This window comes from Actinoalloteichus hoggarensis (assembly GCF_002234535.1).
Classification (GTDB): Bacteria; Actinomycetota; Actinomycetes; order Mycobacteriales; family Pseudonocardiaceae; genus Actinoalloteichus_A; species Actinoalloteichus_A hoggarensis.
The window spans coordinates 2302524-2417866 of the sequence record NZ_CP022521.1 but is presented as its reverse complement, the minus strand read 5'-3'; the positions used below and the strand labels follow the sequence as shown (position 1 = coordinate 2417866).

Annotated in this window: 84 protein-coding genes, 1 pseudogene and 2 riboswitches (2 of these 87 cut by a window edge); of the genes and pseudogenes, 29 read left to right on the top strand and 56 right to left on the bottom strand. The window is 71.0% G+C overall.

Features of this window, described 5'->3' with window-relative positions; all coding sequences use genetic code 11:
* Positions 1 to 1030, bottom strand: partial view of a 5-methyltetrahydropteroyltriglutamate--homocysteine S-methyltransferase gene (gene metE / locus AHOG_RS10660; protein ID WP_093941226.1) — the beginning only. The gene continues 1271 nt to the left of window position 1, outside the view; the window shows 1030 of its 2301 coding nt (coding positions 1–1030); it begins with the start codon at positions 1028 to 1030; the stop codon falls past the left edge of the window.
* Between the two features lie 165 nt (positions 1031 to 1195).
* Positions 1196 to 1366, bottom strand: a riboswitch (cobalamin riboswitch).
* Between the two features lie 141 nt (positions 1367 to 1507).
* On the opposite strand from metE, the gene AHOG_RS10655 reads away from it, so the two are divergent.
* Positions 1508 to 2056 carry an acyl-CoA thioesterase gene (locus AHOG_RS10655; protein ID WP_093941225.1) on the top strand — a complete coding sequence of 183 codons (549 nt, stop codon included), beginning with the start codon at positions 1508 to 1510 and terminating at the stop codon, positions 2054 to 2056.
* 398 nt (positions 2057 to 2454) lie between these two features.
* On the opposite strand, the gene AHOG_RS10650 is transcribed toward AHOG_RS10655, so the two are convergent.
* The gene (locus tag AHOG_RS10650; RefSeq protein ID WP_211290571.1) at positions 2455 to 3249 is read right to left on the bottom strand and encodes an ABC transporter permease; all 795 of its coding nucleotides are present in this window, start codon (positions 3247 to 3249) and stop codon (positions 2455 to 2457) included.
* Positions 3246 to 4205, bottom strand: coding sequence for an ATP-binding cassette domain-containing protein (locus AHOG_RS10645; protein WP_093941224.1), 960 nt, complete (start codon positions 4203 to 4205; stop codon positions 3246 to 3248). Before AHOG_RS10645 ends, AHOG_RS10650 begins: the two co-directional genes overlap by 4 nt.
* Positions 4206 to 4385: 180 nt before the next feature.
* On the opposite strand from AHOG_RS10645, the gene AHOG_RS10640 reads away from it, so the two are divergent.
* Entirely contained in the window at positions 4386 to 5165 is a 780-nt protein-coding gene (locus AHOG_RS10640; RefSeq protein WP_093941223.1) for a TetR/AcrR family transcriptional regulator, read from the top strand.
* Between the two features lie 28 nt (positions 5166 to 5193).
* Here AHOG_RS10640 and AHOG_RS10635 read toward each other — a convergent pair whose 3' ends face one another.
* The 5 genes from AHOG_RS10635 to AHOG_RS10610 form a co-directional block, all read right to left on the bottom strand.
* Complete coding sequence (locus AHOG_RS10635; protein ID WP_184450854.1) at positions 5194 to 6741, bottom strand: multicopper oxidase family protein; 1548 nt, start codon at positions 6739 to 6741, stop codon at positions 5194 to 5196.
* A gap of 560 nt (positions 6742 to 7301) precedes the next feature.
* Positions 7302 to 8219, bottom strand: a complete 918-nt coding sequence (locus tag AHOG_RS10625; RefSeq protein WP_093941221.1) for a metal ABC transporter permease — start codon at positions 8217 to 8219, stop codon at positions 7302 to 7304.
* Positions 8216 to 9217, bottom strand: a complete 1002-nt coding sequence (locus tag AHOG_RS10620) for a metal ABC transporter permease (protein WP_093941220.1) — start codon at positions 9215 to 9217, stop codon at positions 8216 to 8218. Before AHOG_RS10620 ends, AHOG_RS10625 begins: the two co-directional genes overlap by 4 nt.
* The gene (locus AHOG_RS10615) at positions 9214 to 10116 is read right to left on the bottom strand and encodes a metal ABC transporter ATP-binding protein (protein WP_245856685.1); all 903 of its coding nucleotides are present in this window, start codon (positions 10114 to 10116) and stop codon (positions 9214 to 9216) included. The genes AHOG_RS10620 and AHOG_RS10615 overlap by 4 nt, the downstream gene beginning before the upstream one ends.
* 113 nt (positions 10117 to 10229) lie before the next feature.
* Positions 10230 to 11216: a metal ABC transporter solute-binding protein, Zn/Mn family gene (locus tag AHOG_RS10610; protein ID WP_245856684.1), complete on the bottom strand. Its 987-nt coding sequence runs from the start codon at positions 11214 to 11216 to the stop codon at positions 10230 to 10232.
* A 208-nt stretch (positions 11217 to 11424) separates the two neighbouring features.
* Positions 11425 to 11670: riboswitch (cobalamin riboswitch) on the top strand.
* Positions 11671 to 11802: 132 nt separating this feature from the next.
* On the opposite strand from AHOG_RS10610, the gene AHOG_RS10605 reads away from it, so the two are divergent.
* From AHOG_RS10605 to AHOG_RS10590, 4 genes are all read left to right on the top strand, one after another.
* Entirely contained in the window at positions 11803 to 14391 is a 2589-nt protein-coding gene (locus tag AHOG_RS10605) for a ribonucleoside-diphosphate reductase subunit alpha (RefSeq protein WP_093941218.1), read from the top strand.
* 64 nt (positions 14392 to 14455) lie between these two features.
* Complete coding sequence (locus tag AHOG_RS10600; RefSeq protein WP_093941217.1) at positions 14456 to 15544, top strand: ribonucleotide-diphosphate reductase subunit beta; 1089 nt, start codon at positions 14456 to 14458, stop codon at positions 15542 to 15544.
* A 379-nt stretch (positions 15545 to 15923) separates the two neighbouring features.
* Positions 15924 to 16334, top strand: coding sequence for an NUDIX domain-containing protein (locus AHOG_RS10595; RefSeq protein ID WP_245856683.1), 411 nt, complete (start codon positions 15924 to 15926; stop codon positions 16332 to 16334).
* A 90-nt stretch (positions 16335 to 16424) separates the two neighbouring features.
* Positions 16425 to 16796: an inorganic diphosphatase gene (locus AHOG_RS10590; protein ID WP_093941215.1), complete on the top strand. Its 372-nt coding sequence runs from the start codon at positions 16425 to 16427 to the stop codon at positions 16794 to 16796.
* 2290 nt (positions 16797 to 19086) lie between these two features.
* On the opposite strand, the gene AHOG_RS10580 is transcribed toward AHOG_RS10590, so the two are convergent.
* Entirely contained in the window at positions 19087 to 20280 is a 1194-nt protein-coding gene (locus AHOG_RS10580) for an aminotransferase class V-fold PLP-dependent enzyme (protein ID WP_093944339.1), read from the bottom strand.
* Between the two features lie 453 nt (positions 20281 to 20733).
* Between AHOG_RS10580 and AHOG_RS10570 the strand changes: the two genes are divergently transcribed.
* Positions 20734 to 21528: a S1 family peptidase gene (locus AHOG_RS10570; protein WP_093941212.1), complete on the top strand. Its 795-nt coding sequence runs from the start codon at positions 20734 to 20736 to the stop codon at positions 21526 to 21528.
* Positions 21529 to 21890: 362 nt separating this feature from the next.
* Here AHOG_RS10570 and AHOG_RS10565 read toward each other — a convergent pair whose 3' ends face one another.
* The 8 genes from AHOG_RS10565 to lat all read right to left on the bottom strand — a co-directional run bounded on the left by AHOG_RS10565 (position 21891) and on the right by lat (position 37632).
* Positions 21891 to 22778 (bottom strand): LLM class F420-dependent oxidoreductase, encoded by an 888-nt coding sequence (locus tag AHOG_RS10565; RefSeq protein ID WP_093941211.1) that lies wholly within the window; start codon positions 22776 to 22778, stop codon positions 21891 to 21893.
* 801 nt (positions 22779 to 23579) lie between these two features.
* On the bottom strand, positions 23580 to 26174 hold the full coding sequence (locus AHOG_RS10560; RefSeq protein WP_157736758.1) for a S8 family serine peptidase: 2595 nt from the start codon (positions 26172 to 26174) through the stop codon (positions 23580 to 23582).
* A 339-nt stretch (positions 26175 to 26513) separates the two neighbouring features.
* Positions 26514 to 26804, bottom strand: coding sequence for a hypothetical protein (locus AHOG_RS10555; protein WP_157736757.1), 291 nt, complete (start codon positions 26802 to 26804; stop codon positions 26514 to 26516).
* Positions 26805 to 27173: 369 nt separating this feature from the next.
* Positions 27174 to 27488 (bottom strand): hypothetical protein, encoded by a 315-nt coding sequence (locus AHOG_RS10545; RefSeq protein ID WP_093941207.1) that lies wholly within the window; start codon positions 27486 to 27488, stop codon positions 27174 to 27176.
* A gap of 50 nt (positions 27489 to 27538) precedes the next feature.
* Positions 27539 to 27718, bottom strand: coding sequence for a hypothetical protein (locus AHOG_RS10540; RefSeq protein ID WP_093941206.1), 180 nt, complete (start codon positions 27716 to 27718; stop codon positions 27539 to 27541).
* A 137-nt stretch (positions 27719 to 27855) separates the two neighbouring features.
* Positions 27856 to 30465 (bottom strand): S8 family serine peptidase, encoded by a 2610-nt coding sequence (locus AHOG_RS10535; RefSeq protein WP_157736756.1) that lies wholly within the window; start codon positions 30463 to 30465, stop codon positions 27856 to 27858.
* A gap of 494 nt (positions 30466 to 30959) precedes the next feature.
* Positions 30960 to 35246: a S8 family serine peptidase gene (locus AHOG_RS10530; protein ID WP_157736755.1), complete on the bottom strand. Its 4287-nt coding sequence runs from the start codon at positions 35244 to 35246 to the stop codon at positions 30960 to 30962.
* 1033 nt (positions 35247 to 36279) lie between these two features.
* Positions 36280 to 37632 carry an L-lysine 6-transaminase gene (lat, locus tag AHOG_RS10525; protein WP_093941203.1) on the bottom strand — a complete coding sequence of 451 codons (1353 nt, stop codon included), beginning with the start codon at positions 37630 to 37632 and terminating at the stop codon, positions 36280 to 36282.
* Between the two features lie 297 nt (positions 37633 to 37929).
* On the opposite strand from lat, the gene AHOG_RS10520 reads away from it, so the two are divergent.
* A complete protein-coding gene (locus AHOG_RS10520) occupies positions 37930 to 39597 on the top strand; it encodes a peptide chain release factor 3 (RefSeq protein WP_093944338.1) in 1668 nt (555 codons plus the stop codon).
* A gap of 390 nt (positions 39598 to 39987) precedes the next feature.
* On the opposite strand, the gene AHOG_RS10515 is transcribed toward AHOG_RS10520, so the two are convergent.
* Positions 39988 to 40419, bottom strand: coding sequence for an uL11 family ribosomal protein (locus AHOG_RS10515; protein ID WP_093941202.1), 432 nt, complete (start codon positions 40417 to 40419; stop codon positions 39988 to 39990).
* 580 nt (positions 40420 to 40999) lie between these two features.
* Between AHOG_RS10515 and AHOG_RS10510 the strand changes: the two genes are divergently transcribed.
* On the top strand, positions 41000 to 41644 hold the full coding sequence (locus AHOG_RS10510; RefSeq protein ID WP_157736754.1) for a hypothetical protein: 645 nt from the start codon (positions 41000 to 41002) through the stop codon (positions 41642 to 41644).
* A 426-nt stretch (positions 41645 to 42070) separates the two neighbouring features.
* Positions 42071 to 42514, top strand: a complete 444-nt coding sequence (locus AHOG_RS10505; RefSeq protein WP_093941200.1) for a PepSY domain-containing protein — start codon at positions 42071 to 42073, stop codon at positions 42512 to 42514.
* 241 nt (positions 42515 to 42755) lie between these two features.
* On the opposite strand, the gene AHOG_RS10500 is transcribed toward AHOG_RS10505, so the two are convergent.
* On the bottom strand, positions 42756 to 44078 hold the full coding sequence (locus tag AHOG_RS10500) for an FAD-dependent oxidoreductase (RefSeq protein WP_157736753.1): 1323 nt from the start codon (positions 44076 to 44078) through the stop codon (positions 42756 to 42758).
* A 1568-nt stretch (positions 44079 to 45646) separates the two neighbouring features.
* Here AHOG_RS10500 and AHOG_RS10485 point away from each other — a divergent pair.
* Entirely contained in the window at positions 45647 to 49948 is a 4302-nt protein-coding gene (locus tag AHOG_RS10485) for a tetratricopeptide repeat protein (protein ID WP_169725840.1), read from the top strand.
* 515 nt (positions 49949 to 50463) lie between these two features.
* Here AHOG_RS10485 and AHOG_RS10480 read toward each other — a convergent pair.
* Together AHOG_RS10480 and AHOG_RS10475 are read right to left on the bottom strand one after the other, a co-directional pair.
* Positions 50464 to 51669: an acyltransferase family protein gene (locus tag AHOG_RS10480; protein ID WP_211290570.1), complete on the bottom strand. Its 1206-nt coding sequence runs from the start codon at positions 51667 to 51669 to the stop codon at positions 50464 to 50466.
* A 1130-nt stretch (positions 51670 to 52799) separates the two neighbouring features.
* Positions 52800 to 53096 (bottom strand): hypothetical protein, encoded by a 297-nt coding sequence (locus AHOG_RS10475; protein WP_157736752.1) that lies wholly within the window; start codon positions 53094 to 53096, stop codon positions 52800 to 52802.
* Positions 53097 to 54360: 1264 nt separating this feature from the next.
* Here AHOG_RS10475 and AHOG_RS10470 point away from each other — a divergent pair.
* Positions 54361 to 55950 carry a YibE/F family protein gene (locus AHOG_RS10470; protein ID WP_245856682.1) on the top strand — a complete coding sequence of 530 codons (1590 nt, stop codon included), beginning with the start codon at positions 54361 to 54363 and terminating at the stop codon, positions 55948 to 55950.
* 733 nt (positions 55951 to 56683) lie between these two features.
* Here AHOG_RS10470 and AHOG_RS10465 read toward each other — a convergent pair.
* Both AHOG_RS10465 and AHOG_RS10460 read right to left on the bottom strand, forming a co-directional pair.
* Positions 56684 to 57376, bottom strand: coding sequence for a hypothetical protein (locus tag AHOG_RS10465; protein ID WP_245856681.1), 693 nt, complete (start codon positions 57374 to 57376; stop codon positions 56684 to 56686).
* A 189-nt stretch (positions 57377 to 57565) separates the two neighbouring features.
* Positions 57566 to 58285 carry an MBL fold metallo-hydrolase gene (locus AHOG_RS10460; protein WP_093941194.1) on the bottom strand — a complete coding sequence of 240 codons (720 nt, stop codon included), beginning with the start codon at positions 58283 to 58285 and terminating at the stop codon, positions 57566 to 57568.
* A 159-nt stretch (positions 58286 to 58444) separates the two neighbouring features.
* On the opposite strand from AHOG_RS10460, the gene AHOG_RS10455 reads away from it, so the two are divergent.
* Positions 58445 to 59254: a peptidylprolyl isomerase gene (locus tag AHOG_RS10455; RefSeq protein ID WP_093941193.1), complete on the top strand. Its 810-nt coding sequence runs from the start codon at positions 58445 to 58447 to the stop codon at positions 59252 to 59254.
* A gap of 758 nt (positions 59255 to 60012) precedes the next feature.
* Here the strand turns inward: AHOG_RS10455 and AHOG_RS10450 are convergent.
* The 5 genes and pseudogenes from AHOG_RS10450 to ruvC form a co-directional block, all read right to left on the bottom strand.
* Entirely contained in the window at positions 60013 to 62322 is a 2310-nt protein-coding gene (locus AHOG_RS10450; protein ID WP_093941192.1) for a RelA/SpoT family protein, read from the bottom strand.
* 243 nt (positions 62323 to 62565) lie between these two features.
* Positions 62566 to 63003 carry a preprotein translocase subunit YajC gene (gene yajC / locus AHOG_RS10445; RefSeq protein ID WP_093941191.1) on the bottom strand — a complete coding sequence of 146 codons (438 nt, stop codon included), beginning with the start codon at positions 63001 to 63003 and terminating at the stop codon, positions 62566 to 62568.
* Between the two features lie 165 nt (positions 63004 to 63168).
* The gene (ruvB, locus tag AHOG_RS10440; protein ID WP_093944334.1) at positions 63169 to 64197 is read right to left on the bottom strand and encodes a Holliday junction branch migration DNA helicase RuvB; all 1029 of its coding nucleotides are present in this window, start codon (positions 64195 to 64197) and stop codon (positions 63169 to 63171) included.
* 208 nt (positions 64198 to 64405) lie between these two features.
* Positions 64406 to 65005, bottom strand: coding sequence for a Holliday junction branch migration protein RuvA (gene ruvA / locus AHOG_RS10435; RefSeq protein WP_093941190.1), 600 nt, complete (start codon positions 65003 to 65005; stop codon positions 64406 to 64408).
* 407 nt (positions 65006 to 65412) lie between these two features.
* Positions 65413 to 65997 (bottom strand): annotated as a pseudogene (gene ruvC / locus AHOG_RS29860) (crossover junction endodeoxyribonuclease RuvC); the annotation flags it as partial.
* A 302-nt stretch (positions 65998 to 66299) separates the two neighbouring features.
* On the opposite strand from ruvC, the gene AHOG_RS10425 reads away from it, so the two are divergent.
* Together AHOG_RS10425 and AHOG_RS10420 are read left to right on the top strand one after the other, a co-directional pair.
* Complete coding sequence (locus AHOG_RS10425) at positions 66300 to 66674, top strand: VOC family protein (protein WP_093941188.1); 375 nt, start codon at positions 66300 to 66302, stop codon at positions 66672 to 66674.
* Between the two features lie 234 nt (positions 66675 to 66908).
* Positions 66909 to 67454, top strand: coding sequence for a VOC family protein (locus tag AHOG_RS10420; protein WP_157736751.1), 546 nt, complete (start codon positions 66909 to 66911; stop codon positions 67452 to 67454).
* Between the two features lie 829 nt (positions 67455 to 68283).
* Here the strand turns inward: AHOG_RS10420 and AHOG_RS10415 are convergent.
* The gene (locus tag AHOG_RS10415) at positions 68284 to 69447 is read right to left on the bottom strand and encodes an FAD-dependent oxidoreductase (protein WP_211290568.1); all 1164 of its coding nucleotides are present in this window, start codon (positions 69445 to 69447) and stop codon (positions 68284 to 68286) included.
* A gap of 229 nt (positions 69448 to 69676) precedes the next feature.
* Between AHOG_RS10415 and AHOG_RS10410 the strand changes: the two genes are divergently transcribed.
* The gene (locus AHOG_RS10410) at positions 69677 to 70297 is read left to right on the top strand and encodes a PadR family transcriptional regulator (RefSeq protein WP_093941185.1); all 621 of its coding nucleotides are present in this window, start codon (positions 69677 to 69679) and stop codon (positions 70295 to 70297) included.
* A gap of 67 nt (positions 70298 to 70364) precedes the next feature.
* Here AHOG_RS10410 and AHOG_RS10405 read toward each other — a convergent pair whose 3' ends face one another.
* The 15 genes from AHOG_RS10405 to AHOG_RS10335 all read right to left on the bottom strand — a co-directional run bounded on the left by AHOG_RS10405 (position 70365) and on the right by AHOG_RS10335 (position 82121).
* Entirely contained in the window at positions 70365 to 71783 is a 1419-nt protein-coding gene (locus tag AHOG_RS10405; protein WP_093944333.1) for an acetyl-CoA carboxylase biotin carboxylase subunit, read from the bottom strand.
* A 5-nt stretch (positions 71784 to 71788) separates the two neighbouring features.
* On the bottom strand, positions 71789 to 72337 hold the full coding sequence (locus AHOG_RS10400; RefSeq protein WP_093941184.1) for an acetyl-CoA carboxylase biotin carboxyl carrier protein: 549 nt from the start codon (positions 72335 to 72337) through the stop codon (positions 71789 to 71791).
* Positions 72334 to 74049 carry an acetyl-CoA carboxylase, carboxyltransferase subunit beta gene (gene accD / locus AHOG_RS10395; protein WP_093941183.1) on the bottom strand — a complete coding sequence of 572 codons (1716 nt, stop codon included), beginning with the start codon at positions 74047 to 74049 and terminating at the stop codon, positions 72334 to 72336. Before accD ends, AHOG_RS10400 begins: the two co-directional genes overlap by 4 nt.
* A gap of 43 nt (positions 74050 to 74092) precedes the next feature.
* The gene (locus AHOG_RS10390; RefSeq protein ID WP_093941182.1) at positions 74093 to 74395 is read right to left on the bottom strand and encodes an antibiotic biosynthesis monooxygenase family protein; all 303 of its coding nucleotides are present in this window, start codon (positions 74393 to 74395) and stop codon (positions 74093 to 74095) included.
* Positions 74392 to 74739 carry an antibiotic biosynthesis monooxygenase family protein gene (locus AHOG_RS10385; protein WP_093941181.1) on the bottom strand — a complete coding sequence of 116 codons (348 nt, stop codon included), beginning with the start codon at positions 74737 to 74739 and terminating at the stop codon, positions 74392 to 74394. The genes AHOG_RS10390 and AHOG_RS10385 overlap by 4 nt, the downstream gene beginning before the upstream one ends.
* On the bottom strand, positions 74739 to 75491 hold the full coding sequence (locus tag AHOG_RS10380) for an SDR family NAD(P)-dependent oxidoreductase (protein WP_093944332.1): 753 nt from the start codon (positions 75489 to 75491) through the stop codon (positions 74739 to 74741). Before AHOG_RS10380 ends, AHOG_RS10385 begins: the two co-directional genes overlap by 1 nt.
* A gap of 37 nt (positions 75492 to 75528) precedes the next feature.
* The gene (locus AHOG_RS10375) at positions 75529 to 75990 is read right to left on the bottom strand and encodes an anthrone oxygenase family protein (protein ID WP_093941180.1); all 462 of its coding nucleotides are present in this window, start codon (positions 75988 to 75990) and stop codon (positions 75529 to 75531) included.
* A gap of 28 nt (positions 75991 to 76018) precedes the next feature.
* Positions 76019 to 76486: an SRPBCC family protein gene (locus tag AHOG_RS10370; RefSeq protein WP_093941179.1), complete on the bottom strand. Its 468-nt coding sequence runs from the start codon at positions 76484 to 76486 to the stop codon at positions 76019 to 76021.
* A 4-nt stretch (positions 76487 to 76490) separates the two neighbouring features.
* Positions 76491 to 76751 (bottom strand): acyl carrier protein, encoded by a 261-nt coding sequence (locus AHOG_RS10365; RefSeq protein WP_093941178.1) that lies wholly within the window; start codon positions 76749 to 76751, stop codon positions 76491 to 76493.
* A 57-nt stretch (positions 76752 to 76808) separates the two neighbouring features.
* Entirely contained in the window at positions 76809 to 78050 is a 1242-nt protein-coding gene (locus AHOG_RS10360; protein ID WP_093941177.1) for a ketosynthase chain-length factor, read from the bottom strand.
* Between the two features lie 49 nt (positions 78051 to 78099).
* Positions 78100 to 79368, bottom strand: coding sequence for a beta-ketoacyl-[acyl-carrier-protein] synthase family protein (locus AHOG_RS10355; protein ID WP_093941176.1), 1269 nt, complete (start codon positions 79366 to 79368; stop codon positions 78100 to 78102).
* Entirely contained in the window at positions 79365 to 79793 is a 429-nt protein-coding gene (locus tag AHOG_RS10350) for a cupin domain-containing protein (protein ID WP_093941175.1), read from the bottom strand. The genes AHOG_RS10355 and AHOG_RS10350 overlap by 4 nt, the downstream gene beginning before the upstream one ends.
* Positions 79790 to 80125, bottom strand: coding sequence for a TcmI family type II polyketide cyclase (locus AHOG_RS10345; protein ID WP_093941174.1), 336 nt, complete (start codon positions 80123 to 80125; stop codon positions 79790 to 79792). Before AHOG_RS10345 ends, AHOG_RS10350 begins: the two co-directional genes overlap by 4 nt.
* A gap of 307 nt (positions 80126 to 80432) precedes the next feature.
* Positions 80433 to 81224: a PEP/pyruvate-binding domain-containing protein gene (locus AHOG_RS10340; protein ID WP_093941173.1), complete on the bottom strand. Its 792-nt coding sequence runs from the start codon at positions 81222 to 81224 to the stop codon at positions 80433 to 80435.
* A 213-nt stretch (positions 81225 to 81437) separates the two neighbouring features.
* Positions 81438 to 82121, bottom strand: coding sequence for an SDR family NAD(P)-dependent oxidoreductase (locus AHOG_RS10335; protein ID WP_245856679.1), 684 nt, complete (start codon positions 82119 to 82121; stop codon positions 81438 to 81440).
* 306 nt (positions 82122 to 82427) lie between these two features.
* Between AHOG_RS10335 and AHOG_RS10330 the strand changes: the two genes are divergently transcribed.
* The 9 genes from AHOG_RS10330 to AHOG_RS10290 all read left to right on the top strand — a co-directional run bounded on the left by AHOG_RS10330 (position 82428) and on the right by AHOG_RS10290 (position 94441).
* A complete protein-coding gene (locus AHOG_RS10330; RefSeq protein WP_093941171.1) occupies positions 82428 to 83597 on the top strand; it encodes a nucleotide disphospho-sugar-binding domain-containing protein in 1170 nt (389 codons plus the stop codon).
* A 48-nt stretch (positions 83598 to 83645) separates the two neighbouring features.
* On the top strand, positions 83646 to 85490 hold the full coding sequence (gene asnB, locus AHOG_RS10325) for an asparagine synthase (glutamine-hydrolyzing) (protein WP_093941170.1): 1845 nt from the start codon (positions 83646 to 83648) through the stop codon (positions 85488 to 85490).
* 168 nt (positions 85491 to 85658) lie between these two features.
* Positions 85659 to 86324, top strand: coding sequence for a TenA family protein (locus tag AHOG_RS10320; protein WP_093941169.1), 666 nt, complete (start codon positions 85659 to 85661; stop codon positions 86322 to 86324).
* A gap of 189 nt (positions 86325 to 86513) precedes the next feature.
* The gene (locus tag AHOG_RS10315) at positions 86514 to 86906 is read left to right on the top strand and encodes a SchA/CurD-like domain-containing protein (RefSeq protein WP_093941168.1); all 393 of its coding nucleotides are present in this window, start codon (positions 86514 to 86516) and stop codon (positions 86904 to 86906) included.
* 1390 nt (positions 86907 to 88296) lie between these two features.
* Complete coding sequence (locus tag AHOG_RS10310) at positions 88297 to 89730, top strand: MFS transporter (RefSeq protein WP_093941167.1); 1434 nt, start codon at positions 88297 to 88299, stop codon at positions 89728 to 89730.
* A 112-nt stretch (positions 89731 to 89842) separates the two neighbouring features.
* Positions 89843 to 90697 carry an SDR family oxidoreductase gene (locus AHOG_RS10305; RefSeq protein WP_093941166.1) on the top strand — a complete coding sequence of 285 codons (855 nt, stop codon included), beginning with the start codon at positions 89843 to 89845 and terminating at the stop codon, positions 90695 to 90697.
* Between the two features lie 74 nt (positions 90698 to 90771).
* Complete coding sequence (locus AHOG_RS10300; protein ID WP_093941165.1) at positions 90772 to 91182, top strand: Dabb family protein; 411 nt, start codon at positions 90772 to 90774, stop codon at positions 91180 to 91182.
* A gap of 327 nt (positions 91183 to 91509) precedes the next feature.
* Positions 91510 to 93660 carry a GMC oxidoreductase gene (locus AHOG_RS10295; protein ID WP_169725838.1) on the top strand — a complete coding sequence of 717 codons (2151 nt, stop codon included), beginning with the start codon at positions 91510 to 91512 and terminating at the stop codon, positions 93658 to 93660.
* 145 nt (positions 93661 to 93805) lie between these two features.
* Positions 93806 to 94441 (top strand): ABC transporter permease, encoded by a 636-nt coding sequence (locus AHOG_RS10290; protein ID WP_221438371.1) that lies wholly within the window; start codon positions 93806 to 93808, stop codon positions 94439 to 94441.
* Between the two features lie 343 nt (positions 94442 to 94784).
* Here AHOG_RS10290 and AHOG_RS10285 read toward each other — a convergent pair whose 3' ends face one another.
* Together AHOG_RS10285 and AHOG_RS10280 are read right to left on the bottom strand one after the other, a co-directional pair.
* A complete protein-coding gene (locus tag AHOG_RS10285; RefSeq protein WP_093941163.1) occupies positions 94785 to 96383 on the bottom strand; it encodes an FAD-dependent monooxygenase in 1599 nt (532 codons plus the stop codon).
* Positions 96384 to 96690: 307 nt separating this feature from the next.
* Positions 96691 to 97698, bottom strand: coding sequence for a methyltransferase (locus tag AHOG_RS10280; RefSeq protein WP_093941162.1), 1008 nt, complete (start codon positions 97696 to 97698; stop codon positions 96691 to 96693).
* Positions 97699 to 97958: 260 nt separating this feature from the next.
* Here AHOG_RS10280 and AHOG_RS10275 point away from each other — a divergent pair, with 260 nt between their 5' ends.
* From AHOG_RS10275 to AHOG_RS10265, 3 genes are all read left to right on the top strand, one after another.
* Positions 97959 to 99584, top strand: coding sequence for an FAD-dependent monooxygenase (locus AHOG_RS10275; protein ID WP_093941161.1), 1626 nt, complete (start codon positions 97959 to 97961; stop codon positions 99582 to 99584).
* A gap of 186 nt (positions 99585 to 99770) precedes the next feature.
* A complete protein-coding gene (locus AHOG_RS10270) occupies positions 99771 to 100802 on the top strand; it encodes a methyltransferase (protein ID WP_093941160.1) in 1032 nt (343 codons plus the stop codon).
* Positions 100803 to 100972: 170 nt separating this feature from the next.
* Positions 100973 to 102388 (top strand): cation:proton antiporter, encoded by a 1416-nt coding sequence (locus AHOG_RS10265; protein WP_157736749.1) that lies wholly within the window; start codon positions 100973 to 100975, stop codon positions 102386 to 102388.
* 976 nt (positions 102389 to 103364) lie between these two features.
* Here the strand turns inward: AHOG_RS10265 and AHOG_RS10260 are convergent.
* From AHOG_RS10260 to AHOG_RS10215, 10 genes are all read right to left on the bottom strand, one after another.
* Positions 103365 to 103820, bottom strand: a complete 456-nt coding sequence (locus tag AHOG_RS10260) for an anthrone oxygenase family protein (protein WP_093941158.1) — start codon at positions 103818 to 103820, stop codon at positions 103365 to 103367.
* Positions 103817 to 104674: an LLM class flavin-dependent oxidoreductase gene (locus AHOG_RS10255; protein WP_093941157.1), complete on the bottom strand. Its 858-nt coding sequence runs from the start codon at positions 104672 to 104674 to the stop codon at positions 103817 to 103819. Before AHOG_RS10255 ends, AHOG_RS10260 begins: the two co-directional genes overlap by 4 nt.
* Positions 104675 to 104733: 59 nt before the next feature.
* Positions 104734 to 105696, bottom strand: a complete 963-nt coding sequence (locus tag AHOG_RS10250; RefSeq protein WP_093941156.1) for an NAD(P)-dependent oxidoreductase — start codon at positions 105694 to 105696, stop codon at positions 104734 to 104736.
* A 5-nt stretch (positions 105697 to 105701) separates the two neighbouring features.
* The gene (locus AHOG_RS10245; protein ID WP_093941155.1) at positions 105702 to 106082 is read right to left on the bottom strand and encodes a SchA/CurD-like domain-containing protein; all 381 of its coding nucleotides are present in this window, start codon (positions 106080 to 106082) and stop codon (positions 105702 to 105704) included.
* Positions 106082 to 106819 (bottom strand): SDR family NAD(P)-dependent oxidoreductase, encoded by a 738-nt coding sequence (locus tag AHOG_RS10240; RefSeq protein WP_211290567.1) that lies wholly within the window; start codon positions 106817 to 106819, stop codon positions 106082 to 106084. Before AHOG_RS10240 ends, AHOG_RS10245 begins: the two co-directional genes overlap by 1 nt.
* Positions 106820 to 106940: 121 nt before the next feature.
* The gene (locus AHOG_RS10235) at positions 106941 to 108473 is read right to left on the bottom strand and encodes a peptide MFS transporter (RefSeq protein ID WP_093941153.1); all 1533 of its coding nucleotides are present in this window, start codon (positions 108471 to 108473) and stop codon (positions 106941 to 106943) included.
* A 36-nt stretch (positions 108474 to 108509) separates the two neighbouring features.
* A complete protein-coding gene (locus AHOG_RS10230) occupies positions 108510 to 109925 on the bottom strand; it encodes an NAD(P)/FAD-dependent oxidoreductase (RefSeq protein WP_093941152.1) in 1416 nt (471 codons plus the stop codon).
* A gap of 420 nt (positions 109926 to 110345) precedes the next feature.
* On the bottom strand, positions 110346 to 111932 hold the full coding sequence (locus AHOG_RS10225; protein ID WP_093941151.1) for a multicopper oxidase family protein: 1587 nt from the start codon (positions 111930 to 111932) through the stop codon (positions 110346 to 110348).
* Entirely contained in the window at positions 111929 to 112393 is a 465-nt protein-coding gene (locus AHOG_RS10220) for a hypothetical protein (RefSeq protein WP_093941150.1), read from the bottom strand. Before AHOG_RS10220 ends, AHOG_RS10225 begins: the two co-directional genes overlap by 4 nt.
* Positions 112394 to 112783: 390 nt before the next feature.
* Positions 112784 to 113947, bottom strand: coding sequence for an FAD-dependent oxidoreductase (locus AHOG_RS10215; protein WP_093941149.1), 1164 nt, complete (start codon positions 113945 to 113947; stop codon positions 112784 to 112786).
* 914 nt (positions 113948 to 114861) lie between these two features.
* Here AHOG_RS10215 and AHOG_RS10210 point away from each other — a divergent pair.
* A protein-coding gene (locus AHOG_RS10210; RefSeq protein ID WP_093941148.1) for an oxidoreductase crosses the window boundary here: on the top strand, positions 114862 to 115343 show its 5' portion. 454 nt of this gene lie beyond the right edge of the window; only the first 482 of its 936 coding nucleotides appear in the window; it begins with the start codon at positions 114862 to 114864; the stop codon falls past the right edge of the window.

The window sequence follows — 115343 nt, the reverse complement described above, 5'->3', positions numbered from 1 at the left end:
CGTCCAGGTCGTAGGGCACGTGCAGCAACGGCGCGGAGGTGCCGACCGTGACGTGGTCGGCGATGCCGAGCAGCATCGCGCAGTAGGCGAGCGCCTCGTCGAGGTCGGTGCGCCAGACGTTGCGTCCGTCGACGACCCCGGCGAGAAGGGTCTTCTGTCGGAGCCCGGCGACGCTCGCGATGCCCGTGAGATCGGCGCGGCCCGCCACCAGGTCGAGTCCGACGGCCTCGATCGGCGCGGCCGCGAGCACGCCCAAGGCGTCGCCGAGGGCGCCGTGGTATCCGGCGACCAGGATGCTCGGTCGCCGTTCCGCCTCGCCCAGCCTGCGGTAGGCATGGGCGAGCGCGTCGAGTTCGGCCGGGGTGCGATCGGCGGCGAAGGCCGGCTCGTCGAACTGGACCCATTCGGCGCCCGCCGCGGCGAGTTCGGCGAGCAGCTCCACCTGCGTGTCGATCATGGCGTCCAACAGGTCCAGCCGGTCGAAGCCCGCCGGGGCGTCGGGGGCCGCCTTGGACAACAGCAGGAACGTGACCGGCCCGAGCAGCACCGGCCGGGTGGTGATGCCGAGGGCGGCGGCCTCGCGGAACTCCTCCACCGGTTTGCGACCCGCCAGCCGCGGCACGGTGTCGGGGCCCAGTTCGGGGACGAGGTAGTGGTAGTTGGTGTCGAACCACTTGGTCAGTTCGAGGGGTGCGAGGGAGTCGGCTCCTCTGGCCGCGGCGAAGTAGGCGTCCAGCGACGGGCGGCCGCCCTCGGTGTAGCGGGCGGGCAGCGCGTCGACCAGGACCGCCGTGTCGAGGACCTGGTCGTAGTAGGAGAATGTGTTGGAGGGCACCGAGCCGAGGCCCGCGTCCCTCAGGGCCGTCCAGGTGGCGGCGCGCAACGTGGCCGCGACCTCGTGCAGGGCCGCCGCGTCGATGCGGCCTGCCCAGTACGCCTCCAGGGCACGCTTGAGTTCTCGATCGGGTCCGATCCGGGGGTAGCCCAGGACCGTGGCGCCGAGCGCCGGGGCATGCGTGCGATGGGTCACTGCTCTCTCCTCGCGAGGCGGCAACGGACCCCGAGGCGGGCACGCGGCGGCCGGAACGCGAGCCGAGCAGGACACGGCCGAGGCCGATCCGCCAGGCACTCGCCCCGGTCCTCCCGCGAAGACCTCGGAGCGGCACGGACCCGTCAGGTCCGTGCCGCCGACGGCAGGTCTTCGGACTCACGGGCGTCTCCGACCGGGGTCGGCTGGCCTACTGTCCGTCGCTTCCCGGCGGTGTCGACCACCAGTGCTGTGACCGTCCTCGCTTCTCGAGGACGGTGACGGAGTTCGTTCCCGTTCACCGCTGCGGGGCAGTCCCGGACTCGCACCGGGTTCCCTCTTGCCTCGTCAGCGCCGCGATCCCACCCGCTGGGCATGGGCTCGACAGTGCCGACGAACCATCGGCGAAACCGATCTTAGCCGGCCGAACTCGACGTGGGCTCGACGTCCCGCTCGCCGGGATCGCCTACCCTCGGCTCCATGCAGACCGCCTCCGAGCTCCCCGGCAAGCCGACCTCGGCAGCGGCCACCACACTCAGTCAGATCATGACCGCGACCGAGACGAACCTCTACGGCACCGTCCACGGCGGCGTGATCATGAAATTCGTCGACGACGTCGCGGCGGCCTGCGCGGGGCGACACTCGGGCGGGACGGCACTGACGGTGTTCATGGACGAGATGCTCTTCCTCGTGCCGGTCCGAGTCGGTGACCTCGTCCACGCCAGCGCCCAGGTCAACTGGACGGGCCGGACCTCGATGGAGGTCGGGGTGCGGGTCGTCGCGGAGCGATGGAACGAGTCGGTGCCGCCCACGCACGTCGCCAGCGCCTATCTGGTCTTCGTGGCGGTAGACGCCGAGGGACGGCCGAGGCCGGTTCCCGAGGTGCTGCCGGAGTCGCCCGCCGAGCGCCGCAGACATGCCGAGGCGGGCATCCGCCGGGAGCACCGGCTGGCCCGCCGCGAGGCCATCAAGCGCAGCCGGGAGACGGAGGGCGAGTCCGCGGCCGCCGACTCCGCGCCGCGTTCCTGAGTCTCGTCCGGGCCGGTCCCGCGCCCGGGTCGCTATCGGGGTCGGGGTACGGGACGACGTCGCCGCGGCACCCGCGGCCGAAGTCCGAGTCGTCGAGCGCGGGCGGTTCGTCGTCACCCCTCATGGACGACGAACCGCCCGCACGTGCGGCGGCGGGCCGGGACGGAGATCGCCGGACCCGGCAGACGGGCCTCCCCCACACCCGTCTGCCGGGCCGTCCTCGGGGCCGCCACCCACACCGCGACGACTTCCCCCGGATTCGGCGAGCACACCCCCGGTACTCGGCGACCGCCCGATCGGGGGAGTCCGCTCCCCGTCTCGGGTGATCGCCGGACCGTCCGATGTCGACGGTGGCCGTCCGGTGTGCTCCCGCAGGGCGCGGTCCTCGAGGCGTCGCCTCAACGGGCGGTGCGCCGGACGAACAGCACGCTGGAGATCACGAACGCCAGCGTGCCCAGCGTGACGCACCAGCCGACCGCCCACGCGGCGCTGCTCCCGACGGGCGTTCCGGACAGCAGCGCGCGGACCGTCTCGATGACCGGCGTGGCGGGCTGGTGGTCCGCGATGACACGCAGGGCGGCGGGCATCGTCTCCGTCGGGACGAACGCACTGCTCAGGTAGGGCAGGAAGAGGATGACGAAGGAGAACTGCCCCGCGCCCTCGACCGTCTTGGACACGACGCCGAAGATCATCGACAGCCAGCTGATCATCAGCACGTACAGCGCCACCACGCCGAAGACCCCCACCCAGGCGAGCAGGTCGGCCTGGGGCCGAAAGCCGATCAGCAACGCCACGAGGATCACCAGCGTGGTGGAGACGATGTTCCGCAGCAGGCTCGTGATCACATGGCCGGTGAGCACCGCGCTGCCGACGATCGGCAGCGATCGGAACCGATCGATGACGCCGGTGACGAGGTCGGCGGTCAGTCCCGTTCCCGTCTGGGCCGCGCTGAAGCCCGCCGACAGGATCAGCACGCCCGGAACGGCGTAGTCGACGTAGCCGCCGCTGCGGTCGATCGCCCCGCCCAAGACGAACACGAAGAGCAGCATCATCGTGATCGGCAGGATCAACGACACGATCAGGTCGTCGGGAGTGCGCAGGACGTGCCGAATCCGCCTGCCGATCATGGTCATGACGTCCGAGACGGCCCAGCGCAGGCTCGAACGGCTCGTCGGAGTGGTCGCGGTGTTCATCGGGCTGCCGTCTCCTGAGGTACGCGGGGGGTGTCGGTGAGGGATAGGAACACGTCGTCGAGGGTCGGGGTGCGCAGTTCGAGGCCGGCCGCGGGCGCCTCCGCCCGGCGCAGCCGATCGAGCAGGACGCGGACCTGCTCGGCGCTGCCGTCGAAGGCGACGCGCAGGCACAGGTTCGTCTCGTCGCGGTGCAGCGTCTCGGCGCCGAGGTGCCAGGCGGCTCGTTCGAGCGTGGGGACGTCGGCGAAGGTCAGCTCGACGGCGCCCGCCGACAGACCGCGCTTGAGTTCCGCGGCGGTGCCCTCGGCGACGATCCGTCCGCCGTTCAGGACGGCGATCCGATCGGCGAGCTGGTCGGCCTCCTCCAGATACTGTGTCGTGAGCAGGATGGTGACGCCGTCGGCGACCAGTTCCCGGATGACCGACCACATCGTCTGTCGACTGCGGGGGTCCAGGCCGGTCGTCGGCTCGTCGAGGAAGATCACCGGCGGCGCGGTTATGAGACTGATCGCGAGATCGAGCCTGCGGCGCATTCCGCCGGAATACCGGCCCACCAGGCGGTCCTGGGCGTGTTCGAGGTCGAATCGGCGCAGCAGCTCCGCCGATCGCCTGCGGGCCGCCAACCTGCCGAGGTGATTCAGCCGCGCCATCATCACCATGTTCTCGCGGCCGGTCAGCACCTCGTCCACGGCCGCGTACTGCCCGGTCAGACTGATCACGCCCCGCACCGCCTTGGGCGTGCGCACCACGTCGTGGCCTGCGATGACGGCCCGTCCGCCGTCCGGCGGGATCAGCGTCGACAGAATGCGCACCATCGTCGTCTTGCCCGCGCCGTTGGGGCCGAGCAACGCGAAGATCGTGCCAGGCGCCACCCGGAGGTCCACTCCGCGTAACACCTTGTTCTCGCCATAGGACTTGGTGAGTCCGACAGCCCGAATGATCGGGTCCACTGTCATCCCCTCTTCCCCCTCATCTGTTCCGAGTTCCGGACGTCGTCGTACCGCCGAGGCCGGAGAACGACACCGGATCGGAAGACTCATATATGCGATAAACGGACGTGTTTATGCCGTACGTTCCGGTGTATCTTATACACAGACCTAGGATGCCGGTCAACCGACGACGGGACGTGGGAGACGATGGACACCGACGCGACAGCAGGGCTGTCCCAGGCCCTGACGATGCTGTGGAAGGACGCGGCAGCGGACGAGGCGCCCCGACGACACACCCGGCCGGGACTGAGCCTGGCGGCCATCGTCTCGGCGGCCATCGAGGTCGCCGACGCGGACGGACTGGCCGGGCTCTCCATGGCGGCGGTCGCCCACCGCCTCGGCTTCACGACGATGTCGCTGTACCGCTATGTGAGCAGCAAGGACGTCCTGCTGGTCCTCATGCACAACGAGGCGACGGCGGTGCCCGACACCGCACCGGAGTCGCCGCCGCAGGGCTGGCGCGCCGGTCTGGAGGCCTGGACCCGCGACCAGCTCGCGATGTACCTCCGCCATCCGTGGCTGGCCGACATGAAGATCACCGGACCGCCGTTGACTCCGACCTCCCTGGCCTGGATGGAGCGTGGGCTCGCCACCATGCGGGAGACGGGGCTGAGCGAGATCGAGAAGCTCAGCGTCATCGCGACGCTCACCGGCTACGTCCGCCACGAGGCCGCCTTCGCCCGGGATCTGTCTCGTCCGGACCCGCAGCAGGGCAGCAGCGGCCCCTACGCGCAGACCGTGGCCCGGCTCGTCGACCCGGCGACCCATCCCGCGCTGTCCGCCGCGCTCGCCGCGGGCGTGTTCGAGGACGAACCCACCGGGCCGCTCCAGCCCGACGACTACCTGGCGGAGGCCTTCACGTTCGGCTTCGAGCTCATCCTGAACGGCGTCGCCGCGCTCGTCGAGAAGCGCACCCCACCCGGCTGAGCCGACGGCGCGTCCCGCCGCGGGGCGGTCAGTGGACCTGGAAGTTCGCCATCATCATCATGTCCTCGTGCTCCAGGTTGTGGCAGTGGAACACGTATCGGCCGGTATGTCCGGAGAACCGGATGATGATCTCCGCCTCCTCCCCGCCCGCCAGGTCGATGGTGTCCTTCCAGCCCGCGTCGTAGGGCCCCGGCGTCCGGTCGTTGCGGGTCAGCACCTGGAAGTGGGCCATGTGCAGGTGCACCGGATGGTGGACGTTCGTCCGCAGTCGCCAGATCTCGACCGAGCCGAGCACCGGATCGGCGTCGATGCGCTCGGGGTCGAAGGGGCGGCCGTTGATCGTCCACATCCGCGCGCCGTCGATCCGGTCTCTGGCGAAGCGGAAGTCGCGTTCGACGACGGCCGTGGCGGGGTCGAGGGTCTCGAACTCGACGAGTCGATCCGGGATGACGGAGTCGTCGGTCTCCTCCCGAACGACGTGGAACCGCATCACCGGGCGGGTCGTCTCGGTGCCGTAGGCGTTGACCAGCGTCACCTCGGTGCCGACCGGGTACGCGGAGAAGTCGATCACCACGTCGAAACGCTCCGCCGAGGCGATCTCGATCTGGTCGTGTTCGATCGGCGCGCCCAGGAGCCCGACGTCGCTGCCGATCTGCACGAAGGACGGCCCGGACGCTGGCGGCGGATCCAGGAGCAACTGGTAGCGCCGTGCGTTGGAGGCGTTCAGGACGCGGAAGCGGTACCTCGTGTCGGAGACCTCCAGATACGGCCACGGCGCCCCGTTGACCAGGATGACGTCGCCGAGCACGCCCTCCATCATCTCCTCGCCCACCCCGGGGACGCCCCCGAGCGAAGGGTCGAGGGAGGGATAGTCGAACGAGCCGTCCTCGGCGAAGCTGCGATCGCAGATCATCAACGGGATGTCCCGTTCGCCGCCGGGCAGCCCCAGGGCGTCCTCGGCGCCGTCGCGGAGGATGTGGAAGCCCGCGAGTCCTCGGTAGACCTGCGGGCCGGTGAAGTCCATCCGGTGGTCGTGGTACCAGAGCGTGCACGCGCGCTGCTCCAGCGGATAGACGTACTCCCGCTCGTCCTGGCTGGTGTCGCCTGCCGGATAGTGCGCGACGTGCTCGGGATCGGGCTCCCAGCCGCCGACCGGCAGGATCAGATCCGTCGGATATCCGTCGTGCTCGGCCGGGTTGACCCCGCCGTGCAGGTGCACCGCGACCGGCACCGGCAGCTCGTTGCGCTGTCGCACGACCACTCGTCTGCCCAGGCGCGTCTCGAGGGTCGGACCGGGGAAGACGCCGTTGTAGCCCCAGACCTCCGTGGTCAGCCCCGGCAGGATCTCGACGTCCGCCGCGCGCTGGGTGATCTCGTAGTAGTCGGTGGTGTCGTCCGTCCTGGTGGGCGTCAGCACCGGCGGGACGGGCAGCGGCACACCGAAGGGATCCGGGAGCGGGGCACCGCTGGGCACCAGTATCCCGGTGCTGCCCTCGGCCGCGCAGGCCGACAGCAACGGCGCCGCCACGACCGCGCCGCCGAGGAGTCGCAGCATGGTCCTACGAGTGAGCGTCATGCCCAGGTCCTCCAGAGTTCCGATCAGGCTGAGCGGCGACGCCTGCTCGCCACCGGAGCGATCCGACGCACAGCGTGATCGTTCTACCACGTTCCGAAGTCGACCCGGGTGCGTCGCGCGGTGTCGGTCGGCGTCGCGTCCACCACACCCGATCGGCCGGTACCCGCGGTCGCCGTTCGGGCCGGTCCACCGCCGCGGCCTGTCTCGGGACGGACCTGCCTCGCGCCCGGCGCGGTGCGGCCGTCGTGCCCGGCCCGCGCCCGCACCTCCCCACGACGCCGGACGCGTCGGATCTCGCCCCGACTCGCCGTCGTCCGGGCACCCCTCGGACCGTCTGTGCGGATGCGGGCCAGGCCTCTCGTCTGCCGTGAGAACAGTCGGCCGCCTCGCTGAGACCGGCGAGGAGGGCGCTGTCCACGGAGGCGGGTGTGGTCATGACGGACGCGGCCCCTTCTCGGGGCCGGTCCCGTGCTCTCCACGCAGCGGAGTGCCCAGGTCGGCGCGGCGATTCGTGGTCGTTCGCCACGTAGGTGGACGACGGCCGGCGCTGCGACGTCCTGTCAACCGCGGTCCACGGGCCCAAGGGGGCGGCCGGGTCGGCTCCGCGCCGCGCCCGCGGCTCGTCGGGAGACGCGCAGCAGCCCGCGCCGTCCGCCGAAGAGCAGGGCCAGGACGAAGAGCCCGACGGCGCTGAGTCCGACGGTGCCCGCGATCGAGGCGTTCAGACTCACGGCCAGCCGTTGTCCGACGACGGCCGCGATCCAGGCCGAGGCCACCGCGATGGCCAGCATCCCGTCGAGCCGCACCGCGAGCAGTCCGCCCGTCGCCGCGGGGACGATGAAGAAGGTGACCACCAGGATCGCGCCGACGCTCTCGAAGGCCGTCACCGCCACGAGCGCCGTCGCCACCAGCACCGTGCGATCGACGATCCGAGGGCCGAGTCCGGCGACGCGGGCGAAGTCCGGGTCGAACGTGGCCGTCTGGAGGGGTCGCCAGAGCAGCAGGATCACCACCAGCACCGACACCGCCGCCAGGCCGGTGATCAGCAGCGATCGAGGCACGTCGACGCCCAGGACCGCCACGGTGCGCAGCGGCGCGAAGGTGATCTCCCCGTAGACGGCGGCGTCGAGGTCGAGGTGTGCGCCGGAGGCGTATCCGCTCACCCCGACGACTCCGAGGGAGAACAACGCGGGGAACACCAGGGCGATCGCGGCGTCCGATCCCAGCAGGCCGCTGCGACGCAGTGCCGTGTAGCCGAGCACGCACACCACGCCGAACGCGGCGGCGCCCAGGATCATCGTCAACGGGGCCCGCCCGCCGGTGACGAGATACACCAGGACGATCCCCGGCAACGCGGCGTGGCTCATCGCATCGGACAGCAGAGCCTGTCCGCGCAGCACGAGGAAGCAGCCGAGCAGGGCGCAGGCGGTGCCGAGCAGACCGGCGGTGAGGACGATCACGACGTCGTCGGCGCTCATCGTCCGTCTTCCCCGGACCGGGGCACGGCCCCACTCGACGGAACCTCGTCCGACGGCGGTCCGGCGGCGCGAGGGGCGGCCGGACGTGCGGCTGCCGCGTAGAGCGGGTCCGGACCCGAATTCGTCGGACGTCGCCGTCGCGAGGAGAGGGCCCGCGGCAGCACCCCGCGACGCGGCGCGAACAGCACCGAGGCGAGCGCGGCGGCGGTCGCCAACAGCACGATGACCGGCCCGGTCGGCAGGTCGGCGGTGCCGGAGACGAAGGCGCCGAGCCCGCCCGCCGCCGCACCGATCAGGCCGGCCGCGGGCACCAGCGTGGACAGCCTGGTCGTGAGCTGGCGCGCGGCCACGGTGGGCGCGACGAGCAGGGCGACCATCAGGATCGCCCCCACGGTGCGCACGCCCAAGACGATCCCGACGACCAGCAGCGTGGTCGTCAGGACGTCCACCGCCCAGCTAGGCGCCCCCGCCACGGCGGCGAAGCCGGGATCGAAGATCGCCGTCCGCAGCAGCCGGAACCAGACCAGCACCGCGCCGAACGCGAGGGCCCCGACGATCGCGGCGACGACCAGATCGCCGACCACGAGGCCCGCGGCCTGTCCGAAGAGGTACTCCTCCATTCCGCTCCGCCCGCCCGCGCCTTCGGCGGAGAGCCTGGTGAGCAGGACGATGCCGAGGGCGAAGGCGGCGGAGAGCACCACGCCGATCGCGACGTCCGGGCCGACCCGGCCCGCCCGTTCCAGGCCGATCATGGCCAGCGCGGCGAGGATCGCCGAGAGGGCGGCTCCGATCAACAGGATCGGGGCGTCCTTGACTCCGGCGACCATGAAGGCGAGCACGACGCCGGGCAGGGTTCCGTGGCTCATCGCGTCGCCGAACATGCTCCGCCCCCGGAGCACGGCGAAGGGCCCGAGGAACCCGGCCACCGCGCCCAGCAGCGCGGAACCGCCGATCACGACGGAGGCGGCATAGGACAGGCCGAGGACGCCGCCGGTCATGCCCGCCGCTCCGGCCCCGCCGGACCCGGGTCCGGCGCGGGCGGGTTCGTCGTCGCCGGGCGCCGGTCGGCGGTCTCGGAGTCCGCCCGATCCGTCCCGGCCGGACGCGGTGCTCCCCCGGCGAGACGTGCCGTGTCCCGGTCTCCACCAGGCGCGGCGTCGGCGGCATGGCCGGCCGCCGAGCCGTCGGCGGCTCGCGCGGCGCGGTCCACAGCGGGGTCCGAGTCCGACGCCGGGGCACGGCCCGGCATCGGGATGCCGTAGGCCGTCTCCAGGTGCTCGGGCCGCAGCACGCGGCTCACCGGCCCGTCGGCGATCACCCGGCCCGCCAGCAGCACGGCGTGATCGAAGTGGTCCCGCACCGTGCGCAGGTCGTGGTGCACCAGCAGCACCGAACGGCCCTCCCGCTCGCACAGTTCGGCGAGCAGCGCCAGCAGCCGTGCCTCGGTGCTCGTGTCGACGGCGGCGAAGGGCTCGTCGAGCACCAGCAGGTCGGCCTGCTGGGCCAGCGCTCTGGCGAGGAACACCCGCTGCCGCTGGCCGCCGGACAGCTCGTCCAACGGCGTGTCGGCGAAGTCGGCGGCGCCCGTGCGGTGCAGCGCCTCGCTGACGGCGAGATCATCCTGTCGGGTGAGTCGACGGAACCAGCCGCGATGCGGGTAGCGGCCCATCTCCACGACCTGCACGGCCGTGATCGGGAAGTCCTGGGCGACGGCGTCGCGCTGCGGGACGTAGGCCACCCGGCGCCGCACGTCGGCCAGCGGCCCGCCGAGCAGCCGGACGACGCCCCCGCCGGACGGGAGCAGGCCGAGCGCGGCCTTGACCAGGGTGGACTTCCCCGCGCCGTTGGGCCCGACCACGGCGGTGAGTCGACCGGCGGGCACGGTCAGCTCCGGCACCGTCAGGACGGTGCGCCCGCGATAGCCGACCGCGAGTCCGGTGACGGCGAGGGCAGGGCGCGGGCCGGACCTCTCGGGGGACGTCGGAGGCTCCGGCGCGGCGGCACGGCCGATCACCGCAGGCCCGCCACGAGCAGCTCGACGTCCGCGCGGACCATGCCGAGATAGGTGCCCTCCGGCGTGCCCGCCGGGCCCGCGGCGTCGGAGTACAGGCTGCCTCCGAGCGTCGCCGTGGCCCCGAGGGCGGCCGCGGCGTCGAGGACGGCGGCGGCGGTCTGACCGGACACGCTGGACTCGACGAACACCGCCCGGACGCCGTGCTCGGCGATGATCCCGGCCACCCGATCGATGTCGCCGATGGTGGCCTCGTCGACGGTGGACACGCCCTGCACCGCCTCGACGCGGATGTCATAGGCGCGACCGAGGTATCGGAAGGCGTCGTGCGAGGTGATCAGGATGCGACGGGGCTCGGGGATCTCGGCGAGCCGTGCGCCTACCTCGTCATGGAGTTCGTCCAGCTCGGCGCGATGGCGTTCCCACCGGGCGTCGAAGCCGTCGGCCCGGTCGGGGTCGAGTGCGGCGAGCGTGCTGCCGACCGAGGCCAGCGCGTCGCTCCACAGTGCCACGTCGAACCAGATGTGCGGGTCGTACTCGGTCGCCGTGCCCGCCTCCTCGGCGAGCAGGAGGGCGTCGGTCGGCACGGTCTCGCCCACGAACAGGACCGCGGTGTGGCGTGCCAGGTCGTCGAGCACCGGACGGAGGCCCGCCTCCAGGTGCAGGCCGACGGCGACGATCAGGTCGGCCTCCCGCAGAAGTCGCAGATCACCGGCCTGAGCCTGGTAGAGGTGTGGGTCGACGCCGTTGCCCATCAGCCCGGTGAGCTCGATGTCGTCGCCGCCGATCTCGCCGACGGCGTCGGTGAGGAAGTTGGTGGTGGTCACGACGCGAAGCCTGCTCCCGGCCTCGACGGAGCCCTCGCCGTCCTGACGCACCGCCCAGGCCGAGGCGGCGAGGACGACCACCAGCGCAGCGCTGATCCCCAGCACGACACGTCGTCTGCGGCGCGCCCTGGCACGGTGTCTGCCCGACTCTGCCTGCACTATCCCGTCCACGGCTGCCTCTCGGCCGGATGGCCCGAACTGATGAGACCAGTTTTCACTAAGGACGAGCTTTCGTCACCTTTCCGATCGGCGTGGTCACCCTGTGGTCATCCGCCGCTCGCCCGGTTCTCGGCGAGCCACCCTAACCGACCGCAACCGGGAACACGCCAGGATATTGGGGTGAGACAAAGCAGCGACCCCAACATGTAGTCTCTCCCCCGCTGATGGTTCGTCAGGGCGCCAGGCGGCGTCCCGACGAGGAGACAGGGAACCCGGTGTGATTCCGGGACTGCCCCGCAGCGGTGAACGGGAACGAAGGCCGTCGCCGTCCACACCGGACGGTGCACACACTAGGAGACCTCGGTCTCTCGGGAAGTGACGGCCGTAGGACCGGCGAGCACCACCTCGCCGGACGCCCGTAAGTCCGAAGACCTGCCATCGGCGCGTGCCACCGAGCACGTCGTCCGAAGGCCTCGAGGGTGGGCCGTGCGGACAGCGCCGGACCCTGCCGTGTCGCGGGTCCGCATGCTGCCGCGCGCTCCTCCTCGGGTGAACCGAATGCCGCCCCGGCTACGAGGAGACCACCGTGACCGTCGAGTCACTCCGACCAGCACGCCCCGTCCCGGCCGATCGCCGCGCGATCGCCGAGGGGACTCCCGCCCCCGTCGCTCCCGCCCCGCTCGATCTTCCCGAGCGGGTGGTCCGGGTCAAGGACGCGCAGGGCGATCTCGCTCCACTCGACGTCGAACGGCTCGCCACGACCGTGCACGAGGCCTGTGCCGGATTGTCCGGGGTCACCGCGCAGACCGTCCTCGACGAGACGCTGCGCAACCTCTACGACGGCATCGGCGCCGAGGAGCTGGCGCTGGCCCAGATCATGGCCGCACGCAGCATGGTCGAGATCGAGCCGCACTACTCGCAGGTGGCCGCCCGGCTGCTGCTGGAGAAGCTGCGTGCCGAGGCGTTGACCTTCCTGGGTCGTCCCGTGCCCGACGCGAGCCCCGAGGCCGTCGCGGCGAGCTACCCGGCCGCCTTCGAGGCCTTCGTGCGGCGCGGCATCGCCCTGGATCTGCTCGATCCGACCCTCGCCGACTTCGACCTCGACCGGATCGCCGCCGCCCTGCGTCCGGAGCGCGACCGGGACTTCCAGTTCCTCGGCCTCCAGACCCTCTATGACCGCTACCTCCAGCACAGCGACGGCGTGCGCTTCGAGCTGCCGCAGATGTTCTTCATGCGCGTCGCGATGGGCCTGGCCCTGCGCGAGGAGGAGCGCGAGGCGCGGGCGATCGAGTTCTACGAGCTGCTGTCCACCTTCGCCTTCATGTGCTCCACCCCGACGCTGTTCAACTCGGGCACCACCCGGCCGCAGCTGTCGTCCTGCTTCCTCACCACCGTCGAGGACGACCTGAGCGGGATCTTCCACGGCATCCGCAACAACGCGATGCTGTCGAAGTACGCGGGGGGCCTCGGCAACGACTGGACCCCGGTCCGCGGTCTCGGCGCGCACATCAAGGGCACCAACGGCAGCTCCCAGGGCGTCGTGCCGTTCCTGAAGATCGCCAACGACACGGCGGTGGCCGTGAACCAGGGCGGCAAGCGCCTCGGGGCGGTCTGCGCCTACCTGGAGACCTGGCACGTCGACGTCGAGGAGTTCCTCGATCTGCGCAAGAACACCGGCGACGACCGACGCCGCACGCACGACATGAACACGGCCAACTGGGTTCCCGACGAGTTCCTCCGCCGCGTCGAGGCCGACGACCAGTGGACGCTGTTCTCGCCGGACGAGGTTCCCGACCTGCATGACCTCTACGGCACCGCGTTCGCCGAGCGCTACCGGGAGTACGAGCGGGCCGCCGACCGGGGCGAGATCCGGGTCTTCCGCCGGGTACGCGCCGTCGAGCTGTGGCGGCGGATGCTGACCATGCTGTTCGAGACGGGTCACCCGTGGATCACCTTCAAGGACCCGTGCAACCTGCGCTCGCCGCAGCAGCACGTCGGCGTGGTGCACTCCTCCAACCTGTGCACCGAGATCACGCTGAACACCTCCGCCGACGAGGTCGCCGTCTGCAACCTCGGCTCGGTCAACCTGGCCGAGCACCTGCGCCCCGGACCGGACGGACGGCTGGAGCTGGACCGGGAGCGGCTGGCCGCCACCGTCACCACCGCCGTGCGGATGCTGGACAACGTCGTGGACGTGAACTTCTACACGATCCCCGAGGCCCGGCGTTCGAATCTGCGGCACCGTCCGGTGGGCCTGGGCATGATGGGCTACCAGGACGCCCTGTTCCGGCTCGGCCTGCCGATCGCCTCCGACGAGGCGGTCGCCTTCGCCGACCGCAGCATGGAGGAGATCAGCTACCACGCCATCGCGGCGTCCAGCGACCTGGCGGCGCAGCGCGGCAGCTACGAGTCCTACGCGGGCTCGCTGTGGAGCCGAGGCGTGCTGCCGATCGACTCCATCGCCCTGCTGGCCGAGCAGCGGCAGAGCGGCGACCTGGCGATGGACACGACGTCCACGATGGACTGGGACGCCCTGCGGGAGCGCGTGCGCACCGTCGGGATGCGCAACTCGAACGTGATGGCCATCGCGCCGACCGCCACCATCGCCAACATCTCCGGCGTGAGCCAGTCCATCGAGCCGCAGTATCAGAACCTGTTCGTCAAGTCGAACATGTCCGGCGACTTCACCGTGGTCAACCCGCATCTGGTGGCCGCGCTGAAGGAGCGCGGCCTGTGGGACGAGCGGATGATCGCCGACCTGAAGCGGCACGACGGCAGGCTGGGCTCGATCGACCGGGTGCCCGCCGAGCTGCGGTCGCTCTACGCCACGGCCTTCGAGATCGACCCGAAGTGGCTGGTGCTGGCCGCCTCCCGCAGGCAGAAGTGGATCGACCAGGCCCAGTCGCTGAACCTCTATCTCGCCGAGCCCAGCGGCCGCAAGCTCGACACCCTCTACCGGCTGGCCTGGCGTTCCGGGCTCAAGACCACGTACTACCTGCGGGCTCAGAGCGCCACCCACGTGGAGAAGAGCACGTTGCAGGGCACCGACGGCAGGCTCAACGCCGTCCAGGCGGGCGGCCCCACGCCGACGCCCGCCCCGGCACCCGAGATCCCGGTCGCGGTCTCGGCGGCGGCCTGCGCGATCGACGACCCGGAGTGCGAGGCCTGCCAGTGAGCGCGCCGAGCACCGAGACGAGCCATCCGACCACCGCCGAACACCAGAGCAACGGAGCAGACCGATGACCGGAGTCGAGACGCAGCACAGCGCCCCCGTCGAGGGCAGCGGCCTCGGCGAGATCGACCGGCAGGGCGGCCGGGTCGACGTCGACGACAAGGCGATGATCAACGCCAGGGCGGACGTCAATCAGCTGCTGCCGCTGAAGTACCACTGGGCGTGGGAGAAGTACCTCGCGGGCTGCAACAACCACTGGATGCCCACCGAGGTCTCCATGCAGGCCGACATCGCGCTGTGGAAGTCCGTCGACGGCCTCACCGACGACGAACGGCGGATGATCAAGCGCAATCTGGGCTTCTTCGCCACCTCGGAGTCGCTGGTCGCCAACAACATCGTGCTGGCGGTCTATCGGCAGCTCACCAACCCGGAGTGCAGGCAGTACCTGCTCCGTCAGGCGTTCGAGGAGGCCGTGCACACGCACACCTTCCAGTACATCTGCGAGAGCCTGGGTCTGGACGAGGGCGAGCTGTTCAACATGTACCGGGAGGTGCCCTCGATCACCGCGAAGGCGGCGTGGGCGCTGGAGTACACCCGCAACCTGGAGAACCCGGAGTTCCGCACCGGGACGTTCGAGGCCGACCAGGCCTTCCTGCGTGATCTGGTCGCCTTCTACGTGATCTTCGAGGGCATGTGGTTCTACACCGGCTTCGCCCAGATCCTCTCGCTGGGCAGGCGCCACAAGATGGTCGGCATCGCCGAGCAGTACCAGTACATCCTGCGTGACGAGTCGATCCATCTGAACTTCGGCATCGACGCCATCAACCAGATCAAGATCGAGAATCCGAGGCTCTGGACCGAGGAGTTCCAGGAGGAGGTCCGGCGGATGCTCGTCGAGGCCTGCGAGCTGGAGGTCGCCTACGGGCACGACACGATGCCCAGGGGCGTGCTCGGCATCAACGCCGACGCCTGCGAGCAGTACATGCACTTCATCACCAACCGGCGCTGTGGGCAGCTCGGGCTGGAGCCGGTGTTCCCCGCGACGGAGAACCCCTTCCCGTGGATGTCGGAGATGATCGACCTGAAGAAGGAGAAGAACTTCTTCGAGACGCGGGTGAACGAGTACCAGACCGGCGGGGCGCTGGACTGGGACTGATCACGTAGGCATCAGGGGGAGGTGTTCGAGAGCAGGCCGGCGCTTCACTCGCTGTCTTCTTCCGGACTCTCGTTCGACAAGACGATCTTCGGCGAGCACCTCCCCCGTCCCTCTCGCTCGGCGGCGACCGAAGCACGATTCACGCAGACCGCTGCATGAGGAAGCCGCAGCACCGCTCTCCCGGCGCGGGCACCGCGTGCTCGGCTCAGACACCTCAGGTTCGTCGCCGGTCGAGGTCGGGGACCACCTCAAGATCCGGATCATCGAGCTGGTAGAGGGCACGTAGCCTTCCGGCATGGTGCTGCAACCCGCCGGTGACGTGACGAGTCCTGCGGAAAACCAGTCGTCGCCCGCCCGACCGACCGTCATCGACGTTCACGTGTTGCTTGTGCGTGACGACACCGTGCTGCTCACCCGCCGGCGACGCGGAGACTGGGACGGCATGTGGCACCTGCCGTCAGGCAAGCTCGATCCAGGCGAGTCCGTACTCGACGCTGCGGCTCGGGAGGCGGCGGAAGAGGTCGGCGTGCTGATCGAGCCGGCGAATCTGCGCCACGCGCACACTGTGCACGTGGCTGGTTCCGGGCCCGCACCCCGACTAGGCATGTTCTTCGAGACGCGGCGGTGGATCGGCGAACCGGTCAACGGCGAACCAGACAAGTGCTCCGGCGTCGCGTGGTTCCCACTCGACTTCCTGCCTGACGATGTCATCCCGTACCCGCTCGCAGGCATCCGGGCCTACCGTGACGGCGTCGGATTCGGCCTGCTCGGGTGGGACCGGATCAGCTGAACGACAAAGTGCCCCCCGGAGGTCGGGTGTCGCGATGACCGTTAGAACTCAAGCACGGCCAGCAGGCGGCACCGGTGCAACGATGGCAGGGTGATCGTGCCTTCGGCGTCGCTGCGCTTGGCCACGGCCTACCTGCACCAGCGGGTCAGTGTGCGCATCGACCGTCCCGCAGGAAGCCTCCACCCGCGGCACGGCTACCGCTACCCGGTGAACTACGGCTACCTGCCCGGTGTCCCGGCCCCTGACGGCGACGACCTAGACGCCTACTACCTCACCACGACCCCGGCCGACCACGCCGACGGCATCGTGGTGGCCGTCATCCACCGCCACCACGACGACGATGACAAGCTCGTCGTCATCGACGACCACGACGCCGGCATCGACGACGCCACCATCCACCGTCTGGTCGCCTTTCAGGAGATCCCTGGTCGGTACGACATCGCCCGTCACTCCATAGGCTGAACCACGGTGGAACGCTTGTCCTACCACGCTGACGAGGGCAAGCATGGTCGCATCGCGACATACTCACTCTGACGAGCCGCTCTGCGGGTTCACGCCGTATGCCGGGGTGGACAGCAGCCCCTCGCAGAGTCGAGGTCGCCCGATCCACACAGACGACCACGAGCCTGAGGAGTCGCGTGTCTGTCACCGAGATGGTGGCACGACTTCGTCGGGCTCACGCCCTCCTGGCCGACGCACGAAGGGCAGCAACCGAAGCCGATACCGCGATCACGGACGGCGCCACCATCTTCGCCGATGCCACCGCAGGCTCTACACAACCAGAGGTCGAACGAACCAACCGTCTGGCACGTGCCTCGGGCGAGGAGGTCCGTGCTGCCCGCGATCGGTTCATCGAAGCGCAGGGTGTCATCGACGGCTACTGCCACGACATCGCGGGACACGGCATCGGCGACGACGCCCACGTCACGCCGCCGACCCGAATCGACGATGACGATCGCCAAGCTGCACCGCCCGAAGATTCGGCGCCGACCGGGGGGAATGCTGATCCAGCGGCGCGATACGCGGGTTGGATCGCGGAACTCCGCCGAGGCGGGACGAAGATCAGCCCGAAGAAGATCGTCCGCATGACCCGACTACGTGGCGGTCGCATCGTCTGGATGGAACGCGGCAACGGCGGCTCCGGGCTCGACCACATCCAGAGCGAAGGAAGGCCCGACGAGTTCGAAGCCTTGGGCACCCGACGCGATCAGATTCCGGAGCTGATCTTCGCAGCGTTGGAGCGCGGCCGGGGTGGTCGGATACAGCGGGAAGGACCGAACGGTGTACGAGGCGGACATCGGCGACGGCCCACGCCGGGTCGCGATCACCGTCGGCGACAACGGCTACATCGTCGGTGCGAACCCGATCCCGTTTCACCGTATCCTCCGACCTCACAAGGAACGGGGCAGAAATGTATGACGTCACGCTCTACGCCGGCTGGGACGAGGAATGCATCTGGTTCAGCGTCCCAGACGACCCACTGCTGCAGCGACCGATCGAGGAGGCCGCCCAGCGGCTCTCCCTCAGTGACGAGCTCGCACGCGACCTCGCTGCCTGGGACGAGGAGTACCAGGCCATCTACGACTCACGCGATCCAAGGGACTCCAGGTTCCCGAGCCCGGAGGAGGAACGGGCCTGGGCGGGGCCTCGCCGCCCGTATCAAGCAGGAATCCCCAGTCGTGTCCAGCGTGAACTACCGTGCCAACGGCAGTGTGCCGCGCGGCGCCTGCATCTTCTGACACCCGCACCCACGAAGCGCCTCGGCCGACATCCGGTCGAGGCCCTCGTTTCGGCTTCACGACTACCTACCCGTCGCCGTAGATCGGCGGCCGGGACGAGCCGAGGACGATCCGTGCGAGCCATGGAAGACGGGGACGACACCTGAGTATGGGGGCTCAGCAACGTCACCCCGGCGGCTGCGGAGGCTGCGAGTGCAGAGCACCACTACCTATGACCCGTGGAGACACGCCGAGGTTCTCGGCATCACCGTCGACGACGGCGGCCACATCGAAACCTGGGGGATCACGCTCTTGCGAGCGGCCTCATTCGGCTGATTCGGCGGCTCAGCGCGGTCGGGGCGTGCGACTCCGGCACACGAACTCGTCCACCACGAGCGCGGCGACGGAACGATCGCCCCGGCCTCGCTCATCCACGTCGAGCGGACAGTGCACCAGGTCGCCGCTGGTCGACTCATCACCTTGCCCGACCTGCGGAACGCGATGGAGTGGAGCGGTGCGGCGGCTGAGGTCGCCGAGGAGCTGCGCGTCGACGAATACACCCTGTGGCGCCGTGTTCGATCTCTCGACAAGGCCGGGGCTGCCTCGGCACGCCGCGCCTGGATTGGTCGACGTCCGCGCTCGACCGGAGTCGGCCGCCCTGCTGATCTACCGTGGACGAAGCCTTGATCATGTCTGCACTCTCCTCGGGCTATCTGTGCGAGATCCTGCGAACGAGAGTGGACAGGAGGAGACAGGTCATGCGGAGTCTTCGCAGTTCCGCGCACGTGTACGACGATGTACGTACGGATACTCCGGGTGTCCGCGAGAAGAGAAGAACTTCTCCCAGACGCGGGGTGAACCGGTACCAGACCAGCGGGGCGCAGGACTGGGACTGAGGCGCTGATGGCAGCCGGCCGGCGGCCTGTTCGGCCGGGACGTCCGTCTCACAGGCGGCCCACCGCCCCGCCTGTTCGCTCCGTCCGCACGAACCGATGCCGGACGCCGGAGGGACGTCCGGCATCGGGACGTCGGCCTCAGCCCGCCCGGCGCCTCGACGACCGCGCCACCGCGTCGACGAGCCTGCCCAGTTCGTCCTCGGTGTTGTAGTAGTGCACGGAGGCCCGCACCATCTCCGGCAGGTCGCGCGCGGTGAAGTCGTGTTGCGCGGACTCGCGCCGCGACAGACTCGTGTTGATGTTCTCCGAGCCGAGCAGCCTGCGCAGTCGAGCCGAGGGTGTTCCCGCGAGGCTGAAGGTGACGATCCCGCAGCGACGCACCCCCTGATCGTGGACGGTGACGCCGGGAATCGCCGCCAGCTCGGTGCGCAGGCCCGCGGCGAGCCCGCTCACCCGTTCCTCGATGGCGGGCAGGCCCCAGGACAGTGCGTGATCCACCGCCGCCCCGAGGCCGAGCACGGCGGCGAGGTTCCGCTCCCAGTTCTCGAACCGCCTGCCGTCCTCGTGCACCTGGTAGCTGTCGGGCGCGGTCCAGGTCGCGGACCGCAGGTCGAGCATCGTCGGTTCGAGTTTCGCCCGCAGGCGAGGGTGGGTGTAGAGGAAGCCGGTCCCGCGCGGACCCCGCAGGTACTTGCGTCCGGTGGCGCTGAGCGCGTCGCAGCGCAGCCGGGTGACGTCGAGGTCGAGCTGGCCCGCGGACTGACAGGCGTCGAGCAGGAAGGGGATGCCCGCCTCCTCGGCGATCGCGCCGACCTCCTCGGCCGGGTTGACCAGGCCGCCCTGGGTCGGGACGTGGGTCAGCGAGATCAGCCGGACCCGACCGTCGATCCGGCGGCGGAGGTCGGCGACGTCGAGCTGGCCGCTCGCGTCGTCGCCGACGACCTCGATCTCGGCGCCCGTGCGTCGCGCCGTCTGCAACAGCGCGACGGCGTTGCTGGCGTAGTCGGCCTTGCAGGTCAGAATGCGATCGCCGGGTGCGAAGGGGATCGAGTAGAACACCGACTGCCAGGCGCGGGTCGCACTGTCGGTGATCGAGATGTCCTCGGGTTCGGCGCCGATCAGGGCGGCGATCGACCGGTACACGGCCTCGGCGCGGGGCGCGGCCTCGTCGGCCGCCTCGTAGCCGCCGCGCATCGCCTCGGCCCGCAGGTGCGCCACGACGGTGTCGGTGACGGGGGCGGGCGGCAGCGCGGCGCCCGCGTTGTTGAGGTGGACGACCTCGCCACAGCCGAGGGTGAGCGCGCGTGCTCTGGCGACATCGGTGTCCGTCATCGAGACCATCGTCACTGAATACCGGCCGCGTCGGCGTCGGGCAAGCACGGCTGATCTTCGTGACCGATCTCGCACGGTGCCACGTCCGCCCGCCTGGCTCGCGTCGAACGCGGGCCGGGCCGCGGCGAGCCCCCCTCGGTCGCGTCGGTGTCGCGCGGAGACGTCGGCCGAATGATCGCGCCGCGTGACGGTCGGGCGCCGACGAGAACGCTCCGGTCCGTCTGGACGGGCCCGCCCGGCACACCTCCCTCGGAGATCACGCTCCGCGTCGAGATCGTCACCGGCCACAGATCGGTGATCAACGCGGTCACTTCCGGTGAAATGTTCGTCACTGGTTCCACCTCCGAGACCCCCGATCGGTGACAGCTAACCCGAACGGACGCTTGTCAGTGATTCACTGCCTCTGTTGATGTGAGAGCGCTCGACCGAGAACCTGAGACGAAGGAGAACCCCATGGCGATTCCCCTGCCTCGCCTGCGGACGCTGCTCGGAGCATCACTGGCGGCGGTGTCACTCAGCGTCACCGGCTTCGGCGTCGCGACGGCGGCCGACGATCCCGTGGAGACGCGGGTGATCGGCGGCGAGCGGGCGTCGATCGAGGATCACCCGTACACCGTCTACCTCACGACGCCGAGTGGGATCCAGTTCTGCGGTGGCGCGCTCGTCGCCCCGGACAAGGTCGCCACCGCCGCGCACTGCGTCGAGGACGACAGCCCGTCCTCGGTGGCCGTGGTCGCGGGCCGCGAGGACAAGCAGGGCACGGCGGGCGAGGTCGTCGGCGTCACCGACATCTGGGTCCACCCGGACTACGTCACGGTGACCTCGGGCGACGACATCGCCGTGCTGACGCTGGAGACGGATCTGTCCTACGCGACCGTCGAATTCGCGGCGGCGGCCGACGACGCCGTCTACGCCGAGGGAAACCCGGCGACGATCCTGGGCTGGGGTGTCACCGAGACCGGATCGTCGTCGCGGTATCTGCTCCAGGCCGAGGCCCCGCTGACCAGCGACGCCACCTGCGCCGCGGGCTACGGCATCTCCTACGACAGCGCCTCGATGATCTGTGCGGGCTACCCGGAGGGCGGCATCGACGCCTGTCAGGGCGACTCCGGCGGGCCGCTGGTGGTGGACGGGGTGCTGGTCGGGCTGACGTCCTTCGGCCGAGGCTGCGCCGAGGCGGGCTATCCCGGCGTCTACACCAGAGTCGGCGCCTACGCGGCCGACCTCGAGGCTCGGATCGCCTCCTGATCAACCCGCATGCTTCGGCGGCGGGCAGGCCCCTCCTCCTGCCCGCCGCCGTCGTCTCCCCGGTGGCGGGGATCGGCACGCCCGCCGCGCCGGTTGCTCGGCGCGGCCGACCACGATCCCTCGCGGACCACGATCAGGCCCCGCCGCACCCCGTCACCCGGTGACGCAGGCCGCGCCGAGGGCGGTGTGCAGCGTGCCGATCGGCCCCGGAGGATGCCGCTGTCCGGGGTGGGCGGATCGGACGCGCGACGGCGGAGCGACGCCGGATCGGGCACGCGTCGACGCCGGGAGCCGACGGCCGGGGCGCCCGAACACACCGGGCGGCCCGTGACCCACGCCCACCGCCGCGTGCCCGCCGCGCGTCAGGAGGCGCGCTCGCCCAGTTCGGCGAGCCTCGGCACCACGGGGGCGACGCCGTCGATCCAGGAGGCGGGCGATCCGGTCGTCGGCATCACCATGACGGTGTGCACGCCGAGGTCGGCGTAGGCCGCCATCTGACGAAGGAAGTCGTCGTGGGTGGCCGGGTCCGGCTCCAGGCCCGAGGCCAGGATCGTCTTGCGGATCTCGTCGTAGTCCCGTCCCACGTCGTCGCAGTGCCGTCGCAGCACGTCGAGCTTGTGGCGAACCTCGTCGGTCGAGGAGGAGAACAGGTTGCAGGCATCGCCGTACTGGGCGACGAGCCGCAGCGTCTTGCGCTCGCCGCCACCGCCGATGAGCACCTTCGGCCGCGCGATCGGCTGCGGTGAGCAGAGCGTCTCCGCCAGCTGATAATGCCTGCCCTCGAACGGGCCGTCGTTCTCCGCGTCCCACATCTGGCCGCAGATGCGCAGCGTCTCCTCCAGCCGCTCGAACCGTTCGGCGACCGGCGGATACGGCACGCCGAGCGCGTGATGCTCGCGCTCGAACCACGCGGCGCCGATCCCCAGCGCGGCCCGACCGCCGGAGAGGACGTCGAGGGTGGTGACGATCTTGGCGAGCACGCCGGGATGCCGATAGGTCACCCCGGTGACCAGCAGGCCGAGTTCGATCGTCGAGGTGTGCGCGGCCAGGAAGCCCAGCGCGGTGTAGCCCTCCAGCATGGGCGAGGACGCCGGAAGCCCGGTGGCCTCGATCTGGAAGAAGTGGTCCATGAAGGACAGCCAGGTGGCGCCGGAGGCCTCCGCCGCCGTACCCACCCTGGCCAGTTCGCCCGCGATGGCGGTGGTGCCGCCGTCGATGTCGAAGATCGGGAGATGAAAGCCGAGCTCCATGAAAACGGTGCCTTCCTCACGAAGGAGAACAGTTCGGTACGAGGCGGCCGACACCCGCGCGAGAGCACCAGGCATCGGCGAGACAGGTGGAATGGCGACGAATCGATCGACGATCGTCGCCGGAGGCGCGCGCCTTATTCGGCGTCGCTCCCCAGGGGACCACGCCGGATACGAATACCGTCGAGGTGTATGTCCGTCGACAACCCTAGCCCTCGATCGCCGCGGCCGCTCGCGCCGCGGGCCGCCGAATACGCACCACCGGCATGATCTTCGTCAACTCGCCGGGGAGATCATCTCCCGGTATAATGGGCTCGGCGCCGCAGCGCCGTCTTCCGCACCCTGCCACCAGCGCCGATCGCGATATCCGCGCTCCCCCGCCCGGCCCGGCGAGCAGCCCAGCACCTGTGACGACAGCGGTGCACGTCGATTGTCGAGAAGGGCGCGGAGGCGATCCGCTCATTCGATCGAACACCGTGAACACCATCGGATCGGCGCGCGAGACGATGTCGCCGAACAGGAGGCGAGGCGGCATTCCCCGCCGTGGTCCGCGTTATCCGACTCGCGTGCCACCGTCACCGAATCCGGTCCCGAGCGGGCGGGATCGACGTCGAGCGGGTTTCGCCGCGGAGCCCGAATCTCGATGTCCTCGTGTCGCCTCGCCGCCGATGTCCGCCGCGCGGCTCCTACCCGATGACGCGGGCGTCGATCACCGATGACGGCGCCACCGAGACCCGCCTCGCCCGACCTCCGTGCTCGGCCCGCGCGCCACACCGGCGGGCGTCGTCCGGTGTGTCCGGCCGGTCATCCCGTGCCTGCGTCGTCGAGCGTGTCGAAGCGGATCGAGGTGCCCGACGACAGGATCGGCGCGTGGTGGGAGTACTGCAGTCCGTCGGCGCCGTCGGCGTTCTCGATGCCGACCGTGGAGCGCGAGCCCAGCGCGACCGGGTCGTCGGCGGGCAGGTCGTCGTAGGCGAAGACGATCTCGCCCGTCTCGTGGAGCTGTACGGCGAAGGTCAGTTCGGGCTGGAAGCCCACAGGGCGGACGTCACGCCACTCGATGACGAACACCCGCTCGCCGGGCCCGCCGTGGAGACCGGTGTAGACGCCTGCGGGCTGCGTGACGTTGATCGTGGTCCAGAAGGGCGCCACCACCGCGTTCGGCAGGGCCGGGTCGGGCAGCCCAGGCGGGGTGCTGAGGCCCGGTGACGGCGTCAGGAAGTTGAGGATGCCGTTGGTGCCGACGAAGGCCCGGCTGTACTGCTCGCCGAAGAATTCGACGGGGAACGGCAGCGCCACGCTCGTCGCCTGGTCCCAGCCGCTCAGCCGGAGCCGGTCCTCCCCCGCGAGGAAGACGTCCCCGCCGTCGCGACAGGAGTAGCCGTACGCGTCGGTCACGTCGGGCAGGGTGACCTCGACGATCACGGTGTCGCCCGCGACGACCACGTCCCTCGTCTCGGGGGCGAGGCAGGCCGAGCCCGCGGCGGACAGCGCGTAGGCGCCCTCCGGGACCGACTCGAAGACGAATCCGCCGTCCTGGTCGGTGGTCTCCGCGGGCAGCACGCCGCGGCCGATCGTGATCTCGATGCCGTCGAGCGCCGCACCGTGGGAGTCCGTCACCGTGCCTCGCACGGCCTGGGTGGACAGGATCGTGAGGGCCTGCTCGATCGTGGTGGCCTCGTCGGTGCGGACGGTCGCGGTGGCGCTCTCCGCGCCGTAGCCGAACGCCGAGGTGGTGACGGTGTAGTCGCCCACCGCCAGCCTTCGGGTGAAGGCGCCGTCCGCGCCCAGGACGATGTCCCGGTCCTGCGGGCCCGCTATCGTCACCCGCGCGCCCGCGACGGGTTCGCCGGTGGCCGCGTCGGTGACGGTGCCGGTGAGCTCGCCCGTCTCGGCACGCGGGGCCGCGGCGACGGCGGCCAGGACGTCGAGCCTGCCCTCGCCCCACACGTTGTTGTCGGCGGCGGTGCCGCCGCAGCTCGTGTCGTCGACGTCGATGGCGGTGGTGTCGAACAGTGCCCTGGTGGCCTCGACGTCGCCGACGAGGCTCGGTGCCGCCGACCACACCAGCGCCACCGCGCCGACGACGTGCGGGGCCGCCATCGAGGTGCCGTTGAGGCTCGCGTAGGCGCCGTTGCGGACCGAGGAGCGGACGGCGACGCCGGGAGCGGCGATGTTCGGATGGACGGCACCCTCGGGTCCGGGGCCCCGGCTGGAGAAGCTCGCGATGGTGCCGTCCGCCGCGTAGGCGCCGACGCCGTAGGAGAACGGCGAGTTCGCGGGGGAAGCCGCCGTGCCGCAGTCGGGCCCGGAGTTGCCGTTGGCGAACACGCCGAAGATGCCCGAGGCGGTCCAGGCCGCCAGGACCTCGTCGTACCACGGGTCGATGATCGCGCCGTCCACCGAGCCCCAGGAATTGTTCACCACATGCGGCCGCAGGTCGGCGCGAGGGTTCTCGCCGTCGACGGCGGTGGGCGCGAGCATCCACTGACCGGCGGCGAGCAGCTCGGGCTCCGCGCAGCCGAGGAATCGGCAGCCCTTCGCGGCGATCCACTGCGCGCCGGGGGCGACGCCGATCTGATTGCCCGCACCGTCGTCGCCGATCATGGTGCCCGTGACGTGGGTGCCGTGGCGGTGGTTGTCACAGGGCACCAGCGACGGGGAGCCGCAGTCGGTGGTGGCGTCGAACCAGCTGTGATCGTGGTCGAAGACACCGTCGCCGAGGTTGCCCCGGTAGGAGTCGACGAGCGCCGGGTGGTCGAACTCGGCGCCGCTGTCGATGGACGCCACCACGATGCCCTCGCCGGTGACGCCGTACTCGGACCACACGTCGTCGGCGTTGATCGACTCGATGCCCCATTCGACGGCGGCGGCCGGGGCGGCGTCGACGGCCTCCGTCGGCTCGGGCACCGCCAGCTCGGCGGGCAGCGTGATCCGCTCGACGCCCGACACCGTGGTGATCGAGTCGGTCAGCTCCGCGGAGGCGTCGCGGACCAGGATGCGGTTGGCGATCCAGTACGGCGTGAAGTCCGCGTCCCACTCGCTCAGCAGCGCCACGGCGTCGGCCTGCGTGCGTTCGGCGTGGCCGCGCAGCGTGTCGACCACCGCCTGGCCTCGTTCGTCCCAGTCGGCGACGGCGGCCGCAGCCGACAGGTCGGCTTGTTCGTCCAGCACGATCCAGACGTCGGCCGCGCCGTCGGCCGCCAACGTCGCGGCCACGTCGGCATCGACCGAGGCGGGGCCGGAGCGGTCTTCGTGCTCCGGTTGCGCGATCGACGGCGCGGCCGCGGCGGCCGTCAACGCGATCACCACGGGGAGCGCGAGAGCCACCGACCGCCGCGCCCCGATTCGGGGGGTGACCCGTCTGCTCGGGCGGGCCGAGACGACTTCTCTGGGCACCGGTCCTCCTTTGTCAAGCAGCCGCCGACGCCGCCGACCGGATCGCCCTACGGCACCGGAGACAGGCTCGTCTCGGTATTGATCGTGAAACGCCATCGCCCAGATGAGCTCGGCGAGTAGCATTCTCGACGCGATCCAGCTGGAGCGACGGACATCGGCACGATGAGAGACGCTGCGGAACGCAGCCAGGGCAACGTAACGCACGGCTGACAGCGGGCACGGGAAACGACGTCGCAGCCGACGAAGACGAGACTTTCGTGCAAGGCAACGCTGCCCGGAAAGCGGATTCGCCACAGTCGACGGAGCACCATTCCGCGAATCTCGATACCGACGTCGGTCTCAGCCCGGCGAGCCGGATATCACCTCATCGGTGTCCGAGCGGTAGATCACCCGAACCGAATCCGGCAGCTCTCCGGCTAGCCTGATCGCCAGCCTCCGACCGGTCTCATCCCACGCCACCGCCTCGGCCTCGGTGTCGAACCCCGATTCGAGCGGATCACCCGGACGGCAGGTGTCCCGGAAGGCCTGATCCCAGCCCGCCGGCTCGTCCGCGAGGCCCACCGAGATCCCGTGTCTCGCGCGGAAGGCGTCGATCGGACACGGTGTGCGGACCGAGTTCGTCGTCGTCACCACCCAGAGGGGATCAGCACCCACTCGGCGGAGAGGGCAACGGACGCCAGTCGTTCACCAGCCGTGATCATGACTGCTCCGATGGCCCGTCACCGCCGGTGCACGAACCTCCCCGGCAGGACTGTTTCGTCCTTCTCCACTCGTCGGAACCCTGCCACGGCGGGACGAAGTTTCCCTGGCGGATCGCCTGGGTGCCGACGAAGCCGACGGTCAGGTCGCCGGGAAGTTCGGCTGCCGATCGCTCAGCGAGCGCCCGACCGTGCTCACCCCAGGCCCGAGCCTCGGCCGGAGAGCCGAACTCCGACCGCGCCGGGTCATCCGCCCGACAGGTCGCGGTCAACTCTCGATCCCAGGCGGTGATCTCCTCGGCTAGCCCGGCAGAGATCGGCGGATACTCCCGGAATTCCTCGTCTCCAGTGGAATCCGCATAGCCGGCTCATCGGCGAACACCACCCACAACGGATCCGCCTCGATCTCCGCCCACAGAATGGCGAAAAGGACCCGGAACGGCACCGGCATCATAGCCGCGAATCTCGCCTGCATCAGCCTCCAGATCGGCCGGCCGAGCGAAATCGCCGGGCAGCAGGTCTGTATAACCGCGCCGCCGCTGGCGCTTGCGGTCTCGGCGCCGAGCGAGAGCACCGTCGCCCGCTCTTCCGCATCGAACTCGATGAACTCCAGCAACGCGGCGATCTGGTCAGGACTGGGCGAACCGGTTCCCAGCTCGACACGGCTCAGGCGGCCTGATCCTTGCCGATGGCGCGGGCGGCCTCGGTCCGCGAGCGGCCCGCGCGTTCGCGCAGCCGCATGAGCATGAGGCCGAGCCGGCATCTCTCCACGGTCTGTCCGCCGCTGCTCACCGCCTCGGACTCCACCGCGTCGGGCGGGTCACCGCGTCGGAGGCGGTCCGCCACCGGGACCGCCTGGCGCCCCGGCGAGACTGGCCCCGCCGATGCGCCCCGCAGCGCGCTCACTCTCGGTCCACTCGCCGCAGCTCAGCTCACTCACTTCCTCTCAGCCCACCCGATCCACCTCAGCCCACCGGCCCACCTCACCCCTGGCCGGCCGCCCTCGGTTCGGGAGCGGCGCCGCCGGGCTCGTGGAACCGGATCGACGTCCCGGCCGCGAGCACCGGCCGGTCGAAGGAGTACTGCAAGGCGTCGCCGCCCCGGAAGTTCTCGATGCCCACCGTGGCCGAGCCGCCGAGCGCGCCGGGCTCGTCGGCGGGCAGGTCCGCGTAGCCGAACGTCAGGCCGCCTGCCTCGTGGAAGGCGACGGAGAAGGTGATCCGCGCCGCCGAATCGGCCAGGAGGACGTCTCGCCACTCCACCACGAACACCCGCTCGCCCTCTACACCGGACACCCCGGTGAGAATTCCGCCCGTCTCGTCGACGATCAGGTCGTCCCAGAACGGGTAGACGGCGCCGTTGGGCAGCAGCGCGCTGGGCAGCGCGGTGTTCTGCGACTCGGTGGCGGCCGAGACGAAGCTGAGGAAGCCGTTGGTCGCGACGAACCCCTGCTCGTAGTGCTGCCCGTAGAAGGTGATCGGGAAGGGCAGGGCGACCGTCTCCGAGGCGTCGTCGCCGCTCAACGCCAGGCGGGTGTCCCCGGCGAGGAAGGCGCCGTCCTGGACGCGGCAGAAGTTGCCGTAGGCGTCGGTGACATCGGCGAGGGCGAAGTCGACGATCGTGTCGCCGTTCGCGACCACCGCGTCCCCGACCTGCGGCTCGGCGCAGCCGGAGCCCTGGGCCGCAAGCCGATGCGTGCCCACCGGGACGGCGTCGAACACGAAGTCGCCCCCTGCGTCGGTGGTCGACGAGGGCAGCTCGCCATCGCCGAAGACCACCTCGACGCCGGCCAGCCCGGTGCCCCCCGCGTCGGAGATCCGGCCGGACACGGCGTGGGTCGGCAGGGCCGTCAGTGCCAGGGTGACCGTCGCCGTCTCGTCGGCGAGGACGGCGGCCGACGCCCCGTGCTCGGCGTAGCCGAAGACGTTGCCGGTCACCGCGTACTCGCCGACCGGCAGCATCAATGTGAAGGTGCCGTCCGCCGCGGCGACCACGGCCCGGTTCTGCGGGCCGGACACCGCGACCCTGGCGGCGGCGACAGGTTCCCCGGTGGTCGAGTCGGTGACGGTGCCGGTCAGGATGCCCGCGTCACCGCGCGGCGCGGCGTCCACGGCGGCCAGGACGTCGAGCCTGCCCTTGCCCCACACGTTGTTGTCCGCCGGGGTCCCGCCGCAGCTGGTGTCGTCGACGGGGACGGCGGTGGTGTCCAGCAGGGCTCGGGTCGCCTCGACGTCGCCGATCAGGCTCGGCGCGGCCGACCAGAGCAGGGCCACCGAGCCCGCGACGTGCGGGGCGGCCATCGAGGTGCCGCTGGCGGCGCCGTAGAGCGCGCCGGGCAGGGCGGACCGGACGCTCACACCGGGCGCGGTGATGCTCGGCCGGATCGTGCCGTCCGCACCGGGCCCTCGGCCGGAGGAGTTCGCGATGGTGTTGTTCACCGAGTGCGCGCCGACGCCGTAGGCCAGCACCGAATCGGCCGGTGAGTCGATGGTGTCGCAGCCGGGGCCGGAGTTGCCGTTGGAGAACAGGGCGAAGATCCCGGAGGCGTTCCAGGCGGCGATGACCTCGTCGAAGGTGGGGTCGACGGCAGGCCCGTTGGGCACTCCCCAGGAGTTGTTGACGATGTGCGGCCGGAGATCGGGGCGCGGATTCCGGCCTTCGGTGTCGGTCGGGGCCAGCATCCACTGGGTGGCGCCGAGCAACGCGCTCTCCGAACAGCCCGTGCCGCCCTCACAGCCCTTGGCGGAGATCCACCGCGCGCCGGGTGCCACGCCGATCTGGTTGCCCGCGCCGTCGTCGCCGATCATGGTGCCAGTGACATGGGTGCCGTGGCCGTGGTTGTCGCACGGGACGGCGGCAGGCGAACCGCAGGTGCTCGTGGGGTCGAACCAGTTGTGGTCGTGGTCGAAGCCGCCGTTGCCGAGGTTGCCCCGATAGGCGTCGACCAGCGCCGGATGGTCGAACTCGACGCCGGTGTCGACGGCGCCGATCACGATGCCCTCGCCGGTGAAGCCGTAGTCCGCCCAGACGTCGTCGGCGTTGATCGAGTCGATGCCCCATTCGATTCCGTCGACGGCCTTCTCCGCCGCGGGCTGGTCGATCGGCCCCGGGATCTCCAGCGTGGTCGGCAACGAGATCCGGTCGACGCCGGGCACTCGGCTGATCGAGTCGGCCAACGACTCGGACGCGGATCGGACGAGGACGCGGTTGGAGATCCAGTACGGCGTGAAGTCGGCGCCTGCGTCCGTGAGCAGCGCGACCGCCTCGGCCTGGCTCTGTTCGGCGGTGCCGCGCAGGGCGTCGACGACGGCGTGGCCGCGCTCGGCCCAGTCGGCCGTCGCCGAGGCCTCGGACAGGTCCGCCCGATCTTCCAGGACGATCCAGACATCGCCCGCGCCCTCCTCTCGCAGGACGCGGAGCACGTCGGCGTCGATCGGCGCACGATCGTCGTCAGCTGAGGACTGCTGTGCGACCGACGGCGCGGCACCGGCCATGAACAACGCGGCCACCGCGCCGAGCACCAGGCCGGGGGCGCCGCGAGATCCCGCCGGGAGACGCCGTGATCTTCGTGCCGAGGTGAGAATTCCAGACACCGATTCCTCCTTGCCGGCTGCGACGGCGGGGCCGGCGTCTCGACGTGCAGCCGAGGTGAACGGCGACCGCCTTCGATTCGACTTGCCGCGTCTCGCGCCGACAAGAGTCCATTCGGCGGAACACGCCGAACGCGGGTCGCATCATCGACGACCTCATTGCCGAGGTATTCGGAGGGTTCTTCCTGTTCGGCCGGGACGCACCGCCGAATTCGGCGCACACCCCGCGCCGGGGCGGACAACGGAATCGAACGAGCGGCGACGGGAACCCGCCCGCCGGAGAACGGCTCGGGGCGCCGGGACGGGGCGGTGCCGACTCGCCGTCGTGGATCGGCCCGCCGTGCCGGACGGCGGATCGACGGGAGAAGCGGATCGCCGACGAGGACACGTCGATCCCTTCGGCCCCGGAGCGGCGCGGGCGCCGGACGAATGCCTCCGTCCGACGCCCGCACACTCCGAATCGCGACGAGTCGTGACGCACCCGCCGCCTCGACAGGTCACCAGTCGGGCCGGTGGACCACCTCGATGTTGTTGATCGCGGCGGGCCGGTAACTGCGCCGATTGAAGAACTCGACGTCCAGCGACTCGCCCTCGGCGATCGTCACCCGGTACACCCTGGTGTCGGCCGCCCGGCCGCCCACGGTCTGGGCGATGTCGTAGCCGAGCAGCACCACCCGCTCGTTGAGGGTGACGTCGAATCGGCGCCAGTCCACCTTGGGTGAGCGCTGGAGTTCGGCGAAGCCGAGCGTGACCTCATAGGTGCCCGCGGGCAGATCGTCGAACCGGTAGGCCTCAAGGTTCGTCCGCTGGTTGCGATAGAGGGCGTCCTCCCTGGTGTTGGCGATGTCGACGTTCGCCCCGACGCTCCCGGTGGTCGAGTCCTCGCCGATCCAGCCCCACGACCCCTCGCTGTAGGGCTGGTCCGGGGCGAAGGCGATCTCGTCCGCCGCGACGTGCTCCTCGGTCCCGCCGACCGCGACGCCCTGCCAGTAGCCGGAGACGACGACCTCCACCGGCACCTGGACGACGGGCTGCCTGCCCGCGTTGGTGTCGAAGAGCAGGACCGCCCGATGGACGCCCGCCGCCAGGCCGGTCGTGTCGATCTCCACCTCCACATCGATCGAGTCGCCGGGTGCCAGCGTGCCGGTGGAGACCTTCTGCCGCAGCCACGGCACGTCCGTGGACGTCGGCACGCCGCTGTCGATCAGATAGGCGGTGTTGGAGACCTGCGAGGTCGCCCAGAGCGCTCCCGAGGAGTCCAGCTCCAGACCGGCGCCCGCGAACGGCTCGGCCTCCGGGAAGCCGACCGTCGAGACGACCGCGCAGGTGGCGGGGTCGAGCTGATAGATGGTGTTGGCGGGGCTGTTGGTGGTGACCCACAGCGTCCCGGCCTCCGGGTGATACGCCAGACCCGCCACGCCCGTCTCCGGCGCGGTGCACCGACCGAGCGTCGTTCCCGGCTCGGCGTGCGAGGAGCCCGCGACGTGGTAGATCACGCCCTCGTTCCAGCCGCCGATGTAGAACGAGTCGTCGTCGGCCCGGTAGGCGAGGCCCCGCTGCGAGATCGCGCTCCACGGCGAGCCGGTGATGTGGTAACCGACGTGGCCGTTCGACTCGTCCCAGCAGTGGACTCCGTTGTCACCGCCCACGTTGACCTGGCAGAACAGGCCGTTGCGGGTGTCATAGGCCAGGTCGGCGTTCCAGGTGGTCGCCCAGTCGGCGTCATGGGATCGACCGGTGGGACCGCCGTCCGTGCCGAACTCGGTGTTGGTGATGCCGACCGCGTCGGAGATCCACAGGTTGTCGTCGACGCCGACGCCCCAGGCGGTGTCGACCTGTCCGACCGACCAGGAGGACAGCACGTCGCCCGCCGCGAGCGGGGCGGCCTGGGTGAGGTCCTCGATCTCCTCCTCGGAGTAGTTGTCCCGCGTGTCGACGGCGGTGTCCTCCGCCGCGGACCGCACCTCGGACAGCAGCTCGGCCTGTGCGGGCGCCTGCGTCACCCGGTCGCCGCCGCGTTCGGAGATCTCCCAGGTCAGGTCGTGGTCGCCGGTGTTGCTCAGGGTCACCGAGGTGTCGCGGACGGCGTCCTGCGGGAGGACCCACGACACCTCGCCGGGCGTGGCCTCGCCGCGTGCGCTGGTCAGCTCGGCGTCGACGGTCACCGTCTCCCGACGGTCGCCGAGGTAGGCCGTGGTGACGTGCTCCGAGTAGTTCTTCCTGGCGATGGTGACCGTGTAGTAGCCGAGAAGCTGCTGGGTGGTGTAGGTGCCGTCGGCGGCGGTCGTCACCGTGCTCAGCGTCGAACCTCGCTGGGACACCGACACCGAGGCGTACTCGACCGGCAGGCCGTCGTTCGCATCGATCACCGTGCCGGTCACGTAGCCGTAGTCGGGTTCACCGAAGCGGATCGACGTTCCCGACGACAGGACGGGCGTGTTGTAGGAGTACTCCAGCGCGTCGGTGCCCTCGGCGTTCTCGATCCCGACCGTGGCGGAGGAGCCCAGTGCGGCGGGCACCTCGGCGGGCAGGCTGTCGTAGGCGAAGACGATGCCGCCGTCCTCGTGGAACTGAGCCGCGAACGTCAGTCTCGTCTGCGAGCTGAGCGGACGGACGTCGCGCCATTCCACGACGAAGACCCGCTCGCCGTCAGCGCCGGATACTCCGGTGTAGACGCCCGCCGACGCGTCGACGGTCAGGTCGTCCCAGAACGGGTAGACGGCACCGTTCGGCGCGCCCGTGCTGGGGAGCCTGCCGTTGGAGAAGGCGGTCGACGGGGCGGTGAAGGTGAGGAAGCCGTTGGTGGAGACGAAGGCCTCGCGGTACTGCTGTCCGTAGAAGCCGACCGGGAAGGGCAGCGGCACGGTCGTCGAGGCGTCGTCGCCGCTGAGCGACACCCTCGTGTCGCCCGCGATGAAGACGTCGCCCTCATCGCGGCAGAAGTGGCCGTGGGCGTCCGTCACGTCGGGCAGCGTGACGTTCACGACCGCCGTGCTGCCCGCGACCACCACCTCCCTGGTCACGGAGCCGACACAGCCGGACCCGGTGGCGGAGAGCTGGTAGGTGCCCTCCGGAACCGACTCGACGACGAATCCGCCTCCCGCGTCGGTGGTCGTCGACGGCAGCACGCCGCCGAAGCCGACCTCGATCCCACCCAGCCCGGAACCGCGGGAGTCCGACACCTGGCCGAGCACCGTGCGGGTGGGGACGGCCGTCAGCGCCAGCTCGATCGTCGTCGTCTCGTCGGCCAGGACGGCGGCCGTGCCGCTCGCCTCGCCGTAGCCGAACGCCGAGCCGGTGACGGTGTAGTCGCCCGCCGACAGCGTCAGGGTGAAGGTGCCGTCCGAACCGGCGGTGACGGTGCGATCCAGGGGACCGGCGACGGTCACCCTGGCACCGGCGACGGCCGCCCCGGTGTTCGCGTCGGTGACGGAGCCGTGCAGGAGGCCCGTATCGCCACGCGGGGCAGCGTCGACGGCGGCCAGGACGTCGAGCCTGCCCTCGCCCCACACGTTGTTGTCGGCGGCGGTGCCGCCGCAGGTCGTGTCGTCGACGTCGACGGCCGTGGTGTCCAGCAGCGCCCTGGTCCCCTCGATGTCGCCGATCAGGCTCGGGGCGGCCGACCACAGCAGGGCGACCGCGCCCGCCACGTGCGGGGCGGCCATCGAGGTGCCGTTGAGCAGCGCGTAGCCGCCGCCGGGAACCGAGGAGCGGATGGCGACGCCGGGGGCGGAGATGCTCGGGCGGATGTCGCCCTCGGCTCCGGGGCCCCGGCTGGAGAACGAGGCGATGGTGTTGTTCACCGCGTAGGCGCCCACCCCGTACGACAACGCCGAGTCGGCCGGGGAGCCCGTCGTGTTGCAGCCGGGTCCGGAATTGCCGTTGGAGAAGAGGCCGAAGATTCCCGAGGCGGTCCAGGCTCCGACGATCTCGTCGTACCACGGGTCGATGATCGAGCCGTTGGCCGCGCCCCAGGAGTTGTTCACCACGTGGGGCCGAAGGTCGGCCCTCGGGTTCTGGCCCGCGACGTCGGTGGGGGCCAGCATCCACTGGCCGGAGGCCAGCAGCGAGGCGTCCGAACAGCCGGTGCTCTCGCAGCCCTTCGCGGCGATCCACCGGGCGCCGGGGGCGACGCCGATCTGGTTGCCCGCACCGTCGTCGCCGGTCATCGTGCCGGTGACATGGCTGCCGTGGCGGTTGTTGTCGCAGGGGACCACGGACGGCGAGCCGCAGGCGTTGGAGGGGTCGAACCAGTTGTGGTCGTGGTCGAAGCCGCCGTTGCCGAGGTTGCCCCGGTAGGAGCCGACCAGCGCCGGGTGGTCGAACTGCGCGCCGGTGTCGACGCTGCCCACCACGATGCCCTCCCCGGTGACGCCGTGATCGGCCCACACGTCATCGGCGTTGATCGACTCGATGCCCCACTCGACGGCGTCGACGGACGAGCCGTCCCGCTCAGCCTCCGTCGGCTCCGGGACCTCCAGCACGGAGGGCAGCGAGATCCGCTCGACGCCCGGCACCGTGGTGATCGAGTTCGCCAACGACTCGGAGGCGTCGTGGACGAGGATGCGGTTGGAGATCCAGTACGGCGTGAAGTCCGCCTCCGCGTCGGTCAGCAACGCGACGGCGTCGGCCTGAGTCCGCTCGGCATGGCCCCGCAGCGTGTCGACCACCGCCTGACCACGCTCCGCCCAGTCGGCGGTGTCCGCCGCCGCCGACAGGTCGGCCTGCTGCTCCAGGACGATCCAGACGTCGGCGGCGCCCTTCTCCGCCAATGTCTCCACCACGTCGGCATCGATCGAAGCCGGTTCCGCGCTGTGCCCGTCCGCCGACCGCGCGACCGACGGTGCGGCGGTCGCCGTGACCAACGCGGCCACCACCGTGAATACCAGACCTATTGCCCCACGGGACCCGATCGGGGTTGTGGAGCGTCCTCTCGGGCGCGCCGAGACGAGTGTTCTAGACACCAAGCCTCCTTTTAGGCCGGACACCGAGGCATCGTCGCGACAATCCAAGGCGGTCGCGAACGAGAACCGTCTTCGACCTAACCTCGCCGTTCTGATCTGCCACAAGAGACCATTCGGCGGAAACCGAATACGCGACGCCTGAGCCGGGAGAGGTGGATATCAGTTCGTTCGGCGACAATCCTTAACCGATCGGAAACATGCGCATACGCAGACGGGGATCCCACCCACGATTCCGTGACTTTCAGCTGCCGAAAATGCACCCGATTGCAGGAATCAGGTCCCGAATCGGACAGCGAACGCGAAAGCTTTCTCGATATTGAGAGACCAGATTCCGCGACAGACGGTGAATCACCGACCGGCGGTGAATCGGCGAAGGCGACCGTCGGAGATCGCGACACGTCAGGGCGCGCCCGTGTCGCGACCGGAATCCGGCGTCCCGCCCGAGCCGCCGCCGGAACCATGCGGCCTCGGCGACGGTCGGGCGGACGTCTGCGGACAGGCCCACCATTCCGAGAGAGTCGCCACGCACCGCGCCGCCGCGCGCGGCGGCGCGGTACGGGCGGACGGGAGTCGATCGGTCAGGCCCTCGACGGTCAGGCCTCGGCGGGCCCTCGTCCCGCCCACTCGCGGTCGTCGGCCGCAGGCCCTCCCCTCGGCCCGGCCGCGAGGTGTCGACGTCGGGCGGAGCGCCGGGCCGCACCGGTGCGCGGTCGGCCGAGGACCGCCGTTCTCCTGGCATGCCACGACAATCCGAGTGGTTCATCGGGCCGGTCTGCCGGTGGCCGCCGAGGCAGGCAGGGCCGGCTCCCTCCCACGCCCCTGCCGCGGCACTCGCCGTGCCGGTCGCCTCGGATCAGCCGGTCGCGCCGAGCACGGTGTCCAACGCGGTCAGCGCCACGCCGAGTTCGTCCCGGGTGATCGTCAACGCGGGCCGGAAGCGAATCGACCGCTCGCCGCTGGGCAGGGCCAGCACCCGTTCCTGTTCCAGGAGCCTGCCGAGCACGGCGTTGCGGGTGGCGGTGTCAGGGAGGTCGAGGGCGACCATCAGGCCGCGGCCCCGGATGTTGTCGACGCGGCCGGGATGCCTGCCCGCCAGCTCGGTGAGCCGCTCGAGCAGCCAGGCGCCGTTCTCCGCGACCTTCTCGAACAGGCCGTCCCGCTCGATGATCTCCAGGTATCGGCGGGAACGGACCATGTCGACGAGGCCGCCGCCCCAGGTCGAGTTGATGCGCCCGCCGACGGCGAAGACGTTGTCGGCGACCTCGTCCACCCGACGGCCCGCCATCACACCGCCGACCTGGGTCTTCTTCGAGAAGGCCACGATGTCCGGCTGGAGGCCGAGCTGCTGATAGGCCCAGGCGGTCCCGGTGACGCCCACGCCGGTCTGCACCTCGTCGACGATGAACAGCGCGTCGTTGGCGTGACAGAGCTGCTGCACGGCCTGAAGGAACTCCGGGCGCAGGTGGTTGTCGCCGCCCTCGCCCTGGATGGGCTCGACGATGAAGGCGGCGATGTCGTGGGGGTGGGCGGCGAAGGCGGCCTCGGCGGCGGCCAGCGCCCGCTGCTCGGCGGCGACGACGTCGTCGAGGTGCTCGGCCACCGGAAAGCGCAGGGCGGGGGACTCGATCCGGGGCCAGTCGAAGGCCGGGTAGCGAGCCGTCTTGCCGGGATCGGTGTTGGTCAACGACATCGTGTAGCCGCTGCGGCCGTGGAAGGCGCGGGTGAGGTGCATGATCCGGGTGCCCAGCTCCGGGGACCGGCCCTGCTGCTCGTTGTGCCTGCTCTTCCAGTCGAAGGCGCACTTGAGGGCGTTCTCCACGGCGAGCGCGCCGCCCTCGACGAAGAACAGGTGCGGCAGCTCGGGGTCGCCGAGCACCCTGGCGAAGGTCTCGACGAAGGCGGCGTAGTGAGTGGTGTAGACGTCGGAGTTCGCAGGCTTGTTCGCCGCGACCTCGGAGAGCACCGCCATGAACTCGGGGTCGTCCACGATCCCCGCCGGGTTGAACCCCAGCGGCGCGGAGGCGAAGAACGAGTAGAGGTCCAGGTACCGGTCGCCGTTACGGGCGTCGACGAGCCACGAGCCCGTGCTGGCCTTGGTGTCCAGGACGAACGGGAAGCCGTCCACGAGCAGGTGCCTGCCCAGCAGCCGATGCACATCCTTCGGTGCGATCGCCGCGTCGAACGCCGTCGTGCTGCCCTGAGTCATTCCGACTCCTTCCAGGATTTTTTCCTCTAGATCCATCCAAGCGCCGCAAAACCTACGTTAACCGCGACCTCGTCCAGAAGCAATGCATCGAATGAGAACCCGGCCACCCGAGACGACTCCCGTCCCTGCGGACACCTGGGGCCCAGGACGCGACGCCGGCGCCGGGACTCATCGGGCCGACGAGGCGACGGACGGCCGTCCGGCCCGGCACCCCACCCGGCCGCGCCGCCGCTGACCTGCGGCGCGTCGGACGGACCGCACCGGGCCGGTAGAGTGTCCCGGCGCGCGGTGTGCGACATGACGGCACCGCGGGCACCGACGGAACAGAGCAGGGAGCGGACAGTGGCGGGCAACGATCCGGCCCTCGGGCGACAGACCAAGAGCGACGAGTCGCTGGTGAGACGTGAGGCCGCCCGCCGGAGGACCTTCGCGGTCATCAGCCACCCCGACGCCGGGAAGTCGACCCTCACCGAGGCGCTCGCCCTGCACGCCCAGGTCATCTCGGAGGCGGGCGCGGTCCACGGCAAGGCCGGGCGCAAGGGCGTCGTCTCCGACTGGCTCGAGATGGAGAAGGCCCGAGGAATCTCCATCACCTCGGCCGCGCTCCAGTTCGCCTACGGCGACTCGGTGATCAACCTGCTGGACACGCCGGGCCACTCCGACTTCTCCGAGGACACCTACCGGGTGCTCGCCGCCGTCGACTGCGCGGTGATGCTCCTCGACGCCGCCAAGGGCCTCGAGCCGCAGACCCTCAAGCTCTTCGACGTGTGCAGGCACCGGAACATCCCGGTGATCACCTTCGTGAACAAGTGGGACCGCCCGGGCCGCGCCGCGCTGGAGCTGTGCGACGAGATCTCCGAACGCATCTCCCTCCGGCCCATGCCGCTGACCTGGCCGGTCGGCGAGGCGGGCCGCTTCCACGGCGTCCTGGACCGCGCCGAGGGCGACTTCATCGGCTTCACCCGCAACGCCTCGGGCGCGGGCCGGGCGGGCGTGGTGCGGATGCCGCCGGCCGAGGCCGCCGAGACCGTCGGCGACGACTGGACACAGGCAGGCGAGGAGTCGGAACTGCTGTCCGTCTCCGGGGGCGACTTCGACTACGAGGAGTTCCTCCAGGCGCGGGCCACTCCGGTGCTCTTCGGCTCGGCGGTGCTCAACTTCGGCGTCAAGCACCTGCTGGACCTGCTCGTGGAGCTGGCCCCCCGCCCCGCGCCCCGTCCGGACGTCGACGGCGGAGCCCGGCCGCTGGAAGCGCCGTTCTCGGCATTCGTGTTCAAGGTGCAGACCGGCATGGACCGCGCCCACCGCGATCAGGTCGCCTTCGCCCGAGTGTGCTCCGGCCGCTTCGACCGCGGCATGGTCGTCACCCACGCGGCGAGCGGACGACCCTTCGCCACCAAGTACGCGCAGCAGGTGTTCGGCCAGCAGCGCAGCACCCTGGACGTGGCCTATCCCGGCGACGTCATCGGCCTGGTCAACGCATCCAACCTGCGGGTCGGCGACACGCTCTACTCCGGGAAGCCGAAGGTCACCTTCCCCGGGCTCCCGAGTTTCGCGCCCCGTCACTTCGCCACCGCCTCGGCCAAGGACCCGAGTCGGGCCAAGCAGTTCCGACGCGGCGTCGAGCAGCTGGAGCAGGAGGGCGTCGTACAGGTCCTGCGCTCGGATCGTCGGGGCGAGGCCACTCCGGTGCTCGCGGCGGTGGGCCCCATGCAGTTCGAGGTCGCGACCGACCGCCTGCAGAACGAGTTCGGCGTGACGATCCTGCTGAATCACCTGCCGTACACGGTGGTCCGCAGGCTGGGCGACCCCTCGGAGCGCAGACTGATCGACGGCACCAGCAGCGAGGTGCTGACCAGGGGCGACGGCGCGGAGTTGGCACTGTTCACCGACGACATCACCCTGCGGCTGCTGCTGCGCCGCCACCCCGACGTGACGTTGGAGAGCCTCGCGGGCGGCGTCTGATCCCCGTCGCGCGCCCGCCCGCCCGTGCGGCGGGTCCGGCGCGGCGGGCGCGCCCGCATCGGATCGCGCCGGCCCACGGACGAGGCCTGCTCATGGACCGAGCCGGCTCACGGGTCGCCACGATCGACCGTCGGACGACGTTCGGCGCGAACCGGACCGCGTCCGCCGGCGAACCACGCCGTAGGACGCCGGACGGCTCGAAACGGCGGGGACACGTCGGCGAGAGGACGTCGAGTGCTGTGCCCGAGAGCGTCACCCACTCACGTGTCCGCCCGAGGCGGCCGCCCGACGCCCTCTCCGACCGACGAAGGAATCCGGACATGCCGAAGGGGGCCACCCGGATCCGGGTGGCCCCCTTCGGTCAGCCTCGCTCAGGGTGGAACCGCGGGCTCAGCCCTCGACGGTGACGCCCATGGAACGCGCGGAACCCGCCACGATCTTGATCGCGGCATCCAGGTTGCCGCCCGCGTTCAGGTCGGGCATCTTGCGCTCGGCGATCGCCTGCACCTGCTCCTTGGTGATGGTGCCGCCGGGCACGTGCCCGGGACGCTCGGAGCCGGACTTCGCGCCCATGGCCTGACGAATCAGGAAGCTGGTGGGCGGAGTCTTGTACCGGAGCTGGTAGGTCCGGTCCTCGAAGACCGAGACCACCACGGGAACGATCTCGCCTCGGTGAGCGGAGGTGTTCTCGTCGTACTCGAGCTTGACGTTCCGGGTGTTGACACCCGTCGGGCCGAGCATCTTTCCGAGATCGACCATGGCTGCATTGCCAGCCTCAAGTTCGAGTGTCGCCTCGAACGTCTTGCGCTGCTTGGGTGGCACCTACGACCCCTCACCTTTCGTACACTTCGCCGACGAATTCTACACCACGCCGGTCGCCGAACACGGCCCATGGGCCGAGCGCACCCGCGAGAGAAGGGCGCGCGCGGCATGACACCGTCTACAGCTGCGTGGTGTGATGAGGTCGGTCCGCCGTCGACTCTGCCTGATCCGCCTCGATCGTCGGCTCACGCCGCGATTCCGAGGCCTGGACCGGCCTCCTGTCACCACTGTGTCACACCAGGCCCCACGCAGGTCGCGCGGGGTACTCCGGGTCCGTGCCTGCCGGGCGGGCAGCCGCGGACCCACCGTCCGGCGGGGTGAGGGTCCTCCCAGGGTGTGGATCTCGGGCCGACAGGGCGCATCGTCCGGGTGGTTTCCCGAACGAACCACAGACATCGTCCTGCCCCTCGGGCACCGTCGGGATCAGCGTCCGAGCACGCCTCGGGCGCCTTCCGGTCACCCGTTCGCCGAAGGAGTCGACGATGACCAGTTCTCCCTCTCCCCTCGTCGTGATCGACGACGTCCGCCCCGAGACGGCCCCCGCCCGTCCGCGGCCGAGGCAGGACGGAGGTGTGCCGTGGTGAACGCCGGCGCATCGCCTCCCCAGTACAGCCCCGGCATCGAACCGTCCCCGAGCACCATCCGCTGCTATGAGCTGCGGGTGGCGGGCAGGTCGATGCACCGCGTCGCTCAGGTGTTCCCCGAGATGAGCGTGGGAAGGACCCCGCAGGAGGCGGTCCTGCGAGGGACGGTCCTCGACGATGCCGCGCTGCACGGGCTGCTCGTGCGCGTGCAGACCCTCGGCCTGCGACTGCTGTCGGTCCATCAGGTCCCGATTCCCCTCGACGATCAGACCGCGAGCGAGCCGACCTGGCGGACCGCCCCGGTGTGGTCGGGATCGACCGCGGAGGCCTCGGGAGCTTCGGAGGTCTCGGCCCCAGGACCTTCCACGGCTCCAGGAACTTCGGGGGCCCCAGGAACCTCGGGGGCCGGAGTCCGTTCCGAGGCGCCGACGTCGGCCGTCTCACCCGCCGGCGAGGACGCCCGCACCGCCGGCGTTGCACCCGGCGACGCACCCCGCACCGCCCCGGCGGAGGCGGTGCGCGCGAGGCCCCGTCGAGCCTGTGGCCCGTCGTCCGCCGCAGGAGGCTCCTCGTCCGCCAGGGACGACGGGACGGCGCCCGCGCCGCGGCATCGGGAGTCGGCGGTCGATCTCCCGCGTTGACGGGTTCGATCTCGGCCGCCCGCGCGTCACGCTCAAGGGCGGCCCGACGAGTCGGGCCGCCCTCGGCGGTGCTCGGCGGGCTGCTCGTCACACCGACCGAGTACCTGGCCCTGCGATCAGGTCGAGCCCGCCATGGCAGGCCGGTGCGGTCCGTTCTCTTCGGCGCCGGTGCCGGCACGGTGCGGCGCAGGCAGCATGCCGCGGCGGGCCGCGGAGTCCGCACGACCGCCGGTCGAACGGTTCGTTCGCCGAGGCGTCCCCGTCCGGTGGCGGTGGGGCCTGCCTCTGCTGGTCGGGCCGAATCGCGGGGTACGTCGGGGGGTCGTGAATTCCTTAACCGGTCGTTAGGGATCACGCAGCGTGCCGCTAGGTCGTTCTCGGCCATCGTCGTTCTCGTCAGCGACACACACCACGAGAGGACATCCGATGCGCAACCCGAAGCTCATGGCCGCGGTCATCGGCGCCGCCGGACTACTGGCCGTCGGCGGCACCGCCATCGCGTTGGACGGCCGCGGCGCGAGCGAGGTCACCCCCAGCTCTTTCACGCAGCAGGTCGACGACCGGGACGGTCTCGGCGGCTCCGATGCCGCGGGCGGCTCCCCGGTCTCGCGCACCGAGCCCGCGGTCAGCCGCGACGAGGCGATCCGCATCGCCGAGGAGCAGGCACCCGGCGCCACCGTCGTCGAGGTCGACCTCGACTCCGACGACGGCAGGCTCGAATGGGAGATCGAACTGCGCCAGGACCGGACCGAATGGGAGGTCGAGATCGACGCCCACACCGGCGAGGTTCGCGACGTCGAACAGGACCACGACGACGATGACGACGACCGGGATGACGACGACCACTACGACGACGACTGGGACGACTGACCGCACCCGGCGCGGCCCGACCACGTCACCGATCCGACCACCACGCCGGTCGGCCGGACCCGCCTCCACGCGCCGCGGCACGGGACAGGGGCGACGCGCCGCCGACGGCCGGGCGGCCGCGGACCCGATCCGCGACCAGCATGGGAGGTGCGACCGGCCCCGACCAGGTCGTCGGCGCTTCGACACCGGCTCGGAAACCGGCACCCGTCCCCCGACACCGGGGGACGGGCCGGCCCCGACGTCAGGTCGTGGAGCGCAGCGCGGCACGCATGGTGCTCAACACGAATCGGGGGCGGGCGAGCTCGCGGGGATGACGACGCATCGCGGCGACGTCGAGGTACCGCCGATGCACGCCCGCGTCGGTGATCGTGGCCCTCGCCAGCAGACCCGCCAGGCCTCGGCTCAGCGGCATGCCCCATGCCCGACGCGCCTCGGCGTTGGGCAGGAGCAGATCCCCGGCAGCCGAGAGCCGCCAGGCCGCGTCCACGACGACTCGGCTGCGGTCGAAGTACCCCGCCGCGGGCTCGTCGATCGCCCCCGGAGTCCGCAGCCAGGCATGCAGGGCGCCCGCTTGAAGCAGCGCGACACTCAATCCCTGCCCGTACACGGGGTTGAGCGAGGCCACCGAGTCGCCGAGGGCCGCCAGCCCGGCGGGCAGCCGCCGCATGCGATGGAAGTCCCGCCGCCTGCTGTCCCGATGGCGGGCGGCCGCCACCTCGGAGACCGGCGCACTGGTCCGCACCAGCCGGTGCAGGGCCGCGACCGGCTCGGCCCGACAGCGAGCCTCGAAGTCCGCGACGTCCCTGGTGGGTCGGGCGTCGCCGTAGCCGAGGACGGTCGCGCTCCAGCGGTCGCCCTCCACCGGGAGGAGCAGCAGGCCGCCCGCCGGGCCGAGCCTGCCGGTGCGCAGCGAGTACACGCTGTCCGGATCGTCGACGCGCCGGCCGTCGGGGTCGCGACGATAGAGCCTGGTGGCGTAGCCCAGGTCGAGGACGACGCGCCGGGTGGGCGGCGTCGGGTAGCCCGCGCGGGCCAGCCACTCCCCCAGCCTGCTGGAGCGGCCCATCGCGTCCACCACGAGGTCCGCGCCGATTCGGTCACCGGGGCCCCGACGACCGGGATCGGCGACCAGCGCGCCGTCCACTCGGGAGCCGTGATGCGTGAGTCCGGTGGCCTTGCCTCGGATGAGGTGCACGGCGGGCAGTGCGGCGACCCGATCCCGCAGGCGCCGCTGGAGCAGCGGCGCGGTGAGGCAGATCAGTGGTTCCCCGGCCACGGGTGCCTTGCGCACGCCGTCGACGTGCCAGTGCGAGCCGGAGTCCACCGGCCGCGCGCCCTCGCCGAGGAGCGTCTCCGTCAGCCCGGGCAGCCAGCGGTCGAACTGCCTGCGGGCGAGTTCGTGGATGCCGAGGGAGTGCGGCGCGGACGGGTTCGGGCGCCGCGGGTCGGAGTCCGTCGCGAGATCGTCGCGCTCCACGACGATCACCTCTTCGGCGTGGTCCGCGAGCACCACGGCCGCCGTCAGCCCCGCGATGCCGCCGCCGAGCACCAGCGCACGTCGCACGAATGCCACCTCATTCTTCCGACGGAGAGTTCCGTCTTGATCACTCGATGGGACGGTAAACCGACCACGGATCGTGATCACAGTCGCCGTGCGTACCGGCCCGTCCACCGGGTGACCTGGCGGAACGGCAGGTCAGCGGCCCCGGCGGGCCGGACGGCCGCGCCCGTCGACACCCGCGCCGCGTCGGCAGGCTGCCCGCAGCCGTCGCCGAACGGCGCTCCCCCGTGCCGATCGGACCGCGGGACGGCACCCGACACGCCCGCCGACCGTGGCAGATCACTCTTGGTGATCGCGCCAGGAGCACCGGACGACGGAGCGACGAAGGACGACCGCGGCAGACGTCGCGGGGCCCGTCCCGGACCGCGGGACCGCCGGCTCGCTTCGTAAGGGGCCGCCGGTGGACGAGCACACGCGCGGCACCGCATACCTGCCGCACGGCCGGGCGCCTGCCGCGGCGGGCGACCATCCGGGCGCACCGGTCGTTCTGGACCACACCGTGGCGCCGCAACCCGAACACGTGACGGCCCGGGTTCCGCGCGGCGTCGCGGATCGCGAACCGGATGACCACACGCGGGCGCTCCAGGATCCGACCGCGCCGTCGAGTCGAACCTCGACCACGTGTACGCCCTGGTGGCGCGGGCCCTGCCGCACGACGACCGCGGCGAGCCCTCGGCCGCCCTCGCCGACGTGGACCGGGCGACCCGCCCGGAACCCGATCACGCGGCCGCCCATCACCCGCGAGCACGGGCGCACCGGGCTCCGGGGAGCTGGAACGGGTCCTCCCCGGCCTGCACGAGCTGGTCAGGCCGGCTCCCGGCGACGTCGCGGTGCGGTAGCACCGAGCCGCCCTGTTCTGCGCGCTGGGCCGGTCGGCCGAGGCCTCGACCGACCTCGATCGGGTCCGCGGACTCGCGCCGTGTCAGGTCCGCGCGCTGGACGTCCGCGCACGCTGAACCTTCACCCGTCCACGCGGCCGGAGTCGGGCGATTCGCGAGGTGCCGCCGCCGACGTCGCACGCGCACTCGAGATCGACCCGGACGACACCGGTGCGCTGACCGGCCGGGGAGGACTCAGGCCGCGGACGGGGCGCCATGGTGCCGCTGTCACCGACTTCGACCGAGTGTCGGCCGCCGATCCGACCGGCGCGCTCGCGGTCGAGCCGCGGGGCCGGGCGCTCCTCTCGGCGGGCCGGGCCGACCTCGCCTATCCGTGCCTGAGACGCGGCCGAGATCGATCCGACGCTCGACGGGATGACCTCGTGCGCGGTCGACTCGTTCCGGCACGTCAGCGCGCCGCAAGCGGGCGAGACGCCGACGGAGCCCGTGCCCCGGCCGCCCCGACGAGCACGGTCGAGCCGCCACACCCGTCCGCCACCGCACCCCGTGACGTCCACGCCGCGCCGAGCCTCGGCGACGGCACCGGTTCGCGCCGCGGGCCGCCCCGGCCCTGTCGGCGGCTGCCGACAGAATGGACCCCTCCCGGCACAGCTCGAAATCCCGAGGCAGCCATGCGCCTGCCATGGGATGCTGCCCGGCGGCCGTCCGTCCAGAAAGGACACTTCTCGTCCCATGAGTTACCTCGACGACCTCGCTGCCGACCTGGAGCGGGCGATCGACAACGAGCCCGAGCCGGTGATGGCGCTGTCCCTGCGAGCCAAGCTGCACCGCTCCCATGGCCGTGACGAGGCGGCCATGGCCGACCTGAACCGGGCACTGGAGTTCGAGCCGGACTCCGCCGAGCTGCTCACGCAACGCGGCGAGACGCACCGGCTCCTGGGGCGGCCGGAAGCGGCGATCCGAGACTTCGATCGGGCGCTGGACATCGAGCCGGACGAGCCGTGGGGGCTGGCCAGCCGGGGCCAGGTGCACCGAAGTCTGGGCAACCGGGCGGACGCCTTCGCCGATCTCGACCGCGCGCTCGACCTCGCACCGGATCTGGACTGGGCGCTGGTGGAGCGGGGCGCCCTGCGGCACGAGACCCACGAGTTCGACGCGGCCTGCGCGGACTTCAGCGCCGCGATCGAGCAGAGCCCGGAATACGCCGTCGCCTATGCCCGGCGCGGCGAGTCGCATCGGATGGCCGGTCGGCTGCGGGAGTCGCTGGCGGACCTGGATCAGGCGGTCACGCTCGAACCCGACTATCTGTACGCCCGCATCGAACGCGGCGAGGCGCGACGACTGCTGGGCCGCAACGAGGACGCGGTCCTCGACTTCGACCTGGTGCTCGAACGCATCCCCGACCACGCCTTCGTCCTCGCGTCGCGAGGTCAGGCCCGGCACGCGCTCGGCAGGCCCGAGGAGGCGTTACGCGACCTCGATCGGGCGCTGCGGCTCGACCCGACCATCGACTGGGCACTCGTCGAACGCTCCAGGGTGCATCGGCGGCTCGGCGACCTACAGGCAGCGCTCGCCGACGGCGATCGGGCGGTGCTGCTCGATCCGGACAATCCGACCATGCGGGCACACCGCGCCGAGACCCACCGCCTGCTGGGCGATCTGGATCGGGCCCTCGCCGACTTCGATCGGGCGCTGGTCGGGGCACCCGACTATTCCTGGGCACTGGGCAGCCGGGCTCAGGTGCACCGGGCACGCGGCGATCTCGACGAGGCGCTGGCCGACCTCGACCGGGCGATCGCGCTCTCTCCCGATCAGCCCTGGCTGCTCGCCGAACGCATCGAGATCCACCGTGTGCTCGTCGACACCGACGCCGAGCTCGCCGACCTCGACCGGCTGTTCGTCCTGGACCCGCACCCGGACGTACTCGTCCGACGCGGCAGGCTGCGCGATCGCCAGGGCGAGATCGATCTCGCCCTGGCCGACTTCACCAGTGCGTTGGAACTGGACCCGGAGCACGCCGGCGCCGCCTACAACCGGGGCGAGCTGTATCGCATGGTCGACCGCTTCGACGAGGCGTTCGCGGATCTGGATCGCGCCGTCGCGCTGGACCCCGAGTTCGACGCCCCCTACGCGAGCCGAGGCGAGGCCTGTCGGGAGACCGGGCGCTTCGAGGAGGCGCTCGTCGACTTCGATCGGGCTCTGGAACTGGACGCCGACTACCTGTGGGCGCGGATGAACCGGGGGCGGACGCACCGCGCCCTCGGCGATCACCCGGCGGCGCTGGCCGACTTCGATCATGTGATCCAGCGGGAGCCGAACCTGATCTGGGCACGATCCGAACGCGGCAAGACCTACCTCGCCCTCGGCGATCATTCGGCCGCGATCCGCGATCTCGACGTGGCCGTCGATCAGGCGAACCGGACGGGAACCGCGCTCGGCATGGCGGACGCCTACGCCGACCGCGGCGAGGCGCATCGACTGGCAGGCGACGGTGCGCGGGCGGCGGCCGACTTCGACCGCTCGCTCGAACTGGCGCCCGACAACGCCTGGGCCCTCGGCAGCCGCGCCCAGGCCCGGCTGCTGCTGGACGAGGACGCGGCGGCGCTGGCCGACCTCGACGCGGCGCTGGAGATCGATCCGGAGCTGACCTGGGCTCGGGAGGTGCGGGGCAGGCTGCATCGGGACGACGGCGACTTCGATCGAGCCCTCGCGGACTACGACCGGGCCGTCGCGGACCACCCCGGGAACGCGCGACCGTATCGCAGGCGCGGCGAGACGCATCGCATGGCGGGTGACCTGGATCGCGCACTCGCCGACTTCGACCGTGCCGTCGAACTCGACGCGGAGGACGCCTTCGCGATCGCCTGCCGTGCGCAGGTGCACCGCGCGCTCGGCCGCCCCGATCGTGCACTCGCCGATCTGAATCGGGCGCTGGAACTGGATCCGGAACTCGGCTGGGCGTTCGACGAACGGGGGCTGCTGCATCGACAGCTCGGGGACCTCACCGCCGCCGTCGCCGACTTCGACCGCTCGCTGGAGCTGGACGACGACTACCCGTGGACGCTCGCGGCCCGAGGCCAGGCACATCATCTCCTCGGCAGCCCGGTGCTCGCGCTCGCCGACTTCGATCGGGCCGTCGCGCTGAACCCGCGATTCCTCGCGGCGATCACGGCCCGCGGCCACGTCCACCGCGCGGCGGGCGACACCGCCGAGGCGACGGCCGACTTCACCCGCGCGTTGGAGATCGATCCCGACTGCGTCGCCGCACTGGCCGGTCGGGGCGAGGCGTCCCGGCTGGCCGGCGAGCCCGCTCACGCGCTCGCCGACCTCGACCGGGCGCTCGCCTTGGATCCGGCGGACCCCTGGGCGACGTGCAGTCGGGCTCGGGCGCACGCCGATCTCGGCGACGCGGCGCGGGCGGCAGCCGACCTGGCGGCGGCGGAGCGACTCGCCCCCGGGCTGGCGGCGGAGATCAGCTCGTGGCAGGGCGTCCCGGCCCCGGAGCACCGCGACCAGTACTGGGCGGCGGCCGGCCCGAGCTGGGCAGGCGGGCTGGAGCCGGAACTTCGGACGAGCTACGCGCATCGGGGCGAGGCGCATCGCATGGCGGGTCGCCACGCGGAGGCGCTCGTCGAGTTCGATCGGGCTCTCGCGCTCGACCCCGACTACGCATGGGCGCTGGCCAGCCGGGGAGCCACCCACCATGCGATGGGCGACCTCACTCGCGCCGCGGCCGACCTGGGCCGGGCGATCGCGCTGAACCGCGAGTACGCCTGGGCGCTGATCAAGCGCGCCGAGGTCCACGACCAGGCAGGCAGGCCCGCCGAGGCCCTCGCCGACCTGGACGAGGCACTGCGGATCGTTCCCGACCATGCGTGGGCCTGGGGGACCCGCGGGCGGTCGCACCGTGAACTCGGGGACGTAGGCCGGTCGATCGACGACTTCGGTCACGCGCTCGCCCTCGCCCCCCACCTCGTCTGGGTGCGGCTGGAACGAGCACGGGCGTACCAGGACTCGGGCGAGTACGCCGCCGCGCTCGCCGACCTCGACCGGGCGGTCGACGACCAGCCGGACGACGTCGCGCTCCTCGTCCTCCGGTGCAGGCTGTTCCTGGCGATGGCGGACCACCCGAGGGCACTCGCCGACCTCGATCGAGCCGTGGCGATCCGGCCCGACCCCTGGCTGCTCGTCGACCGGGCGCGGACCCGCCGGTCGATCGGAGACCACCCGACGGCGCTGGCCGAACTGGACCGCCTCATCGAGGAGCATCCGGACCACGCGCCCGCCTACTTCGAGCGCGCGGCCGTCCACGCCGAGCTCGGCGGCCATCGACGGGCGGCCGCCGAGTACCTGCACGCGCTCGACCTCGATCCCGGTCAGCGGCACGCCTGGCTCGACGCGGCGCGGAGCCTGCGGCTGTCGGGACGCGCCGAGGAGGCGCTGTCCTGTCTGGACCGCGCGGCGGAGACGGCTCCGGAGGACGCCTGGTCGCTGGCGGCACGCGGCCGGGCGCATCAGGCGCTCGGCGACCACGAGTCGGCGATCGACGCATTCACCCAATCCGTCGCACTCGACGTCGAGACGGACTCGGTCCACACCCCTCGCGGCCGGTCGTATCTCGCGCTGGGCAGGCATGCCGAGGCGATCGCCGACTTCGTCAAGGCCGAGGAGGCGGACGGTGAGACCGGCTGGAACCGCTACCTGATCGGAGTGGCGTACCTCGGGCTCGGCGACGAACGAGAGGCCGGACGGCACTTCGCCGCCGCCCTCGATCAAGACCGGCGGTACCTCGCGGCGGACGAGACCCGGCACTGGATACGACTGAGCATCGCGACCTGTCTGGCGGCCTCGGGTTCGGAGGAGGCCGCGGCGCAGGCGTTCCGCGAAGCGCTCGCCCGGCCGGTGCACCCTGACGAGGTGAGCGAGACCATCGCCGATCTGGTCGAACTGGAGCAGCACGCGGGCCGCTCGATGGAGCGGTTCCGGGCGCTGCTGCGGGGGTGGGAGCGGATCCACTCGCCCGGCGGGGCGTGACCGGACGGCGCCCGAGACCGTCCGGAGCGGGGGGTGGGTGAACGGAGCCACGCGGTCGGCTCACCGGGACACGTCGGGACACGCCGGGACGGTGATGCTCGGCGCCCGCGGTACGCCTGGATGGGACGTCGCGGCGGCCGGGGCGGCGACTGTCGGCACGATGCTCCCTCGGCGCGCGACTCCGCAGGGACGACACGCCGCCTGCGGACGAGCGAGGTGTCGGCGGAATCGCCGCGAGACCGGAGCGAGCAGGGCCGACGTGAGCGACCCGGAAGCGGCGAGCGGACCCGGCGAGATGGGGATCGATGGAGACCGGCGGCGGGACGACGACCGCCGAGGCAGTGCTTCCTCCGCACTCGCACCCGCTGATGATCCCGCGACAGGCGACCGGGAGGACGCCCGCGGGCACGGGCGGCGGGCGAGGCCCCGCCCACGGGTGCCTCCGGCGTTCTCGCTCCTCGGACCGGCGATCATCGATACCGAGAAGGCCTGCGGCAGGGCAGCCGCGCCGAGGCTCAGTCGCCCGTGCTCCGACCTGTGCCGGAGCCTGTCGCGGAGTCCGCCGCGGCGTCCGGGCTCGGGCTCGACCGCCGTGAACCGACCTCGGCCCGGTGGAAGACGACGACCAGCAGAGCGAGGAACACGGCTGGCAGCAGCAGCCACACCGGCCGTTGGGCCCACCATTGGGCCGTCGGCTGTCGAAGCAGTTCGAATCCGAGCGCGTGATAGGTGCCCAGCGCGAGCAGCAGGGCCGTCATGTGCCAGACGAACATCGTCATGATCACGGTGTTCGCCGCCACCACCGCCGTCCAGACCCGGCGACGCTCCAGCCATCGGCCCAGCGCGGGCCGCGCCAGCATCACCACGCCGAGCTGGAAGACGCCGAGCACCGCGATCGCCGCCGTCGTCGGATACATGTTGCTCAGCTCGACGCCCTCATGCGCGACCATCGACCGCGGATAGCCCAGCGGACCGGTCAGCAGGACGAGCCCCAGGAAGGCGCCGCCGGTCAACACGAGCAGCCTGCTCCTGGCGAGTCCGGGCATGGTGCCGTCGCGGTGAAGGTAGCCGAGCTGGTGCACGAAGATCCACACCAGCACCGTGTTGATCCAGGCGAGCGCCGACAGGCCGAGGGCGAAGCGTCCCAGGTCGAACAGGGCGACCGCGAGACCCAGCACCGCCAGGGTGCGGAGCGGAGCCCGGTCGTGCAGCCGCGCGGTGATCGGCACGAGCAGCACCGCGACCAGGTAGACGGCGATGAACCACAGCGGGGAGGCCAGCACCGGCCCGTAGATCCGGGCGCCGGGCAGCCCGACCGCCCATGACACCGTCTCGACGGCGGCCCACACGATCAGGAACACCACGAGCGGAGTGAGGAGTCGACGCACCCGTCGGGAGAGGAAGAGCCCGGTGCCGCCGCCGACTCGGCGGGCCGACCGCCAGCCCGCGAGGTTGGCATAGCCGCCGACCAGGAAGAACACCGGCATCACCTGGAGCAGCCAGGTGGCGGCCCAGCCGAAGGGCACCTGCGGGATGGGGTTGGGCATGATGAGCACGCCGTCGGCACGCTGCTGGGTGACCGAGAGCGTCCAGTGCCAGAGGATCACCACCACGATGCTCGCCGCCCGCAGGAGATCCACCACCCGGTCGCGATCGTCGCCTGCCTGTGCCGCGAGGCGGCCGATCCTGCCGAGGGGGGAGCCTGCCGTCGACCTTCTCATCGCGTGCGCGCCGGTCCTTCCTCACGGGTCGGCCCTGCCGGGTCGTCCGTCGCTCTGCCGCCAGCCTACGCAGCGACGAGGACGAGACGACGGCCGCCGGGGCGGCGACGCCGGGGCCGAGGGACCCCGGCCCGGCGCAGGCCGTGCCGGGTCGCCGCCGACCGGATCGCCGCCGACCGAGGCGCTCGCCGTGCCGGATCCCTCTCCGCCGCGACCGCTTCGCGGCGGAGTATGAGTCGCCCCGACGCCCCGGCCCGGCGCGGACGACCGAGTCCCGACGCCGGGGCCTGACGTCGATCGCCCGGGCCGGGGCGGACGGCATGCCGTGGCCGCCCGCCCGGACGTCCCACCCGCGCCTCCGCCGCGACGGCGATCATGACGGTCCGCGTCGATCAGCCGACTCGGGCGTCCCACTCCGACCAGCCGCGGAACTCCGCAGGCCAGGCGAAAGCGGCCAGCGGCCGTTCGTTCTCCTCGGCGGGGGCGTGACCGTACACGGCCACAGCGTCGACCCGGCGCCGGACGGCCTGCCCTCGGCCCGTCCGCCGTCACCGAGCCGGACGTCGACCGAGTCGGGCAGGACCAGCAGCGGATGTCGCAGCCGTCGACGGATCTCGGCGGCTGCGGGCCCGCCCGCCCACCCCCACCACCAGCACTCGCCGTCGCCTGCGCCGGGCCCCGGGGAGGTGTTCCCAGGCGGTGGGCCGGAGCCCGGCCGCGAGGAGGCCGACGCGACGAAGCAGCGCGCTGCCGAGCAGGCCGGGGATCGACGGCGCGACCGTCACGCGATGCCGTCGCTCCGCCGCATCGAGCCCTTCGGCGGACTCGGCCGCGAGCAGCCGCCGGGGCGCCGGTCTCGGCCCGTCGGACGACGTACGAAGCCGACGCCCGCCTGCCACGTCCGCCCGGACACGCCCGCCGACACCGCCCGCCCGGCGTCTCGTCGCCGCGCGGAAACAGCTCGAATGAGCGGTGCAGGCGCAGGCCGGGCCGCCCTTCGAACCCGGCCGTTCCGACGCCTGGCTTGAGTTCGACGAGCAACGGACCGAGCGCGTCCGGCCGCAGGTGGAGCACGAGATTCGTCGCCGTCGGGCGCACGGCGCGAAAGGCGTGTGCGGGTCGCAGCAGGGTCACGGGCGGGCGTAGACGAAGCTGGTCGGCCGCCGGGTCGCCGCCGTCAGCAGGGCGTCTCCAGTCCGCGCTGCCCCGCCGTCTCGACGATCGGCAGCAGCGCGTGGCGAACCGACTCGTCGACGTGCGGCACGGCGGGAGCGTCGTCCCGCGCGCAGGACGTCGACCAGGGATTCCCGCGGGGCACGAGAGAGGCGGGCGACGGCGGCCACTTCGAGGGCGACCTCGCCGCCGTTCTCACCGGTGTAATCCCGGCGCAGCGCGACGAGTCGGCGGATCGGGGAGGTCCGAGACATGTCCGTCCTCGATTCCGCCGCCCGGCTCGACATGGTGAGGACGCTCGACAGAGCGGGAGTCGAGGCGTTCGATTCGGCGAACAGGAGTGCCTCAACCCTTCGGCGGTTCCGGTTCCGCCACTCGAGGTGCACCGGGGAGTGGTTCCAGCCTCGCGTCTGCTCACACGCGAGGACAGCATGCCGACCGCGGGCCCGACCCGCGATCACCGCCGCCCGCCGCAGCTGCCCGTCCCCCGTGACGCAGGGCCGCGAGAGGGTCCGGCCGACTACGTCTGCCCAGCGTGTGGGCCCGAGGCAGGCTCCGCGACCGGGTGATCGCGCTGAACGCGCCGCCCCGAGGTCCACCCCATAGGATGCGCGGAATGATCGACGTGAGGCTCGCGGGCAGGGCCAGGTGAGCGACGAACGCCGGGGTGACGACTGGTTCGGCCATCCGCCCTCCTCCGATGTCCCGCCGAGCGGGGCGGGCGACGTGTCGCCCCCGGGCGGTGCCGATCAGGGCTCGCGCCGTCGAGGCAGGCCCGCCGACGGTGCGCCGCAGCGGGCGAATCGTCGCTCGAGGCCCGAGGAGCACGGCGATGCCGACGTGCCGGTGCCGCCCGATGGACCGCCAGGGGACAGGCGACCGCCCCCCGAGGGTGCGGCCGGTCGTCCGCCGCGGCGCCGCCGCTCGGCTGACGGCGAGACGGGTGAACCTCCGACGGGCGGCCGCAGGCGTCCACCCGATCGGGCGGAACCCGCGGCGCCGCGCGCGCCCCGTGACGCGGAGCCGCCGGTCCGGCAGCCGAACCGCGTGGGCGATCCGTACGAGGCGCCGAGCGGCGGCGACGCGCGGTCCCGATCGCGGCCACCGCAGGGGGGCCGTCCGGCGGATCGACGGCGCGCGGGCGACTCCCGACGGGGAGCGGAGCCTGCGGACCCGCGCGCGGCCGTCCCGCCCCGCGACGACGGCCCGCCGGACCACGGTCCGGCGCGACGGCCCGCCCGGCGCCGAGAGACCGAGACGCGCCGAGAGCCCAGGGCCGTCGACGCCGCCGCACCGGCGGAGCAGGGCGAATCGCCTGCTCGGCGGCGCGGCCCCGCGGGCGAGCGCCGCCGCACCGTGTCCTCCGCCGCTCGGCGCGGTCCCGGGCGAGCCGCGGACGCCGTCGGCCACGGGCATGGGCACGGCCACGGGCACGGTCCGGTCGATCCGTCGTCCTCTCGGGTCCGGATACTGCTCGCCGCGCTGCTTGTCCCGTTCGCGCTCGCCACCGTGCTGGGCATGCTGCTGCTCTACCCCTTCGGGCAGGAGCCGCAGGCGGAGAACGAACTCGGGTTCTTCCAACAGCCGGTGAACGGCGAGGTCGTCGCCGCTTCCGTGGGCAGCTGCCAGTCCGGTGCCGAGCAGGCCTCGCCGGACGTCGGCATGAACCCGGACGACTCCGAATGCCAGGTCATCGAGGTCCGGCTGGACGACGGCGAGGCCGCCGGGCAGACCATCGGGCAGGTCATCGCCTTCGAGCCGAGCACACCGACCTTCGCGCAGGGCGATCAGGTCGTGCTGTCGTACACGGGGGCCGCGCCGACCGAGCCCACCTCCTACCGCATCGTCGACTTCCAGCGGACCGGCGGCCTGCTGTGGCTGGCCGCCCTGTTCGTCGTGGCCGTGCTGCTGCTGGCGCGGTGGAAGGGTTTGACGGCGCTCGCGGGACTCACGGTGAGCTTCGGCGTGCTGACGATGTTCGTCATGCCCGCGATCCTCGCGGGCGAGAACGCCGTGACCGTCGCGGTGGTGGGCGCCGGGCTGATCATGTTCGTGGTCCTCTACCTGACGCACGGCGTCTCGGCGCGGACGTCGGCCGCCGTGCTGGGCACCCTGCTCAGCCTGGCGCTGATCGCCGGACTCGGCATCCTGTTCAGCGAGCTGACTCACCTCACGGGGCTGGACGAGGAGACGGTCAACCTCATCACCATCCTCGGCAGCGACGTCGACGCCCGCGGCCTGCTGCTCGCCGGGGTGATCATCGGCGCGCTCGGCGTCCTCGACGACATGACCATCAGCCAGACCAGCGCCGTCTGGGAACTGCGCAAGGCCGATCCCTCGATGGGCGCGCGAAGGCTGTACGCCGCCGGGGTGCGGATCGGCCGCGATCACATCTCCGCCGCCGTGAACACCCTCGCCCTGGCCTACGCGGGCGCGGCGCTGCCGCTGCTGCTGGCCTATTCGCTGTCCGGGGTCGATCTGTCGACCCTGGTCGGCGCGCAGGTCGTCGCCCAGGAGATCGTCCGCACGCTGGTGGGCAGCATCGGCCTGGTCGCCGCCGTCCCGATCACGACGGCGCTGGCCGCCCTGGTGGTCACGCGGCAGCCGCCCTCCGGCGGCGCAGGCGGGCCCGATCACGACCTCGATCCGGACGACGGGGGCGGGCGACCTCGGGACGACGACGCGGCCGAGGACGAGACCGCGGGGGCAGACCCGCGCGCGGCACGGTCGGAGGCAGCACGGTCAAGGACGGCACCGGCGGGGGCGGCGGACGGTGCCCGGCAGACACGCGACGGCGGCCGGAGCGGAAGAACCGCTGTTCGAGCCGAACGCGCTCCGGGCGCGCCGCGGACATCCGGCAGCCGACAGCGCCGGCCGAGGCCCGCCGGCGCCGTCGAACCGCGGCCCGCGACCGGGTCGGCGGCGGAGCAGACAGCCGGAGAGCATGGTGCCCGTCCCGATCACGGCACGCGGGCCGCGCCACAGGCGACCGCGGCGGAGCCGAGATCCGATGAGGCGACCGGGCACCCGGCCCCGAAACCGCGCGGCGGGCCGACGCGGCGCCCTGAGCGGCCGAGGCGGCCGGGGCACGGCGACCCTCCTCGGTGACCACCTCCAGGACCACGCGGGGCGACCGAGCCCGGCGAACGCTCTCCGTCGGCTCGGCGAGCCGGCCGCATCTGACCCCTTCGGCGCCCGAGGGCGACTGATCGGCCGGGTCGACGTGCCTGAGGTGTCGTCGTCCTGAGGGACGGCCCGCCATCGTCCGCGCCGTGTCCCACCGGGACGGAACGCCGCAGGACGAGACGCGCGAGCGCGGGGCGACGGCGGGCGACGGCAGGAGGAGTGACCACCGGATCGGCCGGTCCGCGCGCGGGATCGGCCCGTGCCCTCGACCGATCCGTGTTCCGGGCCGGCCCGTCAGGTCTCCTCGACCGGCCTGTGGCTCGACCGATCCGGGTCCTCGACCGACCCGTCGAGACCCGACGACGGGCGGAGCGGAGTTCCGAGCCCGTGTCCGCCTCCGACGCCTGCGGACCGGACACGCGGACCGGACTTCGACCGCCGAGAGAAGCACCGAGACGGACTCGGCGAGTCCGCGGGCACGCGGGCGCGGCGGCGGACGCGGTCGGGCCTCGGACGGGCGGGACCAGGCGACCCGGCCCACGTGGACGGCGGGACCGGGGAGCGGGGAGCGGGGAGCGGGGCGGCGACTCGACCGGCCCGGTTCGTGCCCGCCGATGCCGGACGGTCGCCGCCCCGAACCATCACCGCACTTCACCGCGCCCGAGTCCGGCCGGCCGCGCCCCGCCGCCCGAGCGGCGTCCGGGTCAGTGCGAGATCAGTAGTCCAGCGTCGCGACGAAGCGGGCGACGGCCGCGGAGTCGAGCCGGGTGGGGAATCGACCACCCGGCGCCGCCGACGCGATCTGATACAGCGGCCGGTTCGCCGCGGGCTCGCCGCGTGCCTCGGCACGCAGCTGGGCGACGAGCAGCTGCGACAGCGCCAGCGTCCGGGTGTCCCCGATGCCCGCGAGCACGTCGGCGAGCCGCCGCAGCTCCAGGATGCCCAGCTCACGGCCGCCCGCCCCCGCGTAGAGGGCCAGGGCGACGGTCACCGTCCGACGTCCTGCCCTGATCAGCAGCGCGACCGTGCGCATCCCCCGCTGGTCGGAGACGAGAAGGTCGATCTCCCGCAGCTCGCCCAGGTCCACCGTCCGTGTGCCGAAGGTCGAGACGGAGAGCAACCGACCGGCCAGGCGAGTGCGCCGACGCGATTCCGACCACGCCAGCAGCAGGAACGGCACGATGATCACGCCGGCCGCCACCAGGCCCGCGTCGCGCCCGCCGATGAGGCCGAACAGACCGCCGAACCCGGCACCGATGATCAGGGCGCCGAGCGCGATCGACAACGCTCGACGGCGCAGGATCTCGGGCGGCAGCAGATTCAAGGAGATCTCCGCCTGCTCCGCGGGCCGGGCTGGTCGATCCGCGCCGCCGGGCCGGTCGGGCCCACCAGGTTCGTTCTCGGTCACCGGATCGATGCCTCCTTCATGCTCGCCCTGTCCCCCGCATGATCCAACAGTGCCTGGTGGTCCAGGCATCGGGCCGGGCGGAAGGCCGGGACTCGATACGGACCGCCCGCCCTCGCGGACGACGAGACGGCGCGGATGCCCCCGCCGAGGAGGCGGGTCGCAGGCGAACTCGGGTCCCGGCGAGAGACATCAGCCCTCAGCCGGCGCCACGCCGCGCAGGAAGGGATTACGGACCCGTTCCCGCCCGATGGTGGTCGCGGGGCCGTGGCCGGGCAGCACCACCAGCTCGTCGGGCAGCGGCAGGATGCGGCTCCGCAGGGTCTCGGTCATCGCCTCGGGGTCGCCGCCGGGCAGGTCCGTGCGGCCCACCGCGCCCGCGAAGAGGGTGTCCCCCGCGACCAGCACATCCGGTTCCACCCCCGAGCCGGCGACCGCGGCGGTCGAGACTCGAAGACACACCGAGCCCTCGGTGTGTCCCGGCGTGTGCAACACCGTGATCCGCAGGCCGGCCGGCTCCATCGCCTGCCCGTCGGTCAGCTCCGCGATCCGCCGGGGCTCCCGCATCGCCAGCTCCGGCCCGAGCAGCCGCGCCAGGTCGGAGCCGACGCCCCGCAGCGGCTCGGACAGCAGCGGCCGGTCGCCGGGATGCACCCACACCGGGACGTCGTAGGCCTCGGACACCTCGGTCGCGGAGTAGGCGTGGTCGAAGTGGCCGTGAGTCAGCAGGACGGCCACGGGAGTCAACCGGTGTTCGGCCAGCCGGGCGGCCAACGGCTCCATGACGTGCTGACCCGGGTCGACGATCACACAGGGCCTGTCCGACCCGTCTGTGGGGGACTCGTCCGCTCCGCCCGCGAGCAGATAGCAGTTGGCCTGCAACGGACCGCTGGGAAACCCGACGACGAACACCAGACGCCTCCTGTGTGAACAGGTGATCGGGACGAGTCGTCGAACCCGTCCCGCAGACCGGCCAGCCTAGCCGGCATCCCGGTACACACCGACCACACCCGGGCGCTCTAGACTGCCGCCTGGCCATCCCCGTCTCCAGCATCCCTGAGGAGGGAGCCGGTGCCCACCAACGAGCAACGTCGCGCAGCCGCGAAGCGGAAGCTTGAGCGGCAGCTCCAACGCCGTGCCCAACGTGCCAAACGCCGTCGCACGATCGCGATGAGCGTGACGGTGCTCGCCACGGTGTTGGTCGTCGGTCTCGTCTACTTCCTCGCCACCCAGGGCGGGAACGACGACGCCGAGGCCGCCGGGCAGACCGATCCGCCCGCCTCCGACGAGCTGCCCGCGACCGAGACGACAGACGGCCCCTGCGGCTACATCATCGGCGGCGAGGAGCCCGCCAGGGAGGTCGCGGTCCCCGAGGACGTCGACCCCACGCCCGCCGAGGGCACCGTGGAGACCACCCTGGCGACGAACCAGGGCGAGATCGGCGTGAGCCTGGACCGCGCGGCGGCGCCGTGCACCGTGCAGAGCTTCGTGCACCTCGCCGAGAGCGGCTACTTCGACGACTCCCCCTGCCACCGGCTGGTCACCTCCGAGGGCTCCCTCGAGGTCCTCCAGTGCGGCGACCCGACGGGCACCGGCAGCGGCGGTCCCGGCTACGCCATCCCCGACGAGCTGACCGGCGAGGAGACCTACGGCCGAGGGACGCTGGCGATGGCCAACGCGGGCCCGGACACCAACGGCTCACAGTTCTTCATCGTCTACGGCGACTCCGAGCTGCCGCCGTCGTACACGGTCTTCGGCACCGTCGACGAGGCGGGCCTCGGCGTGGTCGACGAGATCGCCGAGGCGGGGGAGGCGACCGGCGGCGGCGACGGACCCCCGGAGACCGAGACCATCATCGAGAGCGTCGGCATCGCGAGCTGACCCTCCGCAGTACGACCACGACAGCCCCGGTCACGCCGCTCCGGCGGGCCGGGGCTGTCGCCTGTCGAGGGTCCGGGCGCGGGACGGCCACCGGATTCGTCCAGCGGGCCGTGCCGCCCGCTCGCCGTCCGAGGAGCGGACGTCTCGCCCACGGGCGCTCGGGGGCTTTCGCGACCTGAGGGGTCGTTCCTCGCAGGCGTCGAATGGTCGGGCGAGCCGAAGACGCGGCGATCGACACCGCTCGCGCTCCGCTCGCCGCCCGGCCCGCCGTCATGCGCGGAGAGTCGCCTGCGATGAGCAGGAGCGGCGGGAGACACGCCCCCACGAAGCGCGGGCGACCGCGATTCGCACCGGCCCTGGCGGACCGGTGCCACTCCTGACGAGCCGTCGGGTCGTGCGGGCCAGAACCTGTTGGGATCCTCACCGGCCGCAGGGCCGGGGCCACCCTCGTGACCGTGCGGCTCGCGTTCGACGCCCGCAGGTCGCGATCCCACCCGCCCGCAGGGCCGGTGCCACGCCGCAGCACCTGAGCGGCCTGCCGCAACGCGCCGGCGTCGCGATCCTCACTCGCCCCGCGGGGCCGGTGCCACCCTGGTCACCAGGGGTGTTGCCTGCTCGAAGACCCCCGGGTTGTCGACTCGTGACAGACACGCCCGGTGAACGCTCGGACCACCCCGGCGTGTCGGCCGACGCCTCTCCTTCCCAGGCGCCGCGCCCCGAACAGAGCCCACCCCGGCCGCTGCCTGGCCGGCGGAGGCCTAGCCGGTGGAGGTCACCCGGTAGACGTCGTAGACGCCCTCGATATTGCGGACGGCCTTCAGGACGTGTCCGAGATGCTTCGGGTCGCCCATCTCGAAGGAGAAGCGACTGACCGCCACCCGGTCCCGTGTCGTGGTGACCGAGGCCGACAGGATGTTCACCCGCTCGTCGGCAAGGATCTTCGTGACATCGGAGAGCAGTCGGTGCCGGTCGAGCGCCTCCACCTGGATGGCCACCAGGAACACCGAGGAGGAGGACGGGGCCCACTCCACCCGCAGCAGCCGCTCCGGCGTGGCCCGCAGCTCGTCGGCGTTCGTGCAGTCGGTGCGGTGCACGCTGACCCCGCCGCCCCTGGTGACGAAGCCCAGGATCTCGTCGCCGGGCACGGGGGTGCAGCACCGGGCAAGCTTGATCCAGACGTCGCCCGCGCCCTTCACGATGACGCCCGCGTCGGCGGTCGCCCGCCTGCGATGGTGCATCGTGGAGGGGGTGGACCGCTCGGCCAGCTCCTCCTCGGCGTGCTCCTCGCCGCCGACCAGCGCCATCAGCCGGGTGACGACGTGCTTGGCCGAGGACTGGTGCTCACCGACCGCCGCGTACAGCGTGCTGATGTCGGTGTAGTGCAGCTCGCGGGCGACCGCGCCCAGAGAGTCCGCCGAGACGAGCCGCTGGAGCGGCAGGCCGACGCGGCGCAGCTCGCGGGCGATGGCCTCCTTGCCGCTCTCGATGGCCTCCTCGCGGCGCTCCTTGGCGAACCACTGCTTGATCTTGGCCCGCGCCCGAGGCGAGGCGGCGAAGGACAGCCAGTCGCGGCTGGGCCCCGCGCCCTCGGCCTTCGAGGTGAAGATCTCGACGACCTCGCCGTTCTCCAGCTCCCGCTCCAGGGCGACGAGCCTGCCGTTGACGCGCGCGCCGATGCACCGGTGCCCGACCTCGGTGTGCACGGCGTAGGCGAAGTCGACGGGGGTCGACCCCGTGGGCAGCGTGATCACATCGCCCTTGGGGGTGAAGACGAAGATCTCACGGGTCGCGAGGTCGTACCGCAACGACTCCAGGAAGTCGCCGGGGTCGGCCGCCTCCCGCTGCCAGTCGAGAAGCTGGCGCATCCACGCCATCTCGTCGACCTCCACGGAGCCGCCGCCGTTGTGGCCCTTGGTCTCCTTGTACCGCCAGTGCGCGGCGATGCCGTACTCGGCGGTGCGGTGCATCTCGTGAGTCCGGATCTGCACCTCGAGCGGCTTGCCGTCCGGACCGATCACCGTCGTGTGCAAGGACTGGTAGACGCCGAACCGGGGCTGGGCGATGTAGTCCTTGAACCGGCCGGGCATCGGCTGCCAGAGGGCATGGACGACGCCCATCGCCGCGTAGCAGTCCCGCACCTCGTCGACCAGGATGCGCACCCCGACCAGATCGTGGATGTCGTCGAAGTCACGGCCCCGGACGATCATCTTCTGGTGGATCGAGTAGTAGTGCTTCGGCCTGCCCTCGACCCTGGCGACCAGCCGAGCGCTGTTCAGGTTGTCGGTGAGCTGGCTGACGACGCCTCGGAGGTAGGTGTCGCGCGAGGGGGCACGGTTGGCGACCAGCCGGACGATCTCGTCGTACTTCTTGGGCTGAAGGATCGCGAAGGCCAGGTCCTCCAGCTCCCATTTGACGGTCGCCATGCCCAGCCGGTGCGCGAGCGGGGCCAGCACCTCCAGGGTCTCGCGTGCCTTGCGGGCCTGCTTCTCCGGCGGCAGGAAGCGCATCGTGCGCATGTTGTGCAGCCGGTCGGCGAGCTTGATGACCAGGACTCGAGGATCGCGGGCCATCGCGATGACCATCTTGCGGATCGTCTCGGCCTCGGCGGCGGCGCCGAGCTTGACCTTGTCGAGCTTGGTCACGCCGTCCACGAGGTGGGCGATCTCGTCGCTGAAGTCGGTGCGCAGCCGGTCGAGCGAGTAGTCGGTGTCCTCGACCGTGTCGTGGAGCAGGGCCGCGACCAGCGTCGTGGTGTCCATGCCCAGCTCAGCGAGGATGGTCGCCACCGCGAGCGGGTGAGTGATGTACGGGTCGCCGGACTTGCGTCGCTGGCTGCGATGTTTCTCTTCGGCGACGTCGTAGGCGCCCTGCAGGAGCGCGAGGTCGGCCTTGGGATGCAGCTGACGATGCACCGCCGCCAGCGGTTCGAGGACCTGTTTGACCGAGGAGGACCGCTGAGCCGTGATGCGGCGGGCGAGCCGGGCACGGACGCGACGAGTGGCCGACGGCTGCCTCGGCGTCTCAGCCTGTCCCGGCGGGGCGTGTTCGACGTCCTGACTCACCGGCATGCTCCAGACTCATCGCGTTGTTCGTGGCCCCGCGAGGGGCACGACCCGAGTCCGTCTCCGGGCGACCCGGATGACGAGGATAACGCCGATCCCGACCGCCGTGTTCCGTCAGGGTGAAGCCGCCGGCTCGGGCTTCATCCGGCGATCGTCCTGCGGACGACGATCGCCCGCCTGTTCGACCCGACTCCCCTGTAGGGAGCAGGCGGAACGGCGGGCGATCGTGACCGGCCGTGCTCGGCGTCGTCAGGCGTTCTTGCTCGCCTCGGCGGACTTGGCGCCCGCACCGGAGGTGACCTTCTCGCCGTCGGCCGTGTCCTCGGTCACGGTCTCGGAGTCGGCGCTCTTCGTGGTGTCGGCGTCGGCCTCCAACGAGCGCTCGGCGGCGTCGTCGTCGGACTCGTCGATGCCCTCCGGAAGCTCGTCGGCGACGACGACCTTCTCCCGGATGGCCGCGCGGACCCACGTCGTGTTCACGCCGGGCGCGATCTCGACGTCGACGGTGTCCTCGGCGGTCTCGGTGACGGTTCCGTACAGGCCGGAGCTGGTCATCACGCGGTCGCCGGGAGCAAGGGAGCTCTGCAGCTGCTGCATCTCCTGCATCGCGCGCTTCTGCTTACGGCTGGCCAGGAACAGCGGCAGCACCAGCAGGAGCAGGAGCAGCGGAAAGATGAAGGATTCCATCGTTCTCCGTTCAGCGGACGCCTGCTCGACGCACGGTTCGTCCGGTTGTTCGGGTATCGACTGCCCAGTGTGCCAGGCCTGCTGTGCTGATGACCCACCACCCGTGTCTGCGGGACACTCCCCGACTCCGGTGAGCGCACTGAGACGTCAGGTCAGACACCGAGTCTAGTCCTGATCCACCGCGAAGAGTGATCCGGTGCCGCCGACGGCCTCCGGCGGCGGTGTGAGGCCGAGGTGAGACCAGGCCGCGGCGGTGGCGACCCGACCCCTGGGAGTCCTGGCGAGCATCCCGGCCCGGACCAGGAACGGCTCGCAGACCTCCTCCACCGTGGCCGGCTGCTCACCGACCGCCACCGCCAGGGTCGACACGCCCACCGGGCCGCCGCCGAAGGACCGGACCAGCGCCCCCAGGACCGCGAGGTCGAGCCGGTCCAGCCCCAGCTCGTCGACCTCGTAGACCTCCAACGCCGCCCTGGCCACCGACCGCGTCACCGTGCCGTCGGCCCGCACCTCGGCGAAGTCCCGGACCCGACGCAGCAGCCGGTTGGCGATCCGCGGTGTGCCGCGCGAGCGGCGGGCGATCTCATCCGCGCCCGCCGGGTCCAGGGCCACCCCCAGGATGGCGGCCGACCGCCGCAGCACCTGCTCCAGCTCGGCCGGGCTGTAGAACTCCATGTGGGCGGTGAAGCCGAACCGGTCCCGCAGCGGGCCGGTCAGCGAGCCCGCCCGCGTGGTCGCCCCGACGAGGGTGAAGGGGGCGATCTCCAGCGGGATGCTGGTCGCCCCCGGCCCCTTGCCGACCACCACGTCGACGCGGAGATCCTCCATCGCCAGGTACAGCATCTCCTCGGCCGGTCGGGCGATGCGGTGGATCTCGTCGATGAACAGCACATCGCCCTCGACGAGGTTGGACAGCATCGCGGCCAGGTCGCCCGCGCGTTCCATGGCAGGCCCCGAGGTGACCCGCAGCGCCGAGCCCAGCTCGGCCGCGATGATCATCGACAGGCTGGTCTTGCCGAGGCCCGGCGGCCCGGAGAGCAGGACGTGGTCCGGCGGCCTGCCGCGACGCAGCGCCCCCGAGAGCACCAGTTCGAGCTGTTCGCGGACGCGCGGCTGACCGATGAACTCGCGTAGGTCACGCGGGCGCAGGGTGGACTCGACGTCCTGCTCCGCGGGCTCGGCGTGCGGGGACAGCTCGACGGCGTCGAGCGCCCGGGCGGCCTGCCCCGCCCAGTCCTCCTCGGCAGCGTGCCGTTCGTCGGCCACCGGCTGTTCCCCGCCTTCCCTGGTTCTCTCGTGCTCTCGGCCCCTGTGGCGCCGCCCGCGTCACCGCGTTCCGGCGGATCGCCGGGGGCGGGGCGCGGTCACGCCGCGCACGGTGCACGGCGACGCGCGGCGGGCGTCATCTCTTGCGTCCCAGTATCGCCAGCGACCTCCGCAGCACTCCCGCCATGTCGTCGGGACCGTCGGCTTCGGCGAGCACGGCGTCCACCGCCTGCTCGGCCTGTTTGCCGGTGAAGCCCAGTCCGATCAGCGCGTCGACCACGCTCGGGCGGACCTGCGAGGCACCCGAGCCCGCCGTGCCCGCGGCCGAGGACCCGGCCGGGCCGACCTTGTCGCGCAGCTCGACGACGAGCCGTTCCGCGCCCTTCCTCCCGATCCCCGGCACCTGGGTCAGGGCCGTGAGGTCGCCCTCGGACACCGCGTGCCGCAGCTGATCGGGCTCCAGGACCGCCAGCATGGCCAGCGCGATCCGCGGCCCGATGCCCGAGACCGTCTGCACCAGTTCGAAGAGCGTCCGGGCGTCGGCGTCGACGAAGCCGTACAGCGTCCAGGAGTCCTCCCTGATCACCAGGCTGGTCATCAGCTCGGCCTCGTCGCCCCGGCGCAGCGTGGCCAGCGTCGCGGGCGTCGTGCGCACCGCCAGCCCGATGCCGGAGACGTCCACCACGACATGGTCGAGGGCGACCGCCTGCACCCGGCCGCGTACCGACGCGATCATTCCCGCACCTCTCTCGTCGTCTTCGACACCGATTCGTTCGCGGTCGCCCGCATCGCCGCGCCGAGGTCTCGCGCCATGATCGTCGACGTGGTCGGCTGCCGCGTCCCGGTGGCGTACCCGCCCCGCTCTCCGATCTCGGCTCCCTCCCCGGCCCCGACTCCGTCCACGTTCCTCCCGTAGGCGGACATCGGAGCCCGGACAGACGAAGGAGGATCGGCGGCCTGCTCCGGGACGCCGCCCGCCTCGGCCTCGGCGGGGGTCGCCGAGGCGGCATGCGACGCCGTCGGGCCGCTCGACGTACTGCCGGATCGTCGGGGGTCGCCCCGTCCCGCCGCGCCTCCCGCCGCCGAAGCGCTCGACGCCCGCGCGGGTCGACCGCCTGCTCCCGACGTCGTCGACGCCGAGCGCCCTGGAGCCGAGGCCGAACGGTCGGGCAGGCCGCCCGCCTCGCTGAGCCGGGCCCGGTGTGCCTTGGCGAGCCGCTCGGACTCCGCCTTGGCCCTGGCCATCCGGTCCATCACCGGAGCCCGCCAGAGATGACAGACGGCCAGCGCGAGCGCGTCGGCGGCGTCGGCGGGCTTCGGCGGCTCGGCCAGCCGGAGGAGGCGGGTCACCATGGCGGTCACCTGGGCCTTGTCGGCCCGGCCGGAGCCCGTCACGGCGGCCTTGACCTCGCTGGGCGTGTGAAAACGCACCGGAAGGCCCCGCCGCCCGGCGAGCAGCGCGACCACGCCGCCCGCCTGCGCTGTGCCCATGGCCGACCGCACGTTGTGCTGGCTGAAGACCCGCTCGACGGCGACGACGTCCGGGCGGAACTCGTCGAGCCATCGCTCGACTCCATCGGCGATCAGTCCCAGGCGCACGGGCAGCTCGGCGTCCGGGGGCGAGCGGACGACGCCGACCGAGACGCAGGTGATCGTCCGGCCCGACCCGCCGTCCACCACGCCGAGGCCGCACCGGGTCAGCCCCGGGTCCACACCGAGCACCCGCACCCGCCGCCTCCCGCCCCGCGAACATCAGTTCGAGTGAGGCTACCGGTTGACCATGCCGCGCCCCGGCACCACACGCACGCAGGCGTCGGCGTGGCGCGCGAGCCGCGGGCAGGGGGCGAGGGCCGGCGGCCCGCCGCGTCTCGCCACGGCGCTCCTCGGGGGCGACCGAGGACCGCGGTCCGGCACCGGAGCCGCTGCCGCCGACGCCGCCGGAATCCCTCCGTCGTCTCGACGACCGTTCGGCCAAGCCCGTCGACGGCGATTCGTTGACGCCCTGACACACCGTCCGTAATATTCCTACTATGAGTATTACGGGTGTGCAGCTGTTCTCGGTTCCAGTGTCCGACCAGGACAAGGCACTGGAGTTCTACGTCGACAAGCTCGGATTCGAGTTGATCCTCGATCAAGACCTGGGCGGGCGGCGGTGGCTTCAGGTCGCCCCCAAGGACTCGGCCACCAGCATCGTGCTGGTCACCTGGTATCCGAGCCTGGTCCCCGGCAGCGTTCGCGGCCTCATGCTGCTGACCTCGGACATCGACGCCGACTGTGCCCGGCTGTCGGAGGCGGGCGTGCCCGTGGACGGTCCGCACGATCAGCCCTGGGGAAGGCAGGCCGACATCACCGACCCGGACGGCAACGTCATCGGCCTCACCACTCCGCCGCCCAGCTGGGGCTGATCGAGTCGAATGAGCGACGGGCAGGCCCGGCATCGCGGCCGTCGACGGCCGGGCGGTCCGTCTCTCTTCATCGTCGAAGTCACTCTCCGCCAGAACTCCGGTGCCGCTCGGTGCGCAAGATGCATTCGAGTGAAACGCGAGACCGCTCTGGATATCGTGAGCGAGTCCCATGAATGCGGCACCGAAATCGATTCCGCACCATCCGAACGGAATCAGCAGGCAAGGAGTGACGGAATGAGAACCTTAGTCGCCTCGCAATGGATTTCCGGGTTAGCGACGGCTGCCGTACTGACCCTCGGTCTCACGGCCACGGCGGCACCCCAGGATCCGAGCGCCGCCGCTCCCGACACGGCGACGAATTCACCCGCGCCGACGCAGGAGGTGGCGCGGTACGGCCAGCCGACCCTGTACGGCCACGATCTGGTTCCGATGATCACCTTCTACGAGTCTCTCGGTTTCGAGGAGCTGTACCGCATGCCGGAGGACGGCGAGGGACCGCCGGTCTTCGCGACTCTCCAGAACGACACCTTCTTCCTCGCGCTGGCCAGCGCCGACGAGCTGAGCGACGCCACCGGGCTCGAATTCGGTCCACTGTCGGGCAAGCGGCGAAGCAACGATCTCACGGTCCTCGTGGAGGACGTGGACAAGACCTGGCGGGCCGCGGTCCGCGCGGGCGGACGGCCGGTGCTGCGGCCGAAGGACTTCTGGTGGGGTGAGCGCGGCGGCTTCGTCTCCGATCCCGCGGGGAACTACGTGCACATCTCCACGCACCACGAATAGCCGTCATTCGACGTCCCGCCGACACCTGTTCAGGCCACACGTGTCGGCGGGTCCCGTCGGAGATACCGGACACGCGGCCTCGGGACGATTCTCGTGTGGCGTCGAGTGACGCCCCGGTACCGGACGTCTCGACGCCGCGGCTGGTGACACCTCGCCGGCGCCGAGATCGCCGCCCGCGACAGCACCGACCGGGCGGGTACCCCACCCCTCGAACGGGGATGGTCGTGCCGCACGTGCCTCGGCGGCGGGTCCGCACGCACCCTGCCCGCCCACACCGCACGGCAGGCCGGTCGACGTCGCCGCCGATGCCCGGACGCGGCCGCCCGATCTCCCCGGTGGACTTCTGGCAGGGCCGGTTTCGAACGGAGCCGGTACGGCTCTCGTCGCGGTGTGCCCGGCGCCGTCCTCGCCGCGGGCCGATCGCCATCGGCGCGGCCACCCGTGCGGAGAGAGCCCGCAGGTTGAGTCTCCCGGAGCCGCGCATACCGCTTCCGACCGCCGCACCGGCGGGCCGGAGGCGGCCGGATCGATCCCGCCGCTCGTCCTCGGCCCGGCAGCTGCTCGACTCGACGATTCCCGCGACCTCTTTCGCGCGCTCGGACTTCACCGGCCGGACTCGAGTCCCCGCCGTCCCTGGAGTCCGTCGGCGTTCGCCCGGCCCGTTCGTCGCCGGCCTCGCCCCCGCAGGCCGACACCCGTCCCTCGCCCCGTCGCCCCGGGACCGCCGGAGCTCCCGCTTCGCGGGCGTCTCACCGGCTCGTCCGCGCCGAAGCCGCCGGGCCCCGCGTGCCCGACGCGAGGACCGGCGGCTCTGGGGCGACTGCCCGTGTCAGCTGTTGACGAGCACCTTCTCGTCCCACTCGATGTGGTGCTGGTAGATCTCGGTGAACAGGTCGACGCCGTTCTTGAGAAAGAAGGGCAGCACGAGGTCGCGGCCGATCCTGCCGAAGAACCCGGGCGGAGCCTTCCGGTCGCCGTTGCGTCGGGTCTCCTTGACGACGTGCTCCACCCGCTCCTTGCGGATGGACTGGTAGGTCGCGAAGGCCCGGGAGAGGTCCGGGATGTCGCGCAGGCACTTGGCCAGCACGATGCAGTCCTCCAGGGCCATCGAGCCGCCCTGTCCCGAGTGCGGCCCCATCGCATGGGCCGAGTCGCCGAGCAGGCAGACGCGGCCTCGGTGCCAGGTGGGCAGCACCGGCATCTCCGAGACCGTGTACCGGACCATCGTCTCCTGCTTCGCCGCGATGATCGCGGGGATCGGGTCGTGGTCGCGCCGATGCAGTTCGAGCAGCCTCCGCTGCCAGGACTCGTCGGAGATCCCCGCCAGCTCGGCCGCGCTGGGCTCGGTCTTCTGGTGGAAGTTCTCGAACCAGCACACCTCGCCGGAGTCCGTCACCTGGTAGCCGAAGAAACCGTTGAGGCAGAAGGTCATGTACATGGTGCCCTCGGTCGAGGCGAGGCCGGGAACGCGAGTGTAGGCGCCGGTGCCGACCGTGCCGGTGAACGTGGGCAGCGGCGCCTCGGGCAGGATCCGCCGCCGTACCTCGGAGTGGATTCCGTCGCAGCCCACGAGGAAGTCCGCCTCCGCGGAGCTTCCGTCGGCGAACCGCGCGATGACGGTGTCCCGATCGGTCTCGGACAGGTCCACCAACCGCTTGTTCCACTCGATCTGGATGCCTCGACGCTCGGCCGCCTCCCGGACGGCCTTGGTGAGCATGCCTCTCTTGAGGGTGACCACCGGCTGGGGATTCCGGCCGAGGACCCGGGCCTTGTGATTCAGGAAGGCGATCCTCGGACTGGGGATGCCGACGGCCTCGACCTCCTCCCGAATTCCCAGTGTCTCGAGCACGTCTCGACCGTTGGGTGCTATTCCCAGGAAAGCGCCGACCTCGTCGCGCGCCTCGGGTCGCCCTTCGTAGACGACGGCCTCGATGCCGGCTCGCTGAAGGAACATCGCCAATACCGGACCCGCGACACCGCAACCGATGATCATAGCCCGCTTACGCGCAGAACTCGTCTCGCTAGCCATATCAAATACTTTAATTAAAGCACTCGGCCCAGTCAACAGCGAATAGTGTCATCAATGACGTCATTCTGACGGCAGAGTTGTGTCATCGCACGACACGGCGGGAGGTTCGCCGAACCGTGGAGGCATGTCTTAGGGTGTGCACAACCACCACGATGGCTGTATATTCCTAGACGAATAAACCAGGAGGTCCCCCATGGCGAAGCGACGGGCGTCCAGCCCGTTGACGCTGGCAGTGTTGGCCTGTCTCGCTCAGCGGCCGATGCATCCCTACGAGATGGCCACCACCATGCGGGATCAGCATCACGACTCCGCAGTGAAGATCAACTTTGGCTCGCTGTACAACGCGGTGGAGACGCTGCGCAAGTCCCAGCTGATCGACGTGCAGAGCACCGGCAGGCAGGGCAACCGGCCGGAACGGACGATCTACGAGATCACCGAGGACGGTCGCGAAGAACTGGCACAGCGTCTCCGGGAACTGCTCAGCACTCCCATGAAGGAGTACACGCTGCTCGCGGCGGGCCTCACCTTCATGACGGCGCTCTCCCCCGACGACGTGGCCGCCCAGCTCGCGCTGCGGGCACACCGGCTGGAGAAGGAGGTCGAGCGCGATCGCGAAGAGCTGCGGCTCAGCAGCGAAGGCGACAAGGACCGCGCGCCGCTGCCCCGGCTCTTCCTGGTGGAGGACGAATACCAGCTCGCCCTGAAGGAGACCGAGCTGACGTGGGTCCGCGGCCTGCTCCAGGACATCAGCAGCCAGTCGCTCGACGGTGTGGAGGAATGGCGGGAGCTGCACGCGGCACGCCGTATCCGGTGACGAAGCCGTCCCCGAACACGGCGTGACCACACCTCCGCCGCACGGCCCAGGCGAGCGGAGAGGGCGCTCAGCTCGCCCGGTCGTGCACCGCGGCCTCCGTCGACGCCGACTGCTCCTCGTCCAGGAACGACGTCGTGTGCTCGGCACGCTGAAAGCTCGGATGGACCAGGACCTCACGGAGCAGCTCCTTGGTCGTGTGCACCCCGCGACCCCGGATGCGGAACTCCTGCAGCGCTCGATCCATCCTGGCCAACGCCTGCGGCCGATCCGGTGCCCAGGCGATCACCTTCGCGAGCAGCGAGTCGTAGTCCGGCGGAACGCGCCACCCCGGGTAGGCCCCGGTGTCGACCCGGACGAACTGGCCGCCCGGCGGGACGAACTCGCTCAGCTCACCGGGACAGGGGGCGAAGTCGCGGGCCGGGTCCTCGGCGTTGACCCGGCACTCCACCGCGACGCCGCGCAGCTCCACGTCGTCCTGGGCGAACGACAACGGCATCCCCGCGGCCACCCGCAGCTGCTCGCGGACGAGGTCGATGCCGGTCACCGCCTCTGTCACCGGATGTTCGACCTGGATACGGCAGTTGACCTCGATGAAAGCCGCCTCGTCACCGTCCACCAGGAACTCGAAGGTCCCGGCGCCGGTGTACCCGGCGGCACGCGCTCCCCGCACGGCGTGCTCGGCGAGCCTGCGAGCCAGATCCCGGCTGAGCCCCGGCGCCGGACTCTCCTCGACGAGCTTCTGGTGCCTGCGCTGCACCGAGCAGTCCCGCTCCCCCAGATGCACCACGTTGCCGTGCTCGTCGGCGATGATCTGCACCTCGACGTGCCTGGCCTTCTCCCAGAAGCGTTCGAGGTAGACCCGCTCGTCGCCGAACACCGCCCGGGCCGCCGCCCTGGTCGTCCGGTAGGTCGGCAGCAGCTCCGCCCACTCCCGCACCACCGCCATGCCGCGGCCGCCGCCGCCCGCCGCCGCCTTGATGATCAGCGGCAGGCCGATCCGGTTCGCCTCCTCGACCACCTCGCCTGCGCTGCGCACCGGCTCGATCGTGCCGGGCAGCACCGGCAGTCCCGCGTCGGACATCAGGGATCGGGCCAGCGCCTTGTCCCCGAGTCGGGACACGACCTCGGGTCGCGGGCCGACGAAGACCAGGTCGTTACGCGCACAGATCTCCGCGAAGTCCGGGTCCTCGGAAAGAAACCCGTAACCCGGATGCACCGCCTGCGCCCCCGTCTGCAGCGCCGCCTCGATGATCGCCGGGGCGAACAGGTAGCTCCGCTTGGGCGCGGCAGGCCCGATCTGCACCGACTCGTCCGCGGCCAGCACGGCGGCGGAGTCCCGATCCGCCGTGGAGTGCACCACCACCGATCGGATGCCCATCTCGCGGCAGGTCCGCACCACCCGCAGCGCGATCTCCCCCCGGTTCGCGATCAGGACGGTGTCGAACGGTCTGTCCTGCGTCGCGACCTCTCGAACCGGGTCCGGCATGCTGCTCACTCCTCCTCCAAGTGCTCCAGGAGCACCAGGGCCTGGCCGTACTCCACCGGCTGGCCGTCGGCGACGACCACCTCGACGACCCGTCCGCGATGTTCGGTGAGGATCGGGTTCATGAGCTTCATCGCCTCCATGATCCCGACCTGCTGGCCCGGCTCGACGACGTCGCCGACCTCGACGAAGGGTCGGGCGCCGGGCTCCTCGGCTCGATAGAAGGTGCCCACCAGCGGCGCGCAGACGGCCGGCCGCTCGACGCCGTCGGGCTCGACGGCCTGCGTGGGCGCGACGGGGGCCGAGGCCGCCGGTGCTGTGCCGCCCTCGGCGGGAGCCGAGCCCGCGCCCGGCCACTCGACCTCGACACTGGCACAGCCGAAGCGGACGTTGACCCGCATCGGGTGCTGCGGGGTCGTGCGCACGACGTCGGACACGCTGCGGCACAGGAGCTCCAGCGCGTCCTGGGCTCCGAGCGCGGCCACCGCCCGGTCCATCGGGCTCTCGTCGCCGAGCGACTGTCCGTTCCTCGGCGGGTGGACCTCTACGCCGGTCATTTCCGGATCTCCTTCACGTCGTTGGCCGCCGAGGCGACTCCGAAGCGCCGGAACCTCCGTCGCCGCTCGGCGACGAGCTCGGCGCCGTCCCGTCCGCGCAGCTCGCGTACCGCACAGATCACCGCGTCCCGCACGGTCTCCGCCGCGGCGGCCGGGTCGTGGTGGGCCCCGCCCGGCGGCTCGGGGACGACCCCGTCGACGACGCCGAGACGCAGCAGCGACGCGGCGTCGAGCCAGAGGGCGGCCGCCGCCGTCGAGGCGGCCTCCGGGCTCTTCCAGAGGATCGCGGCGCAGCCTTCGGGGCTGATCACCGAATAGATGGCGTTCTCGCTGAGCAGCACCCGGTCGCCCGCGGCGAGGGCGATCGCACCGCCGCTGCCGCCCTCTCCCGTGATCACGCTGACCACGGGGACGGGCAGGCCGCCGATCACCCGGAGGCACTCGGCGATGGCCCCGGCCTGGTTGTTCTCCTCGGCCGCCAGGCCGGGGTCCGCGCCAGGGGTGTCCACGAGCGTGACCACCGGGACACCCATCCTGGCCGCGAGCCGCATGAGCCGGATCGCCTTGCGATAGCCGGCGGGCGAGGGCATCCCGAAGCCTCGGCGCACCATCTCGGCCGTGGTGTGGCCCTTCTGGTGTCCGATGACCACGACGGGCAGGCCCTCCAGCAGCCCGATGCCGCCGACGACGGCCGGGCAGTCCGCGCCCCGCCGATCGCCGTGGAGCTCGATGAATCCGTCCATCCAGTACGCCATGTGATCGAGGGTCGTCGGCCGCCGCAGGTGGCGTGCGGTGGCGACGAGCGCGCCGATCTCCCGGCCCGCCAGCCGGTCGACGTCGGTCGTGACCGGGTCGACGTGCTCGGCTCCCCAGTCGGCCGCGACCGGCGTGCTGCTCGAGAGCAGCACGTCCAAGACGTGCGGCAGTTCGGAGCGTGGGCGGACGTCATCGATGAGACCGTGCGATCGGAGGAACTCGGCCGTCTGGAACCCCTCCGGGAGACGCTGCCTGATCGTCTGCTCGATCACGCGTGGCCCGGCGAAACCCATCCGCGCGCCCGGCTCGGCGATGATGAGATCCGAGAGGGTGGCGAAGGACGCCGCCACGCCGCCGTAGGTCGGGTCGGTGATCAGGCTGATGGTCAGCAGCCCCGCCTCGCCCAGCGCCGCGATGGCGTTGCTCGTCTTGGCCATCTGCATCAACGACAGTGCCCCCTCCTGCATGCGGGCGCCGCCGGAGGCGGTGATCAGCAGGAGAGGGCACCCCTGTTCGAGGGCGGTCTCGGCGGCACGGGTGATCGCCTCACCCGCCGCCGTGCCCAGGCTTCCGCCGAGGAAGCGGAAGTCCATGATCGCCGCGACGACCTGATGCCCCCGCAGACTGGCGTGTACCACCGTCACCGCGTCGTCGAGGCCGGTGTCTCGCCGCGCGGTGGCCAGCCGCTGCGAATAGGGCACCAGGTCGGTGAAGGTGAGGGGATCGTCGACCGTGGCCGGGAGGTCGACGGGTTTCACCGTTCCGACGTCGAAGAGCTGGTCGATCCGTTGCCGGGCGGTGAGCGGGCCGTGTCGCCCGCACTCCGGGCAGACCTGGCCCAGTCTGTCGAAGCGCCTGCGGTAGATCAACGTGTGACAGCCTCGGCAGTGGAACCAGTCGGACTCCGTCCCGGCCGTCGAGGCCGCACGGGTCGTCTGCTTCCAGGTGCTGGTCATCGTGCCCCCGTCCCAAGAGCTACAGCGATGAAGATCGAGCGGACTAGTACGCCGCCGCCACCTGATAGATCGCGAAGGGCACCGGCAGTCGGGTGTCGCGGAAGGGCCGCAGCGGCGCGGTGCTGTCTCGATGCGTCGCGCCCTGCTCCCAGGCCTGGAACGCCTCCAGGCTCTCCCAGGAGCTGGCCACCACGAACCCGTTCTGGTCGTGCACGGACCGCAGCAGCTCGTTGCCGCGGAGTCCGGGAACGCCCTGAAGTCGGTTGCTCGCCTGGTGATAGGCCTCCTCGATGGCGGCGGGGTCCTCGGCTGCGTGATAGACGAGGACCCGCACCTCCCCTGTCATCGAGCGGCCTCCCACTCCCGATGTGTCACATCGGCGCCCTCGCCCACCAGGTGGGCCACGACGTGCATGGTGGTCATGGAGCCTCCGGACCGGTAGGGATGCAGTTGCTGCCGGTGCTGAAGGTGACGGTCGCTGGTCTCGAACTCACGGAAACGCGGCTCGCTGACCCAGTCGCTGACGATGTAGTAGACGCCCTCCTCGTCGCTGCGCGACAGCCATTGGCCGAGGTTGGCGGGATGCGAGGTGACGGAGTCCCCGACCTCGAGCCAGACTCGCTCGAAGTCCTGCTCCATGCCGGGCTTGATCTGCATCCGAAGCATCACGCGAAAAGTGGACTCAGACATCAGGAGATTCCTCCGTCGACGTGGATCGTGGCGCCGGTGACGTAACGGGACAGGTCGCTTGCCAGCCAGAGGACTGCCCCCGCGACCTCCTCGGGCTTGCCGAGCCTGCCGAGGGCGGTCTTGTCGCTGTACCGCTGCACCATCAGCTCGCGCTGCTCGGCGGGCATCGCATGCAGTGCCTCGGTCTCGATGACGCCGAGTGCCAGGACGTTGAAGCGATAGCCCTTCTTGCCGAACTCCTTGGCCAGCGATCGGCTCAGCCCGCGCAGCGCCGCCTTGGTCGCCGTGTAGTGCGCCCGCAGGGGGATGCCCACCTCGGAGGACTTCGAGCCGATGCTGATCACCGAGGCGCCCTCGCTCAGCAGCGGCAGCGCGTGCTGGATGACCAGGTGCGACGCCGTGAGGTTGGTGTCGATGACCCGGCGCCATTCGGCGAGGTCCAGGTCGCCGTAGGGGACGTGGCTGATCGCGCCCGCGTTGTTCACGACCAGGTCGAGATGCCCGAGGTGCTTGCCCGCCTCGTCCAGCAGCTCGGCGATCTGGGTGGGCTCGGCGAGGTCGGCCAGCACGACGCGGTGGTTGCCGCCGATCTCCTTGAGCTCCCGTTCGAGGGAGGCGACCGCCTCGCTCTCCTGGCGGTGGCAGGTGACCACGTCGACACCGGCCTTCGCCAGCGCCAGCACCACCCCTCGACCGACGCCACGGGTGCCACCGGTCACCAGTGCCTTCTTGCCCTTGAGATTGAGGTCCATCATGTTCCTCTCGTGGTGTACGCGAAGATCGACGTGGTCAGAGGAGCAGCCCGGCGACAAGGCAGTTGACCAGCAGCGCGGAGACCGCCAGCGTGCTGCGCGTGCGGTTCCAGCCGCCCCAGGTCCGCCGCGGGTCGACCCGGTCGAAGTCGGCGGGCAGGTTCTCCGGGTCGAGCCGCTGGATCCACTTGTTGACGGGGACGTTCTTGATCAGCGAGATGAGCACGGTGCCCAGGGCGAGCAACGCCGCCAGCGCGCAGAGCAGCCGCAGCACCGGAGTGGGCGCCACGACGAGCAGCACCCCGTCGATGAGCACCGTGAGAACCAGACATATCGGCATGAAGGGGTCGTAGCGAGTGGAGAAGAAGGCATGCGCGTGGACGTAGCGGCCAGGCGGCAGCGCCGCCAGCAACGGCCAGCCGCCGAGCTGTGTTCCGACCAACACGCCCGCCGACAGGCCGTTGGCTAAGAGCACCAGCGGCAGGAGCACCTGTAACACCGCGTACCTCCACTCAGGTTCGATCCACTCATCTCGCGACGGCGGCCTCGGCCGCGACGGCCTCGACCTTCTGCTTGATCAAGGCCATCTGGATCGGCGTGTTGCGGTTGAGGCGTTCGGTCATCGCCTCGTCGGTGGCGGGCGCCTGGGGGCGCATCTCGAAGTCCTGTACCCACCGCATCCGCACGCCCTCGTCGGTCTGGAGGTACTCCCAGTAGATCCACATGTACTTGAAGGGGCCGGTCTCGATGCGCTGCGACCGCACCGTCCTGGTGGCCTCGTCGGGGGTGCGCGCGGAGACCCAGCTCCACACCTTCCCGTTCTCGTCCGGGTGCAGCGCGAGGCGGAAGATGATGGTGCCCTCGCGCCGCTCGATGATCTCGGCCTGGCTGTACTCGCTGAACAGCCCGGTCCACGATTCGATGTCGTTGGTCATGTCCCAGACCAGGTCCATCGGCGCGTCGATGACGATCTCGTTGTCGGTGTGACCGGCCACGGCTTCAGACCCCTGCCTTCTCGATCTGCGTGTTGATGAAGTGGACCGCCTTCGCGGGCGTGCCCGACTCGGTGACGATGTCGTCCGGGATCGGCACGCCGTAGCGGCGCTGCACGATGCTGGCGAACTCCAAGACGGCCAACGAGTCGTAGCCGAGCTCGTCGAACTCGAGGTCGCCGATGTCGGAGTCCAGGTCGACGCCCTCGTCGACGCCCGCGCTGGAGCGCATGATCTCCCGCAGCTCCTCCAGGGTGAACCTGCTCATCCGGGTCTCCTTCCCGTGTGTGCTGGTCGAAAACGGTCGCGATGGTGCGCTCCCGCGTCAGTCGTCCATGCCGCGGCCGAGCACGAGCGCGGCATTGAATCCGCCGTATCCCCTGGCGAGGACCAGCGCGGCCCGCAGCGGCGTGCTCCTGGGCTGCCCCAGGACCAGGTCGATGTCGATGCCGGGCGCGAGCCTGCTGGGACCCGCGGTGAAGGGGATGACCCCTTCGCGCAGGGCGAGCAGGGCGGTGGCCACGTCCAGAGATCCGCCGCCGCCGTAGAGGCGTCCGGTCAGCGTCTTGGGGGCGGTCACCGGGACCGCCTTGGCGCCGAACACCGCGGTGATGGCGGCGGCCTCGGCCAGATCCGCCTCGCGGTCGCCTGCGGCGTCGGCGAAGACCACGTCGACGTCGGCGGGCGTCAGGCCGGCGTCGGCGATCGCCCGCTCGATGGTGCGACGCAGGACGGGCGGCCGGGTCGAGTCCGGGGGCGGGTCGAAGCCGGCCGCGTAGCCGAGGATCGAGCCGTATCCGCCGCCGACGCCGCGTCCGCGGGCGGCCTCGGCGCGCTCCATGATCAGGATCGCGCCGCCCTCACCAGGGAGGTAGCCCGCGGCGTCGACGTCGAAGGGCAGGTAGGCCCGGTCCGGGTCCTCGCTGCTGGACAGCCGCCCGGTGGCGAGCTGCGCGACGAGGCCGTACGGGCACAGGGAGGCGTCGGTGCCGCCGCTGACCACCAGGCTCGCGTCGGAGCGCAGCAGCCTGCGTGCCTGTCCGACGGCGTCGATGCCGCCCGCCTGCTCGTTGCACACCACGCCGCAGGAGCCGCGCATCCCGTGTCGGATGGAGACCTGTCCTGTGGTCGCGGCGTAGAACCAGGCGATGGACTGATAGGCGCCGACCCAGGACGGGCCGTTCTGGTAGAGCCGTTCCATCTCGTGCTGGCCGAACTCGGTGCCGCCGGAGGAGCCCGCCGTGACGACCGCCATCTCGTACTCGGGCAGCTCGGCGGGCACCACTCTCGCGTCGTCGAGCGCGGCCTGCGCCGCGGCCAGCCCCAGGTGTGTCCAGTGGTCGGTCTGCGGGATCAGCCTGCCGGGGACGTGCTCCTTGGCCACGAACCCCGGCACCTGGCCCGCCAGTTTGACCGGGTAGGGCGACGGGTCGAAGCGGCTGATCCGGCTGATCCCGGACTTCCCGGCCAGCACCGCCTGCCAGTGCGCCTCGACGCCGAGGCCCGTGGGGGCGACCACGCCGATGCCGGTGACGACGGTCCCGGTCGTGCGAACGGATGCGGGCATCGCTGGGCCTTCCTCGTGCAGGTTTTCCTGACGCTGATCGGCTCCGCCCTTACAGCGAAGCCACGGCTCCCGGACGGGCCAGGAGCATGGCGCTCTGGAAGCCGCCGAAACCGCTGCCGACGCTGAGCACGACGTCCATGTCGTGGTCCCTGGCGACCTTCGGCACGTAGTCCAGGTCACATTCGGGGTCGGAGTTCTCCAGGTTGGCCGTGGGCGGCACGACCTGCCGGTCGAGAGCCAGCGCGCAGGCGGCGACCTCGATCGAGCCGATGGCTCCGAGCGAGTGGCCGACCATCGACTTGATGGAGCTGACGGGCACCTCGTAGGCACGCTCGCCGAGACTGCGCTTGAACGCCGCCGTCTCGTGCCGATCGTTCTGTTTGGTCCCCGAGCCGTGCGCGTTGATGTAGTCGACGTCCGAGGCGTTGATCCGCGCCTGGTCCAGCGCGACGCGGATCGCCTCGGCCATCTCCCGACCGTCGGGCTTCAGGCCCGTCATGTGAAAGGCGTTGCTCCGCCCGGCGAAGCCGACCAGCTCGGCGTAGACGTGAGCGCCCCGCCGTCGGGCCGACTCGGCCTCCTCCAGCACCATGATCGCGCTGCCCTCACCGAGGACGAAGCCGTTGCGCGTGGCGTCGAAGGGCCGGGAGGCGTGCTCCGCGTCGTCGTTGCGGGGCGAGGTGGCCTTGATGGCGTCGAAGCAGGCCGACGTGATCGGGGAGAGCGGTGCGTCGGTGGCACCGGCGATCACGATGTCGGCGGTGCCCTCCCTGATGAGCGACGCGCCGTGGCCGACCGCGTCGAGCCCCGACGTGCAGCCGGTGGAGATGAGGCTCACCGGGCCTTCCGCGGCCACGTCCCTGGCCACCTCGACCGCCAGGGTGCTGGGCACCATGTAGCCGTAGAGGTGCGGCACGCCGTAGCTGTGGTCGACCAGCCAGTTGCGACCGTTGTCGGAGAGGACCGCGTACTCCTGCTCCAACCCCATCGTGCAGCCGACCGCGCTGCCGACGCTCACGCCGACGCGACCGGGGTCGCCGGACAGGTCGATCCCGCTGTCCGCCAGCGCCTCGCGAGCGCTGACCACCGCGAACTGTGCGGCGCGGTCCATCCGGCGGATCTCCCGGGCGCTCAGCCCCGCCGCGGTCGCGTCGAAGTCCGCCTCGGCGGCGATCTGCGATCGGAAGTTCGACGGGTCGAACATGGTGATCGTCCGGGTGGCGGTGCGCCCGGCCGTGAGGAGGTCCCAGAAGGCCTCCCGGCCGACCCCGCCCGGAGCGACGACTCCGATGCCGGTGACGACGACCTTGCGATTCACCGGGGCCCTCCGACATCGGGGTTCGGCGCGTCGGGGGTGGTGGGCTTCTCGGTGTCGACGTGACCCAGTTCGGGGCGCGGCGCCAACGGAGAGAGGTGGAACACCGCGTGCGCCCGACCCTCGCCGATGTTCACCAGTCGGTGGCGTACACCAATCGGCACGAGCAGCGAGTCGCCCGGCCCGAGCACGACGGGGGCGTCGTCCAGGCTCATCTCCAGCTGTCCCTCGACGACGTGCAGGAACTCCTCGGAGTGCGGGTGATAGTGCTCGGTGACGAACTCGCCGGGCTCCAGCCAGAGGACGCCGCCGAAGCCGGAGGTGCAGCCGACGGTCTTCGGGCTCAACGTGACCCGCAGGTCCCCGCCGCGCTTGCGGTTCGGGACGGCGTCGGAAGCGTTGATCTTGAGTGACTGCGTCGCGGTCATGCGATCCTCCCCTGCTCAGAAGTCCAGACGTAGAACGGCGAGGCCATCGCGTCCCTCGGTTCCTTCCAGTTCGGGTCGTAGGGCGACACGAACTCGGTGAGCCGGGTGTTGATGTCCTGATAGAGGGGGTGCGACCGCGCCCGGTAAAGGTCTGGCTGGATGTCCTGATCCGCCTCGACCAGATGGAAGTAGAGGTCGTGGAAGTTGAAGAGGGTGCGTCTGGACACCCCGACCATCCTGGGAAGGTCGGTCGCGTCCGATTCGGCGAACACCTCTGCGATATGAGCGGGATCGTCGGTCTTGAGCTTGGCGACGATCAGAGTGCGATGCACGGTCGGCCTCCTGCGGTCGCGCGGTGCGGACCAGACGAGCGTGTCAATCGACTCTCAACGGCGCCTCGAACCGAACTGGAGGCCTGGTCGACCGGGATCGGGCCGCAGGCGGCCCGACGTGAAACCCCTTCGGAACAGCGCAAAGACGTCGTCAGGCGGCCCACGACCCGCCCACCCGCCCACAGCCCTTCCACCAGCGCGTCGACCACGTCTGCCGTGCGGCGCAGGTCGACACGGACCGGATGCCTCCGCCGTCCCGCAGGTCTCTCGACCCCACGGCGGGTCTCAGGAGCTCAGGAGCGAAGGATCACCGGATTGGCGAAGACCACTCGTTAGGGGGACACGACAATAGGACGATCTCGTGCGAAAGCAGTCCGAACTCCCATTCGACGGAGATCGGGACACCCGCGTCGAGCTTCTCGGTGAGGCCCGCGATCAACCGGGCCCGCGCCGCGTCCAACACGGGAAGGTTGCGCCGGCTTCTCGGCACGGACCGACCCTCGGTGCCGCCGAAGGCCGCGCGCGTCGCCGTCGGTTTGTCGATCACATGCTCCCGCAGCACCCGCAGGCGGTCCGCGGAGAACCAGAACTCGTCGAAGTACGGCGGACTCTCCACCGTCTCGGCCAGCCCCCAGCAGGCACGCAGCCGGATGGAACCTTCGCGCAGGTCCGCGAGGACCGTGGCCTCCGCGTCGACGAACCGCTGCACGGCGACGACGAGCCGGGCTTCCGGGCTCGACGTCGTGCCCGCGGCCACCATGACGAGTTCGAAGAGCGTCTCCGACAGCACGTCCGCGTCGAGATTGTTGAGCACGGGACCGACGCGCCGATCCGGCTCGCCGTCGATCACCAGCCAGGCGCGCACGGAGAACGACTTCTCGACGACGTGGTCCAGTGCGGCCGATCGGAGCGGCCCGCCCGCGCACCAGCGCGACAGCAATCCGGTCAGCACCACGGTCGTGGGACTGACGACCTGCCCGAGGCTGCGCGCCTGCACGGCGAGCTCCATCCCCGCGTACCGCGACTCACGGCAGCGGCTCTCGGTGATCGGCAGCACCAGCAGCCCGCCAGAAGCGAACTCGCCCCGGTCGCCGTCCATACCAGCGGTACCGTCCTCCCGCGCCGGGCCTCATGCCCAGGGGAAACTGAAAGTAGCCGTGCTACTCATACGTTACGCGACGGCTCCCGCCCACGTCATCGGCCGAACCGCGTATGACTGCTTCGCCCCGCCACGCCAGGCGAGCGCATCGATCGACGACGCGGCACAGCCGCCTTCACCGGCTCCGTCTGGTGCCGGCACGAGCAGGGCGGATCACCACGCAAGCACCCGGTCGCCCCGCAGGAACCGTCCGGACGGTCCGTCGTCCGGCAGCAGCGCCGCGTCGGCGATCAGCTCGGCCGCCTCCTCGGGCGTGCGCTCGGCACGGGGCATCATCCGGGTTCTGGTCGGGCCGGGATTCACGGCGTTGACGAGGACCCCCGTGTTCTCGGTCTGAGCGGCCAGCATCGTGGTGAGTCCGTTCAACGCGGTCTTGGAGACGGAGTATCCCGGTGCGCCTGTGAAGAGGCCGTTGGCGAACGAACCCGTTCCGCTGGAGACGAACACCACCCGACCCCAGCGCCGGGAGACCATGTCCGGAACGAACGCCTGCGACACGCGCCACGAGCCCAGGACGTTGACGGCGAGGGTGTCCCGCACGAGGTCCAGGTCGACCGTGAGGGGGTCGGTGCCGCCGTCGCGCAGGACGCCGGCGTTGTTCACCAGCACGTCCACGGGGCCGATCAGAGCACGGGCGGCCGCGACGCTCGCCGCGTCGGTCACGTCCAGGACGCATCCCGAAGCAGGCCCGCCCATCTCGGCCACCGCCTCCGCCACCGACGTGCGATCGCGTCCGGCGAGCACCACTCGCAGGCCCCTCGCGTGCAGCACGGCGGCCACCGCCCGACCGAGTCCCCTGTTCGCGCCCGTGATCAGCGCGGTTCGTCCAGTGCTCACCTGATCCTCCTCGCTCGGTGCCGTCGACGAGTCGTGTCCGGCGCGCATCGCCGCCTGCCGACGAGTCACGCCCGTGACCTGCCCGCGTCGCGCCGCGCGGCCGGCACGACGCCCGCCGGTTCGCCACCCGACAGATCGTCGACGCAGATGGTGGTCGCCGCCGCTCGACGATCACTGGGACGCCGCCCCCCACGCCGCGAGAACGTCCCGCGCCCTTCATCGCTCTTCGAGCGCCGTGCGAGTCGGGTCGGTCACGGTGATCCGCGCTCGAACTCGACCACCGACCGGGCAGGGATGGGAGCAGGCATGCGGGTGCTGTTCACGACGTGGGCATGGCCGTCACACCTCTACGCGATGGTGCCGCTGGCGTGGGCCTGCCGGGCGGCGGGACACGAGGTGCTGATCGTCAGCCAGCCGGAGCTGGCGGACGAGATGATCAGCACCGGGCTGCCGTCGACCACGGTGGGCGACGACGTCGACGCGGCGGGACTGGTCCGCGGCTATGTGCTGCCCTCCGCCCGCAGCGGGGAGCTGACCGGGCAGGCGAAGTCGACCGGGAAGGGTCCGCGCGCCATGCGGATGTTCCTGGCGCACGCCGAGTCCATGGTCGACGGACTGGTCGCGCTCGCCCGTGACTGGAAGCCCGACCTGATCGTGCACGAGCCGACCGCGTTAGCCGGGCCCGTCGCGGCGTCCGCGGTCGGGGTGCCCTCGGTTCGGCATCTCTACGGCACCGACCTGCTGCTGCGGGCCAGGGGCATCCTGCCGGAGCTGCTCGCTCCGCTCGGCGAACGACACGAGCTGACGGACCTGGAGCCCTTCGGCGTCGCCACAGTCGACCCGACGCCGACCAGCCTCCAGGTCGCGACGGACTACCACCGCATCCCGATGCGTTACGTGCCGTTCAACGGGTCCGGCCCGGCCGTCACGCCGCTGCCCGTGCGCGGCGCCCGCCCTCGCATCTGTGTCACCTGGGGTCACACGATGGCCAAGCTGGACCCCTCGCTGTTCCTGCTGCCCGAGATCGTCACCGCGCTGGGCGAGTCCGACGTCGAGGTGGTCGCCGCCGTGTCCTCGGCGCAGCACCCGCTGGTCGGCGACGTGCCCGACAACGTCACCGTTTTCGTCGACACACCGGTGGACGCGCTGCTCCCCGGCTGTGACCTGCTCGTCGGCCACGGCGGAGCGGGCACGATCCTGACGACGATGCGTCACGGGCTTCCCGCGCTGCTGGTGCCCCGCCTTCCCGACCACGCCGGGCACTCCGGTCAGGTCCGCGCCGCGGGCGTCGGCGAGGTGCTCGATCCCGGCGACCTGACAGCGACGAGCCTGCGCGAGTCCGTCGACCGCGTCCTCGCGGGCCCGGCGACCGAGCGGGCCCGTGCCGTCGCCGACGAGATGCGCGCCGCGGCTCCGCCCGCCGACGTCGTCGAGCAGCTGGCCGAGCTGGCCGCCGCGCCGCTGTCGGTCGGCTGAACACAACCGAGATGACCATCGCCCACCGGGAACGGGGTTGACGACGAGATGTGCGGAATCGCGGGCTGGGTCGACTTCCAGCGCGACTTACGAGAACAGGTCAGCACGGTGCGGACGATGGTCGCGACCCTGGCCAATCGGGGCCCCGACGACGAGGACGTGTGGGCCGACGAGCGCGCCGCGCTCGGCTTTCGCAGGCTCGCCGTCATCGACCTGGCAGGCAGCAGGCAGCCCGCACGCGCCGAGGAGGACGGCCGGACGCTGGCGGTGCTGGTCTACAACGGCGAGGTGTACAACTTCCGTCAGCTGCGAGCCGAGCTGGCGAGCCGGGGACATCGTTTCCGCACCGCCGGAGACACCGAGGTGGTCCTGCGCTCCTATCTGGAGTGGGGGCCCGCCTGTGTGGATCGGCTGGACGGGATGTTCGCCTTCGCCGTCTGGGACCCGCGCGCCGAACAGCTCATGCTGGCGCGCGACCGACTGGGCATCAAGCCGCTGTTCTATTCCCGCCTGGGAGAGGGCATCGCGTTCGCCTCGGAGCCCAAGGCGCTGCTCGCCCACCCGTTGATCGACGCGGTGGTCGACACCGAAGGACTGGCCGAGCTGCTGACCTACATCTCCGCGCCCGGCAAGGCCGTCTACCGGGACATCGCCGAGGTCGAGCCGGGCCAGGTCGTCCTCGTCCGGCGGGACGCGATGGAGAAGCGGCGCTACTGGTCGGTCACCAGTCGGGAGCACACGGACGACTTCGAGACGACGGTGGAGACGGTGCGCCACCTGCTGTCGGAGTCGGTCGCCGCCGAGCTGGTGTCCGACGTCCCCCTGTGCACGCTGCTCTCCGGCGGGCTGGACTCCAGCGCCATCGCGGCGTTCGCCGGGATGGCGTCGCCGGAGAAGGCACGGACCTTCTCGGTGGAGTTCGAAGGCCAGGAGACGACCTTCCGCCGTGACCACTGGCATCAGGACAACGACGCGCCCTTCGCGCTGGAGGTCGCCGGACACCTGGGCACGGATCACGAGCCGGTGCGGCTGCGAACCGCCGACATGGTGGACCCGATCGTCGCACTGGCCACGCTGCACGCCCAGGATCTGCCGACGCCGATTCCGGACATGGACCGGTCGCTGTATCTGCTGCTGCGGTCGGTGCGGGAGCGCTCGACCGTCGCGCTGATGGGCGAGATCGCCGACGAGCTGTTCGGGGGCTATCAGTCCTTCCGTGATCCGAGTCTGCTCAGCTCCGGCAACTTCCCCTGGGTGGCGATGGGGCTGCGCAAGTCGCCGCTGGGACGCAGCACGGGGCTCCTCGACACGTCGCTGCTCACCCGGGTCGACGTGCCCGGCTTCTCTCGTGATCACTACGCCACGGCCGTGGCCGCCACGCCGTGGCTCGACGGCGAGGACGAGCAGGCCCGACTCATGCGGCAGACCGGCCACCTGCATCTCACCCACTGGCTGCCGCTGCTGCTCGCGCGCGACGATCGGCTCGGGATGGCCGTCGGGCTGGAGCTGCGGGTCCCGTACTGCGATCATCGACTGGTCGACTACGTGTTCAACATCCCGTGGCAGATGAAGAACGCCGACGGGATGGAGAAGAGCGTGCTGCGCGCCGCCGTGGCGGACCTGCTGCCGCCGTCGGTGCTGAAGCGCAAGAAGAGCCCGTTCCCGGTGACGCAGGACCCCGGCTACGGGCAGCTGCTGCGGGAGCAGTTCGACGCGGTGATGACCGATCCGTCCAGTCCGGTCCGCCCGTTGCTGAACGAGCAGGCCTCGACCGAGCTGTTCCGGGCACGCCGTCCTGTCGAGAGCACCGGCTGGGGCGAGCGACGCGACGTCGAGATGGTGTTGCAGCTGGACAGCTGGCTGCGGCAGTACCAGGTGCGGCTCGAGGTGTGAGCCCGGTTCGGGGCCGGCCGCGGCGCGGCAGGACTCGTCCTCGGCCGCGGCGGGGCGGCGGGTCCACCGGGCGGCGGCGATCCGACGCCGGTCGTCTCATGCGAGCACGACGGTGCGGTCCGCCGTTCGAACGCGATCACGTCCACAGTCTGTCCAGGAGGATGCACCATGTTCCACGAGCAGCTCATCGAGCGGGCCGAGCCGCTGTTGTCGAAGGTCAAGGACCATCCGTTCTGGTCGGGACTGCGGGACGGGACGCTGCCGCCGGAGTGTCTGAGTCACTTCGTGGAGCAGGACACCGGTCATCTGCTGCCCGCCTACGCTCGAGCGCTGGCCCGGACGGCGGCGGCGGCCCCGTCGGACGCGCACACCGCGCTCTTCGGCCGCTCGGCGTTCAGCTCGCTGGAGGCACGCGACCGGCTGCGCACCGCCTACGGCGAGCTGGCCGGTGAGCTGGGTCTGCGGGCGGCGCGGGATGACGCGCCGGTCGACCCCGCCACCCATGCGCATGCCGCCTTCTTCGCCGCCGCCTCGGCGACCTCGTTCGTCGCGGGGGTCGGCGCGCTGCTGCCGATGGTCTGGTTCAACCATCAGGTCTCCGACGACCTGCTCGCCCGGCGGTCCTCGCCGCGGTACGCACCCTGGATCGAGGTCTATCACCCCGGCGAGGGGTACCGCTACGCGGTGAAGGGCTTCCTGGCGATGGTCGACGCCGTGGCCGAGCAGGCCTCGGAGAGGCAGCGCCGAGAGCTCGTCGAGCAGTTCTCGCTCAGTATCCGTTACGAATGGGCGTTCGCCGAGACCGCGTGGTCTCGCGCGGGCTGGCCGGTGTGACCGGGTAGAGCCGCGAGACCCGCAGGATCGTCACCCCGGCTCGTCCGGCTCACCGAGCGAGGCGAGGCGAGTCCGGTGCGGCGGTCGGGCCTGCCGTCTCCTCGTGCCTCCCCCGCGGCACACCGGAGCCGAGAACCGCGGTGACACAGCCGAGAACACCCAGCTCGACAGATGACGAGGAGAAGTCCGATGCCGTTCGTCGCGATCACCTACGACATCAAGCCCGGCCACGAGGACGAGGTCGCCGAGGTCTTCAGCGGCTTCCGCCGGGTCAAGTCCCCGGCCGTCCCCGACGAGGAGGGTCGGGAGGCCGCGAAGATCCTGGCCACGGCCGTCTTCATCCGAGACGGTCTGCTGGTCCGCTTCATCGAGTACGAGGGCGACCTCGACGCCGTCGCGCGGTTCATGGCCGTGCAGCCCGGTGTACGTGAGGTGGAGCGCAGACTCGCGCCGTATCTGAACAATCCTCGCAACACGGGCACCGTCGAGGGCTTCGTGGAGACCTTCAAGCAGAGCATGCTGCGCTCGGTCACTCAGATCTCCGTGCCCCGCCAGGCCGAGGCGGCGTCCGCGGCGCCCTGACGGCGGACCGCACGACGGGACCGGTCGGGGGGCGACCGGCCCGGCCGCGGCGTGGCCCCGGGCGAACGACGGGCCACGCCGCGCTCGCGCCGTCGCACACGGCGGCGCCTGGCTTCGGAACCCGGCCCGGGTTCCGACCCGACAGGCACGGTGTTGCGGCAGGTGGCCGGGTGCCGTGCGTCCGAGTGTGCGCGCCGGGGTGCGTACGGCCCGACCGCCGAGGTCCTGCCGGATGCGGGCGGCGGGATGTGTCCGGTCACTCTCCCGGCCTGACTCGACGGGGCACCACACGCTCGATTCGACGGCTTCTCCCTCGCACGCAGGCCCGCCGGGCGCCCGGCGGAGCCGGCTCTGCTCCCCGGTGGCCGGTGCGGCGGCGGTGCCCCACGACCGAGGAGTACGCCGAGTCGGCGTGATGCTCGGCGTGGACCCTCTCCGATCTCCGCTGCGGGGGCGTCACACCTGGCCCGGCCCGGCTGCACCGGCTGCCTCGGCTCGATCACCGAGACAACCGCCTCCGGGCGACGTGCCGTGCGCCCCGCCGAAGCATCCGGGTCACTCGGCTCCGCGTCCGAACCCGTCAGGCCCGTCACCGCGTCCCCGCCGTCAGGAGTGAGAGTCCGCACGCACTCCGATCCGGTGTGTCGCGAGAACCGGCACCGATCGCTGCCGGCGCGGGAATCCAGGCCTCCAGACAGCCAGGCGCCCGGAGAGTTGCGATGCGGATCACAGCGATGACGAACGTGCCGAGGTGTCGGTTCGCCTCGACTCGCGCACATGGCGGTCCGCCGACGTCGATGACGGGGGAAACGCCAGTTCAACGCATGCCGCGCCGACCTCCCGGTCTTCGCGGCCGCCACTGGGCGATGGACGCCCGTCGTCTGGTGGCTGAAGGCCGTCTCAGCAGGTCGGCGCGGGTGCGGTCACCGACCAGGCCCGGCCGCCGAGCGCGTTACGACGCGATTTGACAGCGCCTTGGTAGTGACTGTTAACTATCAACCATGATGGTCGGGCGGTGAGCACCGGCCGCACCACCACGAGAGGCGGCGTCTCGACTCGGCGCAGCTCTCGCGGGAGGCGGTCAGGTCGGGAGCACCCGACCGCCGCGGTCGGGCAGGGAGAGGTCGTCCGGCGAGGCGATGTGCCTGCGAGCGACACAGGTCGGACAGCCGGTCTCTCCATCGGGTCACACCCCGACGCCCGACCACGGGCGCGAGCTTCTCCTGATCCACCCGTGAAGCAGGAGCTCTGACGCGCCTATTGATAGTGATCAATCACTATCGGATGCACCGAGGTCGAGGCCCGGAAGCCTCGACCACCCCGGCCGCCACGGCCGTCGGCGCCCGCGTCACGACATGGCGGGCACACCCACTCGGACAAGGACGAGGCGATGAGCGACGACACCGCACCCGCCACGACGGTCACCCGACCACGGGTACCGCGAGGTGTGGCGATGGCAGGCCTGGCGGTCGCCATGTTCCTGGTCGTGTTCAGCACCGCGATGGTCAATCTCGCCGGGCCCGCGATCCGGGAGAGCCTGCGGCTCTCGGCCGCCGAACTGACGATGGTCGCGAGCGGGTATCTGGTGGCCCTGGCGGGCCTGCTGCTCCTCGGCGGCCGCCTCGCCGACCTGCTCGGGCCACGCCGGATCTTCCTGGCAGGCATGACGGGCTACCTCGCGGCCTCGGTCTTCTGCGCCCTGGCCGCCGACGGCTTCATGCTGATCAGCGCCCGGGTCGTCCAGGGAATCGGGGCGGCGGTCCTGATGCCCTCGTCCCTGGCACTGCTGCTCTCGCTCCACCCGTCCCCGGCGGGACGCACCCGCGCCATGGGCGTCTGGGGCGTGGTCACGGGACTCGGCAGCCTGCTCGGCGTCTTCTTCGGGGGCACGCTGACCGAGCTGCTGGGCTGGCAGGCGGTGTTCTGGACACCGGTGCCCTTCGGCGTCGTCAGCGCGTTCATGGTGTGGTACGCGGTTCAGGCATCCCCGCGCAGGCCCGGCCGCTTCGACGTGCTCGGCGCCGTCACCATCACCGTCGCGATCTCCGCGCTGGCCGTGTCCCTGATCCTCGCCGCCGAGGTCGGCTGGGGCTCCCCCGGCACCGTGATCGGCTTCGGGCTCGGCGTCGTCTCGCTGCTGAGCTTCGTGATCGTCGAACGCCGCTGCTCGCATCCGCTGGTCCCGCTCGGCATCGTCCGGGACCGACGGGTGATCCTTCCCGGATCGCTGATCATGATGCTCGGTGCCACGATGACGAGCCTGCTCTTCTTCCTGCCGCTGTATCAGCAGGAGGCTCTGGGGATGGGTGCGCCGGCGACCGGCCTCGCCCAGACGCCGTTCGCGGGCATGATCATCCTCGGTAGCGCCGTCGCACCGACGCTGGCCAGGCTGATCGGGCCGCAGCGCGCGCTTCAGGTCGCACTGGCCCTGTTGCTGGCCGGTCTGCTGCTGTTGGCACCGGAACCGACGGCAGGCGGCATCTCCCTCAGCCTCATCGGCGCGTTCCTCCTGCTGGGCACCGGCTTCGGGATCGGCACCATCACCACCACCACGATGGCGGTACGCGACAGCAGGGAAGGCGAGTCCGGCCTGGTCAGCGGTGTGATCAGCACCGCCCAACAGCTGGGCGGCGCGGTCGGACTCGCCGCGCTGGCCGGGATCGCCATCGGATCGGCGACGGCGGGCGAGGACATCTCGTTCACGACCGCGTTCCTCGCCCAGTCGACGCTGATCGCCGCCGCCTTCGCCGTGTCGCTCATCCCTTTCGGCCGGACACCGGGGGTCGAGTCGCCGACCGCCGCGACCACCGTCGGAACGCGATGAGCCGATACAGACCCCGCTGAGGAACAGCCCTCGGCGCGGCAGGACACGACCGTGAGAACGACCCCGTCGAGGAACGTCCCCGACGGATACCGAGACAAGGACGACTGAACCGATGAACGCACCCACCGTGCTCGTGACCGGAGCGACCGGAACCGTGGGATCGGCCCTGATCCCCGCGCTCCAGGCCCGCGGCGCCACCGTGCGCGCGATGATCCGCGACTCCGCCAAGGCGATCTCCGGAGTCGAGAACGTCGTCGCCGACCTGCGGGACCCGGACGCGGTCTCCGCCGCGCTCGACGGCGTCGACGCGGTCTTCCTGAACAGTCCCTCCGAAGAGAAGGCAGCCGAGCTGCAGAAGCGCTTCGCCGACCTCGCCGTCAAGGCGGGCGTGCACCGACTCGTGCTGCTCTCGCAGTACGCGGCGCGCACGAACTCGCCGGTGCGGTTCCTGCGCTGGCACGCCGAGGTGGAGGCCCACGTCGAGGAGCTCGGGCTCGATCACACGGTGCTGCGTCCCAACCTCTACATGCAGGCGCTGCTCGGCTTCGCGCCCACCATCGCCTACGGCTCGTTCGGCGCACCGATCGGAGACGCCGCCGTCAGCCTGATCGATACACGGGACATCGCCGAGGCCGCCGCCGCCGTGCTCACCAGCGAGGGACACACCGGTCGGACGTACACCCTGACCGGCCCTCGGGCCGTGACCCATGAGGAGATCGCCCAGGCGCTGTCGGCGGCCACCGGCCGAGCGATCGCCTTCGAGGACGTGCCCGCCGAGCAGTTCACCGCCGCGCTGGCCCAGGTGATTCCGCCGTGGCAGCTCGCAGGCCTCGTCGAGGACTACTCCCACTACGCCAAGGGTGAGGCCGCCGAGGTGCACACCTCCGTCGCCGACCTCACCGGCAGGCCCGCCCGCGACATCGACGAGTTCGCCCGCGATCACGCCGCCGTCTTCGGCCAGGCCTGACCGACGGCATCGCCCAGACCGCCCGGCCGGCCGATCGGCCGGCCACCGAGGAAGACCAAGGAAGGGGAACATCGATGATCTACCACTGCATTCGCTTCACCATCAAGCCGGAGGTCCCGCAGGAGACGGTGGACGCCATCATCGACGGGATGGGCGCGCAGAACGCGGACAGCCCGGGCGCGGTCTTCGGCCGCGACTTCGGCGGGGAGTACCAGTACGCCGCCGTCTCCTCGGTCGCCGACCTCGAGGAGTACGAGAAGATGATGAACGACCCGGCGCACCTTCAGGTGGACCGGATGGGGCTGCCTCTGATCGAGCGGTTCGCCTCGTTCGACGTCACCGACGACAAGGACCCGGAGATGGGCGAGAAGATCGCCGCCATCCACCAGCGCCGATTCGACGCCCACCCCGACCTCGTCGAGCTGATCTCCAACCTCAAGGAGTACATCGGCAGCGCGGCACCGGGCAGGCACGCGACCAGCTGAGCGTCACCGGGACGAGGACGTTCGCCTGCGCCACGCACTGACCTGCGACGTCGTGCGGGCAGACAGGTGAACGTCCTCGCGCCGAGGAGCGCGAGGTCTCTGGTCACCGCACCCGGGTCCATGCCTCGCGCCCACCAGGGCCGTCGTCCTGATCCCTGTCGAACCAGAAGAACACGGGTGCGGTGCGCCCGGTGTCGAGGCCGCGGCCGCCCGTCGAGCACCTCGAATACCCAGCACCTGCGGGTGCCTCGGTGGCGGATCCGACGTCCGTCTACGGCGGATCGTCACTTTACACCCACGACGACACCCGCACTGAAGGGAACGATCATGACTGAACGATTCGACGCCGACGCCATCGTCGTCGGCAGCGGGTTCGGCGGTGCCGTGGCCGCGGCTCGCCTCGCGCAGGCGGGATTCTCGGTCGTCGTCCTCGAACGCGGCCGCCGCTGGAGACTCGGTGACTTCCCCCGCAAGCCCGAACTGAAGGACGGCTGGCTGTGGGATCTCGACCGAGGGCTCTTCGACATCCGGTGGCTCGACAACATGGGCAGTGTCCAGGCCGCGGGCTGGGGCGGCGGATCGCTTGTGTACGCGAACGTGTTCGCCCGGCCGTTCAGCGAGACGCTGGACGACCGCTGGCCCGCCCATCTCCGACGCGAGCAGCTCGACCCGTACTACGACCTGGCCGCGCACATGATGGGAGTCTCCCCGGTCGGCGAGGATCCCCGGACCGGAAAGCTCCCGCCTCGCACGGAGCTCATGGAACAGCTCCTCAAGAACACGGACAAGGACGAGGCCACCGTGCGGCCCAATCTGGCGGTGACCTTCGGCGATCCGGACACCTGGCGGCCGAACATCCACGGTGCCCCGCGCCGAGGGTGCGCCTTCGTCGGCGAGTGCGTCATCGGCTGCAATCACGGAGCCAAGAACACCCTGGACTACACCTACCTCGCCGCGGCCGAGAACGCGGGCGCTCGCGCCGTCACCGACGCGCAGGTCACGCGCATCGAGCGTGACGGCGACGGCTACAGGGTGTTCGCCTCGACCCCCTCCGAGCCCGACGCACCGCCGCGCGCGTGGTCCGCGCCCAAGGTCGTCCTCGCCGCCGGGGCGGTGGCGACCAACGAACTCCTGCTCCGATCCCGCGACGTCCACCGCACCCTGCCCCGCCTGTCTCACCAGCTCGGCAAGGGGTTCTCCGGCAACGGTGACTTCCTCACGCTGGCGGAGCTCCGCGGCCGGCGGCCGGACATGACGACCGGACCGACCATCACCACCAACACCGTGCTGGACGTCCCGGAAGGCCGACGGCCGGTGTGGTATCAGGTGCAGGACGGTGCCTTCCCCCCGCCGCTGAACGCCTTGTTCGACGCCATCCTTCCCGCTCGCCGGGTACGCGACTGGTGGCAGCGCAGCGTGCGGCACACCGACCGGCGCCAGACCTTCACGGTCCTCGCGATGGGCAAGGACTCCGGCAAGGGGACGCTCCGCCTGGATGCCAGGGGGGACGCCACCCTGGCGTGGAACAACCGGTGGCAGGCACAGTTGTACCGGTCGCAGACCCGGGTGGGTCCGGCGGTGGCGCATCTCCTCGACGCGCGCCTGTACAACCCCTTCACCTGGTCGCTGATGCGTCGCACCATCACCGTCCACGCGCTGGGCGGGGTGCGTTCCGGGCCGGACGCCGCCGCAGGCGTGGTCGACGACGCGGGCGAGGTGCACGGCTATCCGGGTCTGTTCGTCATGGACGGCTCGGTGATTCCGGCGGCGACCGGCGTGAACCCCTCCGCCACGATCCTCGCGACCGCGGAGCGGTCGGTGGAGACGATCATCCGTCGATCCGGCAGACCCGAGTGGCGGGCGTCCGAATGGGACTCGGTGGTGCCGGGCGAGATCCCCGAGGACGCCGCCTACGTGTCGCAGTCCCGGCTGCACGCCACCACCAGGGGCGACGGCGTCGTCTTCGAGGAGCAGATGGCCACGGGTCCACGAGAGCACCCGAGGATGGTCGTGTCGCTGCGCGCGGAGATTCCCGGCATGGACCCGTTCCTCACCGACGAGGCGCACACGGTGCCGATGCGGGGCGTGATCGACGTCGACGACGTCGCCACGCAGATGGAGATCTCCGGGTCGATGTCGCTGTTCCCGGACGGCAGGGCCGAGGCGATGGTCTACGCCCTGCGCTTCGACGACGATCACGGACGCCCCTGGCGGCTCTCGGGCACCAAGGTCGTCCGGTCCCGCCACCCGATGGACCTGCTGGCGGGCCTCACCACGCTGCGCACCGAGATCTCTCCCGTCGACGGCGACCCTGCGGAGACTCAGCGCTTCGTGATCACCATCGGCCCCCGTGATCTGGCACGGCTGGGGATGTCGCTCACCGGCCGGGCCTTCACCCTCCCCCGCAGGCTGCGCGCGCTCGCCCGCTTCGCCTCCTTCTTCATGACCTCCGCTCTGCGACGACGACGCGCCTCCTGACCGAGAGGAGACCACCGCGCAACACGGGTCCCGACGTTGATCGACGTCGATCGAAGTCGCGAGAGCGTACGCGGACCTCCTGATCAGCCCTCCCCTGTAGCCATCGATCCACGCCCGATCAACGAGACCCCTGCCGGAGACTCAGATGACCGATACCGACACCACCGTGCAGAACGACACCGCAGGCAAGAACGACAACGCCGACGCAGCCCCTGGGGACCAGCATCCCCTTCCGGTGGACAACCGTGCCAGCTACACCGCCTTCGCCTTCGCCTTCGTGTTCGGGCACGGCGCGTTCGCCGTGTCCACCGGGCCGGACCCCCTGCTGGAGCTGCCCGGCTGGCTGCCGTTCGTCCTGCTCGGGCTGGGCATCGTGCCCGGGGTGATCCTCGCCCTCATCGCCGCCAAGCTCGCCCAGTTCGGCGCCGACGAGGCCTCGGTCGCGCGGGAGAAGCTGGTCGGCACCGCGTGGGGCACCGTCTTCATCGCGCTCACCATGGCCATCAGCGGCATGACGAGCACCATGGAGATGTCCGCCGACGCGCAGGCGGTGCTCTGGCCCACCGGCGCCGTGTTCGTCGTCGGAATGATCAACATCGCCGAGGGCGCCATCCGCCGCAACACGCTGCACTACAGCCTCGGCAGCTGGCTCACCCTCGTCGGCGCCGGTGCGCTGTTCTTCAGCGGTGCCGGAGCGCTCGGGGTCCTCGCCGTCGCGGGTGGCGGGGCGTACGCCCTCGCCGCCTACCTCGAGCGTCGTCGCCTCGCCAAGCTGCGCTGAGCGCTCCCGGCGTCGGGACGGCGTCCTGCCCAGGACCGGACGAACGCGGTGGTCCGCCGACCACCGCGTTCGTCGTCTCTCGGCCGCGCCGGGTACGGAGGCGTCGTCTTCCCCTGCGGGTCCGTCGGTCCCCACCTGCCTGCGGTCGGCAGGCGAGTCCGAGATCTCATCCCGCACGTGGCCGTGCGCCGCTCCGCGGACCGTCTTCGGCCGCCTCGACCCCGCGCCGCCGCTGCCGGCGACACCCATCGGCGCCACACCGTCGACGAGTCTCGCCATTCCCGTCGGCACGGCGAGGTCGCGCGGCCTCTCGGACCAGGGCGCCCCGACGAACGAAAGCCCCTCAGCCGGCCTCGGCGCGCGCGGTCGCCGCGAGCAACGCCGCGACGACGTCGTCCTCGGCCGTGCCGCTCGGCGTCTCGGCCCGCCAGGCGACGAATCCGTCCGGACGGACCAGGACCGCGCCGCCGCCCTCGATGCCGTACGCGGCGGCGAATCCGCCCGCGACGCTGCGCAGGTCGGAGCCCGCCCCGTCGACGACGTGCACCGCGAGCGCGACATCGGTTCGCGCCGCGGCCTTCGCTCCGGCCTCCGCCCACTCCCCCGAACCCGAGGTGAGCAGGACGAACGACCCGCCGAACAGGTCGAGCGAGGACGACTCCGCCGCACCGTCGGTGAGCACGACGTGCGGAGCCCGCGTGCCGGGCTGGCCGCACAGGTCGCCGGGGGGCACGGGCGCTCCGCCGTCGTAGCGGTAGCCGAAGACCGTCGCCCCGTAGTCGGCGGAGTGGTCCTTGTCCGCGTCGGACCCCGTCCGGTCGTGCATGAGCGACAGCGAGGTGCGGAACGTGAGGAACGCGGCGGCCTGCCGCTCCCGCTCGTAGGTCTCCAGCAGAGCGGGCCCTGCGGTGCCGGTCAGCACGGCGGCCAGCTTCCAGGCCAGGTTGTGCGCGTCCTGGATGCCGAGGCTGGCGCCGAAGCCGCCGGTCGGCGGCACCAGGTGCGCCGAGTCGCCGACGAGGAAGATCCGGCCGGAGCGGTACTGCTGGGCCACCTGAGCGCCGAGGTCGAACCGCAGCGCCTTGACCCCGCCCGCGGGCAGCTGGGCCAGGATCGTGACGTCGATGTCGTCCCGGCCGATGGCCGCCGCGATCAGCGCCTGGAACTCGTCGTCGGTCATCTCCTCGAGGGTGCGGCCCTGCGGGATGCTGGTCGCGAAGATCCACCGCCGCTCGCCGTCGTGCGGGTAGATCACCGTCTGCGGATGCGGCTGATCCAGGTAGGACATGCCGAATCGGCGGCCGCGTAACACCGGTTCGAGATCGGCCTCGAACAGCACCGACAGCGTCGTGGCGAACATGCCCGGCCCCTGCACGCCGATGCCCAGCGCCTCGCGCAGCGGACTGCGACCGCCGTCGGCGGCGATCAGGTAGTCGGCGCGGACGGTGCGCCGTTGTCCGGACTCGCGGTCGAGCAGAACCACCGAGACACCGTCGACGTCCTGATGATGCGAGACGGCCTCGGTCGAGAACCGCAGCTCGACCCCCGACTCCACGGCCTTGGCCCGCAGGACGTGCTCCAGCCGGTCCTGGTCGATCGGCACCCAGGTGGTGGGGCTGACGTCGCCGCTGGGGTCGGGCTGGTCGGCGGGCCCGGAGAAGATCTCCCGCCCGGCCAGCGACTCCGCCCGCAGCATCGGCAGCGACCCGAAGTCGGCGTTCATGCTCGCCTCGGCGCGCAGGGCGGCTTCGAGACCGACCTGTCGGAAGGCCTCCACGGTGCGGGGATTGATGCCCCGCGCCCGAGGATGCAGCAGGGTGTCCGGATGGCGCTCCACCACGAGCGCCTTCACCCCGTGCGAGGCGAGGAACACCGCGGTCGACAGGCCGGCCAGCGCCCCGCCCACGATGAGCACCGGTACCCGCTCGTCAGGTGTCGTCATGCCAGCTCCCTTTCGTCTGAGTCACTCGTCGGTGACGCGGAGCCCTCGGGACACGACGGCTCCGCGAACCTGTCAGCCCGTGTCGGCGCGGTCACCGCCGCGGATCGGGGTCGCGGCGGCCGGAGTGCCTCCGCACCGTGGCGTCCACCGGGTTCGGGGCTCTTCGGGAAACGGCGCCGATCCGCCGCGGGTTCCGGGGCGGGTTCCGCGGGGTGGACGGATCGGCCCGGCCCTGTCCAGCCCGCCGACCGCACGACCACGCGCCGCCATGCACGGTCACGGCGGCGCGGGCGTGCCGGTCAGGCCGTTACGGCTTCTTCGCGATGAGCAGCGTGTCGAAGTCGCTGAACGGCTCGTCGGTGATCGACGTGAAGCCCGCCTTCTCGGCGTGGCCGCGCAGTTCCGAGACCGGGTACTCCGAACCGCCGTCGGTGACCAGCAGCATGTCGAGACTGATGACCAGGTTCTCGACATGGCGCGGGTCGTCGTCCAGCATCCGGTCGTAGACCAGCAGCGTCCCTCCCGGGTTCAACGCCTTGTACGCCGCGTTGACCAGGAACTCCCGCTGGTCGCGATCCCAGTCGTGCAGGACGTGGCCCAGCATCACCAGGTCCGCCTTCGGCAGCTCCTGCTCGAAGAAGCTGCCGCCGTGGAAGTGCACCCGGCCGGTGACGCCGTACTCGGCCATGTGCTTGTCGAAGAACTGCTCCATCTGCGGCATGTCGAAGACGTGCCCGACCAGATGCGGGTTGGCCTTGACGATCTGACCGGCCATGTTGCCCCGGCAGCCGCCGATGTCCAGGATCGACTGGTACGGGGTGAAGTCGATGCGCTCGATCAGCTCCGGGCCCAGGACGTGCGTCAGCGCGTCCATCATGTGCACGAACTGCGCCAGGAACTTCGGGTTCGCCAGCACCGCGTCGAAGTCGCCGACCGACTGGGGTCGCCCGGTGCGCAGGCCCTCGGCCAGCTTGCCCCACGCCGGGTAGAGGTTGCGATCCGAACGCAGCATGAAGCCGCCGACGTAGCCCTTCTCGCCACGCACCAGGTGCCGATCGGCTCCTTCGGCGTTGCTGTAACGGTCGCCCTCACGCACCAGCAGCCCGAGCGCGACCAACAGCTGAAGGAAGTCGGACAGCCCGCGACCGTGAAGGTCCAGTGCCGTCCGGATCTCCTCCGTGGTCGCGGGCCCCTTGCGCAGAAGGCTGAAGAGGTCGAGGTCCACCGCGGTCAATAACGCCTTCGCGTCACAGAAGGCATTGCCGAGACGGATGAGTCCTGCCGGAGTGCTGGTGTCCGGGGCTGTGCTCGTCATTCGCACGACTCCTTTTCCGACGGCGGATGGCGAGGCTGCCGATCCGATTTCGCGGTCGAGCCTCACATCACCGCTTGGAGGGACACTCAAGACACGTTCGAGTCGCAGGCCGGGCGGCCGTCCTGCTCTTGAGTTCAGAGATATTCGAGGTCACCCCGGTAAATCCTGCATCAGGGTTACCCGATGGTGTGGCTTCATTCGGGGCCGCACGGTCGGCCCCTCGACCCTGTCCCGCTGGATCTCGAACAGAGGAAACGGGCATGTATGACGTGAAGATCCCGGTGCTGATCGTGGGCGGTGGGCCGGTCGGCCTGTCGTCCGCACTCTTCTTAGGTCGCCATGGCATCAAGACCATGCTGGTCGAAAAGCGGGACGGCACCTCCCGACTGCCGCGTGCGCCCGGCCTCCAGGCCAGGACCATGGAGCTGTTCCGCGCCGCGGGTTTCCACGAGGCCGTGCGGGCGCTGGAGATGGGCGACTCGCACCCGTACTTCGAGGGCGGCATCATCCAGGTCAACACCTTCGCCGAGATCGACGACGCGGTGGTGCTGGAGTCTCCTTCGCTCGACGGACCCGACATCAGCCCGGAACGGGTGATGGGCTGCGGTCAGGACCGCTATGAGCGGGTGCTGGTCGACATCGCCAAGGACAACGGCTCCGACGTGCGGTTCAACACCTCGTTGCAGTCCTTCGAGCAGGATGCCGAGGGCGTCACCGCGATCATCGAGGACCTCGCCACGGGTACTCGCACCACCGTCCGGGCCGACTATCTGATCGGCGCCGACGGGGCGAACAGCAGGACGAGGACCACGCTCGGCGTGGAACGCGAGGGCCGAGGCACCGTGTTCAACGCCTTGAGCATCTACTTCCGTGCCCCGGAGCTGGAGGCCCTCCTCAAGGACCGCAAGTTCATCCTCTGCTATGCCACCGCCGCGCCCGGCACCCTGATGGGTCTGTCCCGGCTGCACGGCTGTGATCCGTGGCTCGCCGCGCCGCTCTACCACCCGGATCAGGGCGAGAAGCCGGAGGACTTCACCGACGAGCGGTGCATCGACATCGTGCGCACCGCCGCGGGCAAGGACGACCTCCACGTGGAGATCATGGACAAGGTGCCGTGGCAGGGCGCGCAGCTGGTCGCGGAGACCTTCCGCCGCGGGCGGGTGTTCCTCGCGGGCGATGCGGCGCACCTGCACCCGCCCGCGGGCGGCTTCGGAGCCAACACCGGCATCCACGACGCCCACAATCTGGCCTGGAAGCTGGCCTCGGTGCTCAAGGGCGTCAGCGGGGACGCGCTGCTGGAGACCTACGACGCCGAGCGGCGCCGGGTGGGCGAGGCCATGGCCGAGCAGGCGATGGTCCGCAACCGCATCCGGCACGGATACGCCGACGACGAGACCCGGGCGCTGATGGTCGACGACGTCATCATCACCCTGGGCTACCGCTACAACTCCACCTCGATCCAGGGAGTCGAGCCCGACGCCAGGGTGCTCTCGCCGAAGCTCACCCTCACCGGCGCGCCCGGCACTCGTGCCCCGCACGTCTGGCTTCGGCGCGACGGCGAGCGCATCTCCACTGTGGACCTGTTCTGGGACGAGTTCGTGCTGCTCACCGGCTCACGCACCAGTGGGTGGGCCGAGGCGGCCGACCGGGTCGCCAAGCAGCTCGGCGTCCCGCTGCGCTGCGAGGTGATCGGGCCGGACGGCGATCTGCTGCCGGACGGGCGGAACTGGGCACAGGCCTATGGCGTCGGACCTCAAGGGGCGGTGCTCGTCCGACCGGACGCCTTCGTCGCCTGGCGGCAGCAGGATGCCGTCGAGGACGCGGACCGGACGCTGACTTCCGTCGTGGCGGCCGCCGCGGGACTCGATCCCGACGTGATCGGCTGAGGAGGCGACCAGCACCGCGGCCTCCGATCGGAGGTCGTCACCTGACCGGCGGGGGACGGATCGACGCCTGCTCCGCGCGATCCGGCTCCCGCCGCCGATCCCTGGCCAGACCGCTCGGTCGGCGGGGCGTCGACGACCACGACGCACAACGACTCCGGCTGACGACAGTTACCGAGAAGGACGGACATGACGACTCATCTGGAACCGGTGACCCGGCCGCATCCGCGGCACTTCCTGGACAAGGCGATGGCGTTCCAGCCGTCGAAGATGGTGCTGGCCGGACTGGAGGTGGGCCTGTTCGACCTGCTGGCCGAGGCGCCCGCCACCGAGTCCGTGATCCGAGAGCGACTCGGTCTGCATCCGCGTGGCACCGGGCACTTCCTGGACGCGCTCGCCGCGCTCGGAATGCTCAACCGTGACGGCGACGTCTTCAGCAACAGTCAGGCCGCCGAGTTCTTCCTCGTCCCCACGCATGACGAGTACATGGGCGGCCTGCTGCACATGGCGAACCGGGTGATGTATCCGGCGTGGGGCAGGCTCGCCGAGGCGCTGCGCACCGGCAGACCGCAGGCCGCGACGTACACGGGCGACACCATGTTCGAGCAGCTCTACGAGAACGACGAGAAGCGCGTCGACTTCATCGGGATGGCGGAGGCGGCCAGCAAGCCGCTGATCCCCGCGCTGATCGAACGGTTCGACTGGTCGGACCGCACCCTCGTCGTCGAACTCGGCGGATGTCGGGGCAACGTCCTGGCCCAGCTCGTGCGGGCGCACCCGCATCTGGACGGGACCGTGTTGGACCTGCCACAGCTGCGGCCCGCCTTCGACGAGCACATGGCCGCCCTCGGCACCACGGGGACCGTGCGTTTCGAGGGCGGCGACTTCTTCGAGTCGATCCCCGAGGCCGAGGTCATGATGATCGGCCACTCCCTGATCGACTGGGAGGACGCGCAGCGGCGACGACTGCTCGCCAACGCCTTCGCGGCGCTGAAGCCGGGCGGCGCCTTCCTGATCTGGGACCCGATCATCGTGGAAGGCGAGGAAGGGTACCTGCGTAACCTCGTCACCAGCCTCAACCTCCAGCTCATGACGCCGCACGGCACCGGCTACCGCCTTCAGGAGTGCGTCGAGTGGCTGACGGACGCGGGCTTCGCCACGGTCACGCACCTCTCGCTCGGCCACGATGTCACGCTGGTCATCGGGCACAAGGCGCCCTGACCGACACTGCACTACCCGACTCCGGGCTCGCCGTGCGATCGGCGAGCCCGGACTTCTGTCTCAGGGTGTTCTGGGAAACGATCCAGTCAGGAGTGACCGTCAACATGTCAACAGTTCAGAGCCGGCACGACAGACCGTCGAACGGACGTCGACGTGATCGGCGAAGCACGTTGATCTATCTCCTCATCGTCGTCCCGCCCTCGGTCGCCGCGCTCGTCCTGATCCACGAGCACACTGATTGGACACGTAGGCAGGCGGACGCCGGGGAGTCCGTCGGGCATGTGGTGGCGCCACTGCACGACGTGCTCGGCATGGTGCTCGTCGCCTGCACGGTCGTCGTGGTCGTCACCCAGCTGGCGGGCTCCTTGGCCGCTCGCCTGAACCAGCCGAGAGTGATCGGGGAGATCACCGCAGGCCTGTTGCTGGGCCCCACCGTGCTGGGGATGCTGGCCCCGACGGTCGCCGAGTTCCTCTTCCCTCCTGACGTCCAGTTCTTCCTCACCGCCATCGGCCAGCTCGGCGTCATCTTCTTCATGTTCGAGGTCGGCCGCGAACTACCGTTCGCCCTGCTCAAAGGCAATGCAGGGACCGCGTTGGTCGTGGGCCACGCCGGCATCGCGATTCCCTTCCTCTGTGGAGTCGCCTTCGCGCTGTGGCCGCTGGCGGGTCTTCGTCCTGACGGTGTGGGCACCGGTCCCTACGCGGTGTTCCTCGGCGTGGCGCTGAGCGTCCCCGCCTTCCCGGTGCTCGCGAGAATCCTCAAAGACCGCAAGCTGAAGGACACCGGTATCGGCGCCCTCGGCATGGCGACCGCGGGGATCGAGGACGTCACGGCGTGGTGTCTGCTCGCGCTCGTCGTGGCGGGGGTGAGCGGCGACTCGCTCGGCGGGGCGGGAACCACCGTTCTGCTCTCGGTGATCTACGCGGCGGTGATGTGGTGGGGAATCCGTCCGCTGATGGCGCGGATCGCCCGGTACGCCGACGCGCGACCGGAGCGATCGCCGATGCTGATGATCGCGATCCTGCTGCTTGTGCTGCTGTCCGCGGGCGTCACCGCGATGATCGGCGTCGAAGCCATCTTCGGCGCGTTCCTCGCAGGCGTGATCACTCCCCGAGGGTCGCGAGGCGCCGAGGAGTTCGCGTTCCGGCTGGCGGGCCCGACGCACTGGCTGATGCTGCCGTTGTTCTTCGCGGGAATCGGGCTGAGCACCGATATCTGGGACGCCGTCTCCGGCGCGGGCGTACTGGTCGTGCTGCTGGTGTTGATCGTGGCCATGGGCGGGAAGTTCGTCGGGGTGGTGCTGCCCGCGGTGGCTGTGGGCGTCGATCGACGATCCGCGCTCGCGTTGGGCACGATGATGAACTGTCGAGGCCTGACCGAGATCGTCGTCCTTCAACTGGGACTGTCCCTCGGGGTGATCTCGCCCGACCTGTTCGCGGCGTTCCTGGTGATGACCCTGATCACCACGGCGATCACCGGCCCGCTGCTGGAGCTGTTGCGGCCGCGCCGGACGGGCCCGGACTCGCTGTGGCTGATCGCCGGGCCCAAGGTCGAGGCGACGCCTCCCACGACCGTGGGCGGCTGATCATTCGACGCGCGGGCGGGGCGGGAGTCCGATTCCGGGGTCCCGCCCCGCCGCCGTCTCGGGAGGCGGGACGCCGCGGTCTCCGGGTCGGCCTGCCGATCGGCGGAGGTTCCGACGGTCGTCTCTCGGCGCGGCGTACCCCGCCTGTCCGCGGGCGGGCAGGCGACGTGCCCACCCGAGCCGGCGGCGGTGCGGCGATGCGGGCCGGTGTCGTCTCAGGTGGTGATCGATCAGGGCGAGGCTGCTCGGCCGCCGAGGGGCCCGGAAGGAGGTCGGTCCCACGGCACCGGAACGCCGCGGATCGCCGGTGGCGGCACACGCGACGCTCCACCGACGCTGGGCCGCGCCGCTCGTCCCTCCAGTCTTGCCCCCCGGGCCGGTGAACGGCACGCAGCTCCTCGGCGCGGCCGTCGACCACGGAGACGGGCTCCGACAGACACGGAGACACGGAGACACGGAGACACGGAGACGGGCGTCCCACACGGAGTGGACGGTCACGCCACGACACACGCACTCGGCGGAACACCAGCGCGACACAACCGCGACACGGCCCCCGGCACACGGCGTCCCCGGCGAAGCGGACAACGGCGGCTCACGCCCATAGCACGGGTGACCGTCGACGGTTCCGGCGGCTGCGCTCCGGGGTCTTTCCGGCCAGAACAGGCATGGGGGACACTTCGGCGGACGACGGCACGGCCCGAGGTCTTGCCTTTTCCGTCCGATTCGCTCGGTGCGATTCGCGCAGCCGGGCCGCTCGGTCCGAGCACACGATCCCCGCCGTTTCGCTTCGGGCGGCCACATCGGACCACGCCCCCACGTCGGGACCGCGCACACCGGGGCCGCACATGCCAGAGCCGCACATGCCGGTGGCCGTCGTCCCCTGGACCGGCAGGCGCCGGACACGCTGTGGCGCCGAACGCCGAGCACAGACGCGACAGGGCCGGGCCACACGGGCCCGGCCCTGGTCGTCCCGTCCTCACGCCAGGCTGATCGCCACCGCGTTGACCAGTACCGCGAGCAGCGCGAGCGTGGTGCGCAGCGTGTGCCATCGCCGCCACAGCGGCCGAGGATCCGACCAGTCGGCGGGCATGGACTCGGGGTCCAGTCCCTTGACCCGGCGGTTGATCGGCACGTTGCAGAAGTGCGACACCACGGACACGGCCAGCAGCAGCACCGCCCCGACGATGTAGAGCATGCGCCCCGTCCCCGCGGGCACGAGCACCGCCAGGACGATGCAGACCAGCATCGAGGACAACACGATGATCGGCATCGTCGGATCCCAGTTACGGCCGATCAGCTTGTGTGTGTAGACGTAGCGATCCGGCGGCATGGCGGTCAACGCGGGAAGGACGCTCAACGCCACGGCGAAGAGCACCCCCGCCACCACGCCGCTGCCCAGCACGGCGAGGACCCCGAGCACCGCCGCCGTCACGCCAGGACCGCCTTCGAGATCAGGTCGACCTGATCGGGGTCCGAGGTGCACGGGAAGAGCAGCAGCTCGTCGCAGCCCGCCTCGGCGAACTCGTCGACCGTCCTGCGCAGTCGATCCTCGTCGACGATGACCGCCGAGGCAGCCCGCTCCGCCTTCGGCCCGATGTAGGAGTAGTAGTCACGAAGATAGGCACCACCGCGTTCCCTGCCCTCTGGGCCGAGGCAGACGTAGCTCAACGACACCATCTTCGGCTTGTCCGCGCGGCCGTGCCGACGGAACTCCTCCTGTGCCTGGCGGACGAGTTCCGGATACGCGGTCGCCGAGCTGCCGCCCGCGATCCAGCCGATGCCGTGCTCCGCGGCTCGGCGCATGGCCGAGGGCGAGTGTCCGCCGAACAGCAACGGCGGACCCTCGGCGGCGGGTCGAGGTCCGACGCCCGCGAACGGCCCCTCGCCCTGCCAGGTCCTGGTCAACTCGCTGATCATCTCATCGAGTCTGCGACCACGACCGCCGTAGCGCACGCCGGAGGCGAGGAAGTCATCCTCTCGGCCGCCCGCGGCCAGCCCGACGACGAGCCTGCCGTCCGAGATCCGGTCGATGCTGGCCAACTGCTTGGCCAGCACGGCGACGCTCGGACGATAGGCCGCCAGCAGGATCGTGCTCGCGAGCCGGATCCGCTCGGTGGCCGCCGCCGAGGCGGCGAGGGCGACGAGCGGGTCGTAACTGTCGTAGACCAACCGGTCCAGGACCGCCAGGGTGCTGAAACCCTGTTGGTCGGCCCGACGCGCGAACTCCGTCAGATCGCGACCGCGCGCCCCCGGTACCGTCGTCGGGAGGCCGACTCCGATGTCCATCGTGACTCTCCGTTTCCTGTCCTGTCGGTGTCCCCCGCCCCCGCTGCCCGAGGAGGCGCTCAGCCGGTGGCCTCCTGCGGGACGGCGGCCCGATGGACCGTTCCGCCCGGCGGCGGGTCGAGGGCGCTCGGGGCGGCGACGCCGTCGCCGGTGAGGTCGACCGCGGCGGCGTCGACGACCGCCGCGGCGTCGTCATCGCCCCGGCCCGCCGCGATCAGCGCGTCGTAGCGACGGGCCGTCTCGTCGACGACGGGCAGCCCGAAGCCCCGCTGCGCCGCCGCCTCCTGCACCAGCCGGAGGTCCTTGCGCATCAGCTCCGTGCGGAAGCCGGCAGGCGTGTAGTCCCGCCTGCGCATGAACTCCGCTCGGAAGCTGAGGACCGGCGACCTCCACCCGCTGCCGTCCAGCGCGTCGAGCACCATGTCCCGCTCCAGCCCGGCCGACTCGGCGAAGGCCAACGCCTCGGCCAGGCCCGCGGTCTGCACACCGAGGATCAGGTTGAACGCCAGCTTCAGGGAGCTGGCCCGCCCCCAGGAGCCGAGGTAGCGGACCTCCTGCCCCACCGCGTCGAGCACGTCGGAGACCGACTCCACCGCCGCCTCGTCGCCGGAGGCGAACACCCGCAGCTTGCCGAGCCTGGCCATCTGCGGGTTGCCGACGACGCATCCCTCCACCCGCGCGATCCCCAGCGCGGCGAGCCGCTCGGCCGCGGACCTCGCGTAGTCCGGGGCCACGGTGGAGGCGTCGACGACGGTGCTGCCCTCGGCGAGCCGCCCGACGACCTCGCCGAAGAGCACCTCTTCGACGGCGACCTCGTCGGCCAGGCTCAGCAGCACCACCGAGGCCGACGACGCGGCGTCACCCGCCGACTCGGCGAGGGTCGCGCCCGCCTCCACCAGTGGCAGGGCCTTCTCCCTGGTGCGGTTGTAGACCGTCACGGGGAAGCCCGCGGCCACCAGTGCATGCGCCATCCCGCCGCCCATGCCGCCGAGGCCGATGACGGCGACCGATCGGACCGCCACGGCGCTCAACTCCCCACCGGGTGTGTGTCGACGGAGAGCTGGGAGATGCAGCGCATGCTCGCGTTCTTGAAGTACGCGCCGAAGCCCTCCGCCGTCGAGGTGTCCCGCTGCTCCGCCAGGTAGGGCGCCAGCTGATCCTCGATGAGGTGCACGCCCTTCTGCGCGGCCATGTGGCGGGCGATGGCACGGAAGTCGCCCTCGTAGTGGATGACCCGCACCATGAACTCGTCCTTGATGAAGACGGCGGTGCCCAGCAGCCTGCCGGCGGGGGCACCGTCCTCGGACTGGAACTCGGGCGTGTCCACCCGCTGGAAGCCGGCGAAGATCTCGGCGATCTCGTCCTCGTGGCCCGGCTGCACCTTGTAGGTGATCGCGGCGTACGGCATCAGACTCCTCCATCCACGTTCAGGGTCGCTCCGGTGATGTAGCGGGACGTGTCGCCTGCCAGGAAGATCACGGCACCCGCTACGTCGTCGGGCTGGCAGATCCGGCCCAGCGCCGTCATTCCGACGATGCGCTCGACCGCCTGCGGCGGCAGCCCGGCGCCCTCGGTCGTCTCGGTGAGACCGGGGGCGACCACGTTGACCCGGATACCCCTCGGGCCGAGTTCCTTGCACAACGCACGGGTGAAACCGATCAGCGCGGCCTTGGAGGCCGTGTAGTGCACGCCCGCGGAGCGACCGCGCAGCGCGACCGACGAGCCGATGCCGATCACCGAGGCGCCGTCGGCGAGCAGATCGTGCAGGGCGTGCGTCACCAGGTAGGCGGCGGTGACGTTGTGCTCCAGCACCCGACGCCACTCGTCCTCCGCCAGTTCGCCGAAGGGCACGGCCCCGTCGACGCCGACGTTGTTGACCAGGACGTCGACCGTGCCGAAGGTCTCGCGCACCGCCTCGGCGAGCTGTTCCACGTCGGCGGCCACCGTGACGTCGGCCTGAACGAGCCGGTGGGTGACGCCGCGCTCCTTCAGCTCTCTGCCGAGGTCTTCCGCGGCCTCTCCGGGGCTGCGATGGACGATGATCAGCTGGGCGCCCTCCCGGGCGAAGGCCAGGACGGTCGCGCGTCCGATTCCTCGCGTGCCGCCGGTGACGACGACCTTCCTGCCGGACAGTCCTTGATCCACCGAAGTTCCTCTCATCGGGGCGGCCGAGCCGAGTCCTCTCGCGGCCGCGGTGCGTGCTTGCCGTGGTGTGAACTCCCCTGGTGTGCCGCCGAGCACGCGGGGCTGACCGACCGCGCAGGCGTCAGGGGGCGGAGGCGATCGGGGCCGGGGGCTCTTCGACCCTTCCCGGGCCGCTCTCGTCAGGCCCATCCGGGCCCAACGCCCTGGTCAGCGCCCGTCGCCGCAGCGCGAAGAACAGGCCGACCGAGGTGGCGACGGAACCGAGCATCAGGTAGTAGAGCGGTTCGGGCATGACGGTCGCGAGCTGCACGACCCCGCTGCCTAAGCCGCCGCCCATGCCCGCGAACAACCAGAGCAGGCCGAGGACGCGGGAGGTGTACTGCCGGGGCAGCACGTCCGCGGCGGCGGCGATGGTCACGGCGGCGACCACGACCTCACCGCAGGCGTGGGCGAGGTAGACGATCAGCAGCCACATCGGCGAGACGAGCGTGCCGTCGGCGGCCAGGGTCGTCGCGACCGACATCAGCAGGAAGCTGCCGCCCATCAGGACCAGGCCGATGGAGAACTTCACCGCGAGGTTGTTCTTCCCGCCGATCCGGGGCATCGACATGGCGATGACCGGCGCCAGGACGAGGATGAACATCGGGGTCGCCGACTGGAGCCAGCTGGCCGGGATCTCCCAGCCGAGGATGACCCGGTCGGTGTGGTCTCGGGCGAAGAGGTTCAGCAGCGACGATGCATGGGCGTTCATCATCCAGAACAGCGTCGCGCCGAGGAAGACGCCCAGGAAGGCCCGCAGCCGCCGTCGGTCGCCGCCGCCCAGCTCCTTGTTCCGGTAGAGCAGGGTGTAGCCGAAGATCGGCGCGATCACGGCGCTGATCCCGGCGATCGCGATCACGACCATCAGGCTGAGCAGGCCCGACGCCCAGAGTCCCAGCAGCAGGGCGGTGATGGTGCCCGCCAGGCTCAGGACGATCCGCAGCGCCCTGGTGCGCTCCTGCTGATCGAGCGGTCGACTCGGGCCGGCGCCGACGCCGCCGAACTGCCTGCCGCTCAGGGCGATCTGGAGTCCGCACAGGAACATGGAGAGCGCGGCTACGGAGAAGCCGAGCCCCCAGTTCACCCGTTCCCCGAGGTAGCCGGTGACCAGTGGGGCCAGCAGCGCGCTGACCTGGATGCCGACGTACATCAGGGAGATGCCCGACTCCCGACGTCTGGCGTCCGGGTACATCAGGTTGATCATGCCCTGGTGGTTCGGCTTGAAGAGGCCGCCGGAGATCGCCAGGATGCTCAGGCCGACCGCCGTGCTCCAGCCCGCGGGCACGGCGAGGAGGAGATACGCCGTCATGCCGAGGAAGGAGGACAGCACCAGGGTGGGACGCTGGCCGAGGACTCGGTCGCCGACCCAGCCTCCGGGGTGCGACAGCATGAACATCAAGCCGATCCAGGCGCCGAACAACGCGGCGGACTCGCCGATCGGCAGGCCCAACCCGCCCTCCGAACGCGGCGCCGAGGCATAGAGCACGAGGATCGCCTGCATGCCGAAGAAGCCGAAGCGCTCCAGGGCGTCGGTGGAGAAGAGAGTCAGATACCAGCGGGGCAGAGCTCGGGTCGGGCCGGACTCCGCCGAGGACTCCCGTGTCGCGGAACTCATCGAGCAACTCCCGTGGGTGTCGTGCTGCGGCGGACGTCAGGCCTGGTTCACCGACGGCGTCGCCGCCGAGGTGCGCTGGAGGCCGAGCTGCGGGCGGAACGACAGGTAGAGTCCGTCGACGGCGTTCCCGGCGTGCATGGGCGCCTTCTTCTGCTCATGAACCTTGTTCAGGTTCGCCAGTGGGTTGGGGTTCCCGCTCTCCGCGCCGGTCAGGTGCTCGTGCACCTTCCGGTAGACCGACTGGGCGTCGTCCATGTCCTCGATCCCGGTGATGATCCGATCGAAAGCCGCCTGGATGTTCAACTCCTGGTGGTCCTTGCTGGACAGCCGCTGCGCGTTGTAGAAGTGGTGCTCCTTGCCCTTGTAGCTGTCGTAGAAGACCGAGACCAGCACGAGCATCCGCTCGTAGGCCTGGCGGTAGACGGTGTCGAAGAAGCCCCACGCCTCGGCCTCGGTCGTCTCGCCACGCAGCACGCTGCCGATGCTCGCCGCGCCGAGCATGGCGCTGTAGGTGGCCAGATGAACGCCCGTGGACAACAAGGGGTCGAGGAAGCAGGCCGCGTCGCCGACGAGCAGATAGCCGGGGCCCTGGAAGGATTCGGCGGCGTAGGAGTAGTCCTGCTCCACCTTCATCTCGCTGACCTTCTCCGCGTCGGAGAGCAGGCCGAGCACGCCGGGGCACTGCTCCAGCGACTGCCGGTACACCGCCTCGATGCTGCCCAGCTCGTTGCGGCGCCGGTTGAAGTCGTCGCGCCCGGTCACCAGGCCGACGCTCATGGTCCCGTCGTGCAGCGGGATCGCCCAGAACCAGCCGTCCGGGACGGAGGCCACCACGATCGAGCCCTCGGAACCCCGGTCCAGCCGCTTCGCTCCCTTCCAGTACGACCAGGCCGCGACATTGCGGAACACGTCGTGGAAGCGCCGCGACTTCAGGTACTTCGTCGCCATCACCCCGCCTCGGCCCGAGGCGTCGACGAGGTAGTCGAAGGAGATCCGCCCGGACACGTCGGCGTTCTTCGTCTCGGCCCAGGTGGCCGCGACCGGTCTACCGTCCTCGAAGTGCAGCTCCTTCACCGAGGTGCCCTCGACGACCTCGACGCCCAGTTCGCGGGCATGGTTGAGCAGCAGCTCGTCGAACTCGGAGCGGATCACCTGGAAGGCGTTGGTCCCGTCGCTGCCGAGATCGTTGAAGACGACCTCCCACTCCTCGGGCCCCCAGAGGAAGTAGGCGCCGCCCTTGGGCTGGAAGCCGTGCTGGTCGACCTTGTCCCAGACCCCGAGCAGTTCGAAGATCGGTTTGCACGACGGCAGGATCGACTCGCCGATGTGGTAACGCGGGAACCGGTCACGCTCTAACAACGTGACCTGGAAACCCTGTTGGGCAAGCAGTCCCGCGGCGGTGGACCCGCCGGGCCCACCTCCGATGACAAGGATCTGGGTCGCAGCACGCATGGGCGTCTCCACTCCGGCCTGCGGAAACCCGGATGCCGAGGCGTCGCCACGGCCAGGGTCGTCCGTTCGTCGGGCCCAGACTGGCAACGGTCCATCGAGAACGACTCAAGTCGATCTGGGACAGGCCGTGACGGCGAAGGAGGGTGCGGCTCACATCGCCCGACAGGCGCTACGGCCCAGCTCGGCGCCCGCGTCGGGACTCGGAGCGATCGGAGCGGCGAGGTCCTCGGGAACCGGCGTTCGGCACACGGCCTCGACACGTCGGCGGATGTGCTCGTGCCTACCCTGCCGTGTCGGTGTCGTGGTGGTGCCATGGCGGCGGTGCGGTGCCGGTGTCCGCCTCGATTCGAGGGCGCCGCGGAGGAACGGCACCGCCGCCCGGGCGCCGATCAGCGGATCGACGCCCGGACACGACAGTGGTCAGACCACCTCGAAGTTGACCATCATGGCCATGTCCTCGTGCTCGAGGTTGTGGCAGTGCACCAGGTACCGGCCCCGGAAGCCGCTGAAGCGCACCAAGACCTCCAGCACCTCGTACGGCCGGACGTCGACCGTGTCCTTCCAGCCCTGCTCGGCGGGCTCCGGCTCGGCGCCGTTGCGAGTGAGGACCTGGAAGTGAGCGAGGTGAATGTGGACGGGATGGTGGAAGTCGCTGGTGAACCGCCACAGCTCGACGGTGTCCAGTGCCGGGGTCGCCATGTTGCTCATCGGGTCGAAGGGCTCGCCGTTGATCGTCCACGTCTGGTGGCCGTTGACCGTGGTGAGCCGGAAGTCGAAGTCCCGTTCGGCGACGGCCTCGTCCCTGGTGAGCCGTTCGATCTCCGAGAGGCGTTCGGGGATCTCCGTCTCGTCGGCCTCCTCGCGGACCACGTCGAACCGCATGACCTGTCGGGTGCCCTCCTCGCCGAGGAGGTTCTCCAGGACCACCTGGGTGCCGACCGGGTAGGCGGAGAAGTCGATCACGACGTCGAAGCGCTCCGCCGGGGCGGCGTCGAACTCGTCGCGATCCACGGGCGCGGCCAGCAGCCCCTGGTCCGTGCCGATCTGCACGAACGCCGGGCCGTTCTCCGGCGCGGGCGAGAGCCCGAACCGGTAGCGGCGCGCGTTGGAGGCGTTGACGAGCCGGAAGCGGTACTTCGTGTTCGCCACCTCCAGCACCGGCCACGGCGCTCCATTGACCAGGACGACGTCGCCCTGCACCCCGGAGTGATAGTCGGGCTCGACGCCGGGGACGCTGGTCAGCGTCGCGTCCAGCGACGGGTACTTGAACTCGCCGTCGGCGCCGAAGGCCCGGTCGCAGATCAGCAGCGGGACGTCCTTGTCGCCCGAGGGGAGGCCCAGCGCGTCCTCCTCGTCGTCGTGCAGCAGGAAGGCGCCCAGGAGGCCCCGCCACACCTGCGGGGCGCTGAAGTCCATCCGGTGGTCGTGGTACCAGAGGGTCGCGGCCCGCTGCTCCAGCGGATACTCGTGCTCCTTGACCTCCTCGTGGAGCGTCCAGGCCTCCGGCGGCACCTGCATCACGTCGTGTGAGTGCCGCCGCGGATCGTGCGGGTAGTCCGCGGGCACGACGAGGTCGGTGGCGTAGCCGTCGGAGTCCGGCGGCGTCACGCCCCCGTGCAGATGAGTCGACGTCGGCACGGGCAGCTCGTTGCGCAGGGTCACCACCGAGCGCTGCCCGGCGCGGACCCGGAAGGTCGGGCCGGGGAACGTCCCGTCGAAGCCCCAGATCGTGGTCGTGGTGCCCGGCACGATCTCCTGCGCCGCCGCGCGTTGCACCAGTTCGTAATAGTCGGTGCCGTCCTCGCTGCGCACCGGCTCGGCGATCGCCGGAATCGGCAGCCCGACCCGGAAGGGCTCGGGCAGCGGGAGGTCGCTGCGCAGCAGTGCCCCGGCGTTCTCGCCGAACACGCTCGCGCAGCCGCTGCCACCGAGGACGACCAGGCCGAGCCCGCCCGTCAGGGCCAGGAAGCCGCGACGCGAGACCGCGGGACCGGATCGACGGTTCATCCCCGCCTCCTCGCGGTCCGCCGTGACACGTCGAAGCTCTTGCCGAACGCCCAGATGAGCAGTGCGACGGAGATTCCGAACAGCAGCACGCCCGTCGGGATGTGCAGGTCGACGACGCGCATGAAGCCCATCTCCGTCTGGGTGAACACCAGGACGGCGAGCAGCACGAAGGCGATGATCGGCCAGCCGGGCCCGCCGACCGGCCAACGCAGCAGCACGGCCGCGATGATCAGCAGGAAGACGAGGAAGAGGTTGGTGTGCGCGTTGATCTCGTGCATCGCGAGCATGCCGACGTCGCCGGTGACGAAGAGTCCGGCCAACACGGCCTGCAGGAAGGTGCTCAAGAAGTACAGGACCACGAGCACCCGGATGGTCAGGGCGATCACGAGGCGCAGTCCACGCCGCCTGTCCGGTGTCGTGGTGGTCATGTCGGCCGAGTCCGGTTCCACCCGGTTCGCCATCGGCTACTCCGATCTCCTGTAGACCGGGCGACTCTCGTCGGGCCGCCCGCCGTCATCGCCGCTGCCCCGGCGCGGGCGTCGCGCTCGGGCGCACCTCGTCAGTTCGATCTCACCCGGCGTCCGGGCAGACCGAGCGCAGATTACTACATACCGGGTAATCCAGCGCCGTCGATCGACTAGTCCGTTCGGTGACTGAAGCCGCGCCGAAGGACAGCGAGACGGCGGCTCGTACCAGGTACGGCGGCAGTGACGCGTTCGGCCGCCGCCCGAGGACCCGCGCTCTCCCGAGACCCTATGTCCCGAACCGAGCGAATTCGTCTGCCTCATCCGTGACGCGCCCGGTTCGATCGGCCGCCGTCGGGCGTCTCGACGACGGTCAGCACACGAGTCTCACCAGGGGATCCGGTGGGTGTACAGCGCGGCGCCCTTCTTCACGCCCGCCTTGAGGAAGACCGGTAGGACGAGATCGCGCACGACCCGGCCGATCGGGCCGGGCGCCGCCTTGGAGTTGCCGTTGTGTCGGGTCTGCTCGATCACGTGGTCCACCCTCGGCCTGCGGACACGCTCGTAGTCCGCGAACGCCGCCGGGATGCTGGTCGCGTCACGCAGACTCCGCGCCAGCACGATCGCGTCCTCCAGAGCCATCGACGCTCCCTGACCGGTGTGCGGCCCCATCGCGTGGGCCGCGTCGCCGAGCAGGACGATGCGGTCGGTGTGCCACCGCGACAGGGTGGGCGCGTCGAACAGCAGGTAGCGGTCGATCTCGTCGGTGGACGCGATGATGTCCACGATGGGAGAGCGGTCGCCCTGATGCATCTCCATCAGATGCTCGCGCCAGACGGCGTTGGGGATGCCGCGCAGTCGATGCCTGCTGGGCTCGTCGGCCTGGTGATAGTTCTGGAACCAGAAGACGTGACCGTCGGGCAGGACCTGGTAACCGAAGAACCCCTTCAGCCCGAACGTCATCCGCATGGTGCCGTCGGCCTTGAGCCCCGGCAGGTAGCCGACGCCGCCGGAGTCGATCATCTCCGTGTAACGCGGCTGCGGGAGGCCCTTGACCACCGCGTGGCGCACCCTGGACCGGATGCCGTCGGCGCCGACCAGCAGATCGCCGTGATCCTCGGTGCCGTCCCCGAAACGGACCCGGACGCCGTCGTCCGTCGTCTCGACCTCGGTCACCTCATGACCGAAGGTCGTGGGAATGCCCTGCGCCTCCACCTCCGCGACCAGCAGGCGATGCAGTTCGCCTCGGTGCAGCAGCACCGTGGACTCGGACAGCAGCGCCAGCCGCCTGCCCCGATGGTTGAGGAACTCGGTGCGCTCGGTCGCCTGGCCGATGGCGACGACCTTGTCGGCCAGGCCGAGGGTCCGCAGCACCGAGAGTCCGTTGGGCGCCAGGTTGAAGGAGCCGCCGTCGTCGGCGGCGTCGGCGGCCCGCCGCTCGTGTACGACCGGGTCGAAGCCCGCCTTCTTCAGGTAGAGGGCCACCACCGGTCCCGCGATGCCACAGCCGATGACCAGTGCGCGCTTGCGTCGTCCTTCGCTCGAAGTCATGCTGCGAACCTAGCATGATTATACGAAACCGAGCATTCGAGGCGAGCAATATCAGGGGCAAGACAAGGGGTGTCTCAGGGTTGGGCGAGACAAGGCGACGGGTGGACTCCCCGGGACCGCGACCGGGTGCCGACGTGGGGGACGCGCTTCGGGCAGATCATCGAACAGCGCACTTGAACGCCCGTCCGAATTCGACGACGGCCCCGCCTGGCCGGTCGGGGGACCTCGACTTTCCAGGCAGATCGATCCCGGCTCGTCCGCCGCGGCCACCGACGACGGCATCAGCCGCTCGTCAACCTGTCGGACTGAAGTACCAAATATCCGCGTTTGCAGTGGATGGCGGCGATCACACCGGCGAGGCCGGACCATGCGACGGCGGCAGGCACGGCGCCCAGTCAACCCTCGGCCTCTCCGGGCCACGCCGGGGAATCCCCCGATCCCATCGTCAGGGGCAAGCCCTGAGCCCGTTCGGAGGAGACACCTCACCACCGAATCGGCCGATCCATCCGACAGAGCGTGTCCACCTGTGCGATACCCCCGGGAGCCGTCACGATGTCGAACCGCGGCCGGACTCGCCCGGCCGGCCTTGCAACCGGCCCGTACATCCACGGCCGCCCACGCGAGTCAGGCGGCGTCCCGACGCAGGCGGCCGGGTCGTCGCCGACGGTCGACAGGTCGGGGTCCCGTCGTCCTTGCCAGGTTCGAGGGCCGCCCGGCAGGCTCGATCGATCGACGTCGGAACGAGAGCGCCTCGCGTCGTCACGACCGCAGGCGACACCCGCTCCGTCCGACCGCCTGTCGCTCCGGCCGGGCCTGGTCCCGAGATCCCCGCACCGGACGGCAGGTCTCACGACGACGGACCGAATCAGGCCGATCACCCTGCCCGACGATCACACCGACACCGAGGAGTCGTCATGACACAGTGGACCGAGGCGGACATTCCCGATCTGACCGGCCGTACCGCGCTGGTGACGGGGGCGAACAGCGGACTTGGCAGGCAGACCGCCGCCCAGCTCGCCCGGCGAGGCGCCCTGGTCGTCCTCGCAGGCCGAGACGAGGACCGGCTGGCGACCGCCGCCGAGGCCGTCGCGGCCGACGCGACCGGGCCCGCTCCGGAGCGGCTCCTGCTGGACCTGGCCGACCTCGCCTCCGTGCGCGCCGCCGCGGATCGCTTCCACGCCGACCACCCGACGCTGGACGTCCTGGTGAACAACGCCGGAGTGATGGCCGTCCCACGCCAGCGCACCGCCGACGGATTCGAACGGCAGTGGGGCACCAACCACCTCGGGCACTTCGCCTTGACCGGCCTGCTGTTCCCCGCGCTGGTCCGAGGCGCGGCGGCGCGCGTGGTCACCGTCAGCAGCAGGCTGCACAGCGCGGGGCGCATCCGCTTCGA

Excerpts from the sequence above, each read along its gene's own strand:
- asnB (WP_093941170.1), top strand. The coding sequence starts at position 83,646 with ATGTGCGGAATCGCGGGCTGGGTCGACTTCCAGCGCGACTTACGAGAA.
- AHOG_RS10280 (WP_093941162.1), bottom strand. The coding sequence starts at position 97,698 with ATGACGAGCACAGCCCCGGACACCAGCACTCCGGCAGGACTCATCCGT.
- AHOG_RS10215 (WP_093941149.1), bottom strand. The coding sequence starts at position 113,947 with ATGACTTCGAGCGAAGGACGACGCAAGCGCGCACTGGTCATCGGCTGT.
- AHOG_RS10300 (WP_093941165.1), top strand. The coding sequence starts at position 90,772 with ATGATCTACCACTGCATTCGCTTCACCATCAAGCCGGAGGTCCCGCAG.
- AHOG_RS10580 (WP_093944339.1), bottom strand. The coding sequence starts at position 20,280 with ATGACGGACACCGATGTCGCCAGAGCACGCGCGCTCACCCTCGGCTGT.
- AHOG_RS10565 (WP_093941211.1), bottom strand. The coding sequence starts at position 22,778 with ATGGAGCTCGGCTTTCATCTCCCGATCTTCGACATCGACGGCGGCACC.
- AHOG_RS10470 (WP_245856682.1), top strand. The coding sequence starts at position 54,361 with ATGCTGCTGCTCTACCCCTTCGGGCAGGAGCCGCAGGCGGAGAACGAA.
- AHOG_RS10230 (WP_093941152.1), bottom strand. The coding sequence starts at position 109,925 with ATGCGTGCTGCGACCCAGATCCTTGTCATCGGAGGTGGGCCCGGCGGG.
- AHOG_RS10350 (WP_093941175.1), bottom strand. The coding sequence starts at position 79,793 with ATGACCGCGACGCAGTCACTCAAGATCAACGCTTCCGACGCCGTCCCG.
- AHOG_RS10625 (WP_093941221.1), bottom strand. The coding sequence starts at position 8,219 with ATGAGCGCCGACGACGTCGTGATCGTCCTCACCGCCGGTCTGCTCGGC.
- AHOG_RS10310 (WP_093941167.1), top strand. The coding sequence starts at position 88,297 with ATGAGCGACGACACCGCACCCGCCACGACGGTCACCCGACCACGGGTA.
- AHOG_RS10225 (WP_093941151.1), bottom strand. The coding sequence starts at position 111,932 with ATGAACCGTCGATCCGGTCCCGCGGTCTCGCGTCGCGGCTTCCTGGCC.
- lat (WP_093941203.1), bottom strand. The coding sequence starts at position 37,632 with ATGACTCAGGGCAGCACGACGGCGTTCGACGCGGCGATCGCACCGAAG.
- AHOG_RS10640 (WP_093941223.1), top strand. The coding sequence starts at position 4,386 with ATGGACACCGACGCGACAGCAGGGCTGTCCCAGGCCCTGACGATGCTG.
- AHOG_RS10650 (WP_211290571.1), bottom strand. The coding sequence starts at position 3,249 with ATGAACACCGCGACCACTCCGACGAGCCGTTCGAGCCTGCGCTGGGCC.
- ruvA (WP_093941190.1), bottom strand. The coding sequence starts at position 65,005 with ATGATCGCGTCGGTACGCGGCCGGGTGCAGGCGGTCGCCCTCGACCAT.
- AHOG_RS10415 (WP_211290568.1), bottom strand. The coding sequence starts at position 69,447 with ATGATCATCGGTTGCGGTGTCGCGGGTCCGGTATTGGCGATGTTCCTT.
- AHOG_RS10245 (WP_093941155.1), bottom strand. The coding sequence starts at position 106,082 with ATGCCGTACGCCGCGATCACCTACAAGGTGCAGCCGGGCCACGAGGAC.
- AHOG_RS10270 (WP_093941160.1), top strand. The coding sequence starts at position 99,771 with ATGACGACTCATCTGGAACCGGTGACCCGGCCGCATCCGCGGCACTTC.
- yajC (WP_093941191.1), bottom strand. The coding sequence starts at position 63,003 with ATGGAATCCTTCATCTTTCCGCTGCTCCTGCTCCTGCTGGTGCTGCCG.
- AHOG_RS10505 (WP_093941200.1), top strand. The coding sequence starts at position 42,071 with ATGCGCAACCCGAAGCTCATGGCCGCGGTCATCGGCGCCGCCGGACTA.
- AHOG_RS10635 (WP_184450854.1), bottom strand. The coding sequence starts at position 6,741 with ATGACGCTCACTCGTAGGACCATGCTGCGACTCCTCGGCGGCGCGGTC.
- AHOG_RS10295 (WP_169725838.1), top strand. The coding sequence starts at position 91,510 with ATGACTGAACGATTCGACGCCGACGCCATCGTCGTCGGCAGCGGGTTC.
- accD (WP_093941183.1), bottom strand. The coding sequence starts at position 74,049 with ATGACCAGCACCTGGAAGCAGACGACCCGTGCGGCCTCGACGGCCGGG.
- AHOG_RS10645 (WP_093941224.1), bottom strand. The coding sequence starts at position 4,205 with ATGACAGTGGACCCGATCATTCGGGCTGTCGGACTCACCAAGTCCTAT.
- AHOG_RS10390 (WP_093941182.1), bottom strand. The coding sequence starts at position 74,395 with ATGACAGGGGAGGTGCGGGTCCTCGTCTATCACGCAGCCGAGGACCCC.
- AHOG_RS10425 (WP_093941188.1), top strand. The coding sequence starts at position 66,300 with ATGAGTATTACGGGTGTGCAGCTGTTCTCGGTTCCAGTGTCCGACCAG.
- AHOG_RS10275 (WP_093941161.1), top strand. The coding sequence starts at position 97,959 with ATGTATGACGTGAAGATCCCGGTGCTGATCGTGGGCGGTGGGCCGGTC.
- AHOG_RS10450 (WP_093941192.1), bottom strand. The coding sequence starts at position 62,322 with ATGCCGGTGAGTCAGGACGTCGAACACGCCCCGCCGGGACAGGCTGAG.
- AHOG_RS10220 (WP_093941150.1), bottom strand. The coding sequence starts at position 112,393 with ATGGCGAACCGGGTGGAACCGGACTCGGCCGACATGACCACCACGACA.
- AHOG_RS10385 (WP_093941181.1), bottom strand. The coding sequence starts at position 74,739 with ATGTCTGAGTCCACTTTTCGCGTGATGCTTCGGATGCAGATCAAGCCC.
- AHOG_RS10570 (WP_093941212.1), top strand. The coding sequence starts at position 20,734 with ATGGCGATTCCCCTGCCTCGCCTGCGGACGCTGCTCGGAGCATCACTG.
- AHOG_RS10320 (WP_093941169.1), top strand. The coding sequence starts at position 85,659 with ATGTTCCACGAGCAGCTCATCGAGCGGGCCGAGCCGCTGTTGTCGAAG.
- AHOG_RS10285 (WP_093941163.1), bottom strand. The coding sequence starts at position 96,383 with ATGACGACACCTGACGAGCGGGTACCGGTGCTCATCGTGGGCGGGGCG.
- AHOG_RS10655 (WP_093941225.1), top strand. The coding sequence starts at position 1,508 with ATGCAGACCGCCTCCGAGCTCCCCGGCAAGCCGACCTCGGCAGCGGCC.
- AHOG_RS10380 (WP_093944332.1), bottom strand. The coding sequence starts at position 75,491 with ATGGACCTCAATCTCAAGGGCAAGAAGGCACTGGTGACCGGTGGCACC.
- AHOG_RS10485 (WP_169725840.1), top strand. The coding sequence starts at position 45,647 with ATGAGTTACCTCGACGACCTCGCTGCCGACCTGGAGCGGGCGATCGAC.
- AHOG_RS10255 (WP_093941157.1), bottom strand. The coding sequence starts at position 104,674 with ATGGACATCGGAGTCGGCCTCCCGACGACGGTACCGGGGGCGCGCGGT.
- AHOG_RS10330 (WP_093941171.1), top strand. The coding sequence starts at position 82,428 with ATGCGGGTGCTGTTCACGACGTGGGCATGGCCGTCACACCTCTACGCG.
- AHOG_RS10305 (WP_093941166.1), top strand. The coding sequence starts at position 89,843 with ATGAACGCACCCACCGTGCTCGTGACCGGAGCGACCGGAACCGTGGGA.
- AHOG_RS10420 (WP_157736751.1), top strand. The coding sequence starts at position 66,909 with ATGAGAACCTTAGTCGCCTCGCAATGGATTTCCGGGTTAGCGACGGCT.
- AHOG_RS10400 (WP_093941184.1), bottom strand. The coding sequence starts at position 72,337 with ATGACCGGCGTAGAGGTCCACCCGCCGAGGAACGGACAGTCGCTCGGC.
- AHOG_RS10315 (WP_093941168.1), top strand. The coding sequence starts at position 86,514 with ATGCCGTTCGTCGCGATCACCTACGACATCAAGCCCGGCCACGAGGAC.
- AHOG_RS10475 (WP_157736752.1), bottom strand. The coding sequence starts at position 53,096 with ATGTCTCGGACCTCCCCGATCCGCCGACTCGTCGCGCTGCGCCGGGAT.
- AHOG_RS10360 (WP_093941177.1), bottom strand. The coding sequence starts at position 78,050 with ATGCCCGCATCCGTTCGCACGACCGGGACCGTCGTCACCGGCATCGGC.
- AHOG_RS10520 (WP_093944338.1), top strand. The coding sequence starts at position 37,930 with ATGACGGCACCGCGGGCACCGACGGAACAGAGCAGGGAGCGGACAGTG.
- AHOG_RS10235 (WP_093941153.1), bottom strand. The coding sequence starts at position 108,473 with ATGAGTTCCGCGACACGGGAGTCCTCGGCGGAGTCCGGCCCGACCCGA.
- AHOG_RS10290 (WP_221438371.1), top strand. The coding sequence starts at position 93,806 with ATGACCGATACCGACACCACCGTGCAGAACGACACCGCAGGCAAGAAC.
- AHOG_RS10600 (WP_093941217.1), top strand. The coding sequence starts at position 14,456 with ATGACCGGAGTCGAGACGCAGCACAGCGCCCCCGTCGAGGGCAGCGGC.
- AHOG_RS10480 (WP_211290570.1), bottom strand. The coding sequence starts at position 51,669 with ATGAGAAGGTCGACGGCAGGCTCCCCCCTCGGCAGGATCGGCCGCCTC.
- AHOG_RS10410 (WP_093941185.1), top strand. The coding sequence starts at position 69,677 with ATGGCGAAGCGACGGGCGTCCAGCCCGTTGACGCTGGCAGTGTTGGCC.
- AHOG_RS10340 (WP_093941173.1), bottom strand. The coding sequence starts at position 81,224 with ATGGACGGCGACCGGGGCGAGTTCGCTTCTGGCGGGCTGCTGGTGCTG.
- AHOG_RS10405 (WP_093944333.1), bottom strand. The coding sequence starts at position 71,783 with ATGCCGGACCCGGTTCGAGAGGTCGCGACGCAGGACAGACCGTTCGAC.
- AHOG_RS10620 (WP_093941220.1), bottom strand. The coding sequence starts at position 9,217 with ATGACCGGCGGCGTCCTCGGCCTGTCCTATGCCGCCTCCGTCGTGATC.
- AHOG_RS10365 (WP_093941178.1), bottom strand. The coding sequence starts at position 76,751 with ATGAGCAGGTTCACCCTGGAGGAGCTGCGGGAGATCATGCGCTCCAGC.